The sequence below is a fragment of the Sedimenticola selenatireducens genome (genome assembly GCF_963675335.2).
Lineage (GTDB): Bacteria > Pseudomonadota > Gammaproteobacteria > Chromatiales > Chromatiaceae > Sedimenticola > Sedimenticola selenatireducens.
In genome coordinates this window covers 1-115343 of record NZ_CAXXYC010000003.1, presented here as the reverse complement: position 1 = coordinate 115343, position 115343 = coordinate 1, and the positions used below count along the sequence as shown (strand labels likewise).

The following is a 115343-nucleotide window of genomic DNA, read 5'->3' as shown; positions in this document are numbered from 1 at the left end:
GGCCCCAGGGGGTTGTAGACAAGATTCAGCACCAAGCCACTCCCCTCCTGGGCATATCCCAGTGCATTCAGTTGTCGGAGTCCGCGGATACTGGCGTCATAGACACCGGCGCCCCGTTGCTGATCCACATTCTCCTGCAGATAACAAGGCAGCGAGGCCACAATCTCAACCTGCTGTTGACTCAGAAAACGACCCAACGTCTCCTGCTGCGGCTCCTCCAGGATGGAAAGGTTGCAACGATCGATCACCTTGACTCCCCGTTCTCTTGCCTCCGCCACCAGATAACGGAAATGATCATTCAATTCCGGAGCTCCGCCGGTCAGATCAATACTCTGTATCCGCTGTCGATCAATAAAGCACAACACATCATCGATGGTGTTTCGCCCCATCATCTCCGTTCGGGTCGGACCTGCATTCACGTGACAATGCTTGCAGGTCTGGTTGCACCGGTAACCGAGATTAATCTGAAGTGTCTCCAGCCGCCCTCTGCTGATAGCAGGAAATGTGGTGGGTGAAAGCAGATGGGTGGTATCCAACATAGCAAACAGCCTCGATCAACAATCAGTAATACGTTAAATGCACAGTGATCGACTCCTTTTCAGTCGTCGTTACACCAACAACGATCACACTCAGGTTGCCAAACAACCCTCGAAAAATGCTAAAATGCGGCTCGTTCATGGCAGGCCGCCAAGCGAACTCACTACCGTTGTCCCGGTTATCAGGCCCGGACGGCGTTCTCACCGCCCCCGTAGCTCAGCTGGATAGAGCGCACCCCTCCTAAGGGTGAAGTCACACGTTCGAATCGTGTCGGGGGCGCCATTTTCATTCCGCACTATAATAAAGGACCCGGACAGGCGCCCGCCTATTTCATTGCAGTCAAACGAAGGTTTTTCCGATTACCCATTTGCTCAGCTGCTTTCAGGAGTATGTTAGCCGCGAGTAAGCACGCAAAATCTTATTTGCGACTTGACTATTCAGCCATTCCGATAAACACGGATGTATAGAGATGAGCTGAGCAATACCCATCAATCACCACATCCTACAGAGCTTCCCGACAGCCAGCGAGCGCTGGATAACGACTTCAAGGCGCGATAAGCGATATCCGACCTGACCCTGGACTGGAGGGTGATCGGAAAAGAGTTGCCCGGAAATATCCAGGGTCAATGACCGGCGGCAATACCGGCAACCCTCATTTCGCCTCCGGCGATGACATTTCTGTTTTCTCCAGGCCCGAGAGGCCAGAGTGCTTGTCACCATCTGAAAGCACACCGTTCAGCGGGGCTGATTCCGATTCGATACTCACCTCAATACCGGACGACGGAACAGACGCGGGCGGCTGTTTCGGGCGCGCCTGCAGGCGTGACAGGATATCGGACAGGACACGCTCCAACTCGGTATAGGCCCGGAGTTGTGCCAACTGATAATAACTGGTCTTTTTTTCATTCAGCAGCGCCAAACGGGCATCAAAATAGGCCACATCAGCTTCCAGCGAACTGACGGTGAGCCGCGCCCACTTTTTTTTCTGTTTTTTTTCCTGTTCCTGCATAAAAAAGCTGTTTTTTTAGGATTTATCCCGGATTATCCCTCAACTCTCCGAGAGTATAACGCCCTACCAGGATAAAACCCTAACTCCATGAATAAGTGTGATTTAGTTCCATTCGGCAGTTTTCAACGAATTGTGCTCCGCACAAAAATACGGATTTTTTTGGATGATTATACTAATTTTATAAAAACGCTTTAAAAAGGCACCTCTTATGCTACTATCCACTTATATGCTCCCCCATCCACAAATAATAGGCCGATCATCCAAATGAGCGCACTTCTGGAGTTGTTACGCACCACGTCTGCCCTCTCCGGCGGTAATGCCGCCTTCATAGAGGACCTCTACGAAAGCTATCTGCAAGATCCAAACAGCGTGGACCCTGCCTGGAGGGCACGTTTCGACAGCATTATCAAGGACTCCGCCAACGAGGCGCCGGATATTGCACACGGCCCCGTCAGGTCAAATTTTGCCCGTCTGGCGAGGGAAAAGCGCCCCGCATCCAGACAGACTTCTGAACGGATGTCTCCCGGGGCGGCGGAAAAACAGGCCGCCGTGCTGCGCCTGGTCAATGCCTGGCGTGTCCGCGGACACCAATACGCTACGCTGGACCCGCTGCGCCTGCGCGACATGGAAGATGTACCGGACCTGGACCCGGCCTTCCATCGTCTCGGCGAGGCAGACATGGACACGGTATTCAATACCGGCTCACTGTTCGCTCCCGATCGCATGCCACTGAGAGAGATCATCAGCTTTATCAAGGATGTGTATGGCAAAAACATCGGTTCCGAATATATGCATATTACCGATACCCGCCAGAAGCGCTGGATTCAGAAACGGGTTGAAGGGTCCAAGGCAAAGGCGGACCTGAACCCCGATGATAAAAAGTGGCTGCTGACCCTGCTAACCGCAGCGGAGGGACTGGAAAAATATCTGCATACCCGTTATGTCGGCCAGAAACGCTTTTCGCTCGAGGGTAGCGAATCCCTGATCCCGCTGCTGGATGAACTGATTCAGCGGGGCGGCCAGGACGGCATCCGGGAAGTGGCCATTGGCATGGCCCATCGCGGTCGTCTCAACGTATTGACCAACATCCTGGGCAAGGCGCCCGCGGAGCTGTTTGAGGAGTTTGAAGGCAAAAAAAGTCCGGAACGCTACAAGAGTTCCGGCGATGTGAAATATCACATGGGCTTCTCCACCGATATCGAAACCCCGAGCGGCTTCACCCATGTCGTGCTGGGTTTTAACCCTTCACATTTGGAGATCATCAGCCCCGTCATCGAGGGTTCCGTTCGCGCCAGACAGCAGCGCCGGGGAGACCGTGAAGGCAAGGAAGTACTGCCCATCCTGATCCATGGTGACTCTGCCTTTGCCGGCCAGGGCGTGGTGATGGAGACATTCCAGATGTCACAGGCCCGCGGCTACACCACCGGGGGCTCGATCCATATCGTGGTAAACAATCAGGTTGGTTTCACCACCAGCAACCCCCTGGATACCCGCTCTACCCTCTATTGCACCGATGTGGCCAAGATGGTGCAGGCACCGATATTCCATGTGAATGGAGACGATCCGGAGGCAGTCATTTTCGTTACCCGCCTGGCGATGGATTATCGCCAACGCTTCCACAAAGATGTGATCATCGACGTTATCTGTTACCGCCGCCACGGCCACAACGAGGCTGATGAACCGGCCATGACCCAGCCGATGATGTATCAGAAGATCCGCCGCCTGCCGACGACCCGGTCAAACTATTCCGACCAGCTGATCTCTGAGGGTATTGTCACCCCCGACCAGAGTCGGGATATGGTGGAGGATTACCGTTCTTCTCTGGAGCAGAACTCAACGGTGGCCCGTCCGACCCTGACCGATCTTAACTACCCTTACCACGTCAACTGGGCACCCTATCAGCACATCGACTGGGAACACCCCGCCGACACCAGTATCAGTCAGGAAAAACTTTCGCTGCTCGCCAACCGGCTGCTGGAGGTACCGGATGGTTTTGAGTTGCATGCCCGCGTCAACAAGCTGATTGAAGGCCGCCGCAAGATGGCCACCGGCGATCAATTAGTGGACTGGGGCTTTGGTGAGTGTCTTGCCTACGCCTCGCTGGTCGAGGAAGGTATACCGGTGCGCCTCTCCGGCCAGGATTGCGGCCGTGGCACCTTCTCACACCGTCACGCGGTACTACACAATCAATTGACGGGCGAAAGCCATACCCCACTGCAGCACATTTCCGAAAACCAGGCCAACTTTCTGGTGATCGATTCACTGCTTTCGGAAGAGGCGGTGCTGGGTTTTGAATATGGCTATGCCACCACCGAGCCGAAGGCCCTGACCATATGGGAAGCACAGTTCGGTGATTTCGCCAACGGGGCGCAGGTTGTCATCGATCAGTTCATCAGTTCCGGCGGCGCCAAGTGGGGTCTCTACTGCGGCCTGGTGATGCTGCTGCCGCACGGCTACGAGGGCCAGGGTGCGGAACACTCCTCCGCCCGTCTTGAGCGCTATCTGCAGCTCTGCGCAGAACACAACATGCAGGTCTGTGTCCCTACGACCCCCGCCCAGGTATTCCACATGCTGCGCCGGCAGATGCTGCGCCCGATGAGAAAGCCGCTGGTGGTGATGTCACCAAAAAGCCTGCTGCGTCACCGCCTGGCCACCTCGGCCCTGGAAGAATTCACCAAGGGTGAATTCCAGCCGGTCATTGGTGAAACCGATGATCTCGACCCGCACGAGGTTGAACATATCGTTGTCTGTTCCGGCAAGGTCTACTATGAACTGCTGGAGGCACGCCGGGCGCGGGGACTGCGCAATGTGGCCATTATCCGGATCGAACAGCTGTATCCGTTCCCCCGCGAGATATTTGATTCGATCGTCGACCAGTACACCCAGGTTGAGCGCATTATCTGGTGTCAGGAAGAGCCACAAAACCAGGGGGCATGGGATCAAATCAAACACCGGTTCCATACCCTGCTCGACAAGGGTAAACACCTTTACTATGTGGGGCGGCCAGCCGCTGCCGCACCCGCTGTCGGATACTACCCGATTCATGTTCAACAACAAGAGACCCTGATCGACGAGGCCCTTACCGGCCGAATCAATCACTCAATGAACCGAAGGATGCCTGCATAAATGAGTATCAATGTAACTGTACCGGCGCTGCCGGAATCTGTCGCCGACGCCACCATTCTCACCTGGCACAAAAAGCCGGGTGACGCGGTTTCACGTGACGAGAACCTGGTGGATCTGGAAACCGATAAGGTCGTTCTGGAAGTCCCCTCCCCGGTTGACGGAATTCTGGGCGACATCAGCGCAGCCGAGGGTGAAACCGTACAGGCAGGTGATCTGCTGACAGCCATACAGGAAGGAAGCGCAACCCAGCCCCAGGCGGCAGCGTCAACGGCCTCCACGGCCGAAGCTGCGGGCGATGATGAACCGGTCCTGACTCCGGCGGTGCGCAGATTGGTAAAAGAGAAGGGCATCGACCCCAAGGATATAGTCGGCACCGGGAAAGATGGCCGTATCCTGAAAACCGATGTCACCGCCTATATTGAAAGCCTGGAATCTGCCCCTGCCAAAACGGCACAACCCACCCAGGAGAGTGAGATCACCCAGACCGGCGTCGAGGGCGATCGCCCCGAGCAGCGCGTGCCGATGACACGCCTGCGGGCACGTATTGCCGAGCGCCTGCTGGAGGCGCAACAGAACGCCGCCATCCTGACCACGTTCAACGAAGTGGATCTGCAGGCGATCAATGATCTGCGCAAAAACTACAAGGACAAGTTCGAGAAAGACCACGAAGTGAAGCTCGGCTTCATGTCGTTTTTCATCAAGGCATCGGTCGAGGCCCTGAAGCAGTTCCCGGCGGTCAACGCCTCGGTGGATGGCAAGGACATCATCTATCACGGCTACTACGACATTGGTATCGCCGTCGGTTCGCCCCGTGGACTGGTGGTACCCATTCTCCGCGATGCCGATCAACTCGGCTTCGCCGATACCGAAAAAGCGGTACGCGATTTTGGCAAGAAGGCCAATGACGGCTCCCTCAGCTATGAAGAACTGACCGGCGGCACCTTCACCATCTCCAATGGCGGCGTCTTCGGCTCCATGCTCTCGACCCCGATCCTGAACCCGCCGCAGAGTGCCATCCTGGGCATGCACACCATTCAGCAGCGCCCGATGGTGATCAATGGCGAGATCAAGATCCGGCCCATGATGTACCTGGCTCTCTCCTACGATCATCGCATTATCGATGGCCGCGAGGCGGTACAGTTCCTGGTTACTATCAAGAATATGCTGGAAGATCCGACCCGCCTGCTGCTTCAGGTATAGTTGCCTGCCCCACCAGGCAAAGGCACAGACCGACCAGAGCCGGTAATCCCGCATCAGGGATTACCGGCTTTTTTCATTAATGGATATACTCTCTATTGATTCGGACAAAACAAATACAATAATCCGGCCCATCTGGCAGGTCTATGCTGAAAAAAATACTACTTCCCACCATCTTCTTTATCCTGGCCTACGGATTCTGGCTGAGTGAGGATTTCAAGGAGATATCCGCCGGCGTCGCCATCTTCATGTTTGGCATGCTCTCCCTCGAGCAGGGCTTTCGCAATTTTACCGGCGGCGTGTTGGAGCGGCTGATCAACAGGACCACATCCAGTCACTGGAAAAGTCTCGTTTTCGGCATCGTCTCCACCACCATCATGCAATCCAGTTCACTGGTATCGGTCATTACCATCTCCTTTCTCAGTGCAGGTCTGCTGACTCTGGTGGCCGGCATCGGGATCATCTTCGGGGCCAATCTTGGCACCACGACCGGTGCCTGGTTGATCGCCGGGTTCGGGCTGAAAGTCAATATCGCCGCCTATGCCATGCCGATGCTGGTATTCGGTGTACTGCTGATATTCCAGAAGGCAAAAAACCTGAATGGGTTCGGCTATATCCTGGTCGGTCTCGGCTTCCTGTTTCTCGGCATCCATTACATGAAGGAGGGCTTTGAGGCATTCAGGGGAACCATCAACCTGGCCGAATTTGCTGTCAAAGGCTATCCCGGCCTGTTCCTTTTTACCCTGATCGGTGCCTTCGCCACCGTTGTCATGCAATCGAGTCACGCCACGCTGGTACTCATTATCACTGCATTGGCGGCACAACAGATCACCTACGAAAACGCGCTGGCATTGGCCATCGGCGCCAATATCGGCACCACCATTACCGCCATACTCGGTGCTATCAGCGCCAATGCACAGGGCCGTCGCCTGGCCGGGGCACACCTGATGTTCAACCTGGTGACCGGCCTGATTGCCATCCTGTTTGTCCATCAATTGATTTATGCCGTTGATGAAATCAGCCTGCTCAGCGGTATCCGAGAAAACGACTTCACCCTGAAGCTGGCGATTTTCCACACCCTGTTCAATCTCATCGGCGTGCTGGTCATGACACCCCTGATCAGGCCGCTGGTGAATCTCCTGGAACGGACCATCAAGGAGAAAAAGTCGGAGATTGACCAGCCCAAATATCTCACCGACTCCGCCATTGATTTCCCGGAAACGGCCGTCAAGGCAGTACTGCAGGAGTCGCTGCATGTCTATGACAATGCCCAGGGCATCCTGATACACGCGCTGGGTTTCAGAAGACCCGAGGTACTCTCCACACTGGACCTGATGGAAGTGGCCGAGGCACAGAAAAAGCTGACCATGCTCGATATTGATGCTGCTTATGAACGCAGCATCAAGGGGCTCTATAGCGAAATAATCGCCTTCATCAGTCGGGTCGATTTCTCCTGGCAGATGGAGCAGTCCGCCGACCTGCATCACCTGCGGGAAGCCAATCAGCATATGGTCGAGGCAATCAAGGATGTCAAGCACCTGCAGAAAAACATGATCCGGTTTATTAACTCAGACAACAAACCGATGCGCCACGCCTACGACCAGTTACGCAGCCAGTTGGCTGTAATCATCCGGCAACTTGAAGAGATTAGACTGGCGGATGAGAGTAACACATCCATTCTCTCACTCGACGCATTGAAGCTGCTGGTCAAGGAGACGCACGATGAATTCAATTCATCACTGATTGACAAGATAAGACGACGGAGTATTTTGCCGCAGCAGGGCACATCGCTACTGAATGACAGTCACTACACCCACAGTATCGCCAAGAACCTGATACAGGCTGCCCAGACCCTGCTTGTGTCCGGCCCCAGGGACTTGGCACAGGCCGTGCGAACGATTGCCCTGGATGACAATGAACTCCAGGCAGTATCCGACAGGGAGCAGGTCGAAAAGACCGCGCAATAGACCCAAATGATCCCGGAATAACCCGATATGAAACGAAAAAAACTACTGCAGAAACTGGCGGATTACCTCAGTCTTGATCAGCGCAGTTTGCGCAAAAAACGTGAAAAGATGCGAGAAGTGTTGAAACAGTTGCGGGAAAAAGAGCATAAGCTGAAAAAGCGCATAGAGCATGAGCACGATCCGGCCAGGCAGCTGCAGCTATCCAGGGAACTCGACATCCTGCGAGCTCAGCGGAGAAAAGGGATCGCGGTACTGAAGGAGCTGAAGTAGTTCTGTTGAGTTATTGGATAATCGTCCATTTTAGGGCTGTTTTTTACCCTTCCGAGCCAATCTAACGGTATAATGGCGCCTCAGATAACCACCTCATCTGGGACAAGCCATGACCACTATCAAGCAAGACGATCTGATTCAGAGCATCGCGGATGCCCTGCAATATATCTCCTACTACCACCCGGCCGATTACATCAAGGCATTGACCGCCGCCTGGAAAAAGGAGGAGTCACCCGCTGCAAAAGACGCCATGGCCCAGATCCTTGTCAACTCAAGAATGTGCGCCGAGGGTCATCGCCCGATCTGCCAGGACACCGGCATGGTCACCGCCATTCTCAAGGTGGGCATGAACGTGCGGTGGGATGCCGATATGAGCCTGGAAGAGATGGTCAACGAAGGTGTGCGCCAGGGTTACGGAAACCCGGACAATGTGTTGCGCGCCTCCGTGGTCAGTGACCCGGCCGGTGCCCGCACCAACACGCGGGATAATACCCCGGCGGTGATTCACACCCGGATTGTGCCGGGCGACACGCTAGAGATCAGCCTGGCGGCCAAAGGCGGCGGCTCGGAAAACAAGAGCAAGTTCACCGTGCTCAACCCTTCGGGCAGCCTGGTCGACTGGGTATTGAACACGGTCCCCACCATGGGCGCCGGCTGGTGCCCGCCGGGTATGCTGGGCATCGGCATCGGCGGTTCGGCAGAAAAAGCCATGCTGCTGGCCAAAGAGTCCTTGATGGAACACATCGACATCCATGAACTGATGGAACGGGGCCCGAGCAACCGGGTCGAAGAGCTGCGTCTGGAACTGTTCGAGAAGGTCAACGCCCTGGGTATCGGCGCTCAGGGGCTGGGCGGCCTGACCACTGTCCTGGATGTCAAGATCAGGGACTATCCGACCCATGCCGCCTCGCTACCGGTGGCGATGATCCCCAACTGCGCCGCCACCCGTCATGTCGAGTTCACCCTGGATGGTAGCGGCCCGGCCGTGCTGGAACCGCCCAGGCACTCGGACTGGCCCGAGATCAGCCTGGAAGGCGGTGGTGCCCGCCGGGTCAATATTGACAAGGTGACCAAGGAAGAGATCGCTGGCTGGAAACCGGGCGAAAGCCTGCTGATCTCCGGCAAACTGTTGACCGGACGGGATGCGGCCCACAAGCGGATTCAGGATATGCTCACCAGGGGGGAATCCCTGCCCGAAGGGGTCGATTTCAAGAACCGCTTTATCTATTACGTCGGCCCGGTCGACCCGGTACGCGACGAAGTGGTGGGCCCGGCCGGACCCACCACCTCTACCCGTATGGATCAGTTCAGCGACATGATGCTGGGTGAAATGGGCCTGATGGGCATGGTTGGCAAGGCGGAGCGCGGCCCGACAGCCATTGAAGCAATCAAGAAACATGGCGCGATCTACCTGATGGCAGTGGGTGGTGCGGCGTTCCTGGTCTCCAAGGCAATCCGCTCATCACGGATGGTGGCCTTCGAAGACCTGGGCATGGAAGCGATTCGGGAGTTCGAGGTGGAGGACATGCCGGTGACGGTCGCCGTGGACACCCAGGGCAACTCGGTACATCAGAGCGGACCGGCCGAGTGGCGGGTAAAAATCGGTAAACTCTGAGCCGCTTACAGGTTTAGTCGCTAAAGCCGCTTCAGCGGATTCATTACCGCAGAAGCGGCTTTAGCCACGAGCGATGCAGATTATCCCTGCAGAGTCTGCCACTGATCCCGGGTATAGGTCTTGATGGAGAGGGCGTGCAGTTCATCGCTCTCCAGTTGAGTCTTGACCGTGGCCATCACCATCCGCTGTTTCTGAATCGGACTCTTGCCCTCAAACTCCTCGCTGATCACCACCGCCTCGAAATGCCTGCCGTCGCCGGTCACCTGGGCCTGACAGCCCGGCAACCCGGTCTCGATCAGATTGACAATTGCTTCAATTTCCATCACTGCTACCTCGTAAAAATTCTCAGCCGATCATAGCGCATGCAAGCGGTTGCTTTAACCGGTATCCGGCAGGTGTATTACGGCTAGACCTACAACTATATTAATTTCTCGCCAAGCCCGAGCAGGCATTGCGAAAAGTCCTGGTGACCAGGCGATACGCCAACAGGGAGATTGCCGCATTGCCTGGTCTTTTAAAATACCCACTGCAGGAGGCCCACCCCGGGCCGAATTCGCGGCGCCGCGCCGCTCCTACAGGTGATTCATTTTGACGGTCGAATAACTCGCCCATTGGTCATTGATCCAGGCTATTTACAACTCCCGGGTCGCCAGGAAGCGGATTTTTGGCCAGCGCTCTTCGGCCAGGCTCAAGTTGACCCGGGTCGGTGCCAGATAGACCAGCTGGTCATCCCCATCCAGTGCCAGGTTCTCGTGGGCCTTGGCGCGGAACTGCTCCAGCATCTTGGGATCATCACACTCCACCCAGCGGGCGGTGTTGACGCCTACCGGCTCGACGATCGCCTCCACACCATACTCCCCCTTCAGCCGGTGGGCCGCCACCTCGAACTGCAGCACGCCCACCGCACCCAGGATCATGTCGTTATTCTTCAACGGCCGGAACACCTGTGTGGCGCCCTCCTCGCAGAGCTGCAGCACCCCCTTCTGCAATGCCTTCAGACGCAGCGGGTCCTTCAGTACGACGCGACGGAACAGCTCGGGGGCAAAATAGGGAATGCCTTCATATTTCAGCTCCTCGCCATCGGTGAAGGTATCACCAATCTGTATCGTGCCGTGATTATGCAAGCCGATGATGTCGCCCGGCCACGCCTCTTCCACATGCTTGCGCTCATCGGCCTGGAAGGTAATGGCGTTGCTGATCTGCACCGTTTTGCCACTACGGACATGGTGCATTTTCATGCCTTTTTTGTAGCTGCCGGAACAGACCCGCATAAAGGCAATGCGGTCCCGGTGGGCCGGGTCCATATTGGCTTGTATCTTGAAAATAAAACCTGAGAACTTCTCCTCCCCCGGCTCCACCAGGCGCTGCCGGGTCTCCCGTGCACGAGGCGCCGGGGCATACTGTACAAAGGCATCCAGCAGCTCCTTGACGCCGAAGTTATTGATCGCCGAGCCAAAGAACACGGGAGTCAGCTCGCCGCGCAGGTAGGCATCCAGATCCAGTGCATGACTGGCGCCGCGCACCAGGTCGATCTCTTCGCGCAACTCCTCCGCCATATCGCCCAGCACCGCATCCAGGCGCGGGTTGTCCAGCCCCTCGATCAACTCACCGGCCTGGATCTTCCCCCCATGGGTGGCGGAGAAGAGATGGGTGGTCTCGGTACGCAGATCAAATACCCCCTTGAGCCGCTTTCCCATGCCAATGGGCCAGGTGACCGGCGCACACTTGATCTGCAGCACCTCCTCGATCTCATCGAGAATGTCCAGGGCATCCCGTCCCTCCCGATCCAGCTTGTTGACGAAGGTGAGAATCGGCGTGTCGCGCATGCGACACACCTCCATCAGCTTGATGGTGCGGGACTCAACGCCCTTGGCCACGTCAATCACCATCAGCGCGGAGTCCACCGCGGTCAGGGTACGATAGGTGTCTTCGGAAAAGTCCTCATGTCCCGGGGTATCCAGCAGATTTACAATGCCGTTACCGTAGGCAAACTGCATCACCGAAGAGGTGACGGAGATACCACGCTCCTTCTCCATCTCCATCCAGTCGGAGGTGGCATGCCGGGCCGCTTTGCGCCCCTTTACCGTGCCGGCCATCTGGATTGCCCCGCCGAACAACAGCAGCTTTTCCGTCAAGGTGGTTTTACCGGCGTCCGGGTGGGAGATAATAGCGAAGGTACGTCGCCGTTGCAGTTGCTTGAGAAGTTCGGACATGGGGGGATCTGCTGCTTGCTGACAAAAGCGGGATTATACAGCAATTCGTAGACCGGGTTAGCCCGCCAGGGCGTAACCCGACGACGGGGAAGCCCCGACCATCGATGCCCCACCAGGGCGCGTCGAAGATAACACCGCCGGGCCCCAATCGGACCCGCTGTACTAACCGGCCACCACCGTCGGATTACGCTGCGCTAATCCGACCTACCGAGGCATTAAAATCGTAGGTCGTGTTAGCCCGCAGGGCGTAACCCGACATCCGGCTTCTTACAACGCCTTGGCCAGCAGGATGGCGTCTTCCCGGCCCTTGTCGGCCGGATAATAGCCGCGCCGCAGACCGATCTCGTTGAATCCCAGGGACTCATACAGCCCCAAGGCGACCCGGTTACTGGCCCGCACCTCCAGAAAAACCGTATCGGCCTCGCGCTCCCGTGCCTGGTTGATCAGGCGCTGCATCAGGCGGCGCGCGAGCCCCTGCCCACGCATTTCGGGATCGGTGCAGATATTCAGCACATGGGCCTCACCGGCAGCCACCGACATGACACCGTATCCCACCAGCCGCCGATCCAGAAAATAACCCCAGCAGACATAACCCACCCGCAGGGAATCCCGGAAGATACCGGCTGTCCAGGGATGATCGTAACAGCGATGCTCCACCGTCATAATGGCGTCGATATCGTCTTCCCTGAGCGGGCGAATCCGGAGTAGCGGGTCCCTGAGTATGGCGCTCATGAGATCGAATTCAGAACGACCGGTTCATTGAACCAACCGGGCAGCCTTCTGCAGGTCCTGCCAGGCCTTGGCCTTCTGCTCCGGCGAGCGCAGCAGATAGGCCGGATGATAAGTGACCACTACGGGGATGCCGTTATATTCATGCTGGCCGCCCCGCAACCGCCCCACGGCGTCATCACTCTGCAGCAGATTTCTCGCCGCCACGGCGCCGACAGCCAGGATGGCTCTTGGTTTGAGCAGTGCCACCTGACGTTGCAGGTAGGGTGCACATTTCAAGGCCTCCTCCGCCCGCGGGTCCCGATTCCCCGGCGGTCGGCATTTCAGGATATTGGCGATATAGACCTGTTCGCGCTGCAGGCCGATCGCCTTCAGCATGGCATTGAGCAGCTGTCCGGCCCGCCCCACGAAGGGTTCACCCTTTCGGTCTTCATCGGCTCCGGGCGCTTCTCCGATGATCATCAGGTCAGCATTCTGCCGCCCCACCCCGAACACGGTCTGGGTTCGGGTCTTGTGCAGCTCACACGCCTGACACTGGGCAACCCGGGCCGCGAGTGCCGGCCAGTCCAGTTGGCTCACCCCATCATCCAGGAGACCGGCCGGGCCCAACTCTCCGACATGCTCCGCATGATCCAACGTGGGCAGATACTCATTCGATGGCGGCGGCACCTCATCCAGCCAGGGCGGTGGTTCGTCCGGGGCCGGGCGCTGCCGTGCAACGGTCATATCTGGTTTTGGCGCTGCAACCGGGACAGGTGGAGCGGCGGGTGGAACCGCCTCCTGCTCCGCGCCGCCCGATGCCGCAGCGTCTCCATCCAAGGCGGACCTGGGTATCCAGTAATGGATACCCATGGCCTGCAAATATTCCCGTCGCTCTGCTTCGTTCATCAGGTTCAGCTCAGGAGCTAGACGTCACCCTGCGGGTGAGCCTTGTGCTCCTGATCCAGTCGATTGACGGCATTGACATAGGCCTTGGCCGAGGCGATCACGATATCGGTATCGGCACCCTGGCCATTCACGATCCCGCCATTGCGCTGCAGCCTGACGGTCACCTCGCCCTGTGCATCGGTACCGCTGGTAATGGCATTGACCGAGTAGAGCTGCAACTCGGCGTTGCTCTGGACCATGGATTCGATCGCCTTGAAGGCGGCGTCCACCGGACCGCTGCCACTCGCCTCGCCCGACATCTCCCGCTCATCCACCGAGAGCACCACCCGGGCGTTGGGAATCTCCCCGGTCTCCGAACAGACCTTGAGCGAGATCAGCTTGATATGCTCATTTTCGGCACTGAAACCAGCATCCGAAACCAGTGCCTGCAGATCTTCATCAAAAATCTCGTGCTTCTTGTCGGCCAGGTCCTTGAAACGGCGGAAGGCGTCATTAATCTCCTCCTCCGAGTCAAAGGTGATCCCGAGCTCTTCCAGCCGGGTGCGGAAGGCGTTCCGCCCGGAGTGCTTGCCCATCACCATTCGGTTCTGGCTCCAGCCCACATCCTCGGCACGCATGATTTCGTAAGTTTCACGATGCTTGAGCACACCATCCTGATGGATGCCCGACTCATGGGCAAAGGCGTTTGCACCCACGATTGCCTTGTTCGGCTGCACCGGAAAGCCGGTAATGCCCGACACCAGGCGTGAACAATTGACGATCTGGGTAGTGTCCAGTGTGCTGTCGCAGGTGAACAGATCACGGCGGGTGCGTACCGCCATCACCACCTCTTCCAGCGAGGCATTACCCGCCCGTTCACCCAGGCCGTTGATGGTGCACTCCACCTGCCGCGCACCCTGGGTGACGGCGGCCAGCGAGTTGGCTACCGCCAAGCCAAGGTCGTTATGGCAGTGGACTGAGAAGATCGCCTTGTCGGAATTGGGAATACGCTCGATCAGGGTGCGGATGGTCTCGCCAAACTGCTGCGGCAGGTTATAACCTACGGTGTCCGGTACATTGATGGTGGTGGCACCGGCCGCAATCGCCTGTTCGATCACCCGACAGAGAAAATCGATCTCGGACCGGCCTGCATCTTCCGGCGAAAACTCCACATTATCGGTGTATCGGCGCGCCCGCTTGACCGCCCAGACCGCCTGCTCCACCACCTGGTCCGGCGTCATGCGCAGTTTCTGCTGCATATGAATCGGCGAGGTGGCAATAAAGGTATGAATGCGACCGGAATTGGCCTCCTTCAACGCCTCTCCGGCCCGATCGATATCCGCTTCCAGCGCCCGGGCAAGACCGCAGACGGTACTGTCCTTGATGGTACGGGCAATGGTCTGCACGGCATCAAAATCCCCTGGACTGGCGATGGGAAATCCCGCCTCGATAATATCGACCCGCATCTTTTCCAGCGCCTTGGCGATACGCAGCTTCTCATCCTTGGTCATGGACGCCCCAGGACTCTGCTCACCGTCACGCAAGGTGGTATCAAATATAAATAACTTGTCTGGATTGCTCATCATCTGCTCCCGGATCGATCCAGTCACCCATGCGCTGAATCATCCTCTACATCTATTCTTGAATTCGTTTTGTCTGCGTGCTTGGCCCTCGCCAGGGCATGTGTCGTTTTATGCCCCACAGGGCAGTAGCAGCAGGGAGAGCAGCAGGAGAGCGTGGCGGGGACGCACAGACACGACCGCCCGCTGGGCAGTGTGCTGGATAGAGTGTGCGTTGAATGGTTTCATCGGTGTCCTGTACCTGGATCTCGCTCGAATATACCGCAAGGTTTTCCTGTTGCCAAGCGCTGGGATATTTACCTTACGCAATATCGGGGTGATCCCGCCATCACCTCACTCTTCCGGATGCTCCTCTTGTTTCGACGGCGTATCACTTCTCTGTGCCGCCCGTCGTTCCGCTCTGCGTTGCTGTAGATAGCGCAGGGTCAACACCGGTCCGGAGATCGCGTAGACCATGAACAGGACGAACAGCACCGTCGGCGGCTGGCTGATCACCACCGCCAGCACCAGCATCATCACCACGACCGTCATGAAGGGGATCTTGCCCTTGAAATCGATCTCCTTGAAGCTGTTGTAGCGCACATTGCTGACCATCAACAGACCGGCCGCCAGGGTAATGAAGCAGGCCAGATAGGAGACATCGACACCCTGGATCTGGTATTCGACGGCGACCCAGACACTGCCAGCCAGAATGGCGGCGGCGGCAGGGCTCGGCAAACCCTGAAAATAACGCTTGTCGGCCGTGCCCACCTGGGTATTGAAACGGGCCAGACGCAGCGCCGCACCGGCAGTATAGATAAAGGCGGCCAACCAGCCGAGCTTGCCCAGGTTGTTCAGGGACCAGACATAGATCACCAGCGAGGGGGCCAGTCCGAATGCCACCATATCGGAGAGACTGTCATATTCGGCACCAAAGGCGGTCTGGGTATTGGTCATGCGCGCCACCCGACCATCCAGCCCGTCCATCACCATGGCCACGAAAATGGCCACGGCGGCATGCTCGAACTTGCCGTTCATGGCAGCCAGCACGGCATAAAATCCACTGAACAGGGCAGCCGTGGTGAACAGATTGGGCAACAGATAGATGCCACGGCTACGTTTCTGCTGCGGAGGGGTCTCCGGCATGGCTTGCTTTCCTGTTTTGGTTAAACTGGCCTGATTATAAAGGAGTTATCAGGCAAAGACAGTAATCGGCCGGACCAATCCGGGCAATTTCCCAAACAAAAAACCGCAGGTTGCACGACCGGCAACCTGCGGTTCTTATCAAGCAGATGTGATCAGATCAGTTCTTGGACTTGTCCACGATCTTCTTGATCCACGGCATCATGCTGCGCAGACGCTCACCCACCACCTCGATGTCGTGGGCCGCGTTCAGACGCCGCATGGCAGTCATCTCGGGATAGTTGGACTGACCTTCACTGATGAAGCGCTTGGCGTAGTTACCGGTCTGGATGTTCTTCAGACACTCGCGCATGGCCGCCCGGCTCTCGTCATTGATCACCTTGGAGCCGGTCACGTACTCACCATACTCCGCATTGTTGGAGATGGAGTAGTTCATGTTGGCGATACCGCCCTCGTACATCAGATCGACAATCAACTTCAGCTCGTGCAGACACTCGAAGTAGGCCATCTCAGGGGCATACCCGGCTTCTGTAAGGGTTTCGAATCCGGCCTTGACCAGCTCTACTGCACCACCGCAGAGTACCGCCTGCTCACCGAACAGGTCGGTTTCGGTCTCGTCCTTGAAGGTGGTTTCGATAATACCGGTGCGACCGCCGCCGATGGCGGAGGCGTAGGAGAGGGCAATATCCTTGGCCTGACCGCTGGCATCCTGGTAGATGGCGATCAGGTCCGGGATACCACCGCCACGCTCGAATTCTGAACGCACGGTATGGCCAGGTGCCTTGGGCGCGATCATGATCACATCCAGATCGGCGCGCGGCACCACCTGGTTGTAGTGGATGGCAAATCCGTGGGCGAAGGCCAGGGTAGCACCCTGTTTCAGATGCGGCTCCAGCTGATCCCGGTAGAGTACCGACTGGAATTCGTCCGGCGTCAGCACCATCACCAGATCAGCCTCGGCGACCGCCTCTTCCACGCTCTTTACCTTCAACCCGGCATTCTCCGCCTTGACGGCGGAGGCGGAACCGGCGCGCAGGGCGACGGTAACATCGACACCGGAGTCTTTCAGGTTGTTGGCATGGGCATGGCCCTGGGAGCCGTAACCTACAATCGTGACCTTTTTACCCTGGATCAGAGAGAGGTCGGCGTCTTTGTCGTAATAGATGTTCATGGTCATTTCAGTAGTACCTTCAAAAAATAGCTTCTATCCAGGGACACACCAGCCAGCATGTCTATTCAATGTTGTTATTCTATTCGGCCCGCATAATCGCAATCAGAGGCTAAGGCCCTTGGCGCCACGGGAGATGCCGGACGGTCCGGTACGGACCACCTCGACAACCAGATCCTCTTCCACGGCATTGACGAAAGCATCCAGCTTGCTCGCCTGCCCGGTCATCTCGATCAGATAGCTGGAGTCGGTGACATCGATAATCTTACCGCGAAAGATATCCACCAACCGCTTGATCTCATCACGCTGGGTCTTTTCGGCTTTCACCTTGATCAGCATCATCTCCCTTTCCACATGGGGGCCTTCGGAGAGGTCCAGCAGCTTGACCACTTCCACCAGCTTGTTCAACTGCTTGGTGATCTGTTCGATGATGTTCTCATCCCCACTGGTTACCAGGGTCATGCGTGAAAGGGAGGCATCCTCGGTCGGCGCCACCGTCAGGGATTCAATATTGTAGCCGCGGGCAGAAAACAGCCCGGCCACCCGTGAGAGCGCCCCGGCTTCATTCTCCATCAGAATTGAAATTATATGTCTCATGGTTAGACCAGCTCACTTTTGGGGGGAAGATACATCTCGTGGTGGCCCTTGCCCGCCTGGATCATCGGGTAGACATTTTCCGTGGGATCAACCACCACATCCATAAACACCAGACGGTCCTTCAGGTCAAAGGCCTCTTTCATCGCCCCCTCCAGATCCTGTGGACGCTCGATCTTCATGCCCACATGACCGAAGCTCTCGGCCAGTTTCACAAAGTCCGGTAGCGCATCCACATAGGAGTGTGAGTAGCGTCCGTCATAGAAAAATTCCTGCCACTGACGCACCATGCCCATATAACCGTTGTTCAGCAGCATGATCTTGATCGGCAGGTCATGTTGCTTGCAGGTAGCCAGCTCCTGGATACACATCTGGATACTGGCCTCGCCGGTGACCAGCGCCACATCTGCCCCGGGATGGGCAATCTGGATACCCATGGCAGCCGGCAGACCGAACCCCATGGTACCGAGTCCACCAGAGTTGACCCAGCGCCGCGGCTTGTCAAAACCGTAAAACTGGGCCGCAAACATCTGATGCTGTCCCACATCCGAGGCGACAAAGGCGTCACCCCGGGTAATTTTGTGCAGGGTCTCGACCGCAAACTGCGGCTTGATCTGCGCGTGGTTTCTGTCGTAACTGAGACAGTCGGCGCCACGCCAGCTATCAATCTGTGCCCACCATTTCTTCAATGCCGCGCTATTGGGGCGCTTCTTGCCCTCCTTGAGAATCCGCAGCATATCCTGCAGCACCGACTTCACCGGCCCCACGATCGGCACATCGACCCGGACATTCTTGGAAATGGAAGAGGGATCTATATCCACATGAATGATCTTGGCATTCGGGCAGAAGTGGGCGATATGCCCGGTGACACGGTCATCGAAGCGCGCCCCGATGGCAATCAGCACGTCGGTATCGTGCATAGCCATATTGGCCTCATAGGTACCGTGCATACCCAGCATACCAATGAACTGCTTGTCACTGGATGGATATGCGCCAAGACCCATCAGGGTATTGGTGATCGGAAAACCGAGCTCCCGGGTCAACTCGGTCAGCTCCTCGCTGGCATCACCCAGCACCACGCCACCACCGGTGTAGAACACCGGTCGCTCGGCGCTCAACATCAGATTGACCGCCTTTTTGATCTGCCCCAGGTGCCCCTTGAGCACCGGGTTGTAGGAGCGCATCTTGATTTTCTTGGGATAGTCGTAAGGGATCTTTTTATTGGGATCGGTAATATCCTTGGGAATATCCACCACGACCGGACCCGGCCTGCCAGAGGTAGCAATATAAAATGCCTTCTTCATGGTTTCGGCGATATCCCTGACATCCTTGATCAGGAAATTGTGCTTCACGCAGGGACGGGTGATACCGACCGTGTCCACTTCCTGGAAGGCGTCGCTGCCGATAAAGGGCGTCGGCACCTGACCGGTGAGCACCACCATGGGAACAGAATCCATGAATGCCGTGGCAATACCGGTCACTGCATTGGTCGCACCGGGTCCCGAGGTTACCAGCGCAACACCCGGCTTGCCGGTCGATCGGGCATAGCCATCTGCGGCATGGGTTGCCGCCTGTTCATGCCGCACCAGTATATGCTTGACAAAATCCTGCTTGAACAGCGCATCATAGATATGGAGCACCGCCCCGCCAGGATAACCAAACACATGCTCAACGCCTTCGTCTTTCAAACACTGAATGACGATCTCGGCACCACTCAATTCCACAAATAACCTCCCAACCAACCGGTTTACGGGCTTTTACCACGCCGGTCGGCACAATGTACAAGGGAAAAATCGAACGGTACAAATTACTCATATACGTCAGACAGGTCAAGCTACAAAGGCGATGAGCGGGAAGTATGGGCGCGATTCGACCAGATCGCACGACCACGCCGGTTAATACACATTATTCATGCGGTAATTAACAGCACCACCAGTATCACTAATCGCTGCCCGATCGGTACTAGCTCAATTTTTCCACGCGACTTCCAGGTATTAATCACAGCCATTGAAAAGCACTGTTTTGCGAAATCCATCCTTGCTGACCCCGAACGCAAACCCTACAATGACGGCGACCTCCCATAAACAATATAACAAGGATGATGCGCATGATTATCCGAACACTGTTGCCCTTGGTGCTGGCAATCTCCTGGACCGGGGCAGCCGATGCTCGCATGTACCGTTGGGTTGATGAGAACGGCACCACTGTCTACTCACAATCCCCCCCGGCATCGGGTGAAGCGGCCGAAGTAAAGATCAACACCTCCACATCGACTCCCCGGAAACAACCGGCCACCGATGTCGCGACTCAATCCAGCGATCCATCCCAGGAAAGTGCAGGGAAACCGGCGAATGGCCCCAGCAAGGAGGAGATCGCCGAATCCAACAAGATAAAATCGGAAAACTGTGCCGCCGCCCAACACAACCTCAACCTGTATACCAGTCTCGGAAATAAACTGGTAAAGACGCCGGATGGTCTTTATAAGCGCCTCACGGAGGAAGAGCGTCAGCAGAAGATTGAACAGAGCAAGGCGCAGATCTCTGAGTTTTGTGACAAATAGTCAGCTTAGGATATTCCCTACAGATCGACCGCGCTCTCCCTACAGACAACGCCGACCAACCTGTCCAAACTCTAACCACCGTCAACAAGGAAGGCCAAGGATCGGCAATACTCTCCAAGGATGGGCGAAAGGACTCCACCTTCCGCCATAAAGAATTTGACGGTGACCCTGAAGGCATGGATGTCTTCGGGGTCTTTTATTTTGACCTGATAAAGTTTTAAGACCGGGAACATCCCCTATTCAGGCCGACCGATAAGGTAGCCCTGAGCGCCATCCACATGCAACGCCGGCAACAACGCCCAGACCGACTCGGTTTCAACCGCCTCCGCAATCACGACAATCTCCAGCCCATGGGCAATCTCCGCCAGGGCCTGCACAAAAAACTGATTATCCCTGCTTGCGTCGATGGAACGCATAAAACTGCCATCGATCTTGAGATAATCGATCTTTATGGAACGCAGGTAAGCCAGGGAACTGAAGCTCCTGCCGAAATGGTCGATTGAAAGCTTTGCACCAAAACCGCTGACCAGTTCCAACATCCCCATCACCTTGTCAAGCAAGGACACGACCCCATACTCCGGCAGTTCAAAGATGAGCCGCTGGGCCAAGGCACGGTGTTCCGCCAGCTTGCTTGCCAGCCACTCCATGAAACCGGCGCTGGTAATCGTATGCAGAGAGAGGTTGACCGCATAGTGGGCCCGGTCATCCGGAGAATTTTGCAGACGCCCCAGCAGTTGACTGATCACAGCCTTGTCGATTTCCGCCGTTAACTGCAGACGCTCCGCTTGAGGCATAAACAGGCCCGCGGTCAGCAGGGAACCCTGTTCGGGGTTGTCCAGATCCTGCGGAATCCTGACCAGCACTTCCCGATGCAACAGCCGTCCGTCGCTACACGAGACAACTGGTTGATATAGAAGCTGAATACAGTCGCGCTCCAGAGCCATCCCGATAAACTCCCGCCACTCCGTGGCGCCACTCACCTGGCCGGACTCAAGCTCGTCAGCCCGGCTCAGATGCCATTCATTGGCGCCCTTGCTCTGTGCGATACGCAACGCCATATCGGCTTCCGCCAGCAGCTCCGAGGCACTCTGGCAACCATCAAAGTAGCCGATACCGATATGTCCCACATCCGGATCATCCAACCTGCCGGTACTGTACAGCCCGGTCAGCGCTACCACCAACTGCTCGGCGAGCTGTGCGATCTGCTCACCGGTACACTCTTCAACGAGTAGTGCGAAATCAGCACCCGCAAGGTGGGCAAGCTGGCTTCTGGGCCACTGCTTCGACACTTTTTCCAACTCTTCTGCCGTCGATTCCAACAAGGCATCGCCAGCACTGTAACCCTGCTCGTCGTTATAGCGTTTAAAGTCCTTCAACTGCACCAGACAGAGTACCCCACGGGAAAAAACCTCGGTGGAATTGATCTGATTCACCAGCAAATCCATAAAGAACCGTTTGTTCGCCAGGCCGGTCACTGGATGCTGGTACGCCTGCTGTCTGAAACCGGCCGCGAGACGCTCCAATTCATCCAGCATCTGCCCTACCTTGGCGGACATCCGGTTCATCGCTTCGACAATACGGCGGATATCGGGTGTCCTGGGCAACGGCGCGAGGATTGGAAATTCACGATTACAAATGGCATCGGCCTGCCCCTCAACCGATTTGAGGGGCCGCAATACCCGCTTCAGCAGCAACACACCGACCAACAGGGCGAGCGCGGTACTGGCCAGAAACCAGCGCAGGGTGTCGGTAACGTTTTGCCAGAGCTGGCGATAGGCGTAACCCGGATGACTGCTGATCACCACCCTGCCGCGCTGCATCCAGCCATCCATCAATACCGCCTCGCCCTCCGGCGTTGTCAGCGGCAGCATATTGATAAACCATTCGGGCACATCTTCGAGCTGTACCGGCAACACCCGATCAACCAAAGGTTTGCCCTGCATATCCTCAATCCGGATTGAGCGATAGAATCCGCGATCAAATATGGCATCGGTCATCGAGGTCACGGTGGCGAGATCCATCTGCCCCAGATATGGTGAAATCGATAAACCCAGGGAAGTGGCGGCATCCTGGGCATGTGACTCAAGCTGTTTCTCCAGGTAGTCCCGGGTATTGTGCACGGTCACCAGGAAGGTCCCGAGAAACACCAGCAACAGAAGCGTGACGATCAGCGTCACCAGTTGTTTTGGCAAGGTCATAGTTGTACCCCCGGGTTGCTCACCCCGGGCCTCCACCTGTTATCAGGTTGTTTTGCCGACATAATGTGCAGACCACGCTTCATTGCACCATCTCCCTGGTCATTCTGGCTTGCAGGTCCTGCCACAGGCTGATTCTGCTGGACGAGCCCACTTTCTCCCCTCGCCCCCGGCTCTTGGCCAGCCAGAGACCCTCTGCGTTGAAACTGTAGACCGGCGCCAGATCCCCGCGCTTGTCGGCAGAAAGAATCTGGCCATTAAGATTGTCCAGCACCAGGGGCACCCCACTCTCCTGCGGATAGTAGGTCAACACCATGTGCGCCTGGTTCAGCTCCAGCGCCTTGACATACATGATGCGCATTTTCTCTTCCGGCACACCCATCTCGCGCAGGGTAAAGTATTTGGCGATGGAGTAGTCTTCACAGTCGGCCTGCCCACGGCCCAGCGCCTCAACCGGCGTGGCCCAGTAATCCTCCTTGCCCCAGATATTCAGGTCGGATCTATAAGCCAGTCGATTAAAGAAGTCATTCACCAGGATCAACTTGTCGGTTTCACTGCCCTCCTGACGACTCTCCATCAAGGTCTGCCACTCACTCACCCTGCCCGCCGCCGGTTCCCCGTATTTCTGCTTTACCCACTGGATTAGCGACATGCTGACCAGGGATTCACCCGCCACCAAACCACCAAGCAGAAGCGTCATTGCCAATACTACCCAGCGCAGCCGATACCGCAGGCATTCGGACAGGGGGGCATAGCGATCTGTGACTGAGGTGATGAGCAATGGGCTACCGCCGGTGAAATCTAACGTCCAGTAGGTTTTTTCGGCAACCAGGGGGAATGCTGAAGCCGTGAATGGCAAAGATCCGGCCTGATGCAATGTACGTTATCCATTTGTCCCGGTCATGGCATACCGTTAGAATAAACGCCTTTTGCACCCACACCCCCTGGACACTGGACATGCGTACATCCCAATTTCCCCTTCAGACCGTAAAGGAGACCCCCTCCGACGCCGAGATCAGCAGTCATCAGCTGATGATCCGGGCCGGCATGATCCGCAAGCTCGCGGCCGGACTCTACACCTGGTTGCCGTTGGGTCTGAAAGTACTGCGCAAGATAGAATCCATTGTTCGGGAAGAGATGGATCGCTCCGGCGCCCTGGAGGTGCTAATGCCCTCCATCCAGCCGGCCGAACTGTGGCAGGAGTCAGGACGCTGGGAGCAGTATGGCCCGGAGCTGCTGCGGCTCAATGACCGGCACAAGCGGGCGTTCTGTTACGGCCCCACCCATGAGGAGATCATTACCGAGCTGGCCCGTAACGAACTGCACAGCTACAAGCAGCTACCGGTCAACTTCTACCAGATCCAGACCAAGTTCCGCGACGAAATCAGACCCCGCTTCGGCGTCATGCGCGCGCGCGAGTTCCTGATGAAGGACGCCTACTCCTTCCATGTCGACCAGGAGTCGCTGCAGCAGACCTATGACCTGATGCATGAGACCTACAGCCGCATCTTCACCCGCTGTGGCCTGGATTTCAGGGCGGTACAGGCGGACAGCGGCAGCATCGGCGGCAGCGCCTCGAAAGAGTTCCACGTGCTGGCCGATTCCGGCGAGGACGCCATCGCCTTCTCCACCGAAAGCGATTATGCGGCCAATATTGAGACCGCCGAGGCCGTGGCGCTCGGCGGCGCACTCCCGGCACCGGCCGAGGAGCTGCGACTGGTCGACACGCCCGATACCCGAACCATCCAGGACCTGGTGGAGCAGTTCCGGCAACCGATCGAAAAGACCGTCAAGACCCTGATTGTGGCGGCGACCGAGGACTATGATTCGGAATTTGTTGCGTTGCTGGTGCGCGGCGACCATGAACTGAACGAGATCAAGGCGGAGAAGCTGCCCGAGGTGGCCGCGCCCCTCACCTTCGCCAGTGAGGAGCAGATCCGCGCCACTATCGGTGCAGGTCCCGGATCCCTCGGCCCGATCAACTTGCCGATACCCTGTATCATCGATCGCTCTGTCGCCCTCATTGCCGATTTCAGTGCGGGCGCCAACCAGGATGATAAACACTACTTCGGCATCAACTGGGAGCGTGATCTGCCTACTCCCAGGATCGTCGATATCCGTAACGTGCAGGAGGGTGATCCCAGCCCCGACGGCAAAGGGGTACTGACCATCGCCAGGGGTATTGAGGTGGGACATATTTTCCAGCTCGGCAACAAGTACAGCGCGGCGATGAAAGCCAATGTACTGGATGAAAATGGCCGCAGCCTGATCATGGAGATGGGCTGCTACGGAATCGGCGTCTCCCGCGTCGTGGCGGCGGCCATCGAACAGAATCACGATGACAAGGGTATTATCTGGCCGGCGGCCATCGCCCCCTTCCAGGTTGCCCTCTGCCCCATGAAGATGGATAAATCGCATAGGGTACGCGAGGCCACCGAGCAGCTCTACCAGGAATTAACCTCGGCCGGCATTGAGGTGTTGCTGGATGATCGCGGCGCCCGTCCCGGTGCCATGTTTGCGGATATGGAGCTGATCGGCATACCACACCGGATTGTGATCGGCGAGCGCAGCCTGGATGAGGGCAAACTGGAATACCGTGGCAGAACCGACAATGACAACAGCATGATCGAAATCGAACGGATACTACCCTTCCTTCAGGAACAATTGAGCCCAAGGGCCTGAGGCAGAATAGATCAGGAACAATGGCCCACCCCTGAAGGCAATAACACGAGAGAAACTGGATCCATGGCTAAAGTAGAAAGTTTTACAAGAGAACAGTTGCTGGACTGCGGTTACGGCAGAATGTTTGGTGAGGGCAATGCTCAGCTGCCGGTCCCCAACATGCTGATGATGGACAGGATCACCCGGATTGCCGATGAAGGCGGCATTTACGGCAAGGGCGAGATTCAGGCCGAACTGGATATCACCCCGGATCTCTGGTTTTTTGAGTGTCACTTTCCGGGTGACCCGGTGATGCCGGGCTGTCTGGGACTGGACGCCATGTGGCAGGCTGTCGGCTTCTATCTGGCCTGGCTGGGCAATCCCGGACATGGCCGGGCGCTGGGCGTGGGCGAAGTGAAATTCACCGGACAGGTATTGCCCTCGGCTAAAAAGGTGACCTATCAGATCGATCTGAAGCGGGTCATCACCCGCCGTCTGGTGATGGGTGTGGCCGATGCGGTCATGAAAGTGGACGGACGGGAAATCTACACCGCAAAGGATCTACGGGTAGGCCTCTTTGTCTCTACCGATAATTTCTGATTCTCTCCTAGAGGGAACCACCATCGAGGGTCAGGATACGCACATCAGGTCTGACCCTCTGCCTCGCCTCACCGCCAGGAGCTTTTGTGCAGGAAGCCACATCGCCCACCACCACTGTTTTGTGCCAGGCAGAGCGGGATATCGGTGTCCAGCCGTCCATCCCCATGGGTCCCGGGGCACACCAGGGTGTCCCAGGAAGCAAATGTGATACAGTCCACAAAAAAGCAGGTTTCAGGGAAAAAACCACTATACCGGGCCTTTATTGCCGCATTCATCACACCTATGCCGGATACAAAATTGCCCCCCATGCCTTAATATTTAGCTATACCGGTCGCAATCTGATTCCAATATGGCCCAAGACATCGTCAAGCTGAACAGCCAAAGCTCCAGGCCCGCCAATCAACAGCGGCCCATCCGGGTATTGCAGATTACTGACTGCCATCTGCACACCAGCCTGGATTGGAAGCTTGCCGGCATCAATACCCAGATCAGCTTCGAATGGGTAATGGCGCTTGCCGCACAGCAAAAATCACAGACCGATCTGTTGCTTTTGACCGGTGACCTGGTCCACGACGCCTCCGCTGTCGGCTATACGAGACTCCGAAACAGTGTCCAGGAATTCGGCATCAAGGCCTGTTGCCTGCCGGGAAACCATGACAATCCGGAAATGCTCACCAGGCATATGCGCGGTGGCCTGGTGGAAGTCCCCAAAGAGGTAAAACTGGGTAACTGGGTCATTATCATGCTCGACTCCACCCAGCCGCACTCCGAGGGTGGACACCTGAGTGACCGGGAGCTGCAGACCCTCGAACGCTCGTTGCGCGAAAATACCGATCGGCACGCACTCATTGCCCTGCACCACCATCCCGTCCATATTAACAGCGCCTGGATGGACAAGATGGCACTGGATAATCCCGAGCCTTTTCTCTCCATTCTCGATCACTATGACAACGCGAAAGGGGTGATCTGGGGACATATCCATCAGCCATTTGATGCCGAACACAACGGGGTCAGGATGATGGGAACACCCTCTACCTGTATCCAGTTCATCGAGAATCAGGACAAATTCGGTATCAGCACAGCTCCGCCGGGATTTCGCTGGCTGGAGCTGCTACCTGATGGCGGCATTAATAGTGGCATTGACCGGATTGCCGCACTCCCCCCCGGACTGGACCTGAAAACTGCCGGTTACTGAACCGGACCACGCCCCCGAACCTGCCGTCCAACAGCGACATGCGTCCCTTTTTCCGGTTATGATAACGCCAATGACAAGAGCCGGAGCGCCTGATCACCCGGCCATTTCAACGGAGTATAACCATGCAAAGGGTCTTCCACAGCGCCTTCTGCCTCACGCTTGTTATGACCAGCGCACTGGCGGATGGGTCTCACAACCCACCTGGCTACGATAGCTCCAACGGCTGGCGCCCCATTGATACGCCGACGGAATACAACACCTCCCAGCCTCAAGCGGACATCACCGGCCAGTCGCAGCAGCCATACCCCTCCAGCCCCGGCTATGCCGCCGATCGGTATCCCGATCCGACACCTGGATATTATAGCGGAGAGGGCTTTCCCGGAGGGCCTGGGGCAACGGGACCCTACGACTACTACCAAGGTCAAGCGGAGCCCTATATCGAGTCACCCTATTATTACCCGTCAGACAATTTTGTGCAGGAGTGGGGAGACCCGGCGGCGCCCGCCTATCCCTACAGTTATTACCCGGCACCGGGCTATAACTATCCCTATTACTACCAGGAGGGAACCGCACCGGCATACAACCCCTATGCCCCACCCCAGGATTACCGCTATCCGCCAGTGCACGGTTATGGACAGGAGTCTTATACACCACCCCCAGCGACACCAGGTTATGAAAACAACTACTTTCAGGGGTATGGAAATAGCGGTTACGATACCCGCTACGGCACCACCGCGCCCTTAGCGCCCCAGCAACCGATGCAGATGTATGACGGCGCTGCGCCGACACCCGTTCCCCCGACGATGCTGGAGCCCTACCCTGCCTACGCCCAGCCACCCGCCTATCCGCAAGGTCAGAAACAACCGGCAGACCAGACTTACTCACCCCCGCCTCCCGTTTCATCGGACCGGGATAACAGGGCTCAGGATTGGGCGCAGCAGAACAGCTCGGCCCGGGATACCCCGGCAACGCAGTATCCAGGCTATCGGATCAATGGGGCGCCGGCCGTATTCAGGCCCTGGACGGACCCGGCGGATGAGCCTTCAGAGTAGCCGCGGCAATTGCCGGACGACGATAAATTGCCTTGACGGGCATTATCGAATTGAAAATTCGGCCAACTCCTGAACAGGGGCAGGCTCACTGGAAACACTTTCCACCCGAGCCTGGGCTGGCCCACGGGTCAGCCAGTTTCTCAACTGATCAACGGCATCGGCCTCACCACAGGCCAGCACCTCGACCCGACCATCAGGCAGGTTTCTGGCATAGCCGGTAATTTTCAGGCGCTCGGCCTCGAACCGGGTGGAAGCGCGAAAAAATACGCCCTGCACCTTTCCCGAGACCAGATATTGCATACAGATCGTCACTGGACACTCCTACTCTTTGTTATTTACCGGGGCCGGTTTTTCTGGCCGCACGCCCTGTACAATCAGTTGTTCAATCATCTCTGCAGTGAGCGGCCCGACATGCCGGGTGACCACCTCACCTTCCGGAGAGATGAGTATTGAGGTGGGCAGCACCGGAATCCTTCCAAAGGCAGTATAGCCATCGACAGGCGCCAGCAGGATGGGATAGCTGATGGACCGCTCAGCCAGAAAACCCTTGAGCCGCTCCGGCGCCATATCCTCCATGTTGATCCCGATGACCAGGGCATCACGCTCTTTATGCGCCAGATGGAAACGCTCCAACTCCGGCATCTCTTCGATACAGGGCGGACACCAGGTGGCCCAGAAATTGACCAGCAGCCACTTGCCGCGAAACTCCGCAAGCGACCGATCCCTGCCATCCAGATCAGGCAGGATAAAATCAATCGCCTGCGCAGCAGTCACACAGAGCAGCAATAACACAACCCCGATCGGCTGGCGCAGCCACCGCATCATGGCATCACCTCTTTAGATATTCTGTTGTTGTGTGTCATCGCTATCCAAAAGAAAAAGTTCATCCAGCGGCCTGGCCAGGGACTCTGACAGTGCCTGTTGTGCACGGCCAAGCACTTCGGCAAGTACCTGCTCGCAGGGCTGGACAGAATCACCAAGCCGCTCCGCGTCCGGCAGTTGCCCCGGCTGCACCAGATACAGATCGAGCAGCGTGACCCTCGTCAGGTCCCGCGCCAGCACCCAGCCACCGCTATCGGTACAGAACAGAAAGTTCGCCTCCTGCAGAAGTTGCAGCTGATCAGACAGTTGCTCCTCTCCGGCCTCCGGTAGCTGGTCGGCCAGCGCCTCCAGCGACCGGCTCTCACCTTCCCGCTGCGCCATCGACAACAGGCGCATCAGATGAAAGCGGACCAACAGCGGATCAGCCGAAAACCCGGCATGCGACAGGGGCCGTTTTCCCATAATAGCAAGACAACAACAGAACTCCGCACCCAGCAGGGTTATTGTCCAGGAGAGGTAAAGCCAGACCAGAAACAGGGGTATGACCGCCAACGCACCATAAATCATCTCGTAAGCGGGAAAAAGGGTGATGTAGTAGGCAAATATCCGTTTGGCCAATTCAAACAGCAGGGCCGCCAGCACGCCACCGGCGACGGCATGGGCCAGGGGAACCGGCTGATTGGGCACCACCAGGTAGAGCAGGCTGAAGGCGACCGCCGAGGCGATGGCCGGCGTTGCCCGAAGCAGGCCGCTGTCCGGGCCAAAGAGCTGGGCGGTATCGGACAATAACGGCATGGATACCAGGTAGGAGGTAACGGCCACACTCAAACCGATCAGTAGCGGCCCCAGGGTCAATATGGCCCAATAGACCATGAATCTGCTGAGTAGCCGACGCCGTTTGTCAATCCGCCAAATGCGGTTGAAGGCGCGTTCGATATTGGCCATCATCAGCAGTGCCGTGGCAATCAAAAAGACCAGTCCGGGCCCGGTCATGCGGGCCGCCTTCTGACTGAACTGATTCAGATACTGCTGTACAACCTCGCCGGAGGACGGCAGAAAATTGTTGAACACGAAGTTCTGCAGTTGCATCACCACCCGGTCGCCGACGGGAAAGGCTGTTAACAGCGCCAGGGAAACCGCCATCAGGGGCACCATTGACAACAGGCTGGTAAAAGTCAGCGCCGCTGCCGTGGGCAGCCCATGATCGGCAATGAAGCGGGAAAATATCAGAACACCAAACTGGCGCACCCGCCTCCATGCCATCAAGATACCGCCTGCCCCAACTTTCTCGCTCTGTCCCATCATCTCGCTCCGCCCGGCCATTCCATTACCTGATTACCCATCTTATTCTGCCGTATCCGGGATAAATCCTAGCCGCGAATAAGGGCGAATAATGTAATTTCGGAAACAGCTCTCCCGCTGACCTGGAGGATGCCGATTGTTTTCGGGCATGGATGCATCCCGGTTACCTCATGCGCCGGTGGCTATCTTTATGACTCTTCGCATGTATTGGCGATTATTCCACTTCATAAACCGTATTCCGAGCGTGGCTGGTCTGATGGACAGTCAAGTGAAAAACTCTTACGCCGGCTGTTGTCGGATCATACACCATACCCGTCGCTTTCCTTCCAGGACCGCTGTAAATAAGCATACTCGGCGGCGCTGTTTCAACACCGCGGGTTTGGTTACAATGGACAGCCGTTACCCGGACAGGAGCATCGAGATCGCCATGACGGTAAAGATCTATCACAATCCACAATGCAGCAAATCCCGCCAGACCCTGCAGATCCTGGAGGGTGAAGGCGTTGAAGCAGAGGTTATCGAGTATCTGAAACAGCCGCCCAGCAGGGAAGAGCTGACCGAAATCCTCAACGCACTGGGCCTGAAACCGCGTCAGCTGATGCGCCAGGGCGAGGCGGAATACCAGCAGGCCGGACTGGACAACCCGGAACTGTCGGATGAGCAGCTGATCCAGGCCATGCTGGAGCACCCGCGACTGATCGAACGACCCATCGTAGTGAAGGATGGTAAAGTGGTCATCGGACGCCCGCCAGAACGCGTACTGGATATCCTCTGATGGCTGACATACTGGTGCTTTACTACAGCCGTTATGGCGCCACCGCCGAGATGGCCAGGCAAATTGCCCGGGGAGTGGAAGAGGTAGCGGAGATGCAGGCCAGGCTACGCACAGTGCCGCCGGTCTCCCCTGTCTGCGAGGCGACCGAACCGGCCGTTCCCGACAGCGGTGCACCCTATGTCACGATAGCCGATCTGGAGGCCTGCGCCGGACTCGCTCTGGGCAGCCCGACCCGGTTCGGTAACATGGCCGCGCCACTGAAGCATTTCATTGACAGCACCAGCTCACTCTGGCTGACCGGCGTCCTGGCAGGCAAACCGGCGGCCGTGTTCACCTCCACTTCCAGCATGCATGGCGGCCAGGAGACCACTCTCATCTCCATGATGCTGCCGCTGTTGCACCACGGCATGCTGATAGCCGGACTCCCCTACAGCCAGACCGAGTTACTGCACACCACTTCCGGTGGCACACCTTACGGTCCAAGTCATCTCGCCGGCGTCGACAGCAAGCTGCCACTCACTGAAGATGAGAAACTGCTCTGCCGGGCGATGGGGAAAAGAGTGGCATCCATCGCCAAAAAACTGATCTCCACCCGGTAACCGATGCCAAAACAACTCGCCCTCGGACTCACACTGCCGGAGAGCACCAGCCTTGAGAGCTATCTCCCGGCTGCCAATCAGCAGGCAGTAGCCGATCTGGCTGCCTGCGCCAGGGGATCAGGTGAACCATTCATCTATCTCTGGGGTGCAACGCAAACCGGCAAAAGCCATCTGTTGCAGGCCGCCACGCAACTGGCCGACCAGGTCGGGCGGAGCGCCCTGTACATACCGCTGGATCAGGCCACGCAGCTGTCACCGGCTATTTTTGACGATTTGGAACAGATGGACCTGATCTGCCTGGATGGGGTTGAACTGATAGCCGGTCAGGCAGACTGGGAACAGGGTGTGTTCGGCCTGTTCAACCGACTCAGGGAACGGGACAAGTCCCTGCTGGTTGCCGCCCGCTGCAGCCCGCTGAACCTGCCAATCAGGTTACCCGACCTGTTGTCGCGCCTGAGCTGGGGTCTCTGTTATCAGCTGCAGCCACTGAATGATCAGGACAAGATTCAGGCCTTGAGCACAGCCGCAGCCGGACGTGGCCTGGCATTGAGTGACGAGACCGCCCGCTATATCCTCCGCCACACCCAGCGGGATATGGGCTCACTCAGACAGCTGCTGAGACAGCTTGATCAGGCGTCGCTCGAGGCGAAACGCGGACTGACAATCCCTTTCATCAAGACGTTTCTGGAACATCAGACAGACCCACAAGCGGGCGGATTGTAACGAAGGCTAGCGCTCTTTCTGATGCGCCATCGCCAGCCGGCTCCAGACCCAGACATAGTTCACCCCGCTGGCGACCGTCGTTGCCATAACCAGCCAGACCAGGCTAACTATCAGCACGGCGGGCAGCGCCACCAGTCCCCGATCCAGAACAACCGCCAGCACCAGGATAATCTGTGAAAAAGTATTTATTTTACTGAGAAAACTGGGATTGGCGGTCAGCTCCATCACCCGAAAATGGTACACCAGGGCACCGGTCACAATCACTAGATCACGCAGTATCACCAGCAGTACCAGCCAGACCGGAATGATACCGATCAGCGCCAGGGTCAGATAACTGGAGACTAGCAGCACCTTATCCGCCAGCGGATCCAGCAGGCCGCCGAGCTGGCTCTGCCAGCCGTAGTGTTTGGCCAGATAGCCATCCAGCCCGTCCGATATGCCCGCAATGGCAAACAGCACCAGCGCGACGCCAAACTGCTGCTCCAGCAACATCCAGACGACCGGTACCGATATAAAGATACGCAATATGCTGATCAGATTAGGTATATCTTCGCGTTTCAGCATCACTACTCTGTCAAGACCAAAGGACCCGGGGCTGTTAAATTTAAAAGTTACGCAAAGCGATCAGGCTTCACTTACCGGTTGCTATCCCCGTCACTCCGAGGTTACCGCATACGATAGAAGAGATCGACTCCCTCAATAAGCGTTTGCGCGGCATCCGGCAGATCGGTGATCGGCTCGATCATACCGCCCAGGGCGAGTCCCTGTTCCAATACCTGGATACCCCCCCGCACCTGCAGCTCATAAGTAACCGCCTCGGGCTCCACCGAGACCATATCGGCACGTTCCACCGAACTCTGGGACTGGAGAAAACGCCCCACCCCCACGTATTGCGTCAGCTCCGTCACACCGCTTACCCGCAGCCTGATCCGCGACAGGTTCGCCTCACCACCGACCGGGGCATACCGCTCCGCCAGCAGATCCGACACATGCTCCACGCCCTCGTGGGCCAATCCGATGGGGTCGCTCCCTTCATCACTCCAGCTCGAGACCCGGTCACCATGATAAAGATTCCAGGTTACCCGCCAGAGCCGGCCGGAGAGCTGGGTCATCCGGCCGGTGACAATCAGGTCGGGTGAATAGCGCTGGGATGCACGGCGGATATTCTGTTCAAAATCACCCCAGAGATCGGCGACCCGAATCCCGGACTGATCCTCAAGATCCATCAGAGGCAGTATCAGGGGGATGCCGCGCTTTTCCGCCGCCCCCGTCATGGCGCCCAGCAGGGAATCATCCAGCTCGGGCCGCATCACCCGGCGCTGCCCGCGGGACTCAATGCCAAGCCAGACCAGACCCGAGGGTCGATTCTCCCCCCAGACCGGCAGGCGGCGCTCTCGCAGCAGACGCTGCACAGCCGCCCCATCAAACTGCACGGTCAGCAGGCGGGCAGCCCCCTCACTGTCGGCGGCACCCTCCGTCGCGGCTGGCGCTCGTCCGGCGTCCAGACGATAGCGAAACTGCTGCACATAACGTGGTGCCTGCTCAATATCACCCTGTAACTCGGGGCGCTGGGCAACATTCCGGTTACCCGTCACCTTGATCAGCATCTGCATGAAGGCACGTCTGATCCCATCGGTCCGCTGTTCCGCTGACTGCCCCTCCACCGGCACTTCCGCGCTGTACAAGCCGGTAACCGGACTGGCAGTGGCGGCGGCTGTGTAACCCATGAACAGCACCAACATGAGCAGCGCCTGAATTAACTTTACCGAGAGATGCGAGGGATCTGATGAACAACTGGGCATGTGATTGGAATCCGGCTGGCGTGATATTCCGGCCGATTTTAGCCTGCCACCCGCCGCAAATCCATTAACACCCCACAAGCTCTCCGGTACTGCCCCTGATCGTTAAGCGGAAAAAACACCAGCTACCCCTTCCAGTGGTATAATTCCGCTCCTTTTGCCTGATCCAGCTTTACGGATTTGGTAGAATCAATAACTGCAGCACGTTCTCTTAACGCGCACCTAGCCTGGAGTGATCAGTGGATCAGAACAAAACCGACTCCGCCTCTCTGAGTTACCGGGATGCCGGTGTCGATATCGATGCCGGAAACAGCCTGGTCGAGCGGATAAAACCCATCGTCAAAAACACTTTCAGACCCGGCGTCATGACCGGCCTGGGGGGATTCGGGGCACTCTTCGAACTGCCGCTGGACCGCTACCGGGAGCCGGTACTGGTCTCCGGCACCGATGGGGTGGGAACCAAGCTGCGGCTGGCCTTGGCCCTGCAGAAGCATGACACCATCGGTATCGACCTGGTGGCCATGTGCGTCAATGATATTATCGTCACCGGCGCTGAACCGCTGTTCTTCCTGGACTACTATGCCACCGGACACCTCGACGTGGACGTGGCCAGCAGTGTGATCGAGGGCATTGCCGAGGGCTGCCGGCAATCCGGTGCGGCCCTGACCGGCGGCGAGACCGCCGAAATGCCCGGCATCTACGAGACTGGTGACTATGATCTGGCCGGTTTCTGCGTCGGTATTGTGGAAAAGTCCCGTATTATCCAGCCGGACCGGGTACAGCCGGGCGACGTGCTGCTGGGACTCGCCTCTTCCGGCCCCCACTCCAACGGCTACTCGCTGGTTCGCAAGATTCTTGAGGTCTCGGGAGCGGATCTGCATCAGCCACTGGGCGATGTGACCCTGGGCGAAGCGCTGCTCGCCCCGACCCGCATCTACGTCAAGTCGCTGCTGGCGCTACACCAGGCGATCGACATTCACGCCATGGCCCATATCACCGGCGGCGGTCTCCCGGAAAATCTGCCCCGGGTACTACCGCAGGGCACCCGTGCCCTGATCAACAGCAACTCCTGGGAACGGCCGGCAGTGTTCCAGTGGCTACAGGCAGCGGGCAATGTGGTCGAATCAGAGATGCTGCGCACCTTCAACTGCGGCGTTGGCATGGTGGTCTGTGTCGCCGAGCAAGACGCCGATCAGGCCATCGCGCTACTGCAGGCCCAGGGCGAAACGGTCTGGAAACTGGGCCGCATCGAGGCCCATGACGGGGCGCCGAGCGTGGAACTGGTCGCGTGACGGAACAGCGAAAACTTCCCATTGTCGTGCTGCTATCGGGCAGCGGCAGTAATCTGCAGGCGATCATTGATGGCGCCGACGACGACCTCCCGGTGGAGATTCGCGGTGTCATCAGCAACCGGGGCGACGCCTTCGGCCTGGAAAGGGCCCGTCAGGCCTCCATCCCCACCCGGGTACTCGACCACACCGATTACCCGGACCGGGAAACCTATGACCAGGCGCTGATGGAATTGATCGACAGTTATCAGCCGGCACTGGTGGTACTGGCCGGTTTTATGCGCATCCTGACCCCCGGCTTTGTCACCCATTACCAGGGACGCCTGCTAAACATCCACCCTTCGCTGTTGCCAAAATATCGGGGCCTGCATACCCATCAGCGTGCGCTGGAGGCGGGAGACCGAGTACACGGGGCGAGTGTGCACCTGGTAACCGAGGAACTGGATGGGGGTCCGGTGATACTGCAAGTCCGGGTACCGGTGGAGCCGGGTGACGACGAAGCCACATTGGCGGCACGGGTACTGACCCAGGAGCATCGCATCTACCCTGCGGTGATCCGCTGGTTTGCCGAGGGGCGACTGAAGGTCACTCAGGGCGCCATTGAACTGGACGGAAAAACCCTGCGAGAACCGAAGATCATGGAATTCAATCAGGTAAGCACCGAATGAACGGTCGCCCGGTGAGATCCCTGCTCACACTGCTGCTGGCCACCTGGCTGGTGCCACTACCCGGGATTGCCCAGCCGGCGGCGTCCGGGCAGACGATCAAGCCTTACAGTGCCGAGTATCGCGTCAGCATGGGGAGCCTGGTGATCGGCCGGGCAAACATCACCCTGCGCTTGTCCGATGATGGCCAATACAGCTACCGGGCCTATACCGCTCCTGTTGGGCTGGCAGCGGTATTTCGCAAGGATGAGATCACCGAACAGAGCGAGGGGCGGATCGTGGATGACACCATCATTCCATCCCGCTACCTGTACACTCACAAGCGGCCCAAGCGGACCCGTCAGGTGAACCTTGATTTCAACTGGCCGGCCAGCCGTGTGGCCAACCAGACCGCCGGCTCTCTCTGGTCGATGGAGATACCAAAAGGAACCCAGGACAAATTCAGCCAGCAGCTGGCTCTTATACTGGCGCTCGGCCGTGGTGACAGGGCGGCCGAATATCAGGTGGCCGACGGCGGATTGCTGAAAAGCTATCGTTACACGGAAGTGAACCGGGAGCTGATCAGCACTGAATCAGGGGAATATCAGACCATCAAGCTGGCGCGCAACAAGGATGACCGGCCGTCACGGGCCACCCTCTGGTTCGCCCCCGAGCTGAATTATCTGCCGGTAAAAATCGCCAAGCACGAAAAGGACGGGGATTATGTGATGGAACTGATCTCCGTCACCTGGCAGGACGGGGAGAGTTGAATCAGTCCCGCCGCAACAGGCGGTTCATGACCGATTTAAAAAAGCCGCCCGGCGCGACAGTGATGTGGGCATCGTCCACATTGATCTGCTCGAGATCATAGCTGCTGTACTCGACCCCGGCCTCCTGATACATCTCCTGGGAGAGCTTCAGGTCATCGGCCCAACGCGAAAGGAAATCCTCGCTGGGTGCGATGCAGACAATCCGTCCGACCTCCTCCTGGATCAACTTCGAGGCGCAGCGGGGACAGGGAGGATGGGTGACATAGACGGTGCAGCCGGTGAGATCCCGCTTGGCGAAGATCATCGCGTTCTCTTCCGCATGAATGGTCAGATTGAGCTTGCAGTTGCGGTCCGTGAGCCGCTCCGTCCGATCCTCCACCCCGGCAGCAAAGCCGTTATAGCCGACAGAAACGATCCGGTTGCCATCCGTGATCACCGCACCCACCTGGGACGATGGATCCTTGCTCCAGGCGGAGATATGGGCCGCCAGCCCCAGGAAACGGGTATCCCACTTGACACTCATTCGGGTGGCCTCACTAGATGATCGGTTGATGTTTAAGCGGCAAAGGGAACCGCCGGGTGATGGGAAGCCCGCCACCCGGCGTCTTACGGTCAGTTGTTCTGGATCACGATATTGGGGAACTTGGCCGCGTAACTCTTGGCCTGCAGGGCGAGTATAGCCGTGGTCCGGCGGGCAATTTCACGATAGATCTGGGAAATACGCGCATCGGGATCGGCCACCACGGTCGGCTTGCCACCATCGGTCTCTTCACGAATACGGATATCCAGCGGCAGGGCACCGAGGAAATTGACCCCGTACTGTTCCGCCATCCGCTTGCCGCCACCCTCTCCGAAAATATGCTCTTCATGGCCGCAGTTGGAGCAGATGTGGATGCTCATATTCTCGACGATACCCAGTACCGGCACCTCGACCTTCTCGAACATTTTGAAGCCCTTGCGCGCATCCAGCAGGGCGATGTCCTGGGGCGTGGTCACCACCACGGCACCCGACACCGGCACCTTCTGGGCCAGGGTCAGCTGGGTATCGCCGGTACCCGGCGGCAGATCGATAATCAGGTAATCAAGATTGGCCCAGTTGGTGTCGTTCAGCAACTGTTCCAGCGCCTGGGTGACCATGGGGCCGCGCCAGATCATTGGGGTCTCTTCATCGATCAGAAATCCGATGGACATCGCCTGGATGCCGTAATTCTGCATCGGCTCAAGGCTCTTGCCGTCTTTCGATTCCGGCTGACCGGAGACACCCAGCATGCGCGGCTGGGACGGTCCGTAGATGTCTGCATCCAGCAGGCCCACGGTGGCGCCCTCTTCCACCAGCGCCAGCGCCAGATTGACCGCCGTGGTGGATTTACCCACACCACCCTTGCCGGAAGCCACGGCGATGATGTTCTTCACATTATCAATCGGCTTCAGTGATTTCTGCACCGAGTGGGCGGTGATCTTCCAGTTCACATCCACCGCCACGGAAGAGACACCCTCCACGGTGGTAATCTGCGCCTTCAGTGCGTCGGCCAGTTCATCCTTGAAACCCTTTGCCGGAAAACCCAGCTCAACGGCCACTTTCACCGCTCCGCCATCGATCTCTATGCTCTTGATAAACTTGGCACTGACCAGGTCCTTTTCCAGGTGGGGCTCTATGTACCCTTTGATTGCCTCTTCGATCAACTCTTTTGTTACTTCAGCCATTGCATGCTCCTACGAGATGGCCCCACCGGGAGGCCGCAAATTCGGGTAATGATGGCCGCGCATTCTACATTAAAAAATGCTTATGCCCAACCAAATCGCTAGGTCTTTCAAATATCTGTATTGACAATTATCCTTTCCGGCTCCATTAAATCCCTGTAACACTTGGCTTTTCTGAACAACCATGCGCAGAGGGCCAACGTTGATTGGTTTTCGCGATCCGGTTAATTATGTGATAATTGATCGTTTTATTGGATGGCGGGTTGTGGCGTGGACCATCAAACCTGTCGGCCGGATCTCTTTCCCCTCAAACGCAGCCATGAAATCATGAATCAGACAGCGCGAAAAATACTGGTGACCAGCGCCCTTCCCTATGCCAATGGCCCGATCCATATTGGCCACATGGTGGAATATATTCAAACCGACATCTGGGTCCGCTTTCAAAAGATGCGCGGTAATCAGTGTCTCTATGTCTGCGCCGACGACGCACACGGCACCCCCATCATGCTGCGTGCCCGCAAGGAAGGTATTGAACCCGAAGCCCTGATCACCCGGGTCGCCCAAGAGCATAAGGCCGATTTCGCCGATTTCAATGTGGCCTTTGACAATTACCACTCCACCCACTCGGAAGAGAACCGACACTACGCATCCCTGATCTATCAGCGCAACAAGGAAAAAGGGAACATTGCCAACCGCACCATTACCCAGGCGTATGACCCGATCGAGGAGATGTTCCTGCCGGACCGGTTCATCAAGGGCGAGTGCCCGAAGTGTGGCGCCCAGGACCAGTATGGCGACAACTGTGAGGTCTGTGGTGCCAGCTACTCTCCCAACGAACTGAAGAACCCGGTCTCGGCCGTCTCCGGCGCGACTCCGGTGGACCGGGATTCCGAACACTACTTTTTCAAGCTGGCCAATTTCGAGACCATGCTGAAGGCATGGACCCGCGGCGGTCACCTGCAGGCCGAGGTGGCCAACAAGCTGGGCGAATGGTTCGAGGCCGGACTGCACGAGTGGGATATTTCCCGCGACGCCCCCTACTTCGGCTTTGAGATTCCCGACCATCCGGGCAAATACTTCTATGTCTGGCTGGATGCGCCGATCGGCTACATGGCCAGTTTCAGGAACCTGTGCGATCGCACCGATGGACTGGAGTTCGATGACTTCTGGAGCAGGGAGTCCAGCGCCGAGCTGTACCATTTTATCGGCAAGGACATTATCTATTTCCACGCCCTGTTCTGGCCCGCCATGCTGCATGGCGCCGATTTCCGCACCCCGACGGCGGTATTCTCCCACGGCTTCCTGACGGTGGATGGCCAGAAGATGTCCAAATCACGCGGTACCTTTATCAAGGCCCGCACCTACCTGGATCACCTGAATCCGGAATATCTGCGCTATTACTTTGCCGCCAAGCTCGGCTCGGGTATCGAGGATATCGATCTCAACCTGGATGATTTCCAGGCGCGGGTCAACTCCGACCTGGTCGGCAAGGTGGTGAATATCGCCAGCCGCTGCGCGGGCTTTGTGAAAAAACGATTCGACGGAAAACTGGCTGATCAACTGGCCGATCCGGCACTGTTTCAGAGCTTTGCCGAGGCCGGCGACCAGATTGCCGAGCATTATGAAAAACGCGAATTCAGCCGTGCCGTGCGTGAAATCATGGCGCTTGCTGACCGCGCAAATCAGTACATCGATGAGAAAAAGCCCTGGATCATGGCCAAGGAGGCAGGGCGTGATACCGAACTGCAGCAGGTCTGCTCCATGGGTCTCAACCTGTTCCGCCTGCTGATCGGCTACCTGCGGCCCATCCTGCCGGCAACCGCCGAGCGTTCGGAGGCTTTTTTGCGGGTCGATCCACTCAGCTGGGAATCACTCGGCAGCCCCCTGCTGAGCCATAGCATAGACGCCTTCAAGCCGCTGATGACCCGGGTCGAGCCGAGCCAGATCCAAGCGATCATTGCGGCATCGACGGAGGACCTGGAAAAGCAGGACGCCACCGCCAAAGCGAGCGGACCACTTGCTGCCGACCCGATCAGCGACACTATCGAATATGCCGACTTCGCCAAGGTCGATCTGCGGATAGTAAAGATCGTCAAGGCGGAACGGGTTGAAGGGGCGGAAAAACTGTTGCAGCTGACGCTCGATCTGGACGGAGAGACGCGCAATGTTTTTGCCGGTATCAAATCCGCCTACGATCCCGCCGAACTGGAGGGACGGCTGACCGTGATGGTGGCCAACCTGGCGCCCAGAAAGATGCGGTTCGGTCTGTCCGAGGGCATGGTGCTGGCGGCAGGACCCGGCGGGAAAGAACTTTTCATTCTTTCTCCAGATAGCGGGGCCAAGCCGGGCATGCGGGTTAAGTAAGCAGCAGAAAAGAATAACCTGCTGTTTTTAATACGATAATTACCGGCAACCTGTATATGCGATGCACCCGGGAGTAAAATCAAGAGCAGCCAGCCAATAGATGCATGAAATATTGTGCATGTATTTTCTGTTGGCGGATGATATATAATGCAATATACTTCAGGTAATCACCGCATATACCCAAAGGTTATAAGGTTATACACACATAAACTGTCGGTTGTTAGCATTAGGGTTAACCACTACTATCGGCCATCCCTCTTCATGGAGTAGGTCTGCTTTAGATGAAAGAGTACGCACTCATCCTTGTCAGTACCGTGCTGGTCAACAACTTCGTCCTGGTGAAGTTTCTCGGCCTGTGCCCCTTCATGGGCGTCTCCAAAAAACTGGAGACGGCGGTCGGCATGGGTATGGCCACCACCTTTGTGCTGACGCTCTCTTCCATTTGCAGCTATCTCGCCAACGAGTACCTGCTCGCTCCGCTGGGGCTGGAATATCTGCGCACCATCACCTTCATCCTGGTGATTGCCGTGCTGGTGCAGTTCACCGAGATGGTGATGCACAAAACCAGTCCGGTGCTGTATCAACTGCTGGGCATCTTTCTACCACTGATCACCACCAACTGCGCGGTACTGGGTGTGGCCCTGCTAAATGTTCAGGAGCAGCACGGCTTTATTGAATCAGGTCTATATGGTTTCGGCGCCGCCGCCGGTTTCTCCCTGGTGCTGGTGCTGTTCGCCGCCATGCGCGAACGGGTAACTGTCTCCGACGTCCCTGCCCCCTTCCAGGGCAGCGCCATCGCCATGATTACCGCAGGACTGATGTCTATCGCCTTCATGGGCTTTTCCGGCCTGGTGTCGAGCTGAGGTGGCATCAAGATGTTGATAGCAATAGCCGCCATTGCCCTGCTGGCACTTGCCTTTGGCCTGCTGCTCGGCTACTCCTCCATCCGCTTCCATGTGGAGGGAGACCCGATTGTAGAGAAGATCGAGGCCCTGCTGCCCCAGACCCAGTGCGGCCAGTGCAGCTTTCCGGGCTGCCGCGCCTACGCTGAAGCGCTGGCCCAGGATGAGGCCGAAATCAACGCCTGCCCGCCCGGCGGTGAAACCACCATGATCGCCCTGGCCGATCTGCTGGGTAAGGATCCGGTTCCCCTGGAAGGTGCCGCCGCCGAGGAGAAGCCCAAGGCCGTTGCCGTGATTCGGGAGGACGAGTGTATCGGTTGTACCCTCTGTATCCAGGCATGTCCGGTAGACGCCATTCTGGGTTCTGCCAAGCACATGCACACGGTCATCCGCAGCGAGTGCACCGGCTGCGGGCTGTGCCTGCCGCCCTGTCCGGTGGAATGCATTGACATGGTGCCGCTTGAAGTCAATACCAGCAACTGGAAATGGCCATTCCCGGGGGACACCCGCAACAACGGCGCCCTTGTAGCCGCCTCCGAGAACTAGACGATATGCAGCATTCCTTGCAAAAGCAGCAGAAGCATACCCTCTACCGTTTCAACGGAGGGTTGCACCTGCCGGATAACAAAAGCCAGTCGCTGACGCTCCCCCTGGAAAAGGCAGCACTGCCCAAACGACTGATCATACCGCTGCATCAGCATATCGGTCAGAGCGCGGAGCCGCTGGTCAAGGTCGGTGATCAGGTGCTCAAGGGAGACATGCTGGCAAAACCGCAGGGGTATGTGAGCGCACCGGTGCACGCCCCCTCCTCGGGCACCGTGGTGGCCATCGAAACCCTGCCCATTCCCCACCCGTCCGGACTGCCCGCTGCCTGCGTGGTTATCGAGACCGACGGCAAAGAGACCTGGGGAAATCAGCTGGAACCGATTCCCGACTATCCGCATGCCGATCCCTCGCTGCTGCGCGAGCGCATTCGCAACGCGGGTATTGTCGGCATGGGCGGAGCCGCGTTCCCGTCCAGCGTCAAGCTGACGCCGGGCCTGGAAAACCCGATCCACACCCTGATCATCAATGGCGCCGAGTGCGAGCCCTACATCACCTGCGATGATCTGCTGATGCAGACGCAGGCAGAAAAAATTCTGCACGGCGTCGGCATTATCCGCCGGCTGATCGGCGCCGAGCGCTGTCTGTTTGGCATCGAAGACAACAAACCGGAAGCGATCCGCCGGCTGCGCCAGGCCGTCGCTGACGCCGGCATGGACTGGGTATCGGTCATTGCCATCCCCACGCTGTATCCCAGCGGTGGCGAAAAGCAGCTTATCAAGGTACTCACCGGCAAAGAGGTCCCTTCAGGTAGCATTCCGGCCAAAATCGGCATGATTTGTCACAATGTAACCACCGCCTTCGCCGTTGCCGAGGCAGTGATTGAGGGCAAGCCACTGATCTCCCGCTACATTACCATCACCGGCAATGGCGTTCAGCAACCGAAAAACCTGGAAGTGTTGATCGGCACTCCGGCAGCGGAACTGATCAAACAGGCCGGAGGCTATACCGACCAGGTGTCCAAACTGATCGTGGGCGGGCCAATGATGGGCTTTACCCTGGCCAGCGACGAAGTACCTGTCACCAAGGCGACTAACTGCCTGCTGGCCGCCGACAGCAGTGAAGCCCCTGATCCAGGGGTGGCATCAGCCTGTATTCGCTGCGGTCGCTGTGCCATTGCCTGCCCCGCCAATCTGCTGCCGCAGCAGATGTACTGGTATGCCCGGGCCAAGGATCTGGAGAAGGTGCAGGAGTACAACCTGTTCGATTGTATCGAGTGCGGCTGCTGCTCCCATGTCTGCCCCTCCCATATTCCCCTGGTGCAGTATTTCCGCTTTGCCAAAACCGAGAGCTGGGCGCAGGAGAAGGAGCAGCGGGCGGCGGAACGCGCGCGCCAGCGTCACGAGGCGCAGGTTGCCCGGAAAGAACGCCTGGAAGCCGAACGCCAGGCCAAGTTGCGGCAAAAGAAAGAGGCATTGAATAAACCTGCAGCAAAAAAACCCAAGTCGGACAAGCCGGAGGCCGGCGCTGAAGAGGATCCCAAAAAGGCCGCAATCGCCGCAGCCCTGAAACGCGCCGCTGAGAAAAAAGCCAAGCTCGCCGAACAAGGCATTGAGCCGAAAAACCAGTCGGACCTGAGCGAGGCCCAGAAACAGGCCATTGAGCAGGCGGATCAGCGCAGGGCGGAAAGTAGTACCGACGCCGTTACCTCTGAAAAGCAGGATGGATAACCGATGCGCTTTACCACAATAACATCACCTCATAGCGACCGGCCCAACAGTGTCAGTAAAACCATGCTGCTGGTTATCCTGGCATTGATCCCGGGCGCCATTGCCATGATCTGGTATTTCGGCTGGGGCATACTGATCAATATGATTCTCGCCAGTATCACTGCCATTGTTTGCGAGGCCCTCGCCGTGCGCCTGAGAAACCGCCCGGTGCTGCCGGCGATCGGAGACTTCAGTGCCGTACTGACCGCCCTGTTGTTTGCCGTTGCCGTGCCGCCGCTCCTGCCCTGGTGGCTGACGGTAATCGGCGTGGCCTTCGCCATCCTGATGGTCAAACAGATCTATGGCGGCCTGGGTTACAACCCATTCAATCCGGCGATGGCCGCCTATGTGCTGTTGCTGGTCTCCTATCCGGTGCAGATGACCTCCTGGCTGCCACCGGAAATGCTCAACGAAAACCCGCTGACTTTTATTCAGAGCGCCAGCGTGATATTCACCGGGACGCTGCCGGCCGGACTCTCCTGGGACGCCCTCACCATGGCCACGCCGCTGGACGCCATGTTCACCCAACTCGACCAGAGCAAGATGCTGAGTGAGATCCTCATCCAGCCACTGTGGGGAGACTTTGGTGGTCGCGGCTGGGAGTGGGCAGGCAACTGGTTTCTGCTGGGCGGGTTGTTTCTGCTCTTCACGCGGGTTATCAGCTGGCATATCCCGGTCTCCATGCTGGGTAGCCTGCTGGTCATCGCCATGCTGTTTCACTTCCTCGACCAGGAAGCCTATCCGTTCGGCATGTTCCACATCTTTACTGGCGGTACCCTGCTCGGCGCCTTCTTTATCGCGACCGATCCTGTTTCCGCCTGTACTACCAAGAAAGGACAACTGGTGTATGGCGCCAGCATCGGTCTGCTGGTATTTATCATACGCACCTGGGGCGGATACCCCGATGCGGTGGCCTTCGCCGTGCTGTTGATGAACATGGCGGCACCCACTATCGACTACTACACGCAACCGAGGGCCTTTGGCCATCAGGGGGCGAGGCGTGATTAAGCACCCGGTTTCAGTGGCAGGTATACTGCTGGCCCTGTTTGCAACTGCGGGTACCGCGCTCGTGGCGGTCACCAATGACCTCACGGCCGAGAAGATCGCCGCCAATGAGCGGGAGGCGCTGCTGCAGAGCCTGACCGCCCTGGTGCCAGCCGATACGATCGACAATGACATCGTCACCGATACCCGCGTGGTGTCGCAGAAAGATCTACTGGGCGGCGACCAGACGCTGGTCTACCTGGGGCGCAAGCAGGGCAAACCGGTTGCGGCGGTTTTCTCCTCCATGGTCCCCAACGGCTATAGCGGCCCGATAAAGATGCTGGTTGCGGTCAAGGTTGACGGGACGCTGGGTGGTGTCCGGGTGGTATCACACAAGGAGACTCCCGGACTGGGGGACAAAGTGGAAGAAAACCGATCCGACTGGATATTCTCCTTTGCCGGCAAATCGTTATCCAATCCGTCCATGACAGGCTGGAAAGTCAAGAAAGACGGCGGTCAATTTGACCAGTTCACCGGCGCGACCATTACCCCACGCGCCGTGGTCGGTGGCGTCAAGAACACCCTGGTTTATTTTAAAGAACACGGCAAATCACTGTTTCTGAAACCCGAGAAGGCAGCCAAAGATGAGTGACACAAGCTATGGCCGACTGATCCGCGAAGGCCTCTGGAGTAATAACCAGGCCTTGGTGGCACTGCTGGGTCTGTGCCCGTTACTGGCAGTCACCAGCACGGCGATCAATGGACTCGGCCTCGGCATTGCCACCACCTTCGTGCTGGTCATGTCCAATGCCACCGTATCCCTGATCCGAAACCTGGTGCGTCCGGAAGTGCGTCTGCCGGTATTCGTTATTGTTATCGCCTCCTTTGTCACCGCGGTGGAGCTGAGCATGAACGCCTGGTTCCATGATCTCTACAAGGTGCTGGGCATCTTTATTCCATTGATTGTCACCAACTGCGCGATCATCGGCCGCGCCGAGGCTTTCGCCTCAAAAAGTCATCTGCTGCCGGCGATTGTGGATGGTCTGGCGATGGGACTGGGATTCACCTGCGCACTGGTGACGCTGGGCGCAATGCGCGAACTGCTTGGCATGGGTACGCTGTTTTCCCAGGCTGACCTGATGTTCGGTGATATCGCTACCAATTGGACCATGAGCCTGGGTACCGACTTCAAGGGTATGCTGTTGGCAATCCTGCCCCCCGGCGCCTTTCTGGGCATGGGGCTGATGATTGCCCTGAAGAACATCATTGACAACCGGCTCTCCAGGACCAAACCCGCAACCGTGCAAGCGGCGGAAGCCGACATGGAGCCAGGCACCGCCTAAGCATTCAAGGGTTACTCCATCGTCAAATCGACAACCCGCCGCTCGGCCAGGATACTCATGTCGCGCCGCGAGGGAGCAATATGCCACAAGAGCTGACCCTGAACACCCGCTGGATCAACCTGGCGGCAAAGCACTTTCATGAAGACGGTGGACAACCGGTCATAGCACTGCACGGCTGGCTGGACAATGCCGCCAGCTTTGCACCGCTGGCGGTCCTGCTGCCAAACCTGGATATCCTGGCACTGGATCTGCCTGGGCATGGCCTGTCGGACCATCGACCAGCGGGACAGCACTACCATTTTGTCGATTTTGTGGCGGATGTAATTGCGGCCGCCAATGCCGCCGGCCGGGAGCGGTTTTCACTCATTGGACACTCCATGGGGGCCGGTATCGCCTCATTGATCGCGGCCAGCTTTCCCGAGCGGATTGAACGGCTGGTGCTGATCGAGGGTTTGGGCCCCTGGGGGGATGATCCAAAGGATTGCGCGAGCCATTTGGCCGAGGCCACGCGGCAGATACTGGCAGAACCCGAAACAAGGAAGCGGCGTTATTCCTCGCTGGAACCGATCATTCGTGCCCGCATGCAGGCCGGGGATCTGGGTGAAGCGACCGCTCGCCTGCTGGTGGAGAGAAATACCGCCAGTGATCCCGGAGGGGTGTACTGGCGCACCGATCCCCGACTGCGCTACCGCTCACCCATCTATATCACCGAGGAACAGGTGCAAGCGTTTCTACCCCGCATCAAGGCCCCTACCCTGTTTATCCGGGATGCTGAACGGATTGTGCCGGCGCAATACAACTGGAATCAGCGTGAAACTCTGATTGCCGACCTGCAAGTGGTGAAACTGACGGGCGGACACCATCTGCACATGGAGAATCCCGCACCGGTAGCGCAGGCGATCCGGACTTTTTTCGCCGGATGAACATTGTTTCCGGACGCTACTGACCGAGGTCATTCACCACCCAGCGCCAAACGATAAACAGTCCCAGCAGGGACACCGCCACCGACAGGTTGAACACCAACGTGGGTCCGGCACCCTCCCAAAGGAATCCGCTGCTCATTGTCCCCAGGGCACCGCCCAGGCCGAAACTGAGGCTGCTGTAGAGCGCTTGTCCCCGCCCCTGGTGGCGACCGGTAAAGTAATGATGCACCAGATGGATCGCCGCCGCATGAAAGGTACCGAAGGTAGCAGCGTGCAGCGTCTGGGCGAAAAACAGCAGGACCAGCGAGTCGGCGAAATTCCCGATCAGGTACCAGCGCAGCGCCGCCAGCAACAGGCTGATCATCAGCACATTGCGCGCCCCCAGGCGCAGCAGCAGACGATGCATGACCAGGAAGACCGCCACCTCGGCAATCACCCCCAGCGCCCAGAGTTGCCCGATCAGGGTCTTGCTGTAGCCCAGCGTCTCCATGTAGATGGAGTAGAAGCCGTAGTAGGCGCCATGTCCGGCCTGAAGCAGGAAACAGGCTGTCAGGAAGGCGAGCACCGCCGGCTTGCGCAACACCGAGAGGATGCCCGGCTGATCCACCGGATGCGGGCTGGTTGCCGGATCGGCGATCAGCAGGCTTGCACCCCACAACAGCGCATAAATGGAGAGCAGCACCGGCAGCACCGCGGCCGGACCCCGCAGATCCACCGCCATGCCGAGCACCACCACGGTGACGATAAAGCCGATCGAACCCCAGACCCGAATCTGCGCGTAGCGGGAGACCGCCTTTCCCAGATAACAGAGCACCACCGCCTCGAACTGTGGCAAAACCGCATTCCAGAAGAAACTGAACAGCACCATGGCCAGGCCCAGCTCCCAGAACCCTTGCAACCAGAACACGGCGACAAAGATCAGCGTAGTAAGCAGGGCGCCGAGGCGCACAATGGCCATGCGCCGCCCCAAATGATCGCCCAGCCAGCCCCACACGAAGGGGGCGATAAACTTGGTGGCCATGGGAATGGCCATCAACTGCCCGATGGCCACGGCGTTGAAACCCAGGCTCTTCAGGTAGAGTCCCCAGTACGGTACCAGCACACCCAGGGCGGCGAAGTAGAAGAAATAGAAGCTCGAAAGGCGCCAGTACGGCATAGGTGTCATTGCTCGGTCAGGGTCGAATAGCGTGAATAAAGCCGCGAATGAATGCGGCTAATATTTTCCTGACTGTGGTTGAGCCGGATGCGTAATCAGACCCTGTTGAATTATCAGACCGGTTTCCAGTGCGCATGCTATCACCCGCAAGGGCGCGCTATGGAGCCCCCCTAGACCGAGGCCGGTATATCCGGCGTGCCGCTCTGCACGTCCAGGTTCTGCGCCCGGTGCCGCAACAGATGATCCATCAGCACCAGCGCCAGCATCGCCTCGACAATGGGCGTGGCGCGGATACCGACACAGGGGTCGTGACGCCCCTCGGTCACCACCTCCACCGGCTCACCGGCAAGGTTGACGGTACGCCCCGGCAGACGCAGGCTGGAAGTGGGCTTGAAGGCGACACTGGCGAGGATATCCTGACCGCTGGAGATGCCGCCGAGGATACCGCCGGCATGGTTACTGAGAAAACCTTCAGGGGTCATCTCGTCCCGGTGTTCGGTGCCCTTCTGCGCCACACAGTCAAACCCGGCACCGATCTCCACCCCTTTGGCCGCGTTGATGCTCATCAACGCATGGGCGATATCCGCATCCAACCGGTCAAAGATCGGCTCGCCCAGCCCGACCGGAATACAGCTGGCCACCACGTTGATGCGCGCCCCCACCGAGTTGCCCTCCTTGCGCAGGGCATCCATGTAGTTTTCCAGTTCGGCCACCTTGTCGGCATCCGGGCAGAAGAAGGGGTTCTGCTCCACCTGATCCCAGTCCAGCTTGTCGATACGGATTGGCCCGAGCTGGGAGAGATAAGCACGAATGGTGGTCCCGCAATGCTGTTGCAGATATTTTTTGGCGATGGCCCCGGCGGCCACCCGCATGGCGGTCTCCCGGGCCGAGGAGCGACCACCGCCACGGTAATCACGCAAGCCGTACTTCTTGGTATAGGTGTAGTCGGCATGGCCCGGGCGGAACCGATCCATGATCTTGGAATAGTCCTTGGAGCGCTGATCGGTGTTGTGGATGATCAGGGCAATCGGCGTGCCGGTGGTCTGGCCCTCGAACACCCCGGAGAGGATCTGCACCCGGTCCTCCTCCCGTCGCTGAGTGGTATGGCGCGAGGTACCGGGTTTGCGTCGGTCCAGATCGGTCTGCAGATCGGCCTCGCTCAACGCCAGCCCCGGCGGACAACCGTCAACGATGCAACCTATGGCCGGTCCATGGCTCTCGCCAAACGAAGTGACGGTAAAAAGTTTTCCGTAGCTATTTCCAGACATAATCTGCTGCCTGCTGGGTAATCGATAATTACTGGGCGCCAGGCGCCACTTGCCGGAACCGGGCTACTTCAGCCAGCCGTTGACCTGTTTCAGATCCTCGGTGGACAAATTGCCAGTGGCCTGTTTCAGTAGCAACCCGTTGAGAATGAAATCATAGCGCACCTGGGCGTAATTACTGCGGGCGCTGAACAGGTCGCGCTGCGCATTCAGTACATCCACCATGGTACGGGTACCCACCTCGAAACCGGCCGTGGTCGCCTCAAGGGCGCTCTGGGCCGAAATGGTGCTCGCCTTGAGTGCCTCCACCCGGCTGATACTGGACATCACACCCCGGTAGGCATCCCGCACAGAGCGGTTGACCGAGCGTCGCTGCTGATCCAGGGTCTGCTGCGCCGCCTCGTAGTCGAAGCGGGCCTGGCGGGTGCGTGAAGTGACCGCGCCACCGGTATAGAGCGGCAGGTTCAGTTGCAACCCGATCACCGTGGTGTGCAGATCGGTGCCGTTTTCGTTGTTGCTCACATCCAGCGAGTGCGAACCGACCAGGTCCAGGGTCGGGGAGTCACCGGAGTCCTGCAGGTCGATGTTCAGACGGGCAATATCAACCCCGTAGTTCGCCGCCTGCAGGGAGAGATTCTGGGTCTGCGCGGTCTCCGCCCACTGCTCCGGGTTTTGCGGCTGCGGCGGATTAAGCGGCAACTCTGCCGCCAGCGGGGCCAGGTCGTCGACCACCTGCATGATGATCTCCTGCTGTGCCTCCCGGGCGTTGTCCAGGGCGTTTTCCGCCTGTATCAGGTCGGCCCGCGACTGGTCGAAGGCGGCCTGTGCCTCATGCACATCGGTGATGGCGATCAGGCCCACCTCGAAACGCTGCTTGGCCTGATCGAGCTGACGGGCGATAGCCGCATTCTCCGCCCGGGCAAACTCCAGGCTGTCCTCGGCCGAGAGCACATTGAAATAGGCCTGCGCAACCCGAATGATCAGATTCTGCTCCTCGGCCGCGAAGGTCACCTCGGCCTGGGCAATCTGCCGATCGGCCTGGTCGAGTTGAACGTTGTACGCCTTTCGGTAAATCGACTGGGTGAGGTTGAGGCTGAGACCGGCAGTCGCGTAATTATTCGGATTGTCCGTTAAGGCACTCGAGGAGGAGGAGCTGTTTACGTCGGTGCGGACCAGGTTGGCATCACTGGAGAGACTGACGCTGGGCAGCAGTTGGGCCTTGGCCTGCGGGAGTGCTTCAAGGGCGGAATCCCGGTTTGCCATAGCCGCTCGCAACTGGGCGTCATTCTGCAGCGCGAGCTGATAAATCTCCAGCAGATCCTCCGCCTGAGCCCCGGAGACACCCAACAATTGACCTAGTAACAGTGTCAACAACAACTTTTTCATAGTTAATCCTGCACAGAATCGATAATCGCGAAATTATATCATTAAAGTAGTACCAGACCGGTGGGTTATTGTTCCATCGGCGGCACCAGCAACTGTGGATCGATCTGATATTGATGGAAGTTCATTCTCCAGTCCAGGTGCGCGCCGGTCACCCGACCGGTGGCTCCTACCCGGGCAATGGGCTCACCCTGCCCGATACGGTCCCCTTCCTTGACCAGGATCTCACTGAGATGCAGGAAAGAGGAGGAGAGGTGCTGACCATGATCCAGGATCAGTGTGCCGCCGGAAAAGAACATGTCGGGATGCACCAGCGTGACAATACCATCCGCGGGTGCACGTACCAGGGTGCCGACCGGTGCCGCCACATCCACGCCAAAATGGGGCCGGCGCGGCTGGCCATTGAGTATCCGCTGACTGCCGTAGACGCCTGATATACGCCCCTTCACCGGCCATTCCCAACCGCTCAGATAATCGGTGCGGGGGTCATCCCGTTTCCTGGCGGCCTTGACCAGTGCCGACTCCCGGCGAATGCGCTCAAGATCCATTTTCTCCGGGGTCACTTTACGCTTGGGCAGGTTGTCGATTCGCTGGATATTGTATTCACGCCGGGCGATTTTCAGGGTCTGCTCTTCACGGTGTCCATCCGGATAGGTCAGCCGCAGCCGGCTCTCTGGCGCATGGTCCCGATCAAATCCGAGGACAAAGTAACCCTGGTCGGAGACCCGCACCGCGATATCATCCAGTTGTACCTTTACCCCGGGTTCGGTTTGACCGACCACCAACCCGCCCTGCACATAATTGCCCTCCAGACTGTGACTGGCGTGACCGGGAGATGAGAAGAGCAGCATGCAGAAGATCAGCAGACTAGAGAGAGAGGGAGCTATTGGTTTCATTTTTTTGTTTGCTTTTCAATCATGCTTGTTTGAACAACGGACAGAGACCGGACTCTGAACATTATGAAGGCAAAGGGATCCGAAACACAGGGTTCTGGCTATGTTCAGATTTTGGTGTGCCAGTTAATCATGAAATAATGTCGGAGCAAATGATCACATGGAAAATTCTGACCCTGAATGACCGCGGTCGTTCCCCAGATGCGCAGTTAAATGACAGATAGCCGGCACACAGAGACAAAGATTCGCAGCAGGCACTACAGCTGGTCGGAAGTGGTCAGTATGGTATTTGAACACCGCAGCGAACTGGTGAAGGCGAATATTATCGCCATCCTGGGGACCTTTATCTCGGTACCCATCCCGCTGCTGATACCGCTGATTGTGGACGAAGTGCTGCTGGACAAACCGGGGCCCAGCGTGCCGCTGATGAATTCACTGTTTCCAGAATCCTGGCACTCGCCGCTGCTCTATATCGGTGTCATCCTGCTGTTGACCATGCTGATGCGCCTCGCCTCGCTGGTCCTGGGGGTGTGGCAGATGCGCCAGTTCACCATCATCTCCAAGGACGTCACCTTCCGCATCCGCCGCAGCCTGCTGAAACGGCTGGAGCGGGTCTCCATGGCCGAGTATGAAACCCTGGGCAGCGGAACGGTTGCCTCCCACCTGGTGACCGACATCGACGCCGTGGACAGTTTTCTCGGCGTCGCCACCAGCAAGTTCCTGGTGGCTGTGCTGAGCATCGTCGGTACCGCCGTGGTGCTGCTGTGGATGCACTGGCAACTGGCTATCGTGATCCTGTTGATCAATCCGATCGTCATCTGGATCACCACTATTTTCGGTCACAAGGTCAAGGCATTGAAACGGCGCGAGAACAGCGCCTACCAGGCGTTCCAGGAGAGCCTGGCCGAGACCCTGGACGCCATCCAGCAGATCCGCGCCAGCAATCGCGAGACCCACTATATCCAGCGCATCATCGGCAAGGCGGACCGGATACGTCAGCACTCCGCCGCCTTCACCTGGAAAAGTGATGCGGCCCAGCGCCTCTCCTTCACCACCGTGCTGTTCGGCTTCGACTTCTTCCGCGCCCTGAGCATGGTGATGGTGCTGTTCTCCGGTCTCAGTATCGGCCAGATGCTGGCGGTCTATGCCTATCTCTGGTTCATGATGGCGCCACTCCAGGAGATCCTGGCCATCCAGTATTCATACAACGGCGCCAAGGCGGCGCTGGAGCGCATCAATCAACTGATCCGAATGGATCTGGAGCCCAAATACCCTCATAACAAGGACCCCTTCCGGGGAGAAAACACCACCGATCTGCGGCTGGAACAGATCTGTTTCCGTTATGGCGACGGCCCGCTGGTGCTGGACAATCTCTCGCTCACCATCCAGGCAGGCGAGAAAGTGGCACTGGTAGGGGCCAGTGGCGGTGGCAAGACCACCTTGGTGCAGATCATTCTCGGGCTCTATCCGCCGGAATCCGGCAGCATCTATTTCAACGGCATTCCGGTGACCGAGATCGGCATGGACAAGGTGCGGGGGCACGTCGCCACCGTGTTGCAGCAGCCGGCCCTGTTCAACGACAGCGTTCGCATCAACCTCACACTGGGCAAACCCTGCAGTGACGAAAAGCTCTGGCAGGCACTACAGATCGCCCAGTTGGACGAGACCATCCGGGAGCTGGACAATGGACTGGACACACTGGTGGGGCGCGATGGCATCCGCCTCTCCGGCGGCCAGCGCCAGCGTCTGGCGATTGCCCGGATGGTGCTCACCGATCCCAAGCTGGTGATCCTGGATGAGGCCACCTCGGCCCTCGACACCACCACCGAACAACACCTGCATCAGGCGCTGCAGAGCTTTCTCAAAGGTCGCACCACGCTGATCATCGCCCACCGCCTGAGCGCGGTAAAACAGGCCGACCGCGCGCTGGTGTTTGAAGACGGCAAGATCATCGAACAGGGCAGCCATGAAGAGCTGATCAATAACCGGGGCCTCTACGCCTCACTGTACGGTCGCCAGGAAGTGTGAGCGGCGCCCTCGCCGCGAATTCGGCCCGGGGGCGGGCCTCCTACAGGGCATCCCTCCTCCCCGGCAACTACCCGCACCGGTAGGAACGGCGCCCTCGCCGCAAATTCGGCCCGGGGGCGGGCCTCCTACCGGGCATCCCTCCTCCCCGGCAACTACCCACACCGGTAGGAGCGGCGCCCTCGCCGCGATTGGGTCCGGGGGCGGGCCTCCTACAGGGCATCCCTCCTCCCCGGCAACTACCCGCACCGGTAGGAGCGGCGCCCTCGCCGCGAATTCGGCCCGAGGCGGGCCTCCTACCGGGCATCTCCCCTCCCAGGGGACTACCCCCACAGGTAGGAACGGCGCCCTCGCCGCGATTGGGTCCGGGCGCACTCCCTACAACCAAATGGCATCCCAATGTGGGTATTCTCCGATTCGGGTAACCAATCCTTTACGCAACGGGTTGGCCACAACATAGCGCGCCACGGCGGGAAGGTCTTCTTCCCTCCGTAATGCGTGATCGTGAAACCCTCGCTGCCAGAGCGCGCGATCCAACCGATGGGCCGATACCGACTTCACTGCACCGACTACCTGCGATAGCGAAGCCTTGCCCCGCAACTCCATCAGCCAGTGAAGGTGATCCGGCATCACCACATAGGCCAGTGTGCCGGCGCGACCAGCGCGTTGCTCCTGGCGTAATGCACGCACTAAGGATCTGGCCGCCTGAAATTCGGCAAACACCGGTCGCCGCAGCTTTGTCACGGTAGTCACCAGATAGATACGTCCGCCCTCAGAAAAACGGCCCTTACGCAGGTCACAACCGCGCCATCGCCTATAGCTGTCCACACACACCTCCCTGTGTTTTCCACCATGGACCTGTAACCTATTAGAGATTCGGCCCGAGGCGGGCCTCCTACAAGGATATTTAAATTCCGTGATAAAACCACCCGTAGGAGCGGCGCCTTCGCCGCGAATTCGGCCCGGGAATCCAACCACGAAAAAGGGGGCCGAAGCCCCCTTGGATACTACTCAGAGAAGGATCAGACCACTCAGGACTCACCCTCTTCCACGGCCTTCATGCTGAGGCGGACGCGACCCTGCTTGTCCACTTCCAGCACCTTCACCTTGACCACATCGCCCTCGGCCAGCTTGTCACTTACCTTCTCGACCCGCTCTTCGCAGATCTGGGAAATGTGCACCAGACCGTCACGGCCCGGCAGGATGGTGACAAAGGCGCCGAAGTCCATCAGGCGGACCACCTTGCCCTCATAGATGGCACCTACTTCAACATCGGCGGTGATCAGCTCGATACGCTTTTTCGCGTCCTCACCGGCAGCCTTGTCGACTGAGAAGATCTTCACCATACCGTCGTCACTGACGTCGACCGTGGCGCCGGTCTCTTCGGTGATGGAGCGAATGGTGGTGCCGCCCTTGCCGATCACGTCACGGATCTTGTCCGGATCTATCTTGATGGTAATGATCCGGGGCGCATGCTCAGACATCTCTATGCGGTGAGTATCAATCGCCTTGTTCATCTCTTCCAGGATGGTCATGCGTCCATCCTTGGCCTGATCCAGGGCGATCTCCATGATCTGCTTGGTGATACCGTCTATCTTGATATCCATCTGCAGCGCATTGATACCGTTGGAGGTACCCGCCACCTTGAAGTCCATGTCGCCCAGATGATCCTCGTCGCCCAGGATATCGGTGAGCACGGCGAAGGCGTCATCCTCCTTGATCAGACCCATGGCCACACCGGCTACCGGCGCCTTGATCGGCACGCCGGCGTCCATCAGTGCCAGGCTGGTGCCACAGACCGAGGCCATGGAGCTGGAGCCGTTGGACTCGGTGATCTCCGAAACCACGCGAATTGAGTAGGGGAACTCCTCCAGGGTCGGCATACAGGAGAGCACACCACGCTTCGCCAGACGGCCGTGGCCGATCTCACGACGCTTGGGAGACCCGACACGCCCGGTCTCACCCACACAGAAGGGGGGGAAGTTGTAGTGCAGCATGAAGGGCTCGCGGTAGGTGCCATCCAGCGCATCGATGATCTGTGAATCACGTTCAGTACCGAGCGTGGTCACCACGATAGCCTGTGTCTCGCCACGGGTAAACAGGGCGGAACCGTGGGTCCGCGGCAACACGCCGGTCCGAACGGTGATGGGGCGCACGGTCTTGGTGTCGCGGCCGTCGATACGTGGCTCGCCGGAGAGAATCCGGCCACGAACAATCTTCTTCTTCAGCTTGCCGACCGCATCCTTGACTTCGCCTTCACTCCACTTGGCGTCATCACCGGTGCACAACGCCGCAACAGCCGCGCTGGTTGCCGCATCCAGCTGGTTGTAGCGCTCCATCTTGTCCGCAACCGAGTAGGCCTGTTTGATGGCTTCACCAGCTGCCGCGGCAACGGCTTCGCTGAGTGCCGCATCGTCAACCGGTACGCTGTACTCCATGATCGGCTTGCCGACCTCGGCCGCCAGTTCCTTGATGGCATTGATGGCAACCTGCATCTGTTCGTGACCGAACAGTACCGCCCCCAGCATCACCTCCTCGGAGAGTTCTCGCGCCTCGGACTCAACCATCAGCACCGCATGCTCGGTACCGGCAACGACCAGGTCCAGGTCGCTCTCATCATTGAGACCGGTCTTGGCGGCATTAAGAATGTAGTTGCCATCCTTGTAACCGACGCGGGCCGCACCGATCGGTCCCTGGAAGGGTAGACCGGAGATGGCGAGTGCCGCGGAAACGCCAATGAGAGACGGAATTTCCGGATCCACGTTCGGATTCAGTGACATCACGGTGCAGATGATCTGCACTTCGTTGGTGAAGCCCTTGGGAAACAATGGGCGGACCGGGCGGTCGATCAGCCGGCAGGTGAGAATCTCCTTCTCCGCCGGACGACCCTCACGCCGGAAAAAACCACCCGGGATCTTGCCCGCGGCATAGGTCTTCTCCTGATAATCCACTGTCAGCGGGAAAAAGTCCCGCCCTTCAATAGCACTCTTGGCGCCAACCACGGTGCACTGCACCACGGTTCCGTCCATGTCGATCATGATCGCGCCGTCCGCCTGGCGGGCGATTTCGCCGGTCTCCAGGCTTACGGTGTGTTCACCGTACTGAAATACTTTCTTGGTAGGGGTCACAATAGTGTCCTCAATTTTGGTTCAGGTTCGGGTTAGCGACGCAGGCCTAGACGCGAAATCAGTGAGCGATAACGTTCAACATCTTTGGACTTCAGATAGTCCAGCAGCTTGCGGCGAGAGTTCACCATGCGCACCAGTCCACGCCGGGAGTGGTGATCGTGTTTATGAGCAGCAAAATGCTCGGTAAGCTGGTTGATGCGAGCGGTCAACAGGGCTACCTGCACCTCAGGGGAACCGGTGTCGTTCGCACCCTGCGCATATTCTTCAACAATCGCCTTTTTCTGTTCTGCATTAAATGCCATTTTCGTTTCCTCACTGTAGTCAAATTAAGAAATCCGCGCCCGACAAGTGGGATCAGGGGCGGACTTTAACCCGCTGATGCGGGCGGTTTATGATCACCGAACAGCCTGGCTGAGCCGCGCGGGATCTGTAAACGGGGGATTATGATGGGTTTTAGAGTGGCAATCAATTGCCGTTGCCTTATTCAGGCATTAACAGACTATATCCGTTCGCTAAATCATCCGCTTTGGCGCCACCCGCCCATCATCCAGTATTTCACCAACACCAATAAACCGGTCTTTGTCATCATAGATTCGCACCCGTCCTTTCGTGGGTGCCTTGGGCACGATTACCGGCTGCCCCTGGCAAAGATAAAAGGTGCTGTCAGAACTCAACCGCACTTCTGGCCAATCCATGATGGCACTGTCCACCGGCAGGAGCAGCGCATCCAATGCCTCCCTGCCCTGTTCGGCGATCGCTTGCAGCGTCACCATATCTACCATGTTTTCACCCGAAAACGGTCCAACCTGGGTGCGTCGTAAGCCCACCACATGGGCACCGCAACCCAGCGACTTACCGATATCCTCGGCCAGTGTGCGGATATAGGTCCCCTTACTGCAGTGGACCTCCAGTTCGAATTCCGGCAGATCACAGCCGAGCAGCCGGATCTCATGAATAGTCACCCGACGCGCTTCCCGCTCCACCTCGACACCGTCTCGCGCCAGCTTGTAGAGTCGCTCGCCCTGATGCTTCAGGGCCGAATACATCGGAGGAATCTGGTCGATCTCGCCGAGAAAATTTTCCAGTGAAGCGGCAATCTGTTCGGCGTTCACCGCCTCCGTCGAGCACCGCTCCAGCAGATCCCCTTCGGAATCACCAGTGGAGGTGGTTTCACCCAGTCTGATGCGTACCCAGTAGCGCTTGTCGGCATCCAGCAGGAAGGCCGAAACCTTGGTGGCGCCACCAAAGCAGATCGGCAACAGTCCGGTGGCCAGTGGGTCAAGACTGCCGGTGTGGCCCGCCTTGCTGGCAAAATAGATATTCTTGACCTTCTGCAGCGCCTTGTTGGAGCTCTCGCCCAGCGGTTTATCAAATAGCAGAATACCCTGGACATGGCGTCCACGCTGACTTCTACGCCCCATCAGTCGTCATTCTCATCATGATCCGGATGATCCGACTTTACCGCCTGCTCAATCAGCGACGTAAGCCGGCTACCCCGCTCAATCGACTCATCGTGCACAAAGTGCAGTTCCGGTACGGTGCGCATGCGCATGCGCTGCCCCAGCTCATGGCGCAACCGGGGTGCCGCCTGCTTCAGCATCTTGCTGACACCACGTTGATCGAGTTCACCACCGAGAAAGGTGAAATAGATCTTGGCATGGGAAAAGTCCCGCACCACCTCTACCGCCTGTATGGTGACCATGCCTATTTTGCGGCTGTCGAAGCTGGTGCGCACCAGCTCGGCAAGTTCACGCTGAATCTGCGCACCCACCCGGTCGGTTCTTTTAAATTCGCGTGCCATCGGCTTGTTCGTTCAGAATCAGAGATGACGGGCAATTTCGGTGCGTTCAAAGACTTCGATCTGATCACCCGGTTTGACATCATTGTAGTTCTTCACGCCGATACCACACTCGGTACCTGCCTTCACCTCGGTAACATCATCCTTGAGCCTTCTCAGCGATTCCAAAACCCCTTCGTAGATCACCACGTTCTCGCGCAGCACACGAATCGGATTGTTACGCTTGACCACGCCCTCAACCACCATGCAACCGGCAATGGCACCGAGCTTGGATGAGCGGAACACATCGCGCACCTCGGCCAGACCGACGATCTCTTCCCTGACTTCTGGAGAAAGCAGACCGGACAACGCCTTTTTCACATCATCAATCACTTCATAGATGATACTGTAGTAACGAATATCCAGACCGCGATCTTCCGCTGCGCGACGCGCAGCCGCATCGGCACGCACATTGAAACCGATCATGAAGGCGTCCGAAGTAGCCGCCAGGTTGACATCGGTTTCGTTAATGCCACCGACCGCAGAGGCGACCACTTTGACCTTCACTTCGTCGGTCGACAGTTTGAGCAACGACTCGCGCAACGCCTCGACACTGCCCTGTACGTCGGCCTTGATAATCAGGTTAATAACACCGACGTCGCCTTCGGTCATCTTGGAGAAGAACTCATCCAGCTTGGCTGCCTTCTGAGCTGCCAGCCGGTTATCACGATTGGTTTCCTGACGAACCGATGCCAGTTCGCGCGCCTTGCGCTCGTCGGCTACCGCAATCACTTCGTCACCGGCATTCGGCACGCCCGAGAGTCCAAGTACCTCAACCGGAATCGAGGGGCCGGCCGATTCAATTGGCTGGCGGTTTTCATCCAACAGCGCCCGCACCCGGCCGAACTCCTGTCCGCACACCAGCATGTCGCCCTTTTGCAGTTTGCCGGACTGAACCAGAATTGTTGCCACCGGGCCACGGCCCTTGTCCAGACTGGATTCAACCACGATACCGCGGGCCGGTCCGTCTTCAACGGCGGTTAGCTCAAGCACTTCCGCCTGCAGCAGGATCGCATCCAGCAGACTGTCCACACCGTCACCCGTTTTAGCGGAGACTTCGATAAACTGGGTATCGCCACCCCAATCCTCCGGAATCACCTCATGCTGGGTGAGTTCCTGCTTGACCCGGTCCGGGTTGGCTTCCGGTTTATCCATCTTGTTGATGGCGATGATCATCGGCACACCGGCCGCCTTGGAGTGCTGGATGGCCTCAACTGTCTGCGGTTTGGCACCATCATCCGCCGCCACCACCAGCACCACAATATCCGTTACCTTGGCGCCGCGCGCGCGCATGGCAGAAAATGCCGCGTGTCCCGGAGTATCCAGGAACGAAATCATGCCGCGATCAGTTTCCACGTGGTAGGCGCCGATATGTTGGGTGATACCACCTGCCTCACCAGCCGCCACGCGGCTGCTACGGATGTAATCCAGTAGTGAGGTTTTGCCATGATCAACATGTCCCATGATGGTGACAACCGGTGCGCGATGCACCAATTCGCCCTGGACATCGTCCAGCGAGCTCATCACCTGAGCTTCGATACTATCGTCTTTCTTGGTCACCGGCACATGGCCCAGCTCTTCAACTACCAGGGTAGCCGTGTCGTGATCCAGGGGCTGGTTGATGGTAACCATCATGCCCATCTTCATCAGCTCCTTGATGACGGCAGCTGCCTTAATGGACATCTGCGAGGCCAGTTCGGCTGCAGTGATACTCTCCGGCACCACCACTTCCCGCACCATGGGTGCAGTTGGCTTGACGAAGCCGTGCTGCGAATCTGCCTGGGAAGAACTCACCTTGCCACGTCCGGCCTTGCCTTTCCGACGTCCCCGCTTATCAGCGGAGACATGGAGCTTTTTCCGGCTATCGCTATCGTCATCGTCGCTACGCCCACGCCCGGCGTGCGCGCGAGTCTCTTTCTTATGACCTGTTCGCTTGACTGGACGCTCTTCCGCCTCTGGAACCGGTATGACTTCAGCCTCGACAGGTGCGGCGACTTTCTCTTCCGCTTTGGGCTTGCTTTTACCGCCTTCAGCCGTTTCGCGCTCTTTACGCTCCTGCTCTTCCAGCAGACGTGCCGCTTCCTGCTCCGCCTGCCGCTGTTTCTCTTCCTCTTCCCGTAGCCGGGCCTCTTCCGCCAGACGCTTGTTCTCTTCTTCCCTGACCTTTTCCAGCTCGGCCAGTCTCAGCGCATCTTCGGCGTCACGGCGCGCCTGATCTTCGGCAGCAATCTGTTGTCGTTTTGTCGCTTGTTCATCCAGCGCCTTGCGTGCCGCCTCGGCGTCCTGCAGGGTCTTCTCATCTTCACTGGCTGAGCCACGTTTCACGTAAGTGCGCTTGCGCCGCACCTCAACACTCACGGTCTTGCCCGCGGTTCGCACCGCACCTCTGCCACCCGGTCCCCGACCACCTGCCGCCGGCTGTTGCAACTCGCTGACCGTTTTACGCTTCAGGGTGATTTTCCGTGGGCCGCCGGATGAGGCTTCATCATCCTTCTTGCCATGGCTTTCCCGCAGATGCCCTAACAGCTGTGCCTTTTCAGATACACTGACCTGATCATCAGCGCTGTTTTTAATAACCCCGGCATCTTTCAGCTGGGTAAGCAGGCGCTCTTCTGCAATACCAACATCTTTTGCGAGCTGCCTTACCGTTACATCACTCATAGGAAAGTACCTCCGGCAACCTTAGCTCTGCTGCTCATCCGCGAACCAGGGGGCACGTGCAGCCATAATCAACTGCGCCGCCTTCTCCTCGTCCATACCATCAATAACCATCAATTCATCAACCGACTGTTCCGCCAGATCTTCCATGGTGATGATTCCCCGGCTTGCCATTTCGTAGGCCAGGTCTGAATCCATCCCATCCATGCCGAGCAAATCTTCCGCCGGACCCTCACCCATTGCCTCTTCCTTGGCGATCGCCTGAGTCAGCAGGATCTCCTTGGCTCGATCACGCAAGGCGTCGACGATCTCCTTGTCAAACTCTTCAATTTCCAGCATTTCACTGATCGGTACATAGGCCACCTCGTCCAGCGTGGTAAAGCCTTCCTGCACCAGAATCATCGCCACCTCTTCATCCACATCAAGTTGCTTCATGAAGTTGTCGACAAACTCGCGCACCTCGGCCTCGCTCTGGGCCTCGGCGTCGGTTTCGTTCATGACATTCAGTTCCCAACCAGTCAGTTCACTGGCGAGCCGCACGTTCTGACCGCCGCGACCGATGGCCTGGGAGAGATTGTCCTCGCTGACCGCAACGGTCATGCTGCCGGAATCCTCATCCACCACAATGGAGGCGACATCGGCCGGAGACATGGCGTTGATCACAAACTGGGCAGGATTATCATTCCAAAGAATAATATCCACCCGCTCACCATTAAGCTCATTGGAAATCGCCTGTACGCGGGAACCGCGCATACCGACACAGGCACCAACCGGATCGATGCGCTGGTCATTGGTCTTGACCGCAATTTTAGCCCGCAGACCCGGATCACGCGCGGCACCTTTGATCTCGATCAGTCCCTCACCGACCTCCGGCACCTCCAGCTTGAACAGTTCAATCAACAACTCCGGACAGCTCCGGCTGACGAACAGTTGGGGACCACGTTGTTCCGAGCGCACCTCATAGAGATAGCCCCTGACCCGATCGCCGGAGCGTACCGGCTCGCGAGGAATCATCTGGTCGCGCAGCACGATTGCCTCGGCATTACCACCAAGGTCCAGGGTCACATTGCCCCGATCCACCCGTTTCACGATGCCGGTCACCAGCTCACCGATGCGCTCCTGGTACGCCTCGACCACCTTGGCCCGTTCCGCTTCACGCACTTTCTGTACGATTACCTGTTTGGCGGTTTGCGCTGCAATTCGGCCAAAGGCAATAGAATCCATGGGTTCTTCAATGAAATCGCCCACCTGAATATCCGGATTAGTTTTACGCGCATCTTCAAGCAGAATCTCTTTCTCTGGATTCAGCTCTTCACCGGCCTCTACCTCTTCAATAACTTCCCAGCGACGGAAACTGGAGTAATCACCGGTCACGCGATCCACCTGAACACGTACCCCGATATCGCCTCCGTGTTTTTTTCGCGTGGCAGAAGCGAGCGCATACTCGATCGCCTCGAAAATAATCTCTTTCTCGATGTCCTTTTCATTGGACACGACATCAACGACCAGTAGAATCTCTTTATTCATCTGTCTCAACCCAATCAAAATTCAGGCACTAATCGCGCTCTATCAATCATATCCAGCGGCAGGGCAGTCTCTTCGCCGTCCACAACCACCAGGACCATACCATCCAGAACGCCCTTCAGGACGCCTTCAAACCGTCGCCTGTCATGCAGCTTCGTACGCAACCGGACACTGATCTTCTGACCGGCAAATCGCACATAATCCTTTTCAAAAAACAGCGGTCTATCCAGTCCTGGTGACGAAACCTCAAGGCTGTAGTTTTCCTTGATCGGATCTTCAACATCCAGCACCCCACTGACCTGGTGACTGACCGTGGCACAATCATCCACGCCAATCCCCTCTTCATGATCAATATAGATACGCAGTAGCGACCCGCCCCTTCCCTGACTCAGATACTCTACGCCCACCAGTTCATACCCAAGAGGCTCAACCGCCCCCCGGACAATCTCGATCAAGTTTTCAGATGCGCCCGCCATATTCGCCAATAAAAACCAGAAACAAAAAAAGGGCCATTGGCCCAAGTACACAGGTAGCCGACCTTTGGCCGGCGACACCAATAAAAAAACCCCAGACGGGGTCCTTCTTAACGCAATGAATTTACTGATTTTTCATTGCTAACCGTCATGCCGGCTACCGAATCGCGCTGATTATACCCGTGAGACGCTCGTCATGCAATCGGCTGGAGGGCGATGGTTAGGCTACGCCTTTAGCCAACCTGGCAGACAAGACCTGCCAGCAGGGATGGCAGCGTCACTTTCCAAACTGACTTCATTCCTGCATCGAAAATAGATGGTAACTCTGTGACTGCGACCGGAATCATCAAAAGGGGTCGTACCTGGGCGATCCTTGTCCTGTTTTGTAGTAGGCAGAATGACCCACGCTTCGCGTTCGCGCTGCACGCCTGCAGCGCTTGTCGAACCTGCTGTCTGGATGTCGTAGGTTCGAACGTTCTGTTTTCGAAAAAAGAAAAAGGGCCGCACTTTGGCGACCCTTTTCTTGTTTGGTAGCGGGGGCAGGATAACTCACGCTTCGCGTTCGTGCTGCACGCCTGCGGCGCTTGTCGAACCTGCCGTCTGGATGTCGTAGGTTCGAACGTCCTGTTTTCGAAAAAAGAAAAAGGGCCGCACTTTGGCGACCCTTTTCTTGTTTGGTAGCGGGGGCAGGATTCGAACCTACGACCTTCGGGTTATGAGCCCGACGAGCTGCCAGACTGCTCCACCCCGCATCTGGAGCGCAGATAATACGCAGATGAAAACACTTTGACAACCCCTCTCTGTTTAAATAATTGCATTCAGCGAATTATCCGTCATCACGCACATTTCCCTGCCCTTTTCAACCCTATAAAAAACCAAAGGCCCTGTCACCGGGACAGGGCCTTGATTGGCAATGGCAGAAAAATTTCCGTAGCAGCTATCCGAATGCGGCCGCACAGAGAGACAACAGGCTGGCAGGGAACATGCCCAGGACCAGCATGGAAAGTCCGTTTATCGTCAGGGCAATCTGTGTATCCATACCCGCTGTCAGTGGCGTCTCATCCACAGGCTTGTCAAAGTACATCAGTTTAACGATGCGCAGGTAATAGAAGGCACCGATGATGGAGAAGAATACGCCCACCAGGGCCAGCCAGGTCATATCGATACTGATGACCGCCTCCAGCACAAACATCTTGGCGAAAAAGCCGACGGTAGGCGGTACGCCCGCCATGGAAAACATGACCAGCAGCATCATTCCGGCGAACCAGGGGCTACGCTCGCCTAGACCTTTGTAGTCTTCCAGGTTCTCGGCCTCGAAGCCCCGACGGCTAAGCAGCATCACGATGCCGAAGGCGCCGAGTGCCATGATGGCGTAGACGATGCTGTAGAACATGGCGGCGGTATAGCCCTTGCTGGTGCCTGCGAGAATACCGAGCAGGATAAAGCCGACATGGGAGATGGTTGAATAGGCCAGCATGCGCTTGATGTTACCCTGCGCGATGGCGAATACGTTACCCACACCCATCGAGAGTATCGCCAGAATCACCAGCATATACTGCCAGTCTCCATGCAGCCCCCCCAGACCATCCACCAGCATGCGCATGGCCAGCGCAAAGGCGGCAATTTTTGGGGTACTGCCCAGGAAGGTCACCACCGCAGTCGGTGCCCCCTGGTAGACATCCGGCACCCACATGTGGAACGGCACAGCGCCAAACTTGAACGCCAGCCCGATCACCACGAACACCAGCCCGAACACCAATACCATCTTGTTGACATCCGGATTGGCCAACCCTTCGCTAACGGCCTGGAAGCCGATTGAGCCGGTGGCGCCATAGATCATGGAGATACCGTACAACAGCATGCCGGAGGCCAGCGCACCCAGCACAAAATACTTCATTGCCGCTTCAGAGCCATCTTCAGAATCCCGGTTGAAGGCCACCAGTGCATAGAAGCAGAGCGCCAGCAGTTCCAGTCCGAGATAGACCGTGAGGAAGCTGTTGGCCGAAACCATCACCATCATGCCCAGCACGGCGAACAGGCCCAGAACGTAGTATTCACCCTTGAACAGATCCCGGTCCCGCAGGTACTCCTTGGAGTAGAGGAAGGCGCCGCCACTGATGATAAAAATGGCGATTTTGAGTATGTCACTCATGCCATCCCTCACCACACTGCCATCAAACACAATGCGTGTTTCCGCCGGCGCCGTCATCAGAGTGATAACAATGGCCAGCAACAGGCTGATCTGCGTCATGCCGTAACTGATTACCCGCTGCTCATCTTTTAGGAACAGATCCACCACCAGGACCACACAGGCCGCCGTCAGGATAAAGATCTCCGGTAATACCGGTATCAGGCTGGATGTATCAAATTGCATCGAATCTCACCAATTCCTTGAATAGGGCCGGTTAGGGTATTTTTGTTACAGCAATATGTTTCAACAGGTTGGCGATCGAGACGTCCATCACCTCGACCAGCGGCGCGGGCCAGAGACCCAGAATCAACACGGCGGCCGCCAGGGAGCCGAGCACCAGGAACTCGCGCCCATTGATATCCTGCAGTGCGGCGACCTTGTCGTTTGCCACCGCGCCAAACACAACGCGCTTGATCATCCACAGCGTATAGGCGGCACCGACAATCAGCGTTGTGGCGGCCAGGAAGGCAAACCAGAAGTCGGCGCGGAAACTGGCCAGGATCACCATGAACTCACCAACAAATCCTGAGGTACCGGGCAGCCCAGCGTTGGACATGGCAAAAAACACCATGAAGCCCGCGAAGATCGGCATGGTGTGAACCACGCCACCATAATCGGCGATCTGACGACTGTGGATGCGGTCATACAACACACCGACACAGAGGAACATCGCCGCGGAGATGAAGCCATGCGATACCATCTGTACCATGCCGCCCTCCATGCCCAGTATCGCACCGCCGCTGGCATTACTATTCTGCGCGATCATGAACACGATAAAGAAACCCAGCGTCACAAACCCCATGTGCGCGATGGATGAGTAGGCGATCAGCTTTTTCATATCCTGCTGCACCAGCGCCACAAAGCTGATGTAAACGATGGCAATGAGGGATATGGTGATAATCAGCCAATCCAGGTGATTGCTTGCATCCGGCGTGATCGGCAAGCTGAACCGAAGGAAGCCGTAGCCGCCGATCTTCAGCATGATGGCCGCCAGAATGACCGAGCCACCGGTCGGCGCCTCTACGTGCGCATCCGGCAACCAGGTGTGCACCGGCCACATGGGCACCTTGACGGCAAACGCCAGCAGGAAAGCAATAAAGATCAGGATCTGTACATCCAGACCCATCTTCAGGTCATGGAAGGCCAGGATATCGAAGCTATCGGCCTGGAAATACATGTAGATCAGGGCGACCAGCATGAACACCGAACCAAAGAAGGTGTAGAGGAAGAACTTGATAGTCGCATAGACCCGGTTCGGCCCGCCCCAGACACCGATAATCAGAAACATCGGAATCAGCATGGCTTCCCAGAACACATAGAACAGCATGGCATCGAGTGCGGAGAATACACCGACCATGACCCCTTCCATAATCAGAAACGCCGCCATGTATTGGGAAGGCTTGTACTGAATGACCTCCCAGCCGGCGATGATTACAAAAATCGAGATGAAGGTAGTCAGGATGATCAACGGCATGGATATACCGTCAACACCCAGGTAGTACTCGATCTTGAACAGTTCGATCCAGCTCGCACGCTCAACGAACTGCATGCCGGCAGTGGTCGAGTCAAACCCTGAGTAGAGCGGCAGACTCACAATAAACGTGAGGATCGCAAAGGTCAGAGCCGTCCAGCGAGTGGCATTGGCTGCCTTGTCTCCACTTGCGAGAACCAGTAAGCCACCAACGATTGGCAACCAGATGGTCAAACTGAGAATGGGCCAGTCTGCTAACATGCGATGCGTCCTACCTTTCTTAAGCGATCACGAACCAGGTCAGCAGAACAAGCAGACCCAGAATCATGGCAATTGCGTAATGGAAGAGATAACCGGTCTGGATGTTACGAACCCAGCCAGCGAAGCGACCGATCGACCGGGCGGAGCCATTGATGATCAGGCCGTCAATAAGCCCCTTGTCGCCCATGCTCCACAACAGGTTTCCGATGCCCCGACTACCCCCGGCAAACAGCGCCTGATAGGTTTCGTCAAAGCCGTATTTTTTGTCCAGTATCTGGTAGATACCCACGCTCTCGAAGCGCTTCTTCCAGGCCACAGCCAGCGCCGGCTTCTTCATGTAGAAGATGAAGGCTACCGCCACCCCCGAAGCTGCCAACAGGGTCGGCAGTCCGAAGATGCCGTGGGTGAAGAAGGCCCAGGTGCCATGGAATTCAATCTGGCCCAGGGTGTTATGCTCAGGCAGGACAAAGAGAGCATCCTTGAACCAGTCACCGAATACCATGTCGCCCACGGTGAACATACCAATGAACAGCGACGGCACGGCCAGAGCTATCAACGGCCAAGTCACCACCTTGGGTGACTCATGCAGGTGCGCCCTGGCATGCTCGTCCCTTGGGCCGCTGCCATGGAACACCAGGAAGTACATACGGAAACTGTAGAGTGCCGTGATGAACACACCCGAGACAACAGCAAAATAGGCATACCCGGAGCCGGCAATGGTGGAGTGGTGCACCGCCTCGATAATCGCATCCTTGGAGAAGAATCCAGACGAGCCCGGCAGGCCGATAAGAGCCAGTGAACCGATCAGCGAGGTGATCCAGGTGATCTTCATATACTTACGGATACCGCCCATGTTGCGGATATCCTGGTCGTGATGCATACCGATGATGACCGAACCGGCTGCCAGGAACAGCAGTGCCTTGAAGAAGGCGTGGGTCATGAGATGGAATACACCGGCCGCGTAGGCGGAAACGCCCAGGGCTACCATCATGTAACCGAGCTGGGACAGGGTCGAATAGGCCACCACCCGCTTGATGTCATTCTGCACCACGCCGATCAGGCCGGTGAACAGGGCCGTGGTAGCACCAATAACCAGCACGAAGGTCAGCGCTGTCTCGGACAACTCATAGAGCGGCGACATGCGCGCCACCATGAAAATACCGGCCGTCACCATGGTGGCGGCATGGATCAGCGCGGAGATCGGTGTCGGACCTTCCATCGAATCCGGCAACCAGACATGCAGCGGTACCTGTGCCGACTTGCCCATGGCGCCGATGAACAGGCAGATGCAGATCACCGTCATCAGCGACCAGGCGCTATCCCCGAACAGGGTGATCTGGGTATCCGCCAGCCCCGGAGCCAGCTTGAACACCTCGGCATAATCCAGGCTGTTGGTATACATGGCAACCGCAGCGATTCCCAGGATGAAGCCAAAGTCGCCGACACGATTGACCAGGAACGCCTTCAGGTTGGCGAATACCGCAGTTTCCCGTACCGACCAGAATCCGATCAGCAGATAGGAGACCAGGCCCACCGCTTCCCAGCCGAAGAACAGCTGCAGAAAGTTGTTGGACATGACCAGCATCAACATGGAGAAGGTAAACAGCGAGATATAGCTGAAGAAACGCTGATAACTGTTGCTGCCGGCCAGGCTGCCCTTTGGCCAGTTCTCTTCGTCATGCGCCATGTAACCAATGGTGTAGATATGCACGCAGAACGAGACGAAGGTCACCACCACCATCATCATGGCGGTCAACTGGTCCACCAGGAAACCGATCTCCATGCGAATGCCGTCACTCACCATCCAGGTGTAGACGCTGTCGTTATAAATACCGGTTGTGCCGTTAATAAACTGCAGCAACACATAGAATGACAGCAGCATCGACAGGCCAACGCCACCGCTGGTGATCCAGTGCGCGCCGGCGCGACCGATACGCGAGCCCATAAAGCCGGCGATGATTGCGCCAATCAGGGGCGCCAGCACGATAAGGAGATATATCTTGTCCATGCTTAACCCTTGAGAGTATCCAGATCTTCAACATTAATGGTGCGCTTGTTGCGGAACAGCACCACAAGAATCGCCAGGCCGATAGCCGCCTCCGCCGCCGCCACGGTCAGGATAAAGAACACAAACACCTGTCCGGCGGTATCACCCAGAAAATGTGAAAAGGCGATAAAGTTCATATTTACAGCCAGCAGCATCAACTCCACACACATGAGCAGAATGATGACGTTTTTCCGATTCAGGAATATGCCCGTGACGCTGAGTGAAAACAGTATTGCGCCGAGTATGAGATAGTCTGAAAGTGCAATCATGTCGGCTCCAATCAATCCTCTGCATCCATTTTGATCACCCGCAGGCGATCGGCCTTTTTCACACGAACCTGCAGGGACGGATTCTGATACTTGGTCTCAGGGCGTCTGCGCATGGTCAATCCGATGGCCGCGATGATACCTACCAGCAGAATCACGGCCGCCACTTCAAAGGGATACATGTAGACGGTATAGAGCACGCTACCCAACTCTTCCGTGTTGTTGTAGCCGGCTGGCTGTGCCACCGGCGCCGGCACCTTATCCAGTCCGAAGTTTGCCGGACCCACTACCATAAAGATCTCGACCGCCATCACCAGGGCCACCAGCGCGCCAACCGGCATATAGCGGATGAACCCGGCCCGCAGCGTGGCGAGATCGATGTCCAGCATCATCACGACGAACAGGAACAGCACCATGACCGCGCCGACGTAGACGAGAATCAGCACAATCGCCAGAAACTCCGCCTCCGCCAGTAGCCAGATGCCGGCACTGGAGAAAAACGCCAGCACCAGAAACAGGGCCGAATGCACGGGATTGCGCCGCGTAATGACCATGGTGGCAGCAAACACCAGGATGGCCGCAAACAGATAAAAGACAAACTTCTCGAATGTCATGGGTTATTCCAGTTTCAGTTTTTAAAAACCACTTTTACCGATACTTGCCGTCTGCACGAATGCATTCAGCCAGGGCCGCCTCATGTTTATCACCAACAGCCAACAGCTTTTCCTTGGTCATGACAGCGTCCTGACGGTTTTCAAAGTGGTACTCGTAAATCGGTGTTTCGACAATTGCGTCAACCGGGCACGCCTCCTGGCAATAACCGCAGAAGATGCACTTGAACAGGTCGATGTCATAGCGTGAGGTCCGCCGTGACCCGTCTGGCAGCGGTGGTGACACCTCGATAGTGATTGCCACCGCCGGACAGGTTGCCTCGCACAGTTTGCAGGCAATGCAACGCTCTTCACCATTCTCATAGCGCCGCAGGGCATGCAGCCCCCGGAAACGCGGAGAGATCGGAGCCTTCTCCTCGGGATACTGAACCGTAAATTTCTTTTTGAACAGGTATCCGCCGGTCACCCTCAAACCCTTGAGGAGTTCCAGCATGGCCAGACTTTTGATGTAATCGCTCAGCATTTTCATCTTTCATCCAACCTCAGCTAAACCAGGCAAATCGGTAGACGACCATGACCCCGACCACCAGAATCCAGACGATAGTGATCGGAATGAATACCTTCCACCCCAGGCGCATGATCTGGTCGTAGCGATACCGCGGGAAAGTGGCGCGGAACCAGAGGAAGAAGAAGCCGGCAAAAGCGGTCTTCAGGAACAGCCAGTGAATCCCGTCACCCAGCAGGAACACGCCGTCCACCCAGCTTGCGGGCAGCGGCGACAGCCAGCCGCCCAGGAACAACAACGCTGTCAGGGCGGAGATCAGGATCATGTTGGCATATTCACCGAGGAAGAATACGGCAAACGGCATACCGGAATATTCCACATGGAATCCGGCGACGATCTCCGACTCACCCTCGGCCACATCAAACGGAGCGCGATTGGTCTCGGCCACACCGGAGATGAAATAGATCAGGAACAGCGGAAACAGCGGCAACCAGAACCAGCCAAAGATACCGGCATCACTCTGCTGTGCCCGCACGATCTCGCCGAGATTAAGACTGCCTGCGGCCACCAGCACGCCGACCAGGGCAAAGCCCATGGCGATCTCATAGGCCACGATCTGCGCCGCCGAGCGCATCGCGCCCAGGAAGGCGTACTTGGAGTTGGAGGCCCAACCGGCGATGATAACGCCATACACACCGATCGAGGTGAGGGCCAGAATATAGAGCAGTCCGGCGTTCAGGTCGGCCAGCACCAGGCCATCGGAAAACGGGAACACCGCCCAGGCGGCCAGCGCCGGGCCCAGGGTCAACAGGGGCGCGATCAGGAACAGGACCTTGTTGGCCTTGGTCGGGATCACGATCTCCTTGAACATCAGCTTGACAGCATCGGCGATCGGCTGCAGCCAGCCTTTGGGGCCAACCCGATTGGGACCGATACGCACCTGCATGTAGCCGATAAGCTTGCGCTCCGCGTAGGTAAAGTAGGCCACGCAGAGCATCAGCGGCGCGACGATCACCACGATTTTAATCAGGATCTGCAGAACGATCAGATTTGTGCCCAGCCATTCCCAGAAAGTTATCAATGAATCCATCGCTTAAACCTTCTCCAGGGTCACTTCACCAAACTGTGCGCCAAGCATCTCACTACCGGCCAGCGCGGCGGGTATACGGACACAACCGTTTGGTACGTTGGGGTCAATAAATATCGGCAGTTGGGCGCGGCTGCCATCCTGTACAGCGATGGCGGATTCACCGGCGGCGACCCCCTGTCGGGCCGCTTCGTCACTGTTTATATAAATACCGGCCGGTATGGCATCGCGGGTCTGCTGCAGCGATGCCGCGTGTCGTACCAGCGGGTCCAGTGCGTAGATCGGCACGTCACCAATTCGCTGCAATCCACCGGCACCGGCTTGTGGTTCCAGGCCAGTCGCATCAGCAGTCACATTATCAGGCGTCACGCCCGCAATTGCCGTCCTGATCTCCGCCAGTACTTCTTCCGAACTGATATAGTCGAAGCCCGGGACCTCCAGCAGATTACCCAGCACGCGCAGCACCTTCCAGGCGGGACGGGTATTTCCGGCCGGGGTGATGGCGCCGGCAAAGGATTGCAATGTGCCGGCCGCGTTGACATAGCTGCCTGAGGTCTCGACAAACAGGGCCGTCGGCAACAGTACATCGGCAACGGCATCCAGATCGGCGCTTCTATAGGCGGTCATTGCCACCACAAATCCGGCCTGCTCAAAGGCGCTACTGGCCTTTGCCGGATTCCATAGATCCAGGCCCGGTTGAATACCCATCAGCAGATAGGCCTTGCGTGGCTGCTCCAGCATCGCCTGAGCATCATTGCCCTCGGTACCCACGGCACCGACCAGGCGGGCTCCCACGCTGTTAGCCGCTTCCGGCAGGTAGCCCAGCTTCACATCACAGGCCTTGGCGATGGCCGCTGCCAGTGAGCGCAGGATGGCGAAGTCGCCATGTGCGGTCGCCATATTTCCCAGCAACAGGGTACCGTTTGCGGCTGATTTCAGACTGCCGGCGATGGCCTGATGTTGTTCGGAAACAACGGCCGAATCGATCAGCGCGCCAGTGGCGCCTGCCGCCTTGGCCACGGCCGCCAGTTCATCGAGCATGCCCGCCGGAGAGACGACCTGTTGTTGCGCCACATAGTTCAGATCCAGCTCAAGCGGGTTGATGAAGCTGATTGTGGCGCCTTCCAGTGCGGCCTTGCGCAGACGGTGTCCCAGCAGCGGCTGCTCCTTGCGGATGTTGCTGCCGATCAGCAGGGCGGCATCCAGCTTCTCCAGGGCCTCGATAGATTGTCCCAGCCAGGGGACGCGGGGCTCTTCGCCACGGAAATCACCCTGTCGCAGACGGCTGTCGATCGCCTCGCTGCCCAGGGCCCTGACCAGCTTCTGCGCCAGAAACAGCTCTTCCAGGGTCGACGCCGGAGAGAGCAGTGCTCCGAGGTCAGCACCGGCCGCCTTCAGACCCTTGATGGTCTCGGTCAAGGCCTCGTCCCAGCTCGCCTGAGTCCATTCCCCATTCTTCTTGATCATGGGAGAGGTGAGGCGCTGTTCGCTGTAGACGCCTTCGTAACTGAAGCGGTCGCGATCCGAGATCCAGCACTCGTTGACCGCCTCGTTCTCTTTCGGAACCACCCGGATCAACTCATTGCGGCGTACATGCACATGAACATTGGAACCGACCGAATCATGCGGTGCGATGGTGTCGCGCTGGATCAACTCCCAGGCGCGCGCCTTGAACTGTGACGGTTTGGAGGTCAGTGAGCCGACCGGACAGACATCAATAATGTTGCCCGAAAGCTCTGAATCCACACTCTTTTCTATATAGGTGCCGATGGTCATGTGTTCACCGCGACCGGTGGCACCGAGTTCGCGGATACCGGCAATTTCGGCGCCAAAGCGGACACAGCGCGTGCAGTGAATGCAGCGGGTCAGATCGGTGACGACCAGAGGGCCGATATCCTTGTCCCGGACGATACGCTTGCCTTCAACGAAACGGGAGATATCGCTGCCGTATCCCATGGAGATATCCTGCAACTCACACTCGCCGCCCTGATCACAGATCGGACAATCCAACGGGTGGTTGATCAGCAGAAACTCCATGGTGCCCTTCTGCGCGGCCAGCGCGACAGGAGAACGGGTAAACACCTTCATCCCGTCATTCACCGGCGTGGCACAGGCGGGCAGCGGTTTGGGTGCACGCTCGACCTCAACCAGACACATCCGGCAGTTTGCGGATATGGATAGCTTCTTGTGATAACAGAAACGGGGGATATCGATGCCGGCGGCGTCGGTCACCTCGATCAGCATCTGACCGGGCGTGGCCTGTATCGCCTTACCATCTATCTCGATTGTAATCGTCTGGTCTTCAGACATTGATTTAGTTCTCTAACCAGTAGCCGTAAATAACGTTCAATGCGGGCGCGGCCTCAGCCGACCATGCATTTCTTGTGTTCAATGTGATACTCGAACTCGTGCCGGAAGTGCTTCAGCATGCCTTGTACCGGCATGGCGGCGGCATCGCCCAGGGCGCAGATAGTGCGGCCGGCGATCTTCTGCGTGACGTCATCCAGCAGCGCCAGATCCTCGGGGCGTCCTTCGCCACGCTCGATCCGGCTTACCACGCGGTAGAGCCAGCCGGTGCCTTCGCGGCAGGGAGTACACTGGCCGCAGGACTCCTCAAAATAGAAGTAGGACATGCGTTCCAGCACCTTGACCATGCAGTTGGTGTCATCCAGCACGATCACGGCACCCGAACCGAGCATGGAACCGGCCTTGGCAATGGCGTCATAATCCATGGTCAGGTCCATCATCTGGTCACCCGGAATGATGGGTGCGGAAGATCCGCCAGGGATGACGGCCTTGATCTTGCGGCCGTCTTTCATACCGCCCGCCATCTCCAGCAGGGTCGAAAACGGCGTACCGAGGGGTATCTCAAACACACCGGGGTTATTCAGATTGCCCGAGATGGAGAACAGTTTGGAGCCGCCGCTGTTTTCCACACCCAGCTGTTTGAACCACTCGCCGCCCTTCTCCATGATGACTGGAATGGAGGCCAGTGACTCGGTGTTATTGATAATGGTCGGCCGGCCATAAAGTCCGAAATGAGCCGGAAACGGTGGCTTGTAACGGGGCTGACCCTTCTTGCCTTCGATGGATTCCAGCAATGCGGTCTCCTCGCCACAGACATAGGCGCCGCCGCCCAGGTGCGAATGGAGCTGGAAATCAAACCCGGAACCGAGCAGATTGTCGCCCAGAAAACCGGCCGCCCGCGCCTCTTCCAGTGCCGCCTCGAAGCGCTCGTAAGGCTCCCAGAACTCGCCACGGATATAGTTGTAACCCACGGTAGCGCCGATGGCATAACCGGCGATAACCATACCCTCGATCAGCTGATGCGGGTTGTAGCGCAGGATATCGCGATCCTTGAAGGTACCGGGCTCGCCCTCATCCGAGTTGCATACCACATACTTCTGACCCGGCGCATTGCGGGAGATGAAGCTCCATTTCAGACCGGTCGGGAATCCGGCACCGCCACGACCGCGCAGGCCGGAGGACTTGACCTCCTCGATCACCTGCTCCGGTGGAATTTTCTCCTTGAGGATCTTGGTCAGTGCGGAGTAGCCGCCGCGGCTCTGGTAGGTCTCCAGCAACCAGGGGCGCTCAAGATCATTATTTCTGAGACAGACTTCGTTTGCCATGATGCTTACTCCAGCCCGTCCAGAATGGAATCGACCAGTTCAGGCGTCAGATTCTCGTAGTATTTGGTGCCGATCTGGAACATCGGGGCACCACCACAGGCTCCCAGGCACTCCACCTCTTTCAGGGTGAACCGTCCATCTTCCGTGGTCTGTCCCAGCGTGATACCGAGCCTCTTCTCCATGTGATCAACCAGCTTGTCGGAACCGTTGATCATGCAGGAGACATTGGTACAGACACAGACCTTGTGCTTGCCCACCTTCTTGTGCTCGTACATGGAGTAGAAAGTGGCCACTTCATAGACGGCGATAGGTGGCATGTCCAGATAGGCGGCCACCTTGTCCATCAGCTCCTGGGTGAGATACCCACCATTGTCATCCTGCACGATGCGCAACGCGGCCATTACCGCGGACTGCTGCCAACCTTCCGGGTACTTGGCAACCCAGGTATCGATCTCCGCCCGTATCTCCGCCGGGAACAGCTGCTCCTTGTTCTCAGACGGCTTGACCGTAGTCATTGGTGAATTCTTGAAACCCATCAGCGATCAATCTCCCCGAATACGACATCCATGGTGCCGATCACCGCCACCACGTCGGCCAGCATATGGCCTTTTACCATCTCATCCATTGCCGCCAGATGCGGAAAACCGGGAGCACGAATCTTCAATCGGAACGGTTTGTTGCTGCCATCGGAAACCACGTAGCAACCGAACTCGCCCTTGGGCGCCTCGACGGCGGCATAAGCCTCTCCGGCGGGTGGGCAGTAACCCTCGGTAAAGAGTTTGAAATGGTGAATCAGACTCTCCATATCACCCTTCATATAGTCACGGGCCGGCGGCGAGATCTTATGATCCTCGACAATCACCGGGCCTGGATTCTCACGCAACCACTGGACACACTGCTTGATAATGCGCGTGGACTGGCGCAACTCCTCGACCCGCACCAGGTAGCGGTCATAGCAGTCGCCATTCACGCCCACCGGGATATCGAAATCAACCTTGTCGTAGGCGGCGTAAGGCTGCTTTTTACGCAGATCCCAGGCCAACCCTGAACCACGCACCATCGGACCGCTGAATGAGAGCTGCTTGGCGCGCTCCGGCGTCACCACGCCGATACCGACCGTGCGCTGCTTCCAGATCCGATTGTCCGTCAGCAGGGTCTCATATTCGTCTACCAACCCTGGAAAACGGTTGGCAAAATCCTCAATGAAGTCGAGCAGCGACCCCTGACGGGTCTCATTCTTGCGCGCAATATCGGCATCACTGCGGAACTGATTGTTGGCATAGCGCGGCATCAGTTCCGGCAGATCACGATAAACCCCGCCTACCCGATAATAGGCGGCGTGCATGCGCGCGCCCGAGACCGCTTCGTAGCAGTCCATCAGATCCTCGCGCTCGCGAAAGGCATAGAGGAATACCGTCATGGCACCGACGTCCAGCGCATGCGTTCCCAGCCACATCAGGTGATTGAGAATCCGGGTGATCTCATCGAACATGGTGCGGATATATTTGGCCCGCATGGGGACCTGAACACCCAGCAGTTTCTCCACCGCCATGACATAGCCATGTTCACTACACATCATGGAGACGTAATCGAGCCGATCCATATAGGGAATCGTCTGATTAAAAGGCTTACTCTCGGCCAGCTTCTCGGTCGCTCGGTGCAACAACCCAATGTGCGGGTCGGCGCGCTCAATCACTTCGCCGTCCATCTCAAGAACCAGACGCAGCACACCATGCGCGGCCGGATGCTGGGGACCGAAGTTGAGGGTATAGTTACGAATCTCAGGCATCTGTAGAGTCCTGCTGTGCATTGGACACAAATCGGTTATCTTCGCGAATCACCTTCGGCACCAGCACACGGGGATCAAGAGAAACCGGCTCGTAGATCACCCTTCCATGTTCCGCGTCGTAGCGCATCTGGACATTGCCTTCGAGGGGGAAGTCCTTGCGAAATGGATGACCGACAAACCCATAGTCGGTCAGGATACGGCGCAGATCCGGATGACCGCTGAACATTATTCCGTACAGATCAAAGGCCTCACGCTCAAACCAGTCAGCCCCGCGCCAGATATCCACCACGGAATCGATGATCGGCTGGGTGGCATCGACAAAGGTTCTTAGTCTCAGGCGCTGATTGTGCGCCATCGACAGGAGATGATAGACCACAGCGAAGCGATCGTTTTCGCCGCGCGCGGATACATCAATAATATGTCGATCCACACCACGAGAGAATCCTGCCGCCGAGGCTTCCTGGGTCATCCATTCGGATTCACCATAACCGGCGTAATCAACACCGCAAGCATCGACCAGCTCTTCAAACAGAAAGGCCTCGTCATCACGGAGTTCCGTGGCGATGCTCAACAGATGCTCCCTGGGGATCACCATCGTGACTTCGCCCAAGGCAAAGGTCACCACGCAACCTTTTGATGCATAGCGTTCAACCAGATTGGCCTGCAGTGTCTCGTGGCGAAGCTGGGATTTCGTCTTGACAGTTTCGTTCATTAATCCGACTCACCTAGTCCTGACGCGCGATAGTGCTGGTACGTTTGATTTTTTCCTGCAACTGGATGATGCCGTAAAGGAGTGCCTCGGCAGTGGGCGGACAACCCGGTACGTAGACATCCACCGGCACCACACGATCACACCCGCGCACCACGGAGTATGAATAGTGATAGTAACCGCCACCATTGGCGCAGGAGCCCATGGAGATCACCCAGCGGGGTTCGGCCATCTGGTCATAGACTTTGCGCAGTGCCGGCGCCATCTTGTTGACCAATGTGCCCGCCACAATCATCACGTCGGACTGACGGGGACTGGGGCGAAAAATAATCCCAAACCGATCCATGTCATAGCGCGCTGCCGCTGCGTGCATCATCTCAACCGCGCAACAGGCGAGACCGAAGGTCATTGGCCAGAGGGAGCCGGTACGCGCCCAGTTGATCAACTTGTCGGCGCTTGTGGTGATGACACCCTTTTCAAGTATGCCTTCTACTCCCATTCCAGGGCCCCTTTCTTCCACTCATAAATAAACCCGACGACCAACACACCCAGAAAGACGGTCATGGCGACAAGTCCAACCATGCCGATTTTGTCCAGGACAATGGCCCAGGGAAACAGAAAAGCAATCTCGAGATCGAAAATAATGAACAGGATGGCGACCAGGTAATACCTGACATCGAATTTCATGCGGGCATCTTCAAATGCCTCAAAACCACACTCATAGGGAGACAGCTTTTCGCTATCGGGGCGTCTCGTGCCGAGCACAAAACCCAGTGCCACCATGACGACCCCGACAATCAGGCCGACACCGATAAACACCAGAACGGGAAGATAGTTCTCTAACATTTGCTCTCGTCCTTCTCACCGGGCGCTCATCAGCAGTGGCCCCAGCCATAAGTTTAACGGGGCGAAATGGTAGAGCAGCCGACTTGATCTGTCAAGCTTATGGAGATAATAAAAAACTTTATAATCAACCACTTATGATTGATTTTATTAACAAAAAACGGCACCACCCCAACGGGTGGTACCGTTCTTTCAATATGGTGCCGATGGCCGGATTTGAACCGGCACGGCTTGCGCCACTACCCCCTCAAGATAGCGTGTCTACCAATTTCACCACATCGGCATAGGGCCAGCTCCAGCCCATCTGAATCATTTCATTCTGTTACCTTCGGCTGCTCGCCGTTGTCTGTCGTTACAGACGGAACCACCGGCACTTCAACAGCGCCACCGGCCGTACCTGGAATTGCAGGGACTTCAGACATCGGCTCTGGCCTGGAAACCGGAATCTCCACCGCCGGGGTCGAATCTTCAATCATCAACCCAGGGCGCTCAACCGCCTGCATTGAGAACCAGCCCATACCCAGGCTGGTCAGGAAGAAAAGGGTTGCCAGCAGCGCCGTCGCCCGACTTAAAAAATTGGCTGAACCTGCAGCACCAAAAACCGTGCCTGATGAACCGGAGCCAAAAGCCGCGCCCGCATCAGCCCCCTTGCCGTGCTGCATCAGCACGAGACCAATGACACCAACCGCCAGGAAAAGATGGACTACGACCAGAATTGTTTGCATTCGGGCTTCCGTTGGATAGCTGAAAATTCAAAGCGCGCATTGTACATGATGCAGTTGCGAGAAAGAAGTCACATCGGCATCAAAAGTCTAAATTTCTGAGGTTTTTCCCGCAGACAATCCGGACAATCATCCTAAACAACAGGATGATGGCGCCGGATTTTACGGGTTATCAGTTGGCTGCCGTGCAGATTCCCAGAAAGTCGCCGGCATCAAGTGATGCTCCGCCAATCAGGCCGCCATCAATGTCCGGCTTGGCGATCAGTTCCTGGGCGTTACCGGGTTTCATACTGCCGCCGTAAAGGATACGCAAACCGTCCGCCACTCCCGCATCATGGCCGGCAACACGATTACGGATAAAGGCATGTACCTCCTGCGCCTGATCGGGTGTCGCTGTTTCACCGGTTCCAATAGCCCATACCGGCTCATAGGCCACCACACCATCCGCAAGGGCGGCAACCCCTTCCAGGTTGATCACCGCATCCAGTTGACGGGCGACAACCGACTCGGTAATTCCCTGCTCCCGCTCGGCAAGGGTTTCTCCCACGCACAGTATGGGAACCAGCCCTGCCGCACGGGCCGCGGCAAATTTTCGCGCCACCAGTTCATCACTCTCGGCATGGTAGGCACGCCGTTCGGAATGACCAACGATGACATATTTGCACCCAAAATCCTGCAGCATCGAGGTGGCGATCTCACCGGTATAGGCACCGGATGATTCTGCCGAAACATCCTGCGCACCCCAGGCAACGGCGGTGCCCTGCAACTGTTGCTGAACAGCCGGCAGATAGATGGCCGGTGCGCAAACCGCCACTTCGGCTCGTCGCACATCAGTCATGCCTGCCTTAATCCCCTGGAGCAACAGACCGATGCTCTCGAGGGAGCCATTCATTTTCCAGTTACCCGCAACGAGTGGTTGACGCATCGTTCTCTCCTGACTGCTTGTCTGTATCAGACCACCACCAATGATGGTTGTTAAATAATCGATTCAAAGGGAAAAAGTCTATCCACCAGCCCGGGTGAAATCAAATCAGGAAATGGTATAGCCGGGATCAATTATCCCTATGATAATTAACACCAAGCAGCACTATCGGGAATCAAACCCGCCAGCCATGGGCAGGAATGTTAGCGCTGCTTCAAATCGAAACCGTTCGCCTGCTGTTCGCCGCCGGCGCGCTCACAAGCAGATCCAGGGCATCAACTATCTGCTGTGACAGGTTCTGGACCTGCCCGTCATCCGGACCTTCCACCGTTACCCTGATCAGTGGCTCGGTGCCGGAAGGCCTCAGCAATACACGCCCTGACCCGGCAAGTGCGTCCTCGGCGGCGGCGACTGCCTGTTGCACCGACTCGGCAGCCATCAGTTCCGTAGCTGGCACGTTGCCCAGCTTTACATTCCGGGTGATCTGCGGAAACTTCCGGTAGCCGTCACGCAATTCATGCAGCTTCCGGCCGCTCTTGTTGATTTCCGCCAATACTTGCAGCGCAGAAATAATACCGTCACCGGTGGTGGTACGATCCAGACAGATAATGTGCCCGGACGGCTCTCCCCCCAGGGACCAGCGCTCCAACTGCAGCCGTTCCAGGATATAACGGTCCCCGACATCGGTGCGCACCAGTTCGATGCCGTGTTCATTCAAGGCATGCTCGAGTCCGAAGTTGGTCATTTTCGTCCCGACCACACCACCATTCAGGATACCCCGGCGCAACCGGGAACAGGCGATGATATAAAGAATGTCATCACCATCCAGTACAGATCCGTTAGCATCCACCATGATCAGGCGGTCACCATCACCATCCAGGGCAATCCCCAGATCAGCCTGCTGTTTCAGCACCTCTTTCTGCAGGGTTTCAATATGTGTTGAACCGACACCTGCATTAATATTCAGCCCGTCGGGTTCGGCGCCAATGGCAACGACCTCGGCACCCACCTCCCTGAAAACATGTGGCGCGATGTGATAAGTGGCTCCATGGGCACAGTCCACAACTATCTTCATCCCCTTAAAACTCATGGTCCAGGGGATAGTGCTTTTGCAAAACTCTATATATCGACCTGCGGCGTCACCAACCCGATACGCCTTGCCCAGCTGTTCGGATTCAACCGTGGTCATCGGTTTATCCAGTTCCCGCTCGATCGCAAGCTCTACCTCATCCGGCAGTTTCTTGCCTTCGCTGGAAAAGAACTTGATGCCGTTGTCACAATGGGGGTTGTGCGAGGCGCTGATAACAATTCCCGCCTGCGCATGCAGGGTACGGGTCAAATAGGCAATACCGGGAGTCGGCATGGGACCCAGCAGATGTATATCCACACCCGCGGCAACCAATCCGGCCTCCAGCGCCGACTCCAGCAGATAGCCGGAGATCCGGGTATCCTTACCGATCAGCACCTTGCTGCCCCTGCCGTTGCCCAGTACCCGCCCTGCGGCCCAACCGAGGCGCATAACGAATTCCGGCGTTATTTTTCCCTCGCCGACACGGCCGCGAATGCCATCGGTTCCAAAGTATTTCCGTTTCAAGGCGCTCCCCTCTATCCCGGCAATTCATCAAATAAAGTTAAAAACATGTTTGTCGGATTACGCTGCGCTAATCCGACCGATCCCGTAGAAGGCCCGCTCCGGGCCGAATCCTCGCGGCGAGGGTGCCGCTCCTACGCTTCTACCGAAATCACCGCGTGCGACATACGCACTGCATCGACTGTCGGTTTTACGTCATGCGTACGAATAATCGCCGCGCCCCGCTCCACGGCCATGACGGCACAGGCCAGCCCGCCAAACAGCCGCTGGTCCACAGGGGCATCATCGAGTACCGCGCCGATCATCGATTTTCTGGAAATGCCCACCAGCAGGGGGAGTTGCAACTCACTGAACCGCTCAAGATGACGCAAAAGCGTGAGATTGTGCAATAAGGATTTACCGAAACCAAAGCCAGGGTCGAGCAACAACCTGTTTCTGGCGATACCTTCCGCCAGACAGGCGTCGACTCGCGATCGCAGAAACGCCATCACCTCTGCCACCACATCCCGATACTGCGGATCATGCTGCATGGTACGGGGCAATCCTTGCATATGCATCAGACAGACCGGCACATCCAGTTCTCTCGCCACGGCCAGCGCGCCTTCGTCGCGCAACGCCATCACGTCATTGATCAATCCTGCGCCAGCCGCTACCGCGTGGCGCATCACTGCCGCCTTGCTGGTATCCACCGAGATTGGAACCGGTATTTCGGAGGCGATGGCCTCGATGACGGGAATAACCCGGTCCAGCTCCTCCTGCTCTGAAACCGCCTGGGCACCAGGGCGGGTGGACTCGCCCCCGATATCGAGAAAATCCGCACCCTCGTCCACCATGGTACGGGCGCGCGCCAAGGCAACATCACGGGAAATAAAATCACCCCCATCCGAAAAGGAATCGGGGGTGACATTGAGTATGCCCATGATCCGCGGGCGTTTAAGGTCGATGCGATTACCGGCGCAATCGATGATCGTCATAGCGAACGCTGGCCTGATCAGGCAATGGGTCAGTGCTGTCCGGCAGGACCGCCAATCCCATCGGGAGAATCACCCTTGGGCTTATCAACCACATCGGCTTTTAATCCATCGCCACCAGACTTGGAGGAGGTGTCGGAATCATCGGTCCAGTCCGCTGGAGGCTGTGGCCGTTTGCCGGACATGATGTCATTGATCTGGGCGCTATCGATGGTTTCATACTTCATCAACGCCTCAGCCATGATGTGGAGCTTGTCCATATTCTCCTCGATAATCCGTTTCGCCCTGGCATAATTGCGATCAATGAAGCTGTGCACCTCTTCGTCGATGGCGTGAGCCGTCTCATCGGAGACGTTTTTATGCTGGGTGACGGAGCGTCCCAGGAAAACCTCTTCCTCCTCCTCACCATACATCAGCGGCCCAAGCCGATCCGAGAGACCCCACTTGGTGACCATGCTGCGGGCAATGCTGGTGGCACGCTGGATGTCATTGGAGGCACCGGTGGTGACCATCTCCTTGCCAAACACCAGCTCCTCCGCCACACGGCCGCCAAACAGGCTGGATATCTGACTTTCCAGATGCTCCTTGCTGTGGCTGTAACGATCTTCTTCCGGCAGGAACATGGTGACGCCCAAGGCCCGGCCACGAGGGATGATGCTCACCTTGTACACCGGATCATGGGAAGGAACGATACGCCCCACAATGGCATGCCCCGCTTCGTGGTAGGCGGTAAGCCTCTTATCATCCTCACTCATCACCATGGACTTGCGCTCGGCGCCCATCATGATCTTGTCCTTGGCCCGCTCCATCTCGGCCATCTCCACCATACGCTTGTTGGCGCGGGCAGCGAACAGTGCCGCCTCGTTGACCAGATTGGCAAGATCGGCACCCGAGAAGCCCGGCGTACCGCGTGCGATCAGTGCCGGCTTCACATCATCCGAAGCGGCTACCTTGCGCAGGTGTACTTTAAGAATCTGTTCCCGTCCACGTACATCAGGAAGCGGCACCACCACCTGGCGGTCGAAACGACCCGGGCGCAGCAGTGCGGGATCCAGCACATCGGGACGGTTGGTCGCGGCAATTACAATCACGCCCTCGTTGCCTTCAAACCCGTCCATCTCCACCAGCAGCTGATTGAGTGTCTGCTCACGCTCATCGTGTCCACCACCAAGACCGGCGCCACGGTGGCGACCGACCGCATCGATCTCGTCGATAAAGATGATACAGGGGGCGTGCTTCTTCGCCTGCTCGAACATATCGCGCACACGGGAGGCACCGACACCAACGAACATCTCAACAAAATCGGAACCCGAGATGGTAAAAAACGGCACCTTCGCCTCGCCCGCAATGGCCTTGGCCAGCAGGGTCTTACCGGTACCGGGCGAGCCGACCATCAGCACACCCTTGGGGATCTTGCCGCCGAGTTTCTGGAATTTGGAAGGGTCACGCAGAAACTCGACCATTTCCGAGACCTCGTCCTTCGCCTCCTCAACACCCGCGACATCCGCAAAGGTGACCTTGACCTGATCTTCGCCCAGCATGCGTGCCTTGCTCTTACCGAAGGACATAGCCCCCCGACCGGCACCACCGCCCTGCATCTGGCGCATGAAGAAGATCCACAGGCCAATCAGGATAAACAGCGGGAACCAGTTGATCAGAATAGTCATCAGGATCGATGGTTTATCCGGCGGTGTGGCAACAATCTGGACATTATTGTTCAGCAGATCACCCACCAGCCCGTCATCACCCGGACTATAAGTCGAGAAAGTGGCACCGGAGGTCAGTGTACCCTTGATTTCGCGGCCATCGATATTCACCTTCTGGACCGCGCCGCTCTTTACCTGGGCAATAAAATCCGAATAGGACAGCGCATTCGTCTGCGAGGTCTGGGTGGAAAAATTGTTAAATACTGACATCAAAACGATCGCGATGATCACCCAGAGAATCAGATTCTTTGCCATATCATTCAAGGTCAAAACCCTCTACATAACTACCAATGCCGAGAAAATCCCCACACCACCCTCGGCGCTTTCCGGCCCCTTGCCTTATCGACCACTGGAACCGGCCATAATTCAACTGGTTATCACCAAATCGGACGATCTACAGTACTATACATTATAGCGGCTCGCCACCAAGTACACCTCCCGGCTCTGTGCTCGGGAAGCGGCGGGCTTGCGTGTTGTCACCTTGGAGAAGGTGCTTCGCAGATCCCTCACATACTGATCGAACCCCTCGCCCTGAAAAACCTTTACCACGAAACCACCTCCGGGACGCAACACTTCACGCGCATATTCCAGAGCCAGTTCACACAGATACATGGCGCGGGGCTGATCGACAGCGCTCATACCACTCACATTGGGGGCCATATCAGAGATTACAAGATCCACCGGTCGACCGGCCAACAACACCCGTAACTGCTCCACCGACGCATCCTCGCGGAAATCACCCTGAATAAAATCCACACCCGGCAGCGCATCCATCGGCAGTATATCCAGGGCAAACACCCGTCCCGAACCGCCAACCAGTTTGACCGCCGCCTGGGACCAGCCGCCCGGCGCCGCACCAAGATCCACGACCACTTGTCCTGGAGAAAACAGACGATCCTTTTCCTGCAATTCCAGCAATTTGAAGGCCGCACGGGAACGATACCCCTCAGCCTGAGCGCGTTTGACATATTCATCATTGAAGTGGCGGTCCAGCCACTGGTGACTGCTTTTGCTTTTTTTCATCTGACCCGCTTGATATCAGTATCGGGACTCTGCGGTGAGCCTATTTCCACAGCACCGTAAAAAAGACCCATTTATCATAATATAGAGTGTCGAGTTGCCTGTAACTACGTTAGAATGCGCGGCCTTTCAAAACAGACCGGAGTCCGTGATGCCTCTGACAAAAAAACAGATTCGCCAGCTGAAGAGCCTGGTTCATCACCTCAATCCCGTGGTGATCATCGGCCAGAACGGTCTGACCGAGGCAGTTTTTAATGAACTGGATGTCACCCTGAACACCCATGAACTGATTAAAGTGAGACTGAATGCGGGCGACCGGGAAGAGCGTCGGGAGATGATTGTCCAGATATGCGACCGCTGTAATGCCGAACTGGTTCAAACCATCGGGCATGTGGCGGCTTTCTTCAGACGTAACGCGGACAAACCGGTCATTTCCCTGGTCCGGGATTGAACACGGCGACGCCGCTCCCGGTCATCCATGGCCTCCGCGGCATAAGTCCATCCCTGGCCAAAACCGCTCCCGGTCATCCATGACCTCCGCGGCATAAGTCCATCCCTGGGCAAAACCAAAAGGGGGCTACCGCCCCCTCTGCCCAAACCACGCGAGCCCCAGCCCACTACTCGTAGCGAACGTCCAGTATCTCCATGTGGCGCAGGCCATTCGGGGTCTGGACAGCCGTTTCGTCACCAACCGACTTGCCAATCAGGGCACGGGCCATGGGGGAACTGACCGAAATCAGTCCCTGTTTGATATCCGCCTCGTCGTCGCCAACAATCTGGAAGGTGTGTTCGGCATCCTCTTCCTCTTCATATACGTCTACGGTGGCGCCAAAGATCACCCGGCCATCGGCATCGATACTCTTCACATCGATTATCTGGGCATGGGAGAGCTTGGACTCGATATCCTTAATCCTGCCCTCGATAAAACCCTGTTGTTCACGCGCCGCGTGATACTCCGCGTTCTCTTTCAGATCGCCATGCGCACGCGCCTCGGCGATCGCCTGGATCACCTTCGGACGCTCAACCTGCTTCAGCTGGGTCAGCTCGGCCCGAAGACTCTCCGCACCTCTGACTGTCAGGGGCACCTTGCTCATACTTTAAACCTCATCTTTGTTCACTATCCAGGCATCCAACCGGAAGCCATCATCCCAGGTCAATGCAGGTCCTGCAGGCGGTTGACATTGGTACTGTCCGCCTGTTTCAACGCCAGACAGATCGCCTCGCCACCGGACATGGTGGTGGTATAGGTCACCTTGTGCTGAAGGGCGGAGCGCCGTATAGCGGCCGAATCGGCAATGGCCTTTTTTCCTTCCGTGGTATTGATGATCAGACGGAATTCATCATTTTTGATCATATCCACGATATGCGGACGGCCTTCAGCGACCTTGTTCACCCGCTCGCATTCGATGCCGTGATCCATGATCACCTTGCAAGTGCCGCCGGTGGCATAGAGTTGGAAACCGATCTGACGCAGATCCCGCGCCACCGAGACGATACGTGCCTTGTCCTGCTCACGCACCGAAAGCAGAGCCCGGCCGGAGCGTGGTAGCAGATCGCCACCCCCCTCCATCGCCTTGGCGAAGGCCTCGCCAAAGGTAGCGCCAACCCCCATCACCTCACCGGTGGATTTCATCTCGGGCCCCAACAGGGTATCGACGCCGGGGAATTTGACAAACGGGAAAATGGCCTCTTTGACAAAATAGTTTTCCGGGATCACCTCTTTGGTGAAGCCCTGGTCCCTAAGTGAAACACCGGCCATACAACGGGCGGCAATCTTGGCCAACTGCACACCGGTCGCCTTGGAGACGAACGGCACCGTGCGCGAGGCGCGGGGATTTACCTCCAGCAGATAGATCTCGTTATCCTTGATGGCAAACTGGGTGTTCATCAGACCCACCACCTTAAGCTCCAGCGCCATCCGGCGGATCTGTTCACGCATCCGGTCCTGAATCTCGGCAGAGAGCGTGTAGGGCGGCAGCGAGCAGGCGGAATCACCGGAGTGAACACCGGCCTCCTCGATATGTTCCATGATGCCGCCGATCACCACGTCGGTACCATCGCAGATGGCGTCGATATCGACTTCAATCGCGTCATTCAGGAAGCGGTCGAGCAATACCGGTGAGTCATTGGAGACGCTGACCGCATCACGCATATAGCGCCGCAGGTCATCCTCGTCATGAACGATCTCCATGGCCCGTCCGCCCAGCACGTAGGAGGGACGCACCACCAGGGGATAACCCACCTCCTGCGCCAGCAACACCGCCTGCTCAGCCTCGGATGCGGTGCGGTTGGGCGGCTGCTTCAGGCCCAGCTTCTCCACCAGCTGCTGGAACCGCTCACGATCCTCGGCCAGGTCAATGGAGTCGGGTGAGGTACCGATAATGGACGCACCGGCCGCTTCCAGCGCCCGCGCCAGTTTGAGCGGGGTCTGCCCGCCATACTGCACAATTACACCCATCGGCTGCTCGACCTCGATCACCTCAAGCACATCCTCCAGGGTCAGGGGTTCGAAATAGAGCCGATCCGAGGTGTCGTAATCGGTCGATACCGTTTCGGGATTGCAATTGACCATGATGGTCTCATAACCATCTTCACGCATGGCGAAGGCGGCATGTACACAGCAGTAGTCGAACTCAATACCCTGACCGATCCGGTTCGGGCCACCCCCCAGTACCATGATCTTTTTCTTGTCGGTCGGCTGCGCCTCGCACTCCTCCTCATAGGTGGAGTACATGTAGGCGGTGCTGGTGGAGAACTCGGCGGCACAAGTGTCGACCCGCTTGAATACCGGGCGCACCCCGGCCTGCCAGCGTGCCTCACGGATTCGATCCTGTTTGACATCAACCAGTTTGGCCAGACGCTCGTCGGAGAAGCCCTTGCGTTTGAGATAACGCAACCGATAGCCGTCCAGCGCGGACATGCCGCCAGCGCGCACATCGGCCTCGATCTGCACCAGTTCCTCGATCTGCACCAGGAACCAGGGATCGATTTTGGTTACTTCAAAAATATCATCCCGCGACATGCCGGAACGGAACGCGTCCGCCACATACCAGAGCCGCTCTGCGCCCGGTTCACGCAGCTCATGACGCAGTGTGGTCTTGAGCTCTTCGGAATCCAGATCAACCACCTCATCCAGGCCGCTCTTGCCGGTCTCCAGGCCGCGCAGCGCCTTCTGCAGCGACTCCTGGAAGGTGCGACCGATGGCCATCACCTCACCCACCGATTTCATCTGGGTGGTCAGGCGGTCCGGCGCGGCCGGGAACTTCTCAAAGGCGAAACGGGGAATCTTGGTGACCACATAGTCGATGGATGGCTCGAATGACGCCGGGGTGGCACCGCCGGTGATTTCATTGCGAAGTTCATCCAGGGTATAGCCAACCGCGAGCTTGGCGGCGATCTTGGCAATCGGGAAACCGGTCGCCTTGGAGGCCAGGGCAGAAGAGCGGGAGACCCGGGGATTCATCTCGATGATGATCATACGCCCGTCTTGCGGATTGATGGCGAACTGCACGTTGGAGCCACCGGTATCCACACCGATCTCGCGCAACACCGCCAGCGAGGCGTTACGCATGATCTGGTACTCTTTGTCGGTCAGGGTCTGGGCCGGCGCCACGGTGATGGAATCGCCGGTATGTACCCCCATCGGGTCGAGGTTCTCGATGGAGCAGATGATGATGCAGTTGTCCTTGTGGTCCCGCACCACTTCCATCTCGTACTCTTTCCAGCCCAGCGCCGACTCCTCGATCAGCAGCTCATGGGTAGGTGAGAGGTCTAGCCCACGCTCGCAGATTTCAACAAACTCTTCCCGGTTGTAGGCGATACCACCACCGGAGCCGCCCATGGTAAAGGAGGGGCGGATGATGGTCGGAAAGCCGATTTGCGCCTGCACCTGCAGTGCCTCTTCCATACTGTGGGCCACCGCTGCCCGGGGCATGTCCAGACCGATTTTCTGCATCGCCTGGCGGAACAGGTCACGGTCCTCCGCCTTGTCGATCGCCTCGCGCGAGGCGCCGACCATCTCGACCCCGTACTTCTCCAGCACCCCTTCGCGCACCAGATCCAATGCGCAGTTCAGTGCCGTTTGTCCGCCCATGGTGGGCAGCAGCACATCGGGGCGCTCCTTCTCGATGATCCGTGCGACCGTGCGCCAGGTGATCGGTTCGATATAGACCGCATCCGCACTATCGGGGTCGGTCATGATGGTGGCCGGGTTGGAGTTAACCAGGATCACCCGATAGCCCTCTTCCCGCAGCGCCTTGCAGGCCTGGGCCCCGGAGTAGTCAAACTCGCACGCCTGGCCGATCACGATCGGGCCGGCACCGATAATCAGTACGCTTTCAATGTCTGTTCTTTTTGGCATTGGTTGCTTTTAAATCCGCAGTAAATGGCTTGTTTCAGTTATCGTCTAACCCGCTCTATTCCGCGGCTTGCATTAACTCGATAAAGTGGTCGAACACCGGCGCCACGTCATGGGGTCCCGGGCTCGCTTCCGGGTGACCCTGGAAGCCGAAGGCCGGTCGGTCGGTACGATGAATCCCCTGCAGGGAATCATCGAACAGGGAGCGGTAGGTCGCCTCCAGATTGGCCGGCAGGCTCTGTTCATCCACCGCGAACCCGTGGTTCTGGCTGGAGATCATCACCACCTTGTCCTGCAGGTTCTGCACCGGATGGTTGGCGCCGTGATGGCCGAATTTCATCTTGACGGTCTTGGCGCCACTGGCCAGGGCCAGCAGCTGATGTCCAAGGCAGATGCCGAATACGGGGATTCCGGTATCCACAATGGTCTTGATCGCTTCGATAGCGTAGTCGCAGGGCTCCGGATCGCCCGGGCCATTGGACAGGAACACCCCGTTCGGCCGCAGCTCCAGCACCTTGTCCGCCGGTGTCTGGGCCGGCACCACCGTCACCCGGCAGCCACGATCCACCAGCATGCGCAGTATGTTGCGTTTGATGCCGTAATCGTAGGCGACCACATGGGTCGGCAGGCTCTCTTCAATATGCCCCGGAGACTCCGGCAAGCCGCCTTCCAGGCTCCAGGTGCCTTGTGCCCACTCATAGGGTGTATGGGTAGTCACCTCTTTCGCCAGGTCCATGCCCTTCAGTCCAGGGAACGACCGGGCCGCATCCAGAGCGGCCGCTTCATTCGGTTGATCGCCAGCCATGATGCAGCCTGACTGGGCGCCTTTTTCACGCAGGATCCGGGTCAGCTTGCGGGTATCGATGCCGGCAATCGCCACCACACCGTTTTCCCTGAGGTACTGATCCAGGGTCCGCTGGCTGCGCCAGTTGCTGGCCAGCAGCGGCAGATCACGGATGATCAGTCCTGCGGCGTAGATATCACCGGACTCTTCATCCTCGTCGTTGGTACCGGTGTTGCCGATATGGGGGTAAGTCAGGGTGACGATCTGCCTGCAGTAGGAGGGATCGGTGAGGATCTCCTGATAGCCGGTTATGGCGGTATTGAAAACCACCTCGCCGATTGTCTGACCATCGGCACCGATGGATTCACCACGGAAGACCGTTCCATCTTCCAAGACCAATATTGCGGGCTTACTCAAGAAACCAGTCCCCTTCAGGCATGCCAAACGGGACAGTCTCAAGGGAGCCATCCCGAACAGATTAGGATTTTCTGGGAGCGACTGTACTGAACCGTAAAGCCGCCGACCGGGTGAATTCTACTTGAATCCGGGTGCCCATGTCCATGCGACACCTGGCAAAAATCACAGCTGTTTTGTCGTCCAGGAAACCAGGCCCGACGCATCCATCGCCCCTGAAACCCGGGCGATTTCCGATCCACCCCGGAACAGGATCAGGGTGGGAATGCTGCGGATGGCAAATCTGGCCGCCACCGACTGCTGTTCTTCGGTATTGATCTTGATGAGTTGCACCCGCGGCTCCAGCCGGGCAGCCGCCTGTTCGAAGGCCGGGGCCATCATTTTGCAGGGACCACACCAGGGGGCCCAGAAATCGACCAGCAGCGGCAGATCACTGCGACTGACAAAGCGCTCAAAACCGGCGCCATCCAGGGCAATCGGCTTGGCGCTGAACAGTGGCTTGTGACACTTTCCACACTTCGGATCCTCACCGATGCGCTGATCAGGAACCCGATTCACTCCATAACAATGGGGACACAGGATATTTGACATCACACTCCTCCACTTATACATCGAAAACCTACATGTGCCTGGGATTCAGTTGGGTGCTGATAAATCAGTTTTCAAGTATTTACCAATATACCAACAAACCTTCACCCCTTGCCCTGCCAGGGACAAGCAGAGTATTGTCAGCGCAGTCAGGTGTCGCTGCAGTCCTATGAACAAAAGAAACAACCACATCACGCTCCCCTACCTCGGATACGGTTTGCGTCTGCGCACCGAATATCTGGAAACCATTCTTCGCGACCAACCGGAGCTGGACTGCATCGAGGTCATTAGCGAAAACTACCTGGGTGCCGATGAGTCAATGCTACGGCAACTGGATGCACTGAGAGCGCGATACCCCCTCATGCTGCATGGCCTCAGCTTGTCTATCGGCAGCCCGTGGCCACTGGACCAGAGCTATCTGGAAGAGCTGAAAAAATTGACCGACCGGGTCGAGCCGACCTGGATTTCCGACCACCTCTGCTGGAAGGGGGCGGATGATGAACAGGGCCAACTTCTGCCGCTGCCCTATACGGAAGAGACACTGGAGCATGTGGTTTCGCGCATCGACCAGGTGCAGTCATTCCTCGGCCGACAGATACTACTGGAAAACGTACCACTGGATCAGGAGGATCATCAGGCGATACCGGAGGCCGAGTTCATTCGTGAGGTGGCCGAGCTCTCTGACTCCCTGGTCCTGATCGATGTTGGCAATCTGCTCACCAGCAGCCTGAACCAGGGGTTCAGTGCCTCGGACTATATCAATCAGCTACCCAGGGAACGGGTGCAGCAGGTTCATCTGCCGGACATCAGCTTCCAGCCCGCCACGGATGACGCATGCGAAGCGCCCCCGCACATTATCGATCCGATCTGGCAACTCCATACCGAAATGCTGGACCGTTTTGGTCGTATTACCACGATCATTGAGCGAGAGGACACCATTCCGACCCTGTCGGGGATGCTCTGTGACATACGCAAAGTGCGCAAGGCTGTCGATCGCCACCTGGAGGAAGACTAATCCACACCCGGCGGTGCCAGCTCCAGCACCTCGACCAGATCGCCACTAATACGCCAGCGCAAGTCAAAGTCATACAAGCGGATGCCGTAGATCCGGTCCGGCTGCGAGTCGCCGGAGTAGGCCGGGCGCGGATCAACTTCCAGTACACGGGTAATAAACCGGCGTAGCTGATCCGGTTCGCAACGAGACAGCAGTTGCGCTTCTGCCAGATCCGAAAACAGCACCTGGAACCGGACTGCGGGCGCCTCCGGCGCAAACCCGGAACGGGCTTCCGGAATACTGTCCACGTACCCCACATAAGGCTTTACATCCAACACCGGGGTGCCATCCAACAGATCAATCCCTGACAGCTCCAGCACGACCTCCCCGTCGCCCGCTCGCACCTGCTCAAGCTTCACCACCGAGAGACCGATCGGATTGGGCCTGAAAGGCGACCGACTGGCAAACACCCCCACCCTTTTGTTACCACCCAGCCGAGGGGGGCGCACCATCGGCTGCCAGTCGTCCCGCAGCGCCTGATGAAACACAAACTGCAACCAGACATGGGAATACCCCTCCAGACCGATCACCGCCTCCGGTCGGTTATAGGGTGCAGCGAACACCAGCTCGCCCCTGGCTTCGGCAATCAATCCCGGCTGACGCGGGATACCGAACTTCTCCTTGTAGGGGGAACGGATGAAACCGATGGGTTCGAATGTATAGTTCATTACTGACAGAGGCACCAAAAATATAGCCGACTCTTGACTGCAACGAGCACAGGCCTGCTCATCAAAAGGACAACCCACGACCGCGACTGTAAATTAATCTGACAGCAGCGCCAGCTGTTGGAAGAATCGAAGCGTAACAAATTAACCCGACACCACCTATTTTCTCAGGCTATTTCCTATAGCCTGAGAATGCAAACCCACAACAAAAACCCCGCTCAATGGCGGGGTCAGATCTCGATACAAGGATATGAATCAAGCCAATTTTAACTTCCGGCTAAACCCGATACCGACTAGACCGAGTCCCATAAGGGCAAGTGGCGCCGGAGTCGGAACCGATGTTTCAACCTGCGGCACAACAAAACCCATCTGGTAAAAACTACCGAAGCAGTTTCCGCATGAAAGCAAGGTGGTTCCGTCAACTATCAGCGTGGCGTGCCCCCCGGCATCCAAACCGTCGCCCCAGGTATCTCTGAGGATCAACGAATAGTCCCCGGGGGTGAGATCCCAATTGAAGGTGTAGTTCGTATAGCTGGACATGGAGCCGACACCGGCCGAGAAGGAGCCGCCAGTATCCTGGGTAATAGACCAGGATGACTCATAGCCAAATCCGCCCGCATTTATCTCCCAAAATACCGGAGTGGCATAACTGATTGTCGGAGCGGCAATAAACATAAGTGTGATGTAAAAGATTATTTTTTTCATGACTTTACTACTCTGCAGATAACAATTTATCGAATATCAATTATATTCAACATTACTAATACATATTCCATGCCAAAAAATAATGAATTGATTTTTAAGAGTTTTTTTGAGGTTCAGGGTACGGATTGTAAAACAACCCGACAAAAAGTCATTGAATTACCTGTTTAGTGGCCACACTCCTAGGCAACGCTTCGCACCTGCATCCTCGCGGGCGAAAACCCTCATTCACGTTCGATACCGTTTGCCCCACTCACCACATTCTGCCAATCAGCGGCAGATTCGGGCGCAACGCGTTAGCTAATCCACCACCGCGAATTCCTCCATGAAATCCAGCTCGGCCTGGTGGTAGACATTGCGCCGGTGATTGGCCCAGAGCGTCTTGATACGCTCCTGGTTACACTGCTTCCGGTCCACCAGCACGCGGGTAATAAACCGGCGTAGCTGATCTGGTTCGTAACGGGACAGCAGTTGCGCCTCCGCGAGATCCGAAAACAGCACCTGAAACCGGACAGCGGGCGCCTCCGGCGCAAACCCGAAACAAGTAGCTGAATGATCGAAATCAAACAACAGGCCCGGGAATGGTATCCTGATCGGGCCGGAGACGGCAGTTACCCACCTTATCAATCTGTTTCTATCGATAAAAACCGGACTAAATGACAGTAAATATTCCTTTTTTGCTGCCGCTAGCCTGTGTAAGCAGTCACACATCACAATGCCTTAACAGATCAAGAAAATCGGTAGTGATTATGCAAATACCCCACACAACTCATCAATCTCATCAATCTCATCAATCTCATCAATCTCATCAATCTCATCAATCTCATCAACTTATTGGAAACCACTATGACCAAAACAGTGAAAACCCTAAGCGTTATTCTATTGATGACATCGGCCATGATAGCCCAAGCTGATCAGCAAACAGCCATGATGTCGGGATGCCTCGGTTGCCATAAGGCCGATGCCAAGCTGATCGGCCCCTCATTTCAAGATATCGCCAAGAAATATGCCAGCCAGGATGGTGCGATAGACACGCTGGCGGAAACCGTAAAAGCAGGCAGTCCCGGTGGCAAATGGGGCGAGACCCAGATGCCGCCCAGTCCGGCACCCATCGCCGACATCAAGAAGGTGATCGCCTGGATGCTGACGCACTAACCCGGTGACCAAAAGATCACTGCCCCCACAAACCGGGGCAGTGGTGAGATCGGCCGATACCGGCAACAGTTCATTCAGACCGAAACCGCCTCCTGATCGACAAACAGCCCGGTTGATCTCAGCGCCGGCAACAATACCCTGTCGGCGTACGCACAACCGGTACATCCCGGGTCGGTCTGCACACTCTTATTACCTGTTTCGGCCGAATGACCGGCGGATTGATCAAGCAAATCCATCATGGGCAGATACCCCGCGGGCCAGGCGCCCACATCACCAAACACACCCCTTAACGCCTTCAGAATCATAAAACCAGAGTAATCCAGGTCGCCCCAGAACCACAGGGGCCAGTCGGCCTCACGCCTGAAAAACCACCAGTCCAGGAAATTCTTTTGCTGTTGTGGATCGCTTCCAGCATGGAAATGCACTAACGCACCATGCTTATCACGGATTCGCCCGGCACTCCCCTTGAAGCCGGACACATAGATCAACGCGTGCTGTTCCACGGTCGACGAGAAACCTGTTGCTGCCTGTATATAGGTATCCTGGTTTTCAATAAACAGGATGTCGGTAAATTCAGCGGGGAGATAAACATGGACCATGACGGGACGGGGGGCAAGGGTGATAGCGGGAAACAGCCTTAGCAGCAGATCCTCGCGTGTATCCAGAAACTTCGAATTCCCCCAGAAACACCTGGCACTCAGTTGCCGAAGGGTCAGCCCAGCCTGGGTATAGTCACCGACTCGGGCAAAAGCGGACAGCAGTTCCTCCGGGCTCTTACCGGCCAGCTTGGGTGCCCGCAGGACGAGTTCAGCCGTTGATCCGGGGAACAGATGACTCTCTGCTGCAACCACTTCTGCCCAACGCGCCGGATAGGGTGGACAATAGGGATGAGCCAACCACTCCCGGAGCGCAGTTTCCGCCGCGGTTTCATGTCCGACCCGCAAGCGAATCGTGGCACCGGCATAGACCGGATCGAAGGGTTTCCGCTTGGGACACTCTTTTACAGTCAGCACGACTCCTGAGAGCGACATCAGCAACCCCCAGCTACAATCCGATGCTTCGTTGTTTTTGAACAAGTTTGGCTGACTCTGTTTTGACAGCCGGATACAGAGTGCCTGCTTGCGCACTACCAGCGGCTTTTCGTTCAACCGTTTCAATAGTGCATCGAGCAGCTCGCGAATCTCCGGCTCTTCATGCAACCAGGGCGGTACCGGAAGCGCATCCAATTGGCAGTGAGTCATAGTGCACAGTTTCCCTCTAGCCGTCTTTAATCAACAGGATATGGAACGGGGAGAATTTTCATGCCCGCTACATCCATCAATTCACTGCTCGGTGGCGGCAAACTCCTGCATGAAATCCAGCTCGGCCTGGTGGTAGACATTGCGCCGGTGATTGGCCCAGAGTGTCTTGATACGCTCCTGGTTACACTGCTTCCGGTCCACCAGCACGCGGGTCCGCAACTCTCCCCGCAGTGCCTCACTCGGCACCTTGGCGAATACAAACTCATGGCTGATCAGGTCCATATAGGGGCCGCACTTGCTGGTGGGCATGATGAACAGCAGTTGCAAACCAAGGCTGCCGGTCAGGTAGTCGATCACCTCCCGCGAGCGGGTCTCGTCCATTTTTGAGAACGCCTCGTCCACCAGCACCATGCGCAGATGGGTGCTGCCCTCGGCAAAGCGGAAGGCGGAGGTGATGGCGGCGGAGCGGATGATATAGGCAGGGGTCTCCAACTGGCCGCCAGAGCCGGTGCCGTACTCGCTCAGGGGGATCGGCGGCTTGCCCTCGACCTCCTTGTAGATCTCGTAGCGGCGGTAGTTGCGGTAGTCGGCAATCCGTTCCAGATCACGCATCGCCCGCTGTTCATCCTCGTCCAGCAGCATCGCCATCAGATCGTTTAGCACCTTGCGTGACTTTTCCGACAACTCCACCTCGAACAGGGTTGCTTCATCACCCAGCAGCGGGTTCTTCACCACCTCCTGGAAGAAGCGGGCGTAGTCCCGGTACTCCGGTATCCAGTCACTGTCGAAACGGAAGGTCTCCCGGTCGGCACCGAAGCGGTGGTGTTGCAGCTCCCGGTTCAACTGTTCGATCTGGCGTTTGCCGTCATTCAGCGCCTGGTGGATGGTGTGACAGAGATGAGTGACGAAGGCGTTGTTGAAGGCCCCTTTCAGCTCATTGAGCTGCTGGTGCTTCTCCACCAGGATATTATTTTTCAGTATGTTATAGACCCGGTCGAGCTCTCGCTGCAGTTGACAGATGGCGCGGAACAGGGCGGCATCGTATTCGCCCGTAAAGTCGGGATATATGATGGTATCGACCGGACGGCAGTGCTGGTTATGCGCCTTGACCTCATCCTCCGCCCGGCGCTGGGCCAGCTGCAATTCCTTTTCCAGTTCATGACGATAGTTACGGGCAATAGTTATATCCAGATCACGCGCTTCCCCATCTGCCACCTGCAACCGTGCCTCGACATCGAAATCAGGCCAGGTTGCCGCCAGTTCCTGCAGAGCCGCTTCACATTTGTCCAGCCGCTCCCGGTTCTGTTCCTGCAGATCGCTCAGCGCCTTGAGCTGTTTGTCGATACTCTCCAGACTGGAGCGGATTTCGCCAAGTTTTTCATGCAGACCGCCCTTCTTTGTTGCCAGCTCCAACTGCTCTGCCTTCAGTGTCTGCAGGCGCGACTCCAGATCCTGATGCTCGGTCAGATCAAGCTGGTCCAACAACCCATCGACCTGGCCGATCTCGCGATGGGTCTCCACGATGGCATACAGGTCATCGGCATAGCGGACCACACGCAGCCGGTCCACGGCCTGCAGCAGACGGCTGATCTGCTGCAGCCGGTCATTGGCCTGATGCCACTCCACCTCGACACCGGAGAGCTCCAGCAGCTTGGCCTGCAATGCCCGCTCACGCGCGGCCGCGCCAAACACCAGATCACTGTCCGGCAGATCGCATCGCCACATGCTGTAACCGCCAGACCCTATACCCTCTTCGGTAATACCCCGGCGAGTCATACGCAGCGCCTCGGCAGAGTCCACGCGCACCACCGTGCCAAAACTGGCGGTCAGGTAGGCACGGGCCACGGCGTGGCTGAACGCCAGCACGTGAATGATGGATTGGGGATCAAGGCTCGTGCGCGCCGCATCGCTGGCGGCCTTGGCTCCCTGGATGACCCGCGCCCGGTTGTCCCGCCCCGACAGTCCCCTGACGATCCCAATGGCTTCGGCCTCGAAGTCCGCCTCCACCAGGATAGAGAAGCGTGCCCCGCCCAGATAACCCTCGATGGCCGACTGCCAGCGGGGATCTTTCACCTCCACATGGTCGCAGAGGACCCGGGGATCGGCCGCCGGGCAGTGTTGGCGGATCGCCCTCAGTGCCCGCTCCACGTAGGCCGGATAGTTGACCTGATCGGCATTCAGCCGTTCAATCTCCAGCTGCTTCTGACGGCGCTGCTCGGTCAATTGTTGATAGCGTGCGCGGTGACCGTGCAGCTGCGCGGCCAGCTGCTCTCTCGGCGGTTCATCCGCCTCACCGCCGTGCCAGAAGCTGTGCCAGCGGTTGTGTGCCTGTTGCAGTGACTGTACCTGCTCCAGTTCGGCGACCAGCGCCGGCATGGCACCGGAAAAGTCCCGCTGCACCAGATGATGTAACTCCCGCACCACCTGTCGGGCAGTGCCGCTCACCTCCCGGGCCAGGGCCTGGGCCTCCAGGCTGGTGATCCCGGACTGCCCATCCAGCAGGGTGGCATCGTCGAGTGACTCGGCAATCTCCTGGCTGGCCTGGATGTTCTCGGCCACCCACTGGTCCTCGGCCAGCACCGATTGCGTCTGCTGTACCAGGCGGGCATCAAGCTGATTGCGCTGCTTCTCCAGCTCATCCTTCTGGCGCAGGGACTGCACCCCCTGTCGCTGCGCCTCCAGGTTGATCCGCTGGTCATGCACCAGTTCCGCCTGCCGCTCCAGCTGGGCAATCTCCTGTTCCGTCTCGCGCTGGATCTGACTCCGGGTCTGCTGCAGTTGCTTGCCACGCAGATAATCGGCCTGACGGGTCTGGTACTCGGCCTGGGCCAGGGTGTAATCGAGCAGGTTCAGTGAGCTCCATTGCTCAATATAGTGCTGCGCCTGCTCACCGGCCCGGCGCAGAGTCTCCATCGACGTCAGCAGGTTGGCCGCATCCCGCTCCATGTGGTGGATGGTCTTGAGCTGACTGGAGACCGAACGCACCGCCTCACCGAGGTCCTTCTGCTCCAGGATCTCATCCGCCACAAAACGGTTGATCCCCTTGATCGGCTTGTAGGACATGAAACGGGAAAAGGCGCGGGCGGCGGCAATCGCCTCGGTCTCGGTAACCGCGTCCGATTTGCCGCGCAGGGCGCCATAGAGGCGACGCAGATAGGCTTTCTTGGTCTCGTACTTCTCCACCCGGCGCTTGCCGAACTCACTGATCAGCAAGGTTGGCAATTCCGGCAATGGCACCACATAACGGCCGGCACTGTCCTGGCGCACAAAATGGTTCAGTCCAAGCTGCTCGCCGTTGATGATGAAGAACTGCGCGTCATCCTGGCGTGCCATCCGATTACTGCCAACCGTGTCGAGCCAGGCCCGCGCTGCGATCACCGCGGTGAAAGGTTCGCCGCTCTCGCCCTGGGTGGGGTGAAACACCGCCGCCAGATAACCATCGGTGGGATCAAGCCGGGCATAACTGCCATCATCACAACCCAGTACATAGGAGGCCAGGGTCCGCACCCGCTTGCCGCCTCGCCCACGCTGGGTGGTCTCGTCCTGGCCCGGATTGTACTGGAACAGGTTCTCATGGGCCGCCGTCATCACCGTCTGGATGGCGTCCGCCGCCGTGGTCTTGCCGGAGCCGTTGCCGCCGGAAAAGAGATTGACCGGGCCGAAGTCAAATTCAAGATTGGGGATATTGCCCCAGTTGATATAGACAAACTGCTTAAGAAACATCTTCTGCCTCGACCGGGTCGGTTTGTGGTAGCCCCTGTTCCAGGGCCAAGAGCGCCTCATCAGTGACGAAGGTGACAATCATGGGATGAATCCGCATCCACGCCTCGCCGCTCTCCATCTCCTCATCCTGGCGGTACTCGATCAGCCGCAACTGGCGCAGCCGGTTGAACACCCGTTTGCGTTCCACGATCTTGTCCGGCAGTGAGCGACCAAGCAGATTACGCATGGCGATCGCTAATGATTCCACCGACTCCAACACATAGCCGTGCTCATCCAGCTGGCCCTCCCGCAACGCCTTGTCATACTGCAGGCGCAACACCAGCAGCAACGCCACCTCATCCTGACGCAACCGCGCACGCAACCCACCGGCGAAGGCACCTTCCGGCGCATCCTCCATGCCCGGCACACTGGCACCTGGTGGATAGAGCCGCAGGTAGGCAAAACGTCGGTCATGAAACAGGCTGACACCTATTACATCAAGATACTCCCCAACCAGGGATTCAATCCGCAGATAGCGGTCGTAGAGCTGCTGCTCGATCTGACTCTCAGCGCGGCACAGCACCCCATAATTGAGCAACCGCAGGAGCAGTTCGCGGAACTCCTGCAACGTCACCCCCGTCGTTTCCAGCGCCTCACTCAGTGCTTTACTCAGCATGTATCTCTCGTTCAATCAGTTCAATGGTAAATTCGTCACAGACGTGAAAATATTCACTGCCGACCCGGTTATCGGTAGGCGTTACGCGAAAGGCAAACTCGCCATCCCCCAGTGCGCCAACTTCGATTGCGTGGGCACTCATCAGCAGTTCACGGGCATCCCGCACCGGCAACTGCTGGCTCTTGATCCGGTGCCCTTCACACAGGGCCTGAACCAGGTAGTCACGCTGCCCCTGGCTGTTAAAGGTGAATGCCAGGTCCACCGCTGTCTGGACAAACAGCGCCTTACGCGAAGCCCGGTCGTCGCCGGGTTCCTCTTCAACCGCTGTATTCACCAGCCGGAGTCGCCGCCCCTGGTGCAGCCGGATACTGTCGGGATCTACAAAGCCCATATCCATCACCGACAGGACCTTTCCCACCCCTGACAGAGCCTTCGTCTGTTCTGCTTCCGAGGCTTGGCGCAACTGTTCACACAGGGCAAACAGCCGGTTCTGACCGGACGCTCCGGTATAGCTGAGCTGACGCATGATGATGTCGGCGCGGCGGGTAAAGCCGTTCAGCGCCTGGCGCAGGGCCGGGAGCATGATGGCCGAGGCGTTGTGCATACGGGTCTCGATGCCATCCAGAATCAGCAGGTAGACCGAACGACCGACATGCTCGATCAGCTCCGGCGCTGCCCGGCGCAGCTCCCGCTCCGCCTGGGCCTTGAACTCCCGACGCTTGCGCCGTGCCTTGCCGATCAGCTCGCTGATCTCATCGCGGTATTTCTCTACCGAATCGGCTGACAGCCGAATCGACAGATCCGGCATGAAGCGCTTCTCCATGAAGTCGAAAAACTCATCCGAGGCGCGCTGCACCACCTGTTGCGCCTCGACCTCTCTGACCAGCTGACGCTTGCGCTCATCCAGCTCGGCAATCACATCGGAAAAATCAGAGATAATCCGCTCCGAATACTCGAAGGCATCCAGCAGATCGTACACCTCGCCCTTGTCGAGAAACGACTGCAATGCATTGCGGGTGTTGCGGGTATTGCGGTGGCGGGTACGGAAGCGGCCACCGGCCGCCTCCACCATCGGCTGTGTGAACAGGCGGCCATGACGGGTAAAGGCGTAGGTGCTCTGCATGGTCGCCTCGTCCATCTGGCGTTCCAGCCAGCCATACTCCAGCAGCTGATTGAGTATCCAGTTGGCCTGTTCGCGCTGGGAGCGGACCGGCGTCTGGTAGACTTCGGCCTCATCCTCATCCAGCACCGGGCTGCGGGCGATCGCCTCCTCCAGGATTTCGATCACCTGCTCGCGATTAAAACTGCGGCTGTAGTCGGCCAGCGAACCGTAAAGACGGGCGTAGAAGGTGCTGAGGCAGTCCAGCACCTGACCCCGGTATTTTCCGTTTAGCGGTCGAAAAAAGTGTTCCCGGTCTTCCGTAAAGAACACTTAGTGGGTCCTTTTAGAGAGGATCAATGAGCTTCGCGGGGCAATGATCTGTCGCCGAGGAATCGCGGGATGCGCCACGCGATTGTCATGGCGAATATGAGCGGTCGCATCACGTACCGTTGAGTCCGGCAGCTCACGCTCCGGCACTCCGAAGGGATGAGACGTGGTCGCTTCAAGTGCATTCAACAACTTTACTACCTGGTGATTTCTCATTACTAGATCGTCATGGGTTTCTGTTTTGGGCTGACCGGGATATTACAATGCAGAAAGCCGCCACAAGGCAACTCATGCGCCAGATGCGCTGCCATGATCGCATAATCACCACCATATGCCGACAATCGCAACGCCCCCCAATCAAGCCCAGCACACCCCATGCCGATTACACCACCATTGGATTGAGTTAACTTGTACTCATCGTCATTGAGTGCAGCCCCCCCTGCTTTTAACGGACCCCGTAACCAGGGAGAAAAACGATGGTACGAACTAGCGATTATATAGAGGGCGGCCCGGTTAAATTTGATCCACAGACACGAACAAATATCTTGTATTGGGGGCAATACATGAATTAAGCATTGCATTCAAGTTAAATCATAAATTGACGCTAATTAGATAAATGAAAATGCCATTATGGTGCCCACACCCCGTCAGGCGACCTACAGAATAGCGGTTATAACAAAAAAGGGAATTAAGGAGGAGCAAATGTCGAAACTTTTTATTATTCGTTTTTCTGGACGCCTACTACCCTTACTCGCAAGTTTGATCCTGCCCTTCCTCTACAGCATGTCCCATGCTGCCGGTACCAATGAGCTGCGCATTCTCAACTGGTCCGAATACATGGATCCAGAGATTGTTAAAGAGTTTGAGGCCAAATATAACGCAACAGTCAAATTCACCTATTTTGAATCCGATGAAACCCGTACGGATATGCTGCTGGAAGCCGACGGTATTGGTTATGACCTCGTACTGGTAAATGGCATCAATCTGAACGCCTACCGAAAACGGGGTTGGCTTGCCCCACTGGAAGAGGAAAAAATTCCCAACATGCGTCATATCGACAGGCGCTGGATAGAAGCCTTTCCGGCTGCGGAGGGGATGGGAGCTCCATTCTTCTGGGGTACCCTGGGTATCGCCTACCGTCGTGATCTGGTGGACAAACCGCTTCGATCCTGGATGGATTTCTTCAGGCCTGAAAAAAAACTACAGGGAAGCATTGTCATGGTTAAGTCATCCAGGGATGTCATCGGTGCTGCTTTACAGGCGCTGGGATACTCCACCAACAGCATTGACAACCAGGCACTGAACGAGGCTGAGGCCCTGCTTCTGGAGCAGAAGCCGCATGTCATGTCCTACTCCTACATATCTCTCAGCAAAAAGTCTGCGCTGGTTACCGGTGAGGTCGTGGCCAGCATGATATACAGTGGTGATGCCCTCATGGTGCAGGAGCACAATGAAAACATTGCCTACGTGGTACCCGAAGAGGGCAGCAATCTGTGGGTGGATTATTGGGTGCTGATGCAGTCCTCTAACCAGAAAGAACTGGCCATGGCCTATATAGATTTCATCAACGACCCGAAAATTGCCGCCCGGATGGCGATGTACGTCTATTACGCCACACCCAACCTGGCGGCCGAGCCACTTCTACCGGCGGATTTTTTAGCTAATCCGGTAATCTACCCCGACCGGGCGGTCCTGGAGCGTTCCGAGTTCTACCAGGAGTTACCCGCTCGGAACATAAAGAAACGGAATACGGTGTTTTCACGCGTGATACGGTGAAACTATCCGGCATTACCATGAAACTCCGGGCCAAGATCCTGATTCTGATATTCCCGCTGGTAGTCATTCCGCTACTCATGCTGGGTTGGGCCGCTTATGTACAGCTAAGTAGCACCACCATTCAGCGCAGCCTGGGACAGATGGAAGTGCTTATCGACCAGGTGGAAACAAATGTGGATTCCCACCTGCGAACCGCTCGCGCTAATATTGACTTGTTTTCCCGTTCCCCTCTACTGGAGAAATACATCACCACAGAAGATGAGGCGGAACGCCTGACACTGATGCAGAGCAGCGTACTACGGCTCTTGAGCAGTTATCAGCAGACTTATCCTGAATATTATGAAATCCGCATTCTGCTACCGGATGGCTATGAGGATACCCGCAGTGTCCTGGGTGATATCCCTAATACCACGGAAGAAGAATCAGAGAGTGGATACTTTTATGAAATACAGCGATCTGAAACCGCAATACTGACCAAACTAATAAACAATCCGGATAATCAGGAAATCGCCTTATTGATCAGCAAACCTCTCATGTTTATGAACCGCTCGCTCGATCCAGTTGCGACTCCCCTGTCCCTGAGGGGCTACTTGGTGATAACCGCTACGTTAGATTTTCTGGAGCAACAAATCGCCACCGTACAAATCGGCGAACACGGTTACCTACTTGTCACTGACAGAAACGGAAAAGTGCTGTTTCATCCCAATGCGGCCTGGATTGGTCGCAACCTGGCCACAACGCAGTTTGATCATATGCAGCAGCTCACGGAGCTCAAAAGTCCATCGCTTGTACACCTTGATGACAACGATGTGTATGCACACGGCCGACAGCTTCATTCCAACCTGTATCTATTTGCTATCCTACCAGAGGATGAGCTACTGGCCTCCAGTAGACGATTGGGCAGGATAGTCGCGATCATTGTCCTGGGCGCCACGCTCTTGACCCTGCTGCTGATATACACTGCGCTCAATTCACTGGTGTTGAAACCGATCCTAAAGCTGGGTGCAGCAGCCGATGAAATGGGCCAGGGTAACCTGCTGACTCAGGTTACCGTAGAGAGTCACGATGAAATCGGCACGCTGGCAAAATCAATGCAGATAATGGGTCAGAACCTGCAGAACTCACAAGAGCAAACCCAGTATCTGGCCTACCACGATACCCTAACCGGCCTACCCAATCGGCTTATGTTCAATGAAATGCATCAACTGGTGCTGGCGGAGGCGAAGCGTCACCGGTACAGGTCCGCACTGATGTATATTGACCTGGACGATTTCAAACGTGTCAACGACACGCTTGGACATCAAGCCGGAGATGAACTTCTTAGGGAAATATCCCGGCGTCTAATAACCGTTTTGCGCAGGGAGGATTGTCTGGCCCTGGTCAGACCTGAACCCACGGACATGGTGGCCCGCTTGGGGGGCGATGAGTTTACTATCCTGCTCACCAAAGTGGCTCAAAGCCATGAGCCTGCGACTGTTGCCACACGCCTGCTAAAGGCATTAACTGATCCGATCACGCTAGGCAGTCATGAAGTTAAAATCGGCTCAAGCATAGGTATCACCCTCTATCCAGATGATGGAACGGATACGCAAACACTCCACAAAAATGCCGACATCGCTATGTATCATGCCAAGCGCGAAGGTAAGAACAACTATCAATTCTATTCCGCTACCATGAATAAGCTCTCCATGGAGCGTATGGCTCTGGAAACCAAGCTTCGGCATGCCCTGGAGCGTGATGAGTTAAGCCTTCATTACCAACCCCAAGTGGATCTGGTAAGCGGAGAGGTTGTGGGACTGGAGGCTTTGCTACGTTGGGAGGACCCGGAGCAAGGTCTTATCCCACCAACTACCTTTATACCTATAGCTGAGGAGTGCAGGCTTATTGTTCCGATCGGCGAGTGGGTACTACGCAATGCCTGCCGGCAAAACTACGTATGGCAACAGGCCGGATTGAAACCGGTAACAGTATCCGTAAATGTCTCCGGGGTGCAGTTCAGACACCAGAACCTGCAAGCTTTGGTGGCTGACTCATTGCGAGATTCAGGTCTTGCTCCCCACTACCTGGAACTGGAACTTACAGAGACCAGCCTACTGGAGGCCCACGAACAGGCTGGCGAGACACTGACCGAGCTGAAAGAGCTAGGTATAGGTATCGCGCTCGATGATTTCGGTACCGGTTACTCCTCGCTGAGTCATCTAAAACGCCTACCTATCGACCACCTGAAGATTGACCGATCTTTTGTATGTGATGTCCATACCAATCCGGACGATGCCGCAATCGTTGCCGCTATCATCGCCATGACCCGTAATTTGGGTCTTCGAGTGACGGCGGAAGGTGTTGAACACAAACTACAATTGAACTTCCTGCGGGAGCGAAATTGTGATGCTATTCAGGGCTTCCTGTTCAGTAAACCTCTACCGGCGAGTGGGGTGGAAACTGTGCTGCGAAATGGGCTACAACTGAGCGAAGAATATTTGCCGCTGCCTCCGGTGTCAGCAAGTGAAGCAGAAACCATCTGAGATCGGCCCGATATGACTTGCAGAGCGATCGGATTGTGGGATGTAGGGATAACAAGGATCAGCAGGGTATCGTCCACTGCCATATCTGGAGGTCAGTCTCTACTGATCGCGATTAACTGCGGATCGCCCTGTTTTGTTGATCCAGAAGTCGGCCGAATAAAAAAGTAACGCTAACTATATGTTTTATAAAAATAATTGGCGGAGAGGGTGGGAGTCGAACCCACGGACCCCAGAAGGGTCACTTGATTTCGAGTCAAGCCCATTCGGCCACTCTGGCACCTCTCCAATTCTGTGCGGCTTAACAACGGCGCTTCGCACCGTCGAGTCAAGCCCATGACTCCGGGCTTCCTGCCCTTCGCCCTTCGGGTCGCCCTGCGGGCGTTAAAATCGCTCCCGGCGATTTTTGCGGCCACTCTGGCACCTCTCCAATTCTGTGCGGCTTAACAACGGCGCTTCGCACCGTCGAGTCAAGCCCATGACTCCGGGCTTCCTGCCCTTCGCCCTTCGGGTCGCCCTGCGGGCGTTAAAATCGCTCCCGGCGATTTTTGCGGCCACTCTGGCACCTCTCCAATTCTGTGCGGCTTAACAACGGCGCTTCGCACCGTCGAGTCAAGCCCATGACTCCGGGCTTCCTGCCCTTCGCCCTTCGGGCTGCTATTCTATCCAACTCTTCAGCCCCTGACAGCAGCGGGCGCCTATTATCACCAAACCGGCATCCCATGACAAACAATAAAGCCAAGCCAAAACAATCTGATAGCCGCGATTTCGCGATACCGTTAAGCTGCTCTAGAATAGACGCTCGATTGTACACTAATTGAACCGGTCGTTAACCTCGCAAAGGCGTTAAAAGGTATCCTGCAAGGCATGCGCACTCTCTGGATCCTGACACTGAGCCTGCTGCTCTCCAGCTGCAGCATACCCAAGCCTCTGATCGAACGCATCAAGGAGGAGGGCCAGCTGATCGTGATCACCCGCAACAACCCGGCCACCTATATTCAGGACAAGGAGAAGACCCGCGGTCTGGAGTATGAGCTGGTTGAACAATTCGCGGGGGAACTGGGAGTCCAGGTCAAGTATGTGATTCCCAACAGCTTTGACGAGATCCTGCCAGCAGTGGTGCGCGGTGAAGCCCATTTCGCTGCCGCCGGCCTGACGGTCACCAATAACCGGGAGCTGGCGGTCAGGTTTACTCCGGAGTATCAAACAGTCACCTCCCAGTTGGTCTATAAAGCCGGAAATCAACGACCGAAAAATATCACCGATACAATTGACGGCGTGCTGGAAGTGATGGCTGGCAGCAGCCATGAAGAGAAACTCAAGGGGTTGGCAACTGAACACCCGGACCTGAACTGGACCGCGCAACGCGCAGTGGAAAGCACCGAACTGCTGAACCTGGTCTATGAGGGACTGATCGATTACACCATTGCCAATTCCAATGAAGTGGCTCTGAGCCGCCGCTTTCATCCCGAACTGCAGGTCGCCTTCGAACTGGGCGAAGAGATGCCGGTGGCCTGGGCCTTTCCCCATGCAGAGGACAACAGTCTCTACAAAGCCGCCAAGGCCTTCATCAGGCGCATCAAGGAAGACGGCTCCCTGGAACAGTTGCTGGAACGCTATTACGGCTATGTGGAGAAATTGGGATTTGTCGACAATCGCACCTTTGCCCGACATATGGCACAGCGCCTGCCACCGCTGATTCCACTATTCAAGCAGGCCGCCGAACAGAACGACATGGACTGGCAACTGCTGGCCGCCATCGGCTATCAGGAGTCACACTGGAATCCCAAGGCGGTCTCCCCCACCGGAGTGAAAGGAATCATGATGCTGACCTCTGCCACGGCAAAACAGATGGGCGTGGAGGATCGCACCGACACTGCCCAGAGCATCAGCGGCGGCGCACGTTATCTGCGCCGGGTGGAGAAGAAGCTCCCCGAGCGCATTCAGGAGCCGGACCGCACCTGGATGGCCCTGGCTGGCTACAATGTGGGATTCGGTCACCTGGAGGATGCCCGCATCCTGACCCAGCGCAACGGGGGTGACCCGGACAAGTGGTCGGACGTGAAACAGCACCTGCCGCTATTAACCCAAAAGAAATACTATAAAACCGTTAGACACGGCTTTGCCCGGGGCAAGGAGCCGGTTCATTACGTGGACAATATCCGCAGCTATTACGACCTGCTGGTGTGGCACAACCGCAAGCAGAAGAAACAGACCATTCAGGCAGTGATCACCACGGTACCGGCGATATTGTGAGACTGCTGCTGTTCAACACCGCAGGCCGGACCTAAAGGCAGCACGTGGGAATGGTGGCACTATTCGCCGCCAGGAAGCCTTGATCCCAAGCGGCCCGCCATACCCCCGATGCTGCGCTAATTCAACGCCGGGAGCGGAAGAAAGCGCGCAACTGCTCGGCACAATCTTCCGCCAGCACACCGCCCTCGGCTGCTACATAATGATTGAAGCGCTGGTCTGAAGGCAGCAGACGGAACACACTGCCGGCCGCACCACCTTTGGGATCGGTGGTACCGAATACCACCCGGCTGACCCGGGCGTGGACGATGGCGCCGGCACACATGGGACAGGGCTCCAGGGTGACATAGAGCGTGGTGCCGGGCAGACGATAGTTCTTCATCCGCTGCCCGGCATCGCGCAGTGCCATAATCTCGGCATGAGCTGTGGGATCGTGACCTATAATCGGCCGGTTCCAGCCCTCGCCGATGACCTCGCCATCCAGTACCAGTACCGCGCCCACCGGCACCTCACCCTCGGCCTCGGCACGGCCCGCCAGGGCAAGGGCCTGTCGCATGAAGGCGCTGTCGGCAGCTTCCACTGGTACTGGGGCGGTATGTTCAATTATTCCCATCGGATCGTTAACAAGCCAATTTAATACCTTGAATACAATTGCTTAATTTAGGCGTAAAAAGCAAATCCCATTCCAAACAAATTTCAAAACCAGTTTTCTAATCTTTGATTGGGTGGCCGAAACAGCTGGTTTGAAAATCTGCCTGGCCGAGAAGAAGGGCCGCACTCTGGACACTCCCCTATTCCCCTCGTCTTGGGCTGAAAGACTATCACAGACCAGGAAATACCATGCAGGATAATGTAAAACAGCGCGCCCGGACGCTCCTCAAGATCCGTAGAGAATCCAGTATCCAGTTCGATGATTCCAGGACGGGATGGAAAAAAATATCTGGTGCCATGTTTTATAAACTATTATTGGTTGTGTCAGAACATGGGTTCCGGTCTTCATATAAGGTCAAGCCATGGCAAATATCATTCTACTCGGTACTCGCAAAGGTACTGTCTTGTTTGACCGCACCAATTCCACTTGGCAGCCTCGACCGATCTCGCACCAGGGAGTCCCGGTTTGTTACGCCGCGTGTGATCCCCGGGATGGTACGTTATGGGCGTCCCTGGATCATGGTCACTGGGGGCCCAAGCTGTCGCGTTCGCAGGACGGCGGTGCAACCTGGGAAGATATGCCGCCAATAAAGTACCCGGAGGGCGCCCGCTACATCGTCAAGTATCTGCCTACACCGGATTTTGATCCGACATCACCCGAGGGGCAACCGGAATACCGGGACGCCACTGTGTTCAAGATCTGGAATATCGCATTTGGCAGTACGGACCAGCCTGGCAGGCTGTATGCCGGCACGATTCCAGGTGGTCTGTTCATCAGCAATGATGGTGGTATGAACTGGGAGCTCAACCGCCCCCTCTGGAACCACGAAAGTCGCGGCGGTGACCTGTTTAATGGAGACGCCACCAGCGAGAATCGCTGGCAAGGTACACCGGCCAGCGTTGACTACGGTGTTTTCGAACCTGGCATTCATTCCATCATCGTTGACCCGCGCGACCCCGCGCATATCCATGTAGCAGCCTCAACAGCCGGTGTCATTGAGACCGGCGATGGCGGCCAGACCTGGGCAGGTCGCAACAAGGGCATGCTGATGGACTATTTACCGAATCCTGAAGCCGAGTGGGGCCACGACCCCCATTTTGTGACCGGCTGCCCCGACCAGCCGGATCATCTCTGGCAGCAAAATCACTGTGGTGTATTTTTCAGTGACGATGGGGCGCGAACCTGGAGAAAAGTCAGTCTGCCGGATGCCGGCGTGCATTTTGGCTTCCCGATTGCGGTGGATGAACATGACGGACGCACGGCATGGGTGGTACCCGCACGTGGGGATTCAGAGCGCATGGCCATTGGCGGGGGTCTCAGTGTCTCGCGAACCACGGATGGCGGACGTTCCTGGCAATCGTTTCGTAATGGCCTGCCGCAACAGAACGCTTACGACATCGTCTTGAGACACGCCCTCGATGTGGCCGGCGACTGTCTCTGTTTTGGCAGTACGACCGGCAACGTCTACCTGTCGGAAGACCGTGGTGAAACCTGGCGCTGCCTGGGTAACAACCTGCCGCCGATCTATTCTGTGCGATTCGGTTGACGCCATGCCGACAGTTAAAATGACTCACCATCTTTACCGGTTCTTTCCGGAACTTGAGGACCAGACCATCACCGTGCCGGCTGGCTCTGTCGCCGAGGTTTTGCGCGCCGTTGACACCATGACGCCTGGATTCACCGACTACATTCTCGACGAACATGGTGCATTACGTCAGCATGTCAATCTCTGTATCAATGACCACATAGTGATTGATAAAAAGAGACTCTCGGATTTTGTCCCGAATGATGGGACTGTGTATATATTTCAGGCATTGAGCGGAGGTTAGACAGTCAAACACCGTTGAGCTGCCGAGGATGCGGCAGCAGCCAAGGCCAAGGCGGATGCAGCGGCCGCCATCTTTCCACACAACACGATCACGGTGTATGCGCCACAATCCGACTATTCCGCACTAACCTTGTGCATTAAGGACTGGATCACACTGGTCAATTCCAGACATCAGGACCTTCTGCGCCAACCGGGCAACGCCAGGTGGTGCCAAAGTAGTTATCCCCTTGCAAATCCGGAACCTTTAGCGCTGATCCGCTCAAAGCGCCAGCCCCAGAGCCGACTTTTCCAGATTAAACCACGGAAATTAACGATTAATAATCCCGGAGTGCGGCATTTCACACACCCCGCGCACCCGAAAGATGGAAAAATAATCCCTGCAAATTGCATGTTTATTTTTCAGGGGTCATACTTGGCCTCTGCCACAAGGCAGATTTCCTATAAGAAACAGAGAAATGGAGGAGCAATAGATGACGTTGAAAAAAACGTTACGGGTTGCGTTGGCGGGAGGATTGATGGTTGGCTCACTGGCTGTCCAGGCCGATCCGAGTCCCCAGATGCTTTCACAGACTTGTGCCGCGTGCCACGGCACCATGGGTTCCAGCGTTGCCGTGATTCCCACGATCGCAGGCGCCGATCCGGAGTATTTCGTTGAAACCATGCAGACCTTCAAGAGCGGTGAGCGCAAGGCCACGGTGATGGATCGGGTAGCCAAGGGCTACAGTGACGAACAGATCACCGCCATGGCGAACTACTTCGCAGCACAGAAACCGGTTCCCATGAACCAGCCTTTCTCCGCCGCCAAGGCGCAGCAGGGCGTCAAGTTGCACAACGACTACTGCGAGAAGTGCCACGAGGACGGCGGTACCAATACCGAGGCCAGCGCCCTGCTGGCGGGCCAGTCCACGCTCTACCTGAAGTACAGCATGGAGGATTTCAAGGCCGGTCACCGCGAGGTGCCAAAGAAGATGAGGACGCAGGTAAAGAAGATGCTCGATCAGCACGGTCCGAGCTCTATCGAGGCTGTACTCAACTACTATGGCAGCCAGCAATAAGGGGGGTGGCATGAACAAAATCAACAGAAGAGAATTTATCAAGTTGTCCGCCGCAGCCGCGGCGCTGGGTACCCTGGCCGGTTGTACCGGATCCGCCACCCGTGGCGGAGGCGCCAAGGTGGTGGTGATCGGCGGTGGCCCGGGTGGCGCAACCGCCGCCAAGCAGCTCCGGATGATGGATCCATCCATCCAGGTGACCCTGGTCGAGGCCAACAAGCACTATCACACCTGCTTCATGAGCAACGAGGTACTCTCCGGCGAGCGGACTCTGGACTCCATCCAGTTCGGTTACGACGGACTGCGTGGCCACGGCGTGAACGTGGTACATGACATGGTCACCGGCATTGATCCCAAGGCACGCAAGGTGATGACCCAGGGTGGACTTAGCCTGCCCTATGATCGCTGTATCGTATCCCCGGGTGTCGACTTCAAGTGGGAGGCGATCGAGGGTTACAGCGCCGATGTGGCCGAACGCATTCCGCACGCATGGAAGGCCGGTCCGCAGACCGCGATCCTGAGGCGCCAGCTGGAAGCGATGCCCAACGGCGGTACCGTGATTATCGCCGCGCCGGGTAACCCGTTCCGCTGCCCGCCCGGGCCCTACGAGCGAGCCAGCCAGATTGCCCACTACCTGAAGCAACACAAGCCCCGTTCCAAGGTGCTGATCCTGGACGCCAAGGACAAGTTCTCCAAACAGGGCCTGTTCACACAGGGCTGGAAGCGGCTCTACGGTTACGACACCGACAACTCCATGATCGAGTGGGTGTCGGCCGCCGGCGGTGGCAAGATCGAGAGCGTCGATCCTGGGAGCATGACGGTGCAGGGCCCGGTGGAGACCTTCAAAGCCGACGTGATCAACATCATTCCGCCGCAGAAGGCCGGCAAGCTCGCCTTTGCCGCAGGTCTCACCAAGGGCGACTGGTGCCCGGTGAACAAGAAGACCTTCGAGTCGCTGATCCACGCCAACATCCATGTGCTGGGTGACGCCTCGATCGCGGCCGGCATGCCCAAGTCGGGCTACAGCGCCAACGTGCAGGCCAAGGTCTGCGCCATGGCGGTGGCGGATATGCTGAACGATCGCGAGCCGGGTACGCCCTCCTACATGAACACCTGCTACAGCGTGGTGGGTGAGGAGTACGGTATTTCGGTGAGCGTGGGTCTACGCACTGGACGAGGAGAAGAACGCGATCGTCGGGGTGAAGGGGGCCGGGGGGCTGACACCAAGTGATGCCACTCCCGAAATGTTGGCCCGGGAAGCACACTACGCCCACGGCTGGTTTGCCAATATCACCAACGACATCTTCGGATAAAGAGAGAGACCGGGCGGGGCGCCCGCCCCGCCTGCCAATTGCCATGATACGTTTTACGGGGCCTCCGGGCCCCGTTTTTTATGACCCTCTATTCAGCGACTCTACTTTCGACTACACCACAGGCATCGCTCGACATACCATTACAATCACTGCGTTTGAACCGGTTAAACAATGAGTGATATGGTCATCGAGAGGCGGATTCGCTATTGCAGGACAACCGGCAGACGGCATGGATATGAGCGCCAACAGCACCGAGTCATTCTTTATCCCCGATCAGTTCTCCTGCCAGCAGGAGAGGCTGCCGTCGCAAACCTATAACCTGGCACACATATTATTCAATCGTTGCCAGTCCAATCATCTGTTCGTCCCCATTCGCTCCATGCAATACCTGGCGATCATTGAGCAGAACGCCTTCTGGTTTGTCGACAGCATGGCTTATGCCGTACAGGATTCAGAGGGTGGGCGATTGATTACGGTCTCCTGGCACCCAATACTCAGCCCATCAAATCGTGAAGGGCTGGATCAGCACATGGATTGCCGGATCAACTTTTATCGCAGCGATATGAGTGACATTCACCGTCGTTTGCGCGGAGAATTTTTCCAGGCGATGCAACTGATGGACAACCGTTTTCGTGACACTATTCGCGCCGACAGTAAAATCGCTATCCTGCCGCTCAGATCACCTGATAATCAACCGTAACGGCATCATTGATGCTGCCCTGGAAGCGGTTCTTTAGAAAGCGCGCAAATCCGGGATAGTCGCCATGGCCATCCAGCACACGCGGATCTGTCAAGCGCACCTGCCAGCAGAAACGTCGCGCACCCGCCTCATTGATCGATTCGCCGGTAAAGACACTACGCACACCGGGCATAACCGATAACAACCGCTTTCCCTCGTCGATAAGACTCCTGACCTCTTGTTCAGAGTGGCCATTTGCACTGTGCATGATCAGATGTTCAACAGGAGCCCAGGGCCGACACTGGGTCA

Annotated in this window: 99 protein-coding genes, 4 tRNA genes and 2 pseudogenes (1 of these 105 running past the window's edge); 37 read left to right on the top strand and 68 right to left on the bottom strand. The window is 57.2% G+C overall.

Features of this window, described 5'->3' with window-relative positions; all coding sequences use genetic code 11:
• Positions 1-539, bottom strand: the 5' portion of a protein-coding gene (gene arsS, locus ACHZBF_RS04160) for an arsenosugar biosynthesis radical SAM (seleno)protein ArsS (RefSeq protein ID WP_029135057.1). Its footprint begins 427 nt before the window's first position; 539 of the gene's 966 nt are visible here — the first part of the coding sequence; the start codon lies at positions 537-539; the stop codon falls past the left edge of the window.
• A gap of 203 nt (positions 540-742) precedes the next feature.
• Between arsS and ACHZBF_RS04155 the strand changes: the two genes are divergently transcribed.
• Positions 743-819 (top strand) — tRNA-Arg (locus ACHZBF_RS04155).
• A gap of 370 nt (positions 820-1189) precedes the next feature.
• Here ACHZBF_RS04155 and ACHZBF_RS04150 read toward each other — a convergent pair.
• A complete protein-coding gene (locus ACHZBF_RS04150; RefSeq protein WP_037376228.1) occupies positions 1190-1546 on the bottom strand; it encodes a hypothetical protein in 357 nt (118 codons plus the stop codon).
• A 264-nt stretch (positions 1547-1810) separates the two neighbouring features.
• Between ACHZBF_RS04150 and ACHZBF_RS04145 the strand changes: the two genes are divergently transcribed.
• The 5 genes from ACHZBF_RS04145 to ACHZBF_RS04125 all read left to right on the top strand — a co-directional run bounded on the left by ACHZBF_RS04145 (position 1811) and on the right by ACHZBF_RS04125 (position 9721).
• Positions 1811-4672 carry a 2-oxoglutarate dehydrogenase E1 component gene (locus tag ACHZBF_RS04145; protein WP_029135056.1) on the top strand — a complete coding sequence of 954 codons (2862 nt, stop codon included), beginning with the start codon at positions 1811-1813 and terminating at the stop codon, positions 4670-4672.
• Positions 4673-5872, top strand: a complete 1200-nt coding sequence (gene odhB, locus ACHZBF_RS04140; protein WP_029135055.1) for a 2-oxoglutarate dehydrogenase complex dihydrolipoyllysine-residue succinyltransferase — start codon at positions 4673-4675, stop codon at positions 5870-5872.
• A 143-nt stretch (positions 5873-6015) separates the two neighbouring features.
• Positions 6016-7836, top strand: coding sequence for a Na/Pi cotransporter family protein (locus ACHZBF_RS04135; protein ID WP_029135054.1), 1821 nt, complete (start codon positions 6016-6018; stop codon positions 7834-7836).
• Positions 7837-7863: 27 nt separating this feature from the next.
• A complete protein-coding gene (locus ACHZBF_RS04130) occupies positions 7864-8106 on the top strand; it encodes a hypothetical protein (RefSeq protein ID WP_029135053.1) in 243 nt (80 codons plus the stop codon).
• A 109-nt stretch (positions 8107-8215) separates the two neighbouring features.
• Positions 8216-9721 (top strand): fumarate hydratase, encoded by a 1506-nt coding sequence (locus ACHZBF_RS04125; protein WP_321527746.1) that lies wholly within the window; start codon positions 8216-8218, stop codon positions 9719-9721.
• An 80-nt stretch (positions 9722-9801) separates the two neighbouring features.
• Here ACHZBF_RS04125 and ACHZBF_RS04120 read toward each other — a convergent pair whose 3' ends face one another.
• The 9 genes from ACHZBF_RS04120 to ACHZBF_RS04080 all read right to left on the bottom strand — a co-directional run bounded on the left by ACHZBF_RS04120 (position 9802) and on the right by ACHZBF_RS04080 (position 19718).
• Positions 9802-10044: a BolA family protein gene (locus ACHZBF_RS04120; protein ID WP_029135051.1), complete on the bottom strand. Its 243-nt coding sequence runs from the start codon at positions 10042-10044 to the stop codon at positions 9802-9804.
• Between the two features lie 309 nt (positions 10045-10353).
• Complete coding sequence (locus tag ACHZBF_RS04115) at positions 10354-11934, bottom strand: peptide chain release factor 3 (protein WP_029135050.1); 1581 nt, start codon at positions 11932-11934, stop codon at positions 10354-10356.
• A gap of 267 nt (positions 11935-12201) precedes the next feature.
• Positions 12202-12666, bottom strand: coding sequence for a ribosomal protein S18-alanine N-acetyltransferase (rimI, locus tag ACHZBF_RS04110; protein ID WP_029135049.1), 465 nt, complete (start codon positions 12664-12666; stop codon positions 12202-12204).
• A 24-nt stretch (positions 12667-12690) separates the two neighbouring features.
• On the bottom strand, positions 12691-13551 hold the full coding sequence (locus ACHZBF_RS04105) for a uracil-DNA glycosylase (RefSeq protein WP_029135048.1): 861 nt from the start codon (positions 13549-13551) through the stop codon (positions 12691-12693).
• A gap of 17 nt (positions 13552-13568) precedes the next feature.
• Positions 13569-15113, bottom strand: a complete 1545-nt coding sequence (locus ACHZBF_RS04100; RefSeq protein ID WP_029135047.1) for a 2-isopropylmalate synthase — start codon at positions 15111-15113, stop codon at positions 13569-13571.
• Positions 15114-15443: 330 nt separating this feature from the next.
• On the bottom strand, positions 15444-16235 hold the full coding sequence (pssA, locus tag ACHZBF_RS04095; RefSeq protein ID WP_051302749.1) for a CDP-diacylglycerol--serine O-phosphatidyltransferase: 792 nt from the start codon (positions 16233-16235) through the stop codon (positions 15444-15446).
• A gap of 157 nt (positions 16236-16392) precedes the next feature.
• Complete coding sequence (ilvC, locus tag ACHZBF_RS04090; RefSeq protein ID WP_029135046.1) at positions 16393-17403, bottom strand: ketol-acid reductoisomerase; 1011 nt, start codon at positions 17401-17403, stop codon at positions 16393-16395.
• 102 nt (positions 17404-17505) lie between these two features.
• Positions 17506-17997, bottom strand: a complete 492-nt coding sequence (ilvN, locus tag ACHZBF_RS04085; protein WP_029135045.1) for an acetolactate synthase small subunit — start codon at positions 17995-17997, stop codon at positions 17506-17508.
• A 2-nt stretch (positions 17998-17999) separates the two neighbouring features.
• Positions 18000-19718 carry an acetolactate synthase 3 large subunit gene (locus tag ACHZBF_RS04080; RefSeq protein WP_029135044.1) on the bottom strand — a complete coding sequence of 573 codons (1719 nt, stop codon included), beginning with the start codon at positions 19716-19718 and terminating at the stop codon, positions 18000-18002.
• A 383-nt stretch (positions 19719-20101) separates the two neighbouring features.
• Here ACHZBF_RS04080 and ACHZBF_RS04075 point away from each other — a divergent pair, with 383 nt between their 5' ends.
• Complete coding sequence (locus ACHZBF_RS04075) at positions 20102-20554, top strand: DUF4124 domain-containing protein (protein ID WP_321527745.1); 453 nt, start codon at positions 20102-20104, stop codon at positions 20552-20554.
• Positions 20555-20790: 236 nt separating this feature from the next.
• Here ACHZBF_RS04075 and ACHZBF_RS04070 read toward each other — a convergent pair whose 3' ends face one another.
• Positions 20791-22752, bottom strand: coding sequence for an EAL domain-containing protein (locus ACHZBF_RS04070; RefSeq protein WP_321527744.1), 1962 nt, complete (start codon positions 22750-22752; stop codon positions 20791-20793).
• Between the two features lie 79 nt (positions 22753-22831).
• Positions 22832-23449 (bottom strand): transglutaminase-like cysteine peptidase, encoded by a 618-nt coding sequence (locus ACHZBF_RS04065; RefSeq protein WP_051302799.1) that lies wholly within the window; start codon positions 23447-23449, stop codon positions 22832-22834.
• Positions 23450-23706: 257 nt separating this feature from the next.
• Between ACHZBF_RS04065 and ACHZBF_RS04060 the strand changes: the two genes are divergently transcribed.
• The 4 genes from ACHZBF_RS04060 to ACHZBF_RS04045 all read left to right on the top strand — a co-directional run bounded on the left by ACHZBF_RS04060 (position 23707) and on the right by ACHZBF_RS04045 (position 28257).
• A complete protein-coding gene (locus ACHZBF_RS04060) occupies positions 23707-25431 on the top strand; it encodes a proline--tRNA ligase (protein ID WP_321527743.1) in 1725 nt (574 codons plus the stop codon).
• Between the two features lie 63 nt (positions 25432-25494).
• Entirely contained in the window at positions 25495-26010 is a 516-nt protein-coding gene (gene fabA, locus ACHZBF_RS04055) for a 3-hydroxyacyl-[acyl-carrier-protein] dehydratase FabA (protein WP_029135039.1), read from the top strand.
• 349 nt (positions 26011-26359) lie between these two features.
• Entirely contained in the window at positions 26360-27205 is an 846-nt protein-coding gene (gene cpdA / locus ACHZBF_RS04050; RefSeq protein WP_084610308.1) for a 3',5'-cyclic-AMP phosphodiesterase, read from the top strand.
• Between the two features lie 122 nt (positions 27206-27327).
• Positions 27328-28257, top strand: coding sequence for a chromosomal replication initiator protein DnaA (locus ACHZBF_RS04045; protein ID WP_321527742.1), 930 nt, complete (start codon positions 27328-27330; stop codon positions 28255-28257).
• A 42-nt stretch (positions 28258-28299) separates the two neighbouring features.
• On the opposite strand, the gene ACHZBF_RS04040 is transcribed toward ACHZBF_RS04045, so the two are convergent.
• The 3 genes from ACHZBF_RS04040 to ACHZBF_RS04030 are packed head-to-tail and all read right to left on the bottom strand — an operon-like array spanning position 28300 to position 30402.
• Positions 28300-28557 (bottom strand): acylphosphatase, encoded by a 258-nt coding sequence (locus tag ACHZBF_RS04040; RefSeq protein ID WP_051302747.1) that lies wholly within the window; start codon positions 28555-28557, stop codon positions 28300-28302.
• A gap of 21 nt (positions 28558-28578) precedes the next feature.
• Positions 28579-29082, bottom strand: coding sequence for a TlpA disulfide reductase family protein (locus tag ACHZBF_RS04035; protein ID WP_273440816.1), 504 nt, complete (start codon positions 29080-29082; stop codon positions 28579-28581).
• A gap of 12 nt (positions 29083-29094) precedes the next feature.
• A complete protein-coding gene (locus tag ACHZBF_RS04030; RefSeq protein WP_321527741.1) occupies positions 29095-30402 on the bottom strand; it encodes a virulence factor BrkB family protein in 1308 nt (435 codons plus the stop codon).
• Between the two features lie 406 nt (positions 30403-30808).
• Between ACHZBF_RS04030 and arsC the strand changes: the two genes are divergently transcribed.
• From arsC to hda, 3 genes are read left to right on the top strand one after another with little or no spacing between them, the layout of a single operon-like run.
• A complete protein-coding gene (gene arsC / locus ACHZBF_RS04025; protein ID WP_029135036.1) occupies positions 30809-31156 on the top strand; it encodes an arsenate reductase (glutaredoxin) in 348 nt (115 codons plus the stop codon).
• Positions 31156-31755 carry an NAD(P)H:quinone oxidoreductase gene (wrbA, locus tag ACHZBF_RS04020; RefSeq protein ID WP_029135035.1) on the top strand — a complete coding sequence of 200 codons (600 nt, stop codon included), beginning with the start codon at positions 31156-31158 and terminating at the stop codon, positions 31753-31755. Before arsC ends, wrbA begins: the two co-directional genes overlap by 1 nt.
• Before the next feature lie 3 nt (positions 31756-31758).
• A complete protein-coding gene (hda, locus tag ACHZBF_RS04015) occupies positions 31759-32478 on the top strand; it encodes a DnaA regulatory inactivator Hda (RefSeq protein ID WP_321527740.1) in 720 nt (239 codons plus the stop codon).
• 6 nt (positions 32479-32484) lie between these two features.
• On the opposite strand, the gene ACHZBF_RS04010 is transcribed toward hda, so the two are convergent.
• Both ACHZBF_RS04010 and ACHZBF_RS04005 read right to left on the bottom strand, forming a co-directional pair.
• The gene (locus tag ACHZBF_RS04010) at positions 32485-33042 is read right to left on the bottom strand and encodes a CDP-alcohol phosphatidyltransferase family protein (protein ID WP_321527739.1); all 558 of its coding nucleotides are present in this window, start codon (positions 33040-33042) and stop codon (positions 32485-32487) included.
• A gap of 101 nt (positions 33043-33143) precedes the next feature.
• A complete protein-coding gene (locus tag ACHZBF_RS04005) occupies positions 33144-34280 on the bottom strand; it encodes a DUF2066 domain-containing protein (protein ID WP_321527738.1) in 1137 nt (378 codons plus the stop codon).
• A gap of 236 nt (positions 34281-34516) precedes the next feature.
• Between ACHZBF_RS04005 and purM the strand changes: the two genes are divergently transcribed.
• The 3 genes from purM to ACHZBF_RS03990 are packed head-to-tail and all read left to right on the top strand — an operon-like array spanning position 34517 to position 36980.
• On the top strand, positions 34517-35569 hold the full coding sequence (purM, locus tag ACHZBF_RS04000) for a phosphoribosylformylglycinamidine cyclo-ligase (protein ID WP_321527737.1): 1053 nt from the start codon (positions 34517-34519) through the stop codon (positions 35567-35569).
• Positions 35566-36234: a phosphoribosylglycinamide formyltransferase gene (gene purN / locus ACHZBF_RS03995; protein WP_321527736.1), complete on the top strand. Its 669-nt coding sequence runs from the start codon at positions 35566-35568 to the stop codon at positions 36232-36234. Before purM ends, purN begins: the two co-directional genes overlap by 4 nt.
• Complete coding sequence (locus ACHZBF_RS03990) at positions 36231-36980, top strand: DUF3108 domain-containing protein (protein WP_029135030.1); 750 nt, start codon at positions 36231-36233, stop codon at positions 36978-36980. Before purN ends, ACHZBF_RS03990 begins: the two co-directional genes overlap by 4 nt.
• 1 nt (position 36981) lies before the next feature.
• Here the strand turns inward: ACHZBF_RS03990 and ACHZBF_RS03985 are convergent, their stop codons facing one another.
• Both ACHZBF_RS03985 and apbC read right to left on the bottom strand, forming a co-directional pair.
• Positions 36982-37503: a deoxycytidylate deaminase gene (locus tag ACHZBF_RS03985; RefSeq protein WP_084610305.1), complete on the bottom strand. Its 522-nt coding sequence runs from the start codon at positions 37501-37503 to the stop codon at positions 36982-36984.
• An 89-nt stretch (positions 37504-37592) separates the two neighbouring features.
• On the bottom strand, positions 37593-38684 hold the full coding sequence (gene apbC / locus ACHZBF_RS03980; RefSeq protein WP_029135029.1) for an iron-sulfur cluster carrier protein ApbC: 1092 nt from the start codon (positions 38682-38684) through the stop codon (positions 37593-37595).
• A 324-nt stretch (positions 38685-39008) separates the two neighbouring features.
• Here apbC and metG point away from each other — a divergent pair, with 324 nt between their 5' ends.
• The 8 genes from metG to ACHZBF_RS03940 all read left to right on the top strand — a co-directional run bounded on the left by metG (position 39009) and on the right by ACHZBF_RS03940 (position 47509).
• Entirely contained in the window at positions 39009-41045 is a 2037-nt protein-coding gene (metG, locus tag ACHZBF_RS03975) for a methionine--tRNA ligase (protein WP_321527735.1), read from the top strand.
• A 281-nt stretch (positions 41046-41326) separates the two neighbouring features.
• On the top strand, positions 41327-41908 hold the full coding sequence (rsxA, locus tag ACHZBF_RS03970) for an electron transport complex subunit RsxA (RefSeq protein ID WP_029135027.1): 582 nt from the start codon (positions 41327-41329) through the stop codon (positions 41906-41908).
• Positions 41909-41920: 12 nt separating this feature from the next.
• Complete coding sequence (gene rsxB / locus ACHZBF_RS03965; protein WP_037376227.1) at positions 41921-42493, top strand: electron transport complex subunit RsxB; 573 nt, start codon at positions 41921-41923, stop codon at positions 42491-42493.
• 5 nt (positions 42494-42498) lie between these two features.
• Positions 42499-44220: an electron transport complex subunit RsxC gene (gene rsxC, locus ACHZBF_RS03960; protein ID WP_321527734.1), complete on the top strand. Its 1722-nt coding sequence runs from the start codon at positions 42499-42501 to the stop codon at positions 44218-44220.
• 3 nt (positions 44221-44223) lie between these two features.
• Entirely contained in the window at positions 44224-45267 is a 1044-nt protein-coding gene (gene rsxD, locus ACHZBF_RS03955; protein WP_029135026.1) for an electron transport complex subunit RsxD, read from the top strand.
• Positions 45260-45895 (top strand): electron transport complex subunit RsxG, encoded by a 636-nt coding sequence (rsxG, locus tag ACHZBF_RS03950; RefSeq protein ID WP_029135025.1) that lies wholly within the window; start codon positions 45260-45262, stop codon positions 45893-45895. The genes rsxD and rsxG overlap by 8 nt, the downstream gene beginning before the upstream one ends.
• Complete coding sequence (locus ACHZBF_RS03945) at positions 45888-46586, top strand: electron transport complex subunit E (protein ID WP_029135024.1); 699 nt, start codon at positions 45888-45890, stop codon at positions 46584-46586. Before rsxG ends, ACHZBF_RS03945 begins: the two co-directional genes overlap by 8 nt.
• Positions 46587-46666: 80 nt before the next feature.
• Positions 46667-47509, top strand: coding sequence for an alpha/beta fold hydrolase (locus ACHZBF_RS03940; protein ID WP_321527733.1), 843 nt, complete (start codon positions 46667-46669; stop codon positions 47507-47509).
• A 16-nt stretch (positions 47510-47525) separates the two neighbouring features.
• Here ACHZBF_RS03940 and ACHZBF_RS03935 read toward each other — a convergent pair whose 3' ends face one another.
• The 4 genes from ACHZBF_RS03935 to ACHZBF_RS03920 form a co-directional block, all read right to left on the bottom strand.
• Positions 47526-48665: an MFS transporter gene (locus ACHZBF_RS03935; protein WP_029135022.1), complete on the bottom strand. Its 1140-nt coding sequence runs from the start codon at positions 48663-48665 to the stop codon at positions 47526-47528.
• Positions 48666-48835: 170 nt separating this feature from the next.
• Positions 48836-49933, bottom strand: a complete 1098-nt coding sequence (aroC, locus tag ACHZBF_RS03930) for a chorismate synthase (protein ID WP_288104459.1) — start codon at positions 49931-49933, stop codon at positions 48836-48838.
• A 63-nt stretch (positions 49934-49996) separates the two neighbouring features.
• On the bottom strand, positions 49997-51316 hold the full coding sequence (locus ACHZBF_RS03925; RefSeq protein WP_029135020.1) for a TolC family outer membrane protein: 1320 nt from the start codon (positions 51314-51316) through the stop codon (positions 49997-49999).
• A gap of 65 nt (positions 51317-51381) precedes the next feature.
• Positions 51382-52209 (bottom strand): M23 family metallopeptidase, encoded by an 828-nt coding sequence (locus tag ACHZBF_RS03920; RefSeq protein ID WP_273440800.1) that lies wholly within the window; start codon positions 52207-52209, stop codon positions 51382-51384.
• Between the two features lie 279 nt (positions 52210-52488).
• On the opposite strand from ACHZBF_RS03920, the gene ACHZBF_RS03915 reads away from it, so the two are divergent.
• Positions 52489-54234: an ABC transporter ATP-binding protein gene (locus ACHZBF_RS03915; RefSeq protein ID WP_321527732.1), complete on the top strand. Its 1746-nt coding sequence runs from the start codon at positions 52489-52491 to the stop codon at positions 54232-54234.
• Positions 54235-54609: 375 nt separating this feature from the next.
• Here ACHZBF_RS03915 and ACHZBF_RS03910 read toward each other — a convergent pair whose 3' ends face one another.
• From ACHZBF_RS03910 to rlmE, 30 genes are all read right to left on the bottom strand, one after another.
• Complete coding sequence (locus tag ACHZBF_RS03910; protein ID WP_321527731.1) at positions 54610-55059, bottom strand: REP-associated tyrosine transposase; 450 nt, start codon at positions 55057-55059, stop codon at positions 54610-54612.
• A gap of 203 nt (positions 55060-55262) precedes the next feature.
• Positions 55263-57359 carry a polyribonucleotide nucleotidyltransferase gene (gene pnp / locus ACHZBF_RS03905; protein ID WP_029135017.1) on the bottom strand — a complete coding sequence of 699 codons (2097 nt, stop codon included), beginning with the start codon at positions 57357-57359 and terminating at the stop codon, positions 55263-55265.
• A gap of 32 nt (positions 57360-57391) precedes the next feature.
• On the bottom strand, positions 57392-57661 hold the full coding sequence (rpsO, locus tag ACHZBF_RS03900) for a 30S ribosomal protein S15 (protein ID WP_029135016.1): 270 nt from the start codon (positions 57659-57661) through the stop codon (positions 57392-57394).
• 210 nt (positions 57662-57871) lie between these two features.
• A complete protein-coding gene (gene truB, locus ACHZBF_RS03895; protein WP_029135015.1) occupies positions 57872-58780 on the bottom strand; it encodes a tRNA pseudouridine(55) synthase TruB in 909 nt (302 codons plus the stop codon).
• Positions 58780-59160 (bottom strand): 30S ribosome-binding factor RbfA, encoded by a 381-nt coding sequence (gene rbfA / locus ACHZBF_RS03890; protein WP_029135014.1) that lies wholly within the window; start codon positions 59158-59160, stop codon positions 58780-58782. Before rbfA ends, truB begins: the two co-directional genes overlap by 1 nt.
• Positions 59161-59178: 18 nt before the next feature.
• Positions 59179-61857, bottom strand: a complete 2679-nt coding sequence (gene infB / locus ACHZBF_RS03885; RefSeq protein WP_029135013.1) for a translation initiation factor IF-2 — start codon at positions 61855-61857, stop codon at positions 59179-59181.
• A gap of 21 nt (positions 61858-61878) precedes the next feature.
• On the bottom strand, positions 61879-63381 hold the full coding sequence (nusA, locus tag ACHZBF_RS03880; RefSeq protein ID WP_029135012.1) for a transcription termination factor NusA: 1503 nt from the start codon (positions 63379-63381) through the stop codon (positions 61879-61881).
• A 14-nt stretch (positions 63382-63395) separates the two neighbouring features.
• On the bottom strand, positions 63396-63854 hold the full coding sequence (gene rimP / locus ACHZBF_RS03875; protein ID WP_029135011.1) for a ribosome maturation factor RimP: 459 nt from the start codon (positions 63852-63854) through the stop codon (positions 63396-63398).
• A gap of 672 nt (positions 63855-64526) precedes the next feature.
• Positions 64527-64603, bottom strand: a tRNA-Met gene (locus tag ACHZBF_RS03870).
• A gap of 185 nt (positions 64604-64788) precedes the next feature.
• On the bottom strand, positions 64789-66225 hold the full coding sequence (gene nuoN / locus ACHZBF_RS03865; RefSeq protein WP_273441101.1) for an NADH-quinone oxidoreductase subunit NuoN: 1437 nt from the start codon (positions 66223-66225) through the stop codon (positions 64789-64791).
• Positions 66226-66256: 31 nt separating this feature from the next.
• Entirely contained in the window at positions 66257-67774 is a 1518-nt protein-coding gene (locus tag ACHZBF_RS03860) for an NADH-quinone oxidoreductase subunit M (protein ID WP_029135009.1), read from the bottom strand.
• Positions 67775-67793: 19 nt separating this feature from the next.
• Positions 67794-69782, bottom strand: a complete 1989-nt coding sequence (nuoL, locus tag ACHZBF_RS03855) for an NADH-quinone oxidoreductase subunit L (RefSeq protein ID WP_029135008.1) — start codon at positions 69780-69782, stop codon at positions 67794-67796.
• 2 nt (positions 69783-69784) lie between these two features.
• The gene (gene nuoK, locus ACHZBF_RS03850; protein WP_029135007.1) at positions 69785-70090 is read right to left on the bottom strand and encodes an NADH-quinone oxidoreductase subunit NuoK; all 306 of its coding nucleotides are present in this window, start codon (positions 70088-70090) and stop codon (positions 69785-69787) included.
• A gap of 11 nt (positions 70091-70101) precedes the next feature.
• The gene (locus ACHZBF_RS03845) at positions 70102-70701 is read right to left on the bottom strand and encodes an NADH-quinone oxidoreductase subunit J (protein ID WP_029135006.1); all 600 of its coding nucleotides are present in this window, start codon (positions 70699-70701) and stop codon (positions 70102-70104) included.
• A gap of 34 nt (positions 70702-70735) precedes the next feature.
• Complete coding sequence (gene nuoI / locus ACHZBF_RS03840; RefSeq protein ID WP_029135005.1) at positions 70736-71227, bottom strand: NADH-quinone oxidoreductase subunit NuoI; 492 nt, start codon at positions 71225-71227, stop codon at positions 70736-70738.
• Positions 71228-71240: 13 nt separating this feature from the next.
• Complete coding sequence (nuoH, locus tag ACHZBF_RS03835) at positions 71241-72293, bottom strand: NADH-quinone oxidoreductase subunit NuoH (protein WP_051302739.1); 1053 nt, start codon at positions 72291-72293, stop codon at positions 71241-71243.
• Positions 72294-72296: 3 nt separating this feature from the next.
• Positions 72297-74600 carry an NADH-quinone oxidoreductase subunit NuoG gene (gene nuoG, locus ACHZBF_RS03830; protein WP_321527730.1) on the bottom strand — a complete coding sequence of 768 codons (2304 nt, stop codon included), beginning with the start codon at positions 74598-74600 and terminating at the stop codon, positions 72297-72299.
• Positions 74601-74653: 53 nt separating this feature from the next.
• The gene (nuoF, locus tag ACHZBF_RS03825; RefSeq protein WP_029135002.1) at positions 74654-75922 is read right to left on the bottom strand and encodes an NADH-quinone oxidoreductase subunit NuoF; all 1269 of its coding nucleotides are present in this window, start codon (positions 75920-75922) and stop codon (positions 74654-74656) included.
• 5 nt (positions 75923-75927) lie between these two features.
• Entirely contained in the window at positions 75928-76458 is a 531-nt protein-coding gene (locus ACHZBF_RS03820; RefSeq protein ID WP_029135001.1) for an NADH-quinone oxidoreductase subunit NuoE family protein, read from the bottom strand.
• On the bottom strand, positions 76458-77711 hold the full coding sequence (locus tag ACHZBF_RS03815) for an NADH-quinone oxidoreductase subunit D (protein WP_321527729.1): 1254 nt from the start codon (positions 77709-77711) through the stop codon (positions 76458-76460). The genes ACHZBF_RS03820 and ACHZBF_RS03815 overlap by 1 nt, the downstream gene beginning before the upstream one ends.
• A complete protein-coding gene (locus tag ACHZBF_RS03810; RefSeq protein ID WP_029134999.1) occupies positions 77704-78423 on the bottom strand; it encodes an NADH-quinone oxidoreductase subunit C in 720 nt (239 codons plus the stop codon). The genes ACHZBF_RS03815 and ACHZBF_RS03810 overlap by 8 nt, the downstream gene beginning before the upstream one ends.
• Before the next feature lie 13 nt (positions 78424-78436).
• Positions 78437-78919: a NuoB/complex I 20 kDa subunit family protein gene (locus tag ACHZBF_RS03805; RefSeq protein ID WP_029134998.1), complete on the bottom strand. Its 483-nt coding sequence runs from the start codon at positions 78917-78919 to the stop codon at positions 78437-78439.
• Complete coding sequence (locus ACHZBF_RS03800) at positions 78910-79266, bottom strand: NADH-quinone oxidoreductase subunit A (protein ID WP_029134997.1); 357 nt, start codon at positions 79264-79266, stop codon at positions 78910-78912. The genes ACHZBF_RS03805 and ACHZBF_RS03800 overlap by 10 nt, the downstream gene beginning before the upstream one ends.
• Positions 79267-79461: 195 nt before the next feature.
• Positions 79462-79546: transfer RNA gene (locus tag ACHZBF_RS03795), tRNA-Leu, on the bottom strand.
• A gap of 31 nt (positions 79547-79577) precedes the next feature.
• The gene (secG, locus tag ACHZBF_RS03790) at positions 79578-79988 is read right to left on the bottom strand and encodes a preprotein translocase subunit SecG (protein WP_029134996.1); all 411 of its coding nucleotides are present in this window, start codon (positions 79986-79988) and stop codon (positions 79578-79580) included.
• 169 nt (positions 79989-80157) lie between these two features.
• Positions 80158-80910 carry a triose-phosphate isomerase gene (gene tpiA, locus ACHZBF_RS03785; protein WP_321527728.1) on the bottom strand — a complete coding sequence of 251 codons (753 nt, stop codon included), beginning with the start codon at positions 80908-80910 and terminating at the stop codon, positions 80158-80160.
• A gap of 211 nt (positions 80911-81121) precedes the next feature.
• Positions 81122-82501: a phosphoglucosamine mutase gene (glmM, locus tag ACHZBF_RS03780; protein ID WP_321527727.1), complete on the bottom strand. Its 1380-nt coding sequence runs from the start codon at positions 82499-82501 to the stop codon at positions 81122-81124.
• Between the two features lie 131 nt (positions 82502-82632).
• Positions 82633-83472 carry a dihydropteroate synthase gene (gene folP / locus ACHZBF_RS03775; protein WP_321527726.1) on the bottom strand — a complete coding sequence of 280 codons (840 nt, stop codon included), beginning with the start codon at positions 83470-83472 and terminating at the stop codon, positions 82633-82635.
• Between the two features lie 29 nt (positions 83473-83501).
• Entirely contained in the window at positions 83502-85430 is a 1929-nt protein-coding gene (gene ftsH / locus ACHZBF_RS03770; protein WP_211245108.1) for an ATP-dependent zinc metalloprotease FtsH, read from the bottom strand.
• A 147-nt stretch (positions 85431-85577) separates the two neighbouring features.
• Positions 85578-86198: a 23S rRNA (uridine(2552)-2'-O)-methyltransferase RlmE gene (rlmE, locus tag ACHZBF_RS03765; RefSeq protein ID WP_029134992.1), complete on the bottom strand. Its 621-nt coding sequence runs from the start codon at positions 86196-86198 to the stop codon at positions 85578-85580.
• A gap of 148 nt (positions 86199-86346) precedes the next feature.
• On the opposite strand from rlmE, the gene yhbY reads away from it, so the two are divergent.
• The gene (yhbY, locus tag ACHZBF_RS03760) at positions 86347-86646 is read left to right on the top strand and encodes a ribosome assembly RNA-binding protein YhbY (RefSeq protein WP_029134991.1); all 300 of its coding nucleotides are present in this window, start codon (positions 86347-86349) and stop codon (positions 86644-86646) included.
• A 166-nt stretch (positions 86647-86812) separates the two neighbouring features.
• Here the strand turns inward: yhbY and greA are convergent, their stop codons facing one another.
• The 4 genes from greA to trxC all read right to left on the bottom strand — a co-directional run bounded on the left by greA (position 86813) and on the right by trxC (position 92341).
• Positions 86813-87289 carry a transcription elongation factor GreA gene (gene greA / locus ACHZBF_RS03755; protein WP_029134990.1) on the bottom strand — a complete coding sequence of 159 codons (477 nt, stop codon included), beginning with the start codon at positions 87287-87289 and terminating at the stop codon, positions 86813-86815.
• A 59-nt stretch (positions 87290-87348) separates the two neighbouring features.
• Positions 87349-90555, bottom strand: a complete 3207-nt coding sequence (gene carB / locus ACHZBF_RS03750; RefSeq protein WP_321527725.1) for a carbamoyl-phosphate synthase large subunit — start codon at positions 90553-90555, stop codon at positions 87349-87351.
• Positions 90556-90610: 55 nt separating this feature from the next.
• Positions 90611-91753: a glutamine-hydrolyzing carbamoyl-phosphate synthase small subunit gene (gene carA, locus ACHZBF_RS03745; RefSeq protein ID WP_273441097.1), complete on the bottom strand. Its 1143-nt coding sequence runs from the start codon at positions 91751-91753 to the stop codon at positions 90611-90613.
• Between the two features lie 162 nt (positions 91754-91915).
• Complete coding sequence (trxC, locus tag ACHZBF_RS03740) at positions 91916-92341, bottom strand: thioredoxin TrxC (RefSeq protein ID WP_029134987.1); 426 nt, start codon at positions 92339-92341, stop codon at positions 91916-91918.
• Positions 92342-92507: 166 nt separating this feature from the next.
• On the opposite strand from trxC, the gene ACHZBF_RS03735 reads away from it, so the two are divergent.
• Positions 92508-93353 (top strand): MbnB/TglH/ChrH family RiPP precursor modification enzyme, encoded by an 846-nt coding sequence (locus ACHZBF_RS03735; protein WP_321527724.1) that lies wholly within the window; start codon positions 92508-92510, stop codon positions 93351-93353.
• On the opposite strand, the gene tsaA is transcribed toward ACHZBF_RS03735, so the two are convergent.
• The 3 genes from tsaA to ACHZBF_RS03720 all read right to left on the bottom strand — a co-directional run bounded on the left by tsaA (position 93350) and on the right by ACHZBF_RS03720 (position 95260).
• A complete protein-coding gene (tsaA, locus tag ACHZBF_RS03730) occupies positions 93350-94060 on the bottom strand; it encodes a tRNA (N6-threonylcarbamoyladenosine(37)-N6)-methyltransferase TrmO (protein ID WP_321527723.1) in 711 nt (236 codons plus the stop codon). The genes ACHZBF_RS03735 and tsaA overlap by 4 nt on opposite strands.
• A gap of 252 nt (positions 94061-94312) precedes the next feature.
• Entirely contained in the window at positions 94313-94762 is a 450-nt protein-coding gene (locus ACHZBF_RS03725) for a PEP-CTERM sorting domain-containing protein (RefSeq protein ID WP_321527722.1), read from the bottom strand.
• A gap of 297 nt (positions 94763-95059) precedes the next feature.
• Positions 95060-95260, bottom strand: a complete 201-nt coding sequence (locus ACHZBF_RS03720) for a hypothetical protein (RefSeq protein WP_321527721.1) — start codon at positions 95258-95260, stop codon at positions 95060-95062.
• Between the two features lie 345 nt (positions 95261-95605).
• Here ACHZBF_RS03720 and ACHZBF_RS03715 point away from each other — a divergent pair, with 345 nt between their 5' ends.
• The gene (locus tag ACHZBF_RS03715) at positions 95606-95914 is read left to right on the top strand and encodes a c-type cytochrome (protein ID WP_321527720.1); all 309 of its coding nucleotides are present in this window, start codon (positions 95606-95608) and stop codon (positions 95912-95914) included.
• A 74-nt stretch (positions 95915-95988) separates the two neighbouring features.
• Here ACHZBF_RS03715 and ACHZBF_RS03710 read toward each other — a convergent pair whose 3' ends face one another.
• From ACHZBF_RS03710 to ACHZBF_RS03695, 4 genes are all read right to left on the bottom strand, one after another.
• Positions 95989-97155, bottom strand: coding sequence for a Wadjet anti-phage system protein JetD domain-containing protein (locus tag ACHZBF_RS03710; protein ID WP_321527719.1), 1167 nt, complete (start codon positions 97153-97155; stop codon positions 95989-95991).
• An 81-nt stretch (positions 97156-97236) separates the two neighbouring features.
• Complete coding sequence (locus tag ACHZBF_RS03705; protein WP_321527718.1) at positions 97237-100878, bottom strand: ATP-binding protein; 3642 nt, start codon at positions 100876-100878, stop codon at positions 97237-97239.
• Positions 100868-101533 (bottom strand): DUF4194 domain-containing protein, encoded by a 666-nt coding sequence (locus ACHZBF_RS03700; protein WP_321527717.1) that lies wholly within the window; start codon positions 101531-101533, stop codon positions 100868-100870. Before ACHZBF_RS03700 ends, ACHZBF_RS03705 begins: the two co-directional genes overlap by 11 nt.
• On the bottom strand, positions 101523-102965 hold the full coding sequence (locus ACHZBF_RS03695) for a Wadjet anti-phage system protein JetA family protein (protein WP_321527716.1): 1443 nt from the start codon (positions 102963-102965) through the stop codon (positions 101523-101525). The genes ACHZBF_RS03700 and ACHZBF_RS03695 overlap by 11 nt, the downstream gene beginning before the upstream one ends.
• 699 nt (positions 102966-103664) lie before the next feature.
• Between ACHZBF_RS03695 and ACHZBF_RS03690 the strand changes: the two genes are divergently transcribed.
• Together ACHZBF_RS03690 and ACHZBF_RS03685 are read left to right on the top strand one after the other, a co-directional pair.
• A complete protein-coding gene (locus ACHZBF_RS03690) occupies positions 103665-104738 on the top strand; it encodes a polyamine ABC transporter substrate-binding protein (protein ID WP_321527715.1) in 1074 nt (357 codons plus the stop codon).
• A gap of 17 nt (positions 104739-104755) precedes the next feature.
• Complete coding sequence (locus tag ACHZBF_RS03685) at positions 104756-107260, top strand: bifunctional diguanylate cyclase/phosphodiesterase (protein ID WP_321527714.1); 2505 nt, start codon at positions 104756-104758, stop codon at positions 107258-107260.
• A 196-nt stretch (positions 107261-107456) separates the two neighbouring features.
• Here ACHZBF_RS03685 and ACHZBF_RS03680 read toward each other — a convergent pair.
• Positions 107457-107545: transfer RNA gene (locus tag ACHZBF_RS03680), tRNA-Ser, on the bottom strand.
• Positions 107546-108124: 579 nt separating this feature from the next.
• On the opposite strand from ACHZBF_RS03680, the gene mltF reads away from it, so the two are divergent.
• Positions 108125-109513 carry a membrane-bound lytic murein transglycosylase MltF gene (gene mltF, locus ACHZBF_RS03675; RefSeq protein WP_037375403.1) on the top strand — a complete coding sequence of 463 codons (1389 nt, stop codon included), beginning with the start codon at positions 108125-108127 and terminating at the stop codon, positions 109511-109513.
• A 121-nt stretch (positions 109514-109634) separates the two neighbouring features.
• Here the strand turns inward: mltF and tadA are convergent, their stop codons facing one another.
• Positions 109635-110123 (bottom strand): tRNA adenosine(34) deaminase TadA, encoded by a 489-nt coding sequence (gene tadA, locus ACHZBF_RS03670; protein WP_273441092.1) that lies wholly within the window; start codon positions 110121-110123, stop codon positions 109635-109637.
• A 616-nt stretch (positions 110124-110739) separates the two neighbouring features.
• On the opposite strand from tadA, the gene ACHZBF_RS03665 reads away from it, so the two are divergent.
• The 5 genes and pseudogenes from ACHZBF_RS03665 (at position 110740) to ACHZBF_RS03645 (ending at position 115055) form a co-directional block, all read left to right on the top strand.
• Entirely contained in the window at positions 110740-111708 is a 969-nt protein-coding gene (locus ACHZBF_RS03665; protein ID WP_335342946.1) for a WD40/YVTN/BNR-like repeat-containing protein, read from the top strand.
• Between the two features lie 4 nt (positions 111709-111712).
• On the top strand, positions 111713-111991 hold the full coding sequence (locus ACHZBF_RS03660; RefSeq protein ID WP_029133833.1) for a ubiquitin family protein: 279 nt from the start codon (positions 111713-111715) through the stop codon (positions 111989-111991).
• A 469-nt stretch (positions 111992-112460) separates the two neighbouring features.
• A complete protein-coding gene (locus ACHZBF_RS03655) occupies positions 112461-113045 on the top strand; it encodes a c-type cytochrome (RefSeq protein WP_321527712.1) in 585 nt (194 codons plus the stop codon).
• 10 nt (positions 113046-113055) lie between these two features.
• Positions 113056-114355, top strand: a pseudogene (locus ACHZBF_RS03650) (FCSD flavin-binding domain-containing protein).
• Positions 114356-114584: 229 nt separating this feature from the next.
• Entirely contained in the window at positions 114585-115055 is a 471-nt protein-coding gene (locus tag ACHZBF_RS03645; protein WP_321527709.1) for a hypothetical protein, read from the top strand.
• On the opposite strand, the pseudogene ACHZBF_RS03640 reads toward ACHZBF_RS03645, so the two are convergent.
• Positions 115030-115343, bottom strand: a pseudogene (locus ACHZBF_RS03640) (hypothetical protein); the annotation flags it as partial. The gene ACHZBF_RS03645 and the pseudogene ACHZBF_RS03640 overlap by 26 nt on opposite strands.

What these genes read in the sequence shown, in the direction of transcription:
- wrbA (WP_029135035.1), top strand. Translation starts at nt 31,156, where the DNA reads ATGGCTGACATACTGGTGCTTTACTACAGCCGTTATGGCGCCACCGCC.
- secG (WP_029134996.1), bottom strand. Translation starts at nt 79,988, where the DNA reads ATGCAAACAATTCTGGTCGTAGTCCATCTTTTCCTGGCGGTTGGTGTC.
- ACHZBF_RS04035 (WP_273440816.1), bottom strand. Translation starts at nt 29,082, where the DNA reads ATGATGCGGTGGCTGCGCCAGCCGATCGGGGTTGTGTTATTGCTGCTC.
- ACHZBF_RS03700 (WP_321527717.1), bottom strand. Translation starts at nt 101,533, where the DNA reads ATGCTGAGTAAAGCACTGAGTGAGGCGCTGGAAACGACGGGGGTGACG.
- ACHZBF_RS03715 (WP_321527720.1), top strand. Translation starts at nt 95,606, where the DNA reads ATGACCAAAACAGTGAAAACCCTAAGCGTTATTCTATTGATGACATCG.
- hda (WP_321527740.1), top strand. Translation starts at nt 31,759, where the DNA reads ATGCCAAAACAACTCGCCCTCGGACTCACACTGCCGGAGAGCACCAGC.
- ACHZBF_RS04040 (WP_051302747.1), bottom strand. Translation starts at nt 28,557, where the DNA reads ATGCAATATCTGGTCTCGGGAAAGGTGCAGGGCGTATTTTTTCGCGCT.
- ACHZBF_RS03845 (WP_029135006.1), bottom strand. Translation starts at nt 70,701, where the DNA reads ATGACATTCGAGAAGTTTGTCTTTTATCTGTTTGCGGCCATCCTGGTG.
- rsxA (WP_029135027.1), top strand. Translation starts at nt 41,327, where the DNA reads ATGAAAGAGTACGCACTCATCCTTGTCAGTACCGTGCTGGTCAACAAC.
- ACHZBF_RS03645 (WP_321527709.1), top strand. Translation starts at nt 114,585, where the DNA reads ATGGATATGAGCGCCAACAGCACCGAGTCATTCTTTATCCCCGATCAG.
- trxC (WP_029134987.1), bottom strand. Translation starts at nt 92,341, where the DNA reads ATGTCAAATATCCTGTGTCCCCATTGTTATGGAGTGAATCGGGTTCCT.
- apbC (WP_029135029.1), bottom strand. Translation starts at nt 38,684, where the DNA reads ATGGCTGAAGTAACAAAAGAGTTGATCGAAGAGGCAATCAAAGGGTAC.
- arsC (WP_029135036.1), top strand. Translation starts at nt 30,809, where the DNA reads ATGACGGTAAAGATCTATCACAATCCACAATGCAGCAAATCCCGCCAG.
- ACHZBF_RS03925 (WP_029135020.1), bottom strand. Translation starts at nt 51,316, where the DNA reads ATGAAAAAGTTGTTGTTGACACTGTTACTAGGTCAATTGTTGGGTGTC.
- tsaA (WP_321527723.1), bottom strand. Translation starts at nt 94,060, where the DNA reads ATGAACTATACATTCGAACCCATCGGTTTCATCCGTTCCCCCTACAAG.
- ACHZBF_RS03705 (WP_321527718.1), bottom strand. Translation starts at nt 100,878, where the DNA reads ATGTTTCTTAAGCAGTTTGTCTATATCAACTGGGGCAATATCCCCAAT.
- ACHZBF_RS03800 (WP_029134997.1), bottom strand. Translation starts at nt 79,266, where the DNA reads ATGTTAGAGAACTATCTTCCCGTTCTGGTGTTTATCGGTGTCGGCCTG.
- ilvN (WP_029135045.1), bottom strand. Translation starts at nt 17,997, where the DNA reads ATGAGACATATAATTTCAATTCTGATGGAGAATGAAGCCGGGGCGCTC.
- carB (WP_321527725.1), bottom strand. Translation starts at nt 90,555, where the DNA reads ATGCCAAAAAGAACAGACATTGAAAGCGTACTGATTATCGGTGCCGGC.
- ftsH (WP_211245108.1), bottom strand. Translation starts at nt 85,430, where the DNA reads ATGGCAAAGAATCTGATTCTCTGGGTGATCATCGCGATCGTTTTGATG.
- folP (WP_321527726.1), bottom strand. Translation starts at nt 83,472, where the DNA reads ATGACGATCATCGATTGCGCCGGTAATCGCATCGACCTTAAACGCCCG.
- ACHZBF_RS04150 (WP_037376228.1), bottom strand. Translation starts at nt 1,546, where the DNA reads ATGCAGGAACAGGAAAAAAAACAGAAAAAAAAGTGGGCGCGGCTCACC.
- ACHZBF_RS03655 (WP_321527712.1), top strand. Translation starts at nt 112,461, where the DNA reads ATGACGTTGAAAAAAACGTTACGGGTTGCGTTGGCGGGAGGATTGATG.
- nuoK (WP_029135007.1), bottom strand. Translation starts at nt 70,090, where the DNA reads ATGATTGCACTTTCAGACTATCTCATACTCGGCGCAATACTGTTTTCA.
- nuoN (WP_273441101.1), bottom strand. Translation starts at nt 66,225, where the DNA reads ATGCAATTTGATACATCCAGCCTGATACCGGTATTACCGGAGATCTTT.
- odhB (WP_029135055.1), top strand. Translation starts at nt 4,673, where the DNA reads ATGAGTATCAATGTAACTGTACCGGCGCTGCCGGAATCTGTCGCCGAC.
- ACHZBF_RS03940 (WP_321527733.1), top strand. Translation starts at nt 46,667, where the DNA reads ATGCCACAAGAGCTGACCCTGAACACCCGCTGGATCAACCTGGCGGCA.
- ACHZBF_RS03665 (WP_335342946.1), top strand. Translation starts at nt 110,740, where the DNA reads ATGCCGCCAATAAAGTACCCGGAGGGCGCCCGCTACATCGTCAAGTAT.
- ACHZBF_RS03810 (WP_029134999.1), bottom strand. Translation starts at nt 78,423, where the DNA reads ATGAACGAAACTGTCAAGACGAAATCCCAGCTTCGCCACGAGACACTG.
- rsxD (WP_029135026.1), top strand. Translation starts at nt 44,224, where the DNA reads ATGCGCTTTACCACAATAACATCACCTCATAGCGACCGGCCCAACAGT.
- ACHZBF_RS04125 (WP_321527746.1), top strand. Translation starts at nt 8,216, where the DNA reads ATGACCACTATCAAGCAAGACGATCTGATTCAGAGCATCGCGGATGCC.
- ilvC (WP_029135046.1), bottom strand. Translation starts at nt 17,403, where the DNA reads ATGAACATCTATTACGACAAAGACGCCGACCTCTCTCTGATCCAGGGT.
- ACHZBF_RS03920 (WP_273440800.1), bottom strand. Translation starts at nt 52,209, where the DNA reads ATGAAACCAATAGCTCCCTCTCTCTCTAGTCTGCTGATCTTCTGCATG.
- rsxC (WP_321527734.1), top strand. Translation starts at nt 42,499, where the DNA reads ATGCAGCATTCCTTGCAAAAGCAGCAGAAGCATACCCTCTACCGTTTC.
- ACHZBF_RS04065 (WP_051302799.1), bottom strand. Translation starts at nt 23,449, where the DNA reads ATGACGCTTCTGCTTGGTGGTTTGGTGGCGGGTGAATCCCTGGTCAGC.
- ACHZBF_RS04135 (WP_029135054.1), top strand. Translation starts at nt 6,016, where the DNA reads ATGCTGAAAAAAATACTACTTCCCACCATCTTCTTTATCCTGGCCTAC.
- ACHZBF_RS04130 (WP_029135053.1), top strand. Translation starts at nt 7,864, where the DNA reads ATGAAACGAAAAAAACTACTGCAGAAACTGGCGGATTACCTCAGTCTT.
- ACHZBF_RS04010 (WP_321527739.1), bottom strand. Translation starts at nt 33,042, where the DNA reads ATGCTGAAACGCGAAGATATACCTAATCTGATCAGCATATTGCGTATC.
- ACHZBF_RS03660 (WP_029133833.1), top strand. Translation starts at nt 111,713, where the DNA reads ATGCCGACAGTTAAAATGACTCACCATCTTTACCGGTTCTTTCCGGAA.
- ACHZBF_RS04120 (WP_029135051.1), bottom strand. Translation starts at nt 10,044, where the DNA reads ATGGAAATTGAAGCAATTGTCAATCTGATCGAGACCGGGTTGCCGGGC.
- pssA (WP_051302749.1), bottom strand. Translation starts at nt 16,235, where the DNA reads ATGCCGGAGACCCCTCCGCAGCAGAAACGTAGCCGTGGCATCTATCTG.
- ACHZBF_RS04115 (WP_029135050.1), bottom strand. Translation starts at nt 11,934, where the DNA reads ATGTCCGAACTTCTCAAGCAACTGCAACGGCGACGTACCTTCGCTATT.
- ACHZBF_RS03990 (WP_029135030.1), top strand. Translation starts at nt 36,231, where the DNA reads ATGAACGGTCGCCCGGTGAGATCCCTGCTCACACTGCTGCTGGCCACC.
- rimI (WP_029135049.1), bottom strand. Translation starts at nt 12,666, where the DNA reads ATGAGCGCCATACTCAGGGACCCGCTACTCCGGATTCGCCCGCTCAGG.
- ACHZBF_RS03685 (WP_321527714.1), top strand. Translation starts at nt 104,756, where the DNA reads ATGAAACTCCGGGCCAAGATCCTGATTCTGATATTCCCGCTGGTAGTC.
- fabA (WP_029135039.1), top strand. Translation starts at nt 25,495, where the DNA reads ATGGCTAAAGTAGAAAGTTTTACAAGAGAACAGTTGCTGGACTGCGGT.
- ACHZBF_RS03935 (WP_029135022.1), bottom strand. Translation starts at nt 48,665, where the DNA reads ATGCCGTACTGGCGCCTTTCGAGCTTCTATTTCTTCTACTTCGCCGCC.
- nusA (WP_029135012.1), bottom strand. Translation starts at nt 63,381, where the DNA reads ATGAATAAAGAGATTCTACTGGTCGTTGATGTCGTGTCCAATGAAAAG.
- rlmE (WP_029134992.1), bottom strand. Translation starts at nt 86,198, where the DNA reads ATGAAAAAAAGCAAAAGCAGTCACCAGTGGCTGGACCGCCACTTCAAT.
- ACHZBF_RS03985 (WP_084610305.1), bottom strand. Translation starts at nt 37,503, where the DNA reads ATGAGTGTCAAGTGGGATACCCGTTTCCTGGGGCTGGCGGCCCATATC.
- ACHZBF_RS04030 (WP_321527741.1), bottom strand. Translation starts at nt 30,402, where the DNA reads ATGGCCGGGCGGAGCGAGATGATGGGACAGAGCGAGAAAGTTGGGGCA.
- ACHZBF_RS03690 (WP_321527715.1), top strand. Translation starts at nt 103,665, where the DNA reads ATGTCGAAACTTTTTATTATTCGTTTTTCTGGACGCCTACTACCCTTA.
- rimP (WP_029135011.1), bottom strand. Translation starts at nt 63,854, where the DNA reads ATGGCGGGCGCATCTGAAAACTTGATCGAGATTGTCCGGGGGGCGGTT.
- yhbY (WP_029134991.1), top strand. Translation starts at nt 86,347, where the DNA reads ATGCCTCTGACAAAAAAACAGATTCGCCAGCTGAAGAGCCTGGTTCAT.
- ACHZBF_RS04005 (WP_321527738.1), bottom strand. Translation starts at nt 34,280, where the DNA reads ATGCCCAGTTGTTCATCAGATCCCTCGCATCTCTCGGTAAAGTTAATT.
- truB (WP_029135015.1), bottom strand. Translation starts at nt 58,780, where the DNA reads ATGGGGCGTAGAAGTCAGCGTGGACGCCATGTCCAGGGTATTCTGCTA.
- infB (WP_029135013.1), bottom strand. Translation starts at nt 61,857, where the DNA reads ATGAGTGATGTAACGGTAAGGCAGCTCGCAAAAGATGTTGGTATTGCA.
- ACHZBF_RS03710 (WP_321527719.1), bottom strand. Translation starts at nt 97,155, where the DNA reads ATGACTCACTGCCAATTGGATGCGCTTCCGGTACCGCCCTGGTTGCAT.
- metG (WP_321527735.1), top strand. Translation starts at nt 39,009, where the DNA reads ATGAATCAGACAGCGCGAAAAATACTGGTGACCAGCGCCCTTCCCTAT.
- ACHZBF_RS03915 (WP_321527732.1), top strand. Translation starts at nt 52,489, where the DNA reads ATGGTATTTGAACACCGCAGCGAACTGGTGAAGGCGAATATTATCGCC.
- nuoH (WP_051302739.1), bottom strand. Translation starts at nt 72,293, where the DNA reads ATGGATTCATTGATAACTTTCTGGGAATGGCTGGGCACAAATCTGATC.
- ACHZBF_RS03860 (WP_029135009.1), bottom strand. Translation starts at nt 67,774, where the DNA reads ATGTTAGCAGACTGGCCCATTCTCAGTTTGACCATCTGGTTGCCAATC.
- ACHZBF_RS03725 (WP_321527722.1), bottom strand. Translation starts at nt 94,762, where the DNA reads ATGAAAAAAATAATCTTTTACATCACACTTATGTTTATTGCCGCTCCG.
- nuoF (WP_029135002.1), bottom strand. Translation starts at nt 75,922, where the DNA reads ATGGCAAACGAAGTCTGTCTCAGAAATAATGATCTTGAGCGCCCCTGG.
- ACHZBF_RS03815 (WP_321527729.1), bottom strand. Translation starts at nt 77,711, where the DNA reads ATGCCTGAGATTCGTAACTATACCCTCAACTTCGGTCCCCAGCATCCG.
- ACHZBF_RS04060 (WP_321527743.1), top strand. Translation starts at nt 23,707, where the DNA reads ATGCGTACATCCCAATTTCCCCTTCAGACCGTAAAGGAGACCCCCTCC.
- ACHZBF_RS04075 (WP_321527745.1), top strand. Translation starts at nt 20,102, where the DNA reads ATGATTATCCGAACACTGTTGCCCTTGGTGCTGGCAATCTCCTGGACC.
- nuoG (WP_321527730.1), bottom strand. Translation starts at nt 74,600, where the DNA reads ATGTCTGAAGACCAGACGATTACAATCGAGATAGATGGTAAGGCGATA.
- rpsO (WP_029135016.1), bottom strand. Translation starts at nt 57,661, where the DNA reads ATGGCATTTAATGCAGAACAGAAAAAGGCGATTGTTGAAGAATATGCG.
- ACHZBF_RS03820 (WP_029135001.1), bottom strand. Translation starts at nt 76,458, where the DNA reads ATGGGTTTCAAGAATTCACCAATGACTACGGTCAAGCCGTCTGAGAAC.
- ACHZBF_RS03805 (WP_029134998.1), bottom strand. Translation starts at nt 78,919, where the DNA reads ATGGGAGTAGAAGGCATACTTGAAAAGGGTGTCATCACCACAAGCGCC.
- ACHZBF_RS03735 (WP_321527724.1), top strand. Translation starts at nt 92,508, where the DNA reads ATGAACAAAAGAAACAACCACATCACGCTCCCCTACCTCGGATACGGT.
- nuoL (WP_029135008.1), bottom strand. Translation starts at nt 69,782, where the DNA reads ATGGACAAGATATATCTCCTTATCGTGCTGGCGCCCCTGATTGGCGCA.
- ACHZBF_RS03945 (WP_029135024.1), top strand. Translation starts at nt 45,888, where the DNA reads ATGAGTGACACAAGCTATGGCCGACTGATCCGCGAAGGCCTCTGGAGT.
- ACHZBF_RS04070 (WP_321527744.1), bottom strand. Translation starts at nt 22,752, where the DNA reads ATGACCTTGCCAAAACAACTGGTGACGCTGATCGTCACGCTTCTGTTG.
- tpiA (WP_321527728.1), bottom strand. Translation starts at nt 80,910, where the DNA reads ATGCGTCAACCACTCGTTGCGGGTAACTGGAAAATGAATGGCTCCCTC.
- tadA (WP_273441092.1), bottom strand. Translation starts at nt 110,123, where the DNA reads ATGGGAATAATTGAACATACCGCCCCAGTACCAGTGGAAGCTGCCGAC.
- rbfA (WP_029135014.1), bottom strand. Translation starts at nt 59,160, where the DNA reads ATGGCACGCGAATTTAAAAGAACCGACCGGGTGGGTGCGCAGATTCAG.
- aroC (WP_288104459.1), bottom strand. Translation starts at nt 49,933, where the DNA reads ATGTCTGGAAATAGCTACGGAAAACTTTTTACCGTCACTTCGTTTGGC.
- cpdA (WP_084610308.1), top strand. Translation starts at nt 26,360, where the DNA reads ATGGCCCAAGACATCGTCAAGCTGAACAGCCAAAGCTCCAGGCCCGCC.
- ACHZBF_RS04145 (WP_029135056.1), top strand. Translation starts at nt 1,811, where the DNA reads ATGAGCGCACTTCTGGAGTTGTTACGCACCACGTCTGCCCTCTCCGGC.
- mltF (WP_037375403.1), top strand. Translation starts at nt 108,125, where the DNA reads ATGCGCACTCTCTGGATCCTGACACTGAGCCTGCTGCTCTCCAGCTGC.
- ACHZBF_RS04045 (WP_321527742.1), top strand. Translation starts at nt 27,328, where the DNA reads ATGCAAAGGGTCTTCCACAGCGCCTTCTGCCTCACGCTTGTTATGACC.
- nuoI (WP_029135005.1), bottom strand. Translation starts at nt 71,227, where the DNA reads ATGAAAATGCTGAGCGATTACATCAAAAGTCTGGCCATGCTGGAACTC.
- rsxB (WP_037376227.1), top strand. Translation starts at nt 41,921, where the DNA reads ATGTTGATAGCAATAGCCGCCATTGCCCTGCTGGCACTTGCCTTTGGC.
- greA (WP_029134990.1), bottom strand. Translation starts at nt 87,289, where the DNA reads ATGAGCAAGGTGCCCCTGACAGTCAGAGGTGCGGAGAGTCTTCGGGCC.
- ACHZBF_RS04105 (WP_029135048.1), bottom strand. Translation starts at nt 13,551, where the DNA reads ATGAACGAAGCAGAGCGACGGGAATATTTGCAGGCCATGGGTATCCAT.
- ACHZBF_RS04100 (WP_029135047.1), bottom strand. Translation starts at nt 15,113, where the DNA reads ATGAGCAATCCAGACAAGTTATTTATATTTGATACCACCTTGCGTGAC.